The 114,854-nt window shown below is 70.8% G+C and carries 101 protein-coding genes and 3 pseudogenes (1 of these 104 running past the window's edge); 49 read left to right on the top strand and 55 right to left on the bottom strand.

The genetic code is table 11. The features are described from left to right. From ACIBSV_RS41140 to ACIBSV_RS41130, 3 genes are all read left to right on the top strand, one after another. Positions 1–156, top strand: the final stretch of a protein-coding gene (locus ACIBSV_RS41140) for a phosphatase PAP2 family protein (RefSeq protein ID WP_395872497.1). 1,146 nt of this gene lie to the left of the window's left edge; 156 of the gene's 1,302 nt are visible here — the last part of the coding sequence; the start codon falls outside the window, past its left edge; the stop codon is at positions 154–156. 196 nt (positions 157–352) lie between these two features. Then, positions 353–709 (top strand): VOC family protein, encoded by a 357-nt coding sequence (locus ACIBSV_RS41135; protein WP_395872495.1) that lies wholly within the window; start codon positions 353–355, stop codon positions 707–709. Between the two features lie 364 nt (positions 710–1,073). Beyond that, positions 1,074–1,469, top strand: coding sequence for a PPOX class F420-dependent oxidoreductase (locus ACIBSV_RS41130; RefSeq protein WP_395872493.1), 396 nt, complete (start codon positions 1,074–1,076; stop codon positions 1,467–1,469). Positions 1,470–1,908: 439 nt separating this feature from the next. Here ACIBSV_RS41130 and ACIBSV_RS41125 read toward each other — a convergent pair whose 3' ends face one another. Beyond that, positions 1,909–2,253, bottom strand: a complete 345-nt coding sequence (locus ACIBSV_RS41125; RefSeq protein WP_395872491.1) for a hypothetical protein — start codon at positions 2,251–2,253, stop codon at positions 1,909–1,911. Between the two features lie 721 nt (positions 2,254–2,974). Here ACIBSV_RS41125 and ACIBSV_RS41120 point away from each other — a divergent pair. Continuing rightward, positions 2,975–3,856, top strand: a complete 882-nt coding sequence (locus ACIBSV_RS41120) for a hypothetical protein (protein ID WP_395872489.1) — start codon at positions 2,975–2,977, stop codon at positions 3,854–3,856. 405 nt (positions 3,857–4,261) lie between these two features. After that, positions 4,262–4,792: a hypothetical protein gene (locus tag ACIBSV_RS41115; protein WP_395872487.1), complete on the top strand. Its 531-nt coding sequence runs from the start codon at positions 4,262–4,264 to the stop codon at positions 4,790–4,792. Positions 4,793–5,186: 394 nt separating this feature from the next. On the opposite strand, the gene ACIBSV_RS41110 is transcribed toward ACIBSV_RS41115, so the two are convergent. Further along, a complete protein-coding gene (locus tag ACIBSV_RS41110; protein WP_395872485.1) occupies positions 5,187–5,789 on the bottom strand; it encodes a TetR/AcrR family transcriptional regulator in 603 nt (200 codons plus the stop codon). A gap of 102 nt (positions 5,790–5,891) precedes the next feature. Here ACIBSV_RS41110 and ACIBSV_RS41105 point away from each other — a divergent pair, with 102 nt between their 5' ends. After that, entirely contained in the window at positions 5,892–6,326 is a 435-nt protein-coding gene (locus ACIBSV_RS41105; RefSeq protein ID WP_395872483.1) for a VOC family protein, read from the top strand. Between the two features lie 298 nt (positions 6,327–6,624). Here ACIBSV_RS41105 and ACIBSV_RS41100 read toward each other — a convergent pair whose 3' ends face one another. From ACIBSV_RS41100 to ACIBSV_RS41090, 3 genes are all read right to left on the bottom strand, one after another. Continuing rightward, positions 6,625–6,966 carry a hypothetical protein gene (locus ACIBSV_RS41100; RefSeq protein WP_395872481.1) on the bottom strand — a complete coding sequence of 114 codons (342 nt, stop codon included), beginning with the start codon at positions 6,964–6,966 and terminating at the stop codon, positions 6,625–6,627. 264 nt (positions 6,967–7,230) lie between these two features. After that, complete coding sequence (locus ACIBSV_RS41095; RefSeq protein ID WP_395872479.1) at positions 7,231–8,706, bottom strand: MFS transporter; 1,476 nt, start codon at positions 8,704–8,706, stop codon at positions 7,231–7,233. 493 nt (positions 8,707–9,199) lie between these two features. Continuing rightward, positions 9,200–10,096, bottom strand: a complete 897-nt coding sequence (locus ACIBSV_RS41090) for a PLP-dependent aminotransferase family protein (RefSeq protein ID WP_395872477.1) — start codon at positions 10,094–10,096, stop codon at positions 9,200–9,202. Here ACIBSV_RS41090 and ACIBSV_RS41085 point away from each other — a divergent pair. The 3 genes from ACIBSV_RS41085 (at position 10,012) to ACIBSV_RS41075 (ending at position 13,661) form a co-directional block, all read left to right on the top strand. After that, a complete protein-coding gene (locus ACIBSV_RS41085; RefSeq protein WP_395872475.1) occupies positions 10,012–11,235 on the top strand; it encodes a trans-sulfuration enzyme family protein in 1,224 nt (407 codons plus the stop codon). The genes ACIBSV_RS41090 and ACIBSV_RS41085 overlap by 85 nt on opposite strands. A 261-nt stretch (positions 11,236–11,496) precedes the next feature. Beyond that, positions 11,497–12,861 (top strand): NAD(P)/FAD-dependent oxidoreductase, encoded by a 1,365-nt coding sequence (locus ACIBSV_RS41080; protein WP_395872473.1) that lies wholly within the window; start codon positions 11,497–11,499, stop codon positions 12,859–12,861. 65 nt (positions 12,862–12,926) lie between these two features. Then, positions 12,927–13,661 (top strand): DUF1365 domain-containing protein, encoded by a 735-nt coding sequence (locus tag ACIBSV_RS41075; RefSeq protein ID WP_395872471.1) that lies wholly within the window; start codon positions 12,927–12,929, stop codon positions 13,659–13,661. 221 nt (positions 13,662–13,882) lie between these two features. Here the strand turns inward: ACIBSV_RS41075 and ACIBSV_RS41070 are convergent, their stop codons facing one another. The 3 genes from ACIBSV_RS41070 to ACIBSV_RS41060 all read right to left on the bottom strand — a co-directional run bounded on the left by ACIBSV_RS41070 (position 13,883) and on the right by ACIBSV_RS41060 (position 16,906). After that, the gene (locus tag ACIBSV_RS41070) at positions 13,883–14,989 is read right to left on the bottom strand and encodes a hypothetical protein (protein ID WP_395872469.1); all 1,107 of its coding nucleotides are present in this window, start codon (positions 14,987–14,989) and stop codon (positions 13,883–13,885) included. 2 nt (positions 14,990–14,991) lie between these two features. Then, positions 14,992–16,068 carry a hypothetical protein gene (locus ACIBSV_RS41065; protein WP_395872467.1) on the bottom strand — a complete coding sequence of 359 codons (1,077 nt, stop codon included), beginning with the start codon at positions 16,066–16,068 and terminating at the stop codon, positions 14,992–14,994. 505 nt (positions 16,069–16,573) lie between these two features. Then, positions 16,574–16,906, bottom strand: coding sequence for an SH3 domain-containing protein (locus ACIBSV_RS41060; RefSeq protein WP_395872465.1), 333 nt, complete (start codon positions 16,904–16,906; stop codon positions 16,574–16,576). 378 nt (positions 16,907–17,284) lie between these two features. Here ACIBSV_RS41060 and ACIBSV_RS41055 point away from each other — a divergent pair, with 378 nt between their 5' ends. The 4 genes from ACIBSV_RS41055 to ACIBSV_RS41040 all read left to right on the top strand — a co-directional run bounded on the left by ACIBSV_RS41055 (position 17,285) and on the right by ACIBSV_RS41040 (position 21,753). Continuing rightward, positions 17,285–18,526: a protein-L-isoaspartate(D-aspartate) O-methyltransferase gene (locus ACIBSV_RS41055; RefSeq protein WP_395872463.1), complete on the top strand. Its 1,242-nt coding sequence runs from the start codon at positions 17,285–17,287 to the stop codon at positions 18,524–18,526. A 534-nt stretch (positions 18,527–19,060) separates the two neighbouring features. After that, positions 19,061–19,738, top strand: a complete 678-nt coding sequence (locus ACIBSV_RS41050) for a class I SAM-dependent methyltransferase (protein ID WP_395872461.1) — start codon at positions 19,061–19,063, stop codon at positions 19,736–19,738. 513 nt (positions 19,739–20,251) lie between these two features. Beyond that, positions 20,252–21,292, top strand: coding sequence for an MDR family NADP-dependent oxidoreductase (locus ACIBSV_RS41045; protein ID WP_395872460.1), 1,041 nt, complete (start codon positions 20,252–20,254; stop codon positions 21,290–21,292). A gap of 41 nt (positions 21,293–21,333) precedes the next feature. Next, on the top strand, positions 21,334–21,753 hold the full coding sequence (locus ACIBSV_RS41040; RefSeq protein WP_395872458.1) for a MerR family transcriptional regulator: 420 nt from the start codon (positions 21,334–21,336) through the stop codon (positions 21,751–21,753). Positions 21,754–22,022: 269 nt separating this feature from the next. Here the strand turns inward: ACIBSV_RS41040 and ACIBSV_RS41035 are convergent, their stop codons facing one another. Both ACIBSV_RS41035 and ACIBSV_RS41030 read right to left on the bottom strand, forming a co-directional pair. Beyond that, positions 22,023–22,685 (bottom strand): response regulator, encoded by a 663-nt coding sequence (locus ACIBSV_RS41035; RefSeq protein WP_395872456.1) that lies wholly within the window; start codon positions 22,683–22,685, stop codon positions 22,023–22,025. After that, positions 22,660–23,832, bottom strand: a complete 1,173-nt coding sequence (locus tag ACIBSV_RS41030) for a sensor histidine kinase (protein ID WP_395872454.1) — start codon at positions 23,830–23,832, stop codon at positions 22,660–22,662. The genes ACIBSV_RS41035 and ACIBSV_RS41030 overlap by 26 nt, the downstream gene beginning before the upstream one ends. Before the next feature lie 175 nt (positions 23,833–24,007). Between ACIBSV_RS41030 and ACIBSV_RS41025 the strand changes: the two genes are divergently transcribed. Further along, positions 24,008–26,278, top strand: a complete 2,271-nt coding sequence (locus ACIBSV_RS41025; protein ID WP_395872452.1) for an MMPL family transporter — start codon at positions 24,008–24,010, stop codon at positions 26,276–26,278. 197 nt (positions 26,279–26,475) lie between these two features. On the opposite strand, the gene ACIBSV_RS41020 is transcribed toward ACIBSV_RS41025, so the two are convergent. Then, the gene (locus tag ACIBSV_RS41020) at positions 26,476–27,129 is read right to left on the bottom strand and encodes a response regulator (RefSeq protein ID WP_395872450.1); all 654 of its coding nucleotides are present in this window, start codon (positions 27,127–27,129) and stop codon (positions 26,476–26,478) included. Next, positions 27,126–27,455, bottom strand: coding sequence for a hypothetical protein (locus tag ACIBSV_RS41015; RefSeq protein WP_395872448.1), 330 nt, complete (start codon positions 27,453–27,455; stop codon positions 27,126–27,128). The genes ACIBSV_RS41020 and ACIBSV_RS41015 overlap by 4 nt, the downstream gene beginning before the upstream one ends. Before the next feature lie 763 nt (positions 27,456–28,218). Between ACIBSV_RS41015 and ACIBSV_RS41010 the strand changes: the two genes are divergently transcribed. After that, positions 28,219–28,890: a FadR/GntR family transcriptional regulator gene (locus tag ACIBSV_RS41010; RefSeq protein ID WP_395872446.1), complete on the top strand. Its 672-nt coding sequence runs from the start codon at positions 28,219–28,221 to the stop codon at positions 28,888–28,890. Positions 28,891–29,044: 154 nt separating this feature from the next. Here the strand turns inward: ACIBSV_RS41010 and ACIBSV_RS41005 are convergent, their stop codons facing one another. Continuing rightward, positions 29,045–29,887, bottom strand: a complete 843-nt coding sequence (locus ACIBSV_RS41005) for a fumarylacetoacetate hydrolase family protein (RefSeq protein WP_395872444.1) — start codon at positions 29,885–29,887, stop codon at positions 29,045–29,047. A gap of 322 nt (positions 29,888–30,209) precedes the next feature. Here ACIBSV_RS41005 and ACIBSV_RS41000 point away from each other — a divergent pair, with 322 nt between their 5' ends. The 3 genes from ACIBSV_RS41000 (at position 30,210) to ACIBSV_RS40990 (ending at position 33,436) form a co-directional block, all read left to right on the top strand. Continuing rightward, on the top strand, positions 30,210–31,604 hold the full coding sequence (locus ACIBSV_RS41000) for an L-fuconate dehydratase (protein ID WP_395872442.1): 1,395 nt from the start codon (positions 30,210–30,212) through the stop codon (positions 31,602–31,604). Then, on the top strand, positions 31,601–32,389 hold the full coding sequence (locus ACIBSV_RS40995) for an SDR family NAD(P)-dependent oxidoreductase (RefSeq protein WP_395872440.1): 789 nt from the start codon (positions 31,601–31,603) through the stop codon (positions 32,387–32,389). Before ACIBSV_RS41000 ends, ACIBSV_RS40995 begins: the two co-directional genes overlap by 4 nt. Positions 32,390–32,491: 102 nt before the next feature. After that, a complete protein-coding gene (locus ACIBSV_RS40990; RefSeq protein WP_395872438.1) occupies positions 32,492–33,436 on the top strand; it encodes an aldo/keto reductase in 945 nt (314 codons plus the stop codon). 192 nt (positions 33,437–33,628) lie between these two features. Here ACIBSV_RS40990 and ACIBSV_RS40985 read toward each other — a convergent pair whose 3' ends face one another. After that, complete coding sequence (locus ACIBSV_RS40985) at positions 33,629–33,940, bottom strand: L-rhamnose mutarotase (RefSeq protein WP_395872436.1); 312 nt, start codon at positions 33,938–33,940, stop codon at positions 33,629–33,631. Positions 33,941–34,271: 331 nt separating this feature from the next. On the opposite strand from ACIBSV_RS40985, the gene ACIBSV_RS40980 reads away from it, so the two are divergent. Together ACIBSV_RS40980 and ACIBSV_RS40975 are read left to right on the top strand one after the other, a co-directional pair. Further along, the gene (locus tag ACIBSV_RS40980) at positions 34,272–35,165 is read left to right on the top strand and encodes an amidohydrolase family protein (protein WP_395872435.1); all 894 of its coding nucleotides are present in this window, start codon (positions 34,272–34,274) and stop codon (positions 35,163–35,165) included. 85 nt (positions 35,166–35,250) lie between these two features. Next, positions 35,251–35,937: a hypothetical protein gene (locus tag ACIBSV_RS40975; RefSeq protein WP_395872433.1), complete on the top strand. Its 687-nt coding sequence runs from the start codon at positions 35,251–35,253 to the stop codon at positions 35,935–35,937. A 412-nt stretch (positions 35,938–36,349) separates the two neighbouring features. On the opposite strand, the gene ACIBSV_RS40970 is transcribed toward ACIBSV_RS40975, so the two are convergent. The 16 genes and pseudogenes from ACIBSV_RS40970 to ACIBSV_RS40895 form a co-directional block, all read right to left on the bottom strand. Next, positions 36,350–37,537, bottom strand: a complete 1,188-nt coding sequence (locus ACIBSV_RS40970; protein ID WP_395872431.1) for an ROK family protein — start codon at positions 37,535–37,537, stop codon at positions 36,350–36,352. A 313-nt stretch (positions 37,538–37,850) separates the two neighbouring features. Then, the gene (locus tag ACIBSV_RS40965) at positions 37,851–38,831 is read right to left on the bottom strand and encodes an OmpL47-type beta-barrel domain-containing protein (RefSeq protein ID WP_395872561.1); all 981 of its coding nucleotides are present in this window, start codon (positions 38,829–38,831) and stop codon (positions 37,851–37,853) included. A gap of 93 nt (positions 38,832–38,924) precedes the next feature. Next, positions 38,925–42,425 (bottom strand): annotated as a pseudogene (locus ACIBSV_RS40960) (ThuA domain-containing protein); the annotation flags it as partial. Positions 42,426–42,614: 189 nt separating this feature from the next. Next, positions 42,615–43,475: a sugar phosphate isomerase/epimerase family protein gene (locus tag ACIBSV_RS40955; protein ID WP_395872430.1), complete on the bottom strand. Its 861-nt coding sequence runs from the start codon at positions 43,473–43,475 to the stop codon at positions 42,615–42,617. 93 nt (positions 43,476–43,568) lie between these two features. Further along, entirely contained in the window at positions 43,569–44,789 is a 1,221-nt protein-coding gene (locus tag ACIBSV_RS40950) for an ABC transporter substrate-binding protein (RefSeq protein ID WP_395872428.1), read from the bottom strand. Beyond that, entirely contained in the window at positions 44,786–45,865 is a 1,080-nt protein-coding gene (locus tag ACIBSV_RS40945) for an ABC transporter permease (protein WP_395872559.1), read from the bottom strand. The genes ACIBSV_RS40950 and ACIBSV_RS40945 overlap by 4 nt, the downstream gene beginning before the upstream one ends. Further along, positions 45,865–46,875 (bottom strand): ABC transporter permease, encoded by a 1,011-nt coding sequence (locus ACIBSV_RS40940; protein ID WP_395872426.1) that lies wholly within the window; start codon positions 46,873–46,875, stop codon positions 45,865–45,867. The genes ACIBSV_RS40945 and ACIBSV_RS40940 overlap by 1 nt, the downstream gene beginning before the upstream one ends. Next, positions 46,872–48,368: a sugar ABC transporter ATP-binding protein gene (locus ACIBSV_RS40935; protein ID WP_395872424.1), complete on the bottom strand. Its 1,497-nt coding sequence runs from the start codon at positions 48,366–48,368 to the stop codon at positions 46,872–46,874. The genes ACIBSV_RS40940 and ACIBSV_RS40935 overlap by 4 nt, the downstream gene beginning before the upstream one ends. Beyond that, positions 48,365–49,519 carry a Gfo/Idh/MocA family protein gene (locus tag ACIBSV_RS40930; protein ID WP_395872557.1) on the bottom strand — a complete coding sequence of 385 codons (1,155 nt, stop codon included), beginning with the start codon at positions 49,517–49,519 and terminating at the stop codon, positions 48,365–48,367. Before ACIBSV_RS40930 ends, ACIBSV_RS40935 begins: the two co-directional genes overlap by 4 nt. 269 nt (positions 49,520–49,788) lie before the next feature. Next, positions 49,789–51,162, bottom strand: a complete 1,374-nt coding sequence (locus ACIBSV_RS40925; RefSeq protein WP_395872422.1) for an alkaline phosphatase family protein — start codon at positions 51,160–51,162, stop codon at positions 49,789–49,791. Then, complete coding sequence (gene eboE / locus ACIBSV_RS40920) at positions 51,162–52,322, bottom strand: metabolite traffic protein EboE (RefSeq protein WP_395872420.1); 1,161 nt, start codon at positions 52,320–52,322, stop codon at positions 51,162–51,164. The genes ACIBSV_RS40925 and eboE overlap by 1 nt, the downstream gene beginning before the upstream one ends. After that, positions 52,319–53,188 (bottom strand): TatD family hydrolase, encoded by an 870-nt coding sequence (locus ACIBSV_RS40915; RefSeq protein ID WP_395872418.1) that lies wholly within the window; start codon positions 53,186–53,188, stop codon positions 52,319–52,321. Before ACIBSV_RS40915 ends, eboE begins: the two co-directional genes overlap by 4 nt. A 16-nt stretch (positions 53,189–53,204) precedes the next feature. Further along, complete coding sequence (locus ACIBSV_RS40910) at positions 53,205–53,909, bottom strand: EboA domain-containing protein (RefSeq protein ID WP_395872416.1); 705 nt, start codon at positions 53,907–53,909, stop codon at positions 53,205–53,207. Beyond that, a complete protein-coding gene (locus ACIBSV_RS40905; RefSeq protein WP_395872414.1) occupies positions 53,906–54,748 on the bottom strand; it encodes a sugar phosphate isomerase/epimerase family protein in 843 nt (280 codons plus the stop codon). The genes ACIBSV_RS40910 and ACIBSV_RS40905 overlap by 4 nt, the downstream gene beginning before the upstream one ends. Before the next feature lie 136 nt (positions 54,749–54,884). After that, positions 54,885–55,964: an SCO3242 family prenyltransferase gene (locus ACIBSV_RS40900; RefSeq protein ID WP_395872412.1), complete on the bottom strand. Its 1,080-nt coding sequence runs from the start codon at positions 55,962–55,964 to the stop codon at positions 54,885–54,887. Beyond that, entirely contained in the window at positions 55,961–57,229 is a 1,269-nt protein-coding gene (locus tag ACIBSV_RS40895; RefSeq protein WP_395872556.1) for an inositol-3-phosphate synthase, read from the bottom strand. Before ACIBSV_RS40895 ends, ACIBSV_RS40900 begins: the two co-directional genes overlap by 4 nt. A 480-nt stretch (positions 57,230–57,709) precedes the next feature. Here ACIBSV_RS40895 and ACIBSV_RS40890 point away from each other — a divergent pair, with 480 nt between their 5' ends. Both ACIBSV_RS40890 and ACIBSV_RS40885 read left to right on the top strand, forming a co-directional pair. After that, positions 57,710–58,726 carry a sugar phosphate isomerase/epimerase family protein gene (locus tag ACIBSV_RS40890; protein ID WP_395872410.1) on the top strand — a complete coding sequence of 339 codons (1,017 nt, stop codon included), beginning with the start codon at positions 57,710–57,712 and terminating at the stop codon, positions 58,724–58,726. A gap of 27 nt (positions 58,727–58,753) precedes the next feature. Continuing rightward, positions 58,754–58,834 (top strand): annotated as a pseudogene (locus ACIBSV_RS40885) (hypothetical protein); the annotation flags it as partial. Positions 58,835–58,978: 144 nt separating this feature from the next. Here the strand turns inward: ACIBSV_RS40885 and ACIBSV_RS40880 are convergent. After that, the gene (locus ACIBSV_RS40880) at positions 58,979–59,341 is read right to left on the bottom strand and encodes a putative quinol monooxygenase (RefSeq protein WP_395872408.1); all 363 of its coding nucleotides are present in this window, start codon (positions 59,339–59,341) and stop codon (positions 58,979–58,981) included. A gap of 119 nt (positions 59,342–59,460) precedes the next feature. Between ACIBSV_RS40880 and ACIBSV_RS40875 the strand changes: the two genes are divergently transcribed. Continuing rightward, positions 59,461–59,799 (top strand): cyclic-phosphate processing receiver domain-containing protein, encoded by a 339-nt coding sequence (locus ACIBSV_RS40875; protein WP_395872406.1) that lies wholly within the window; start codon positions 59,461–59,463, stop codon positions 59,797–59,799. Between the two features lie 481 nt (positions 59,800–60,280). On the opposite strand, the gene ACIBSV_RS40870 is transcribed toward ACIBSV_RS40875, so the two are convergent. Beyond that, positions 60,281–60,976, bottom strand: coding sequence for a flavin reductase family protein (locus tag ACIBSV_RS40870; RefSeq protein WP_395872404.1), 696 nt, complete (start codon positions 60,974–60,976; stop codon positions 60,281–60,283). Between the two features lie 56 nt (positions 60,977–61,032). On the opposite strand from ACIBSV_RS40870, the gene ACIBSV_RS40865 reads away from it, so the two are divergent. The 7 genes from ACIBSV_RS40865 to ACIBSV_RS40835 all read left to right on the top strand — a co-directional run bounded on the left by ACIBSV_RS40865 (position 61,033) and on the right by ACIBSV_RS40835 (position 67,637). Then, complete coding sequence (locus tag ACIBSV_RS40865; RefSeq protein ID WP_395872402.1) at positions 61,033–62,274, top strand: NAD-dependent epimerase/dehydratase family protein; 1,242 nt, start codon at positions 61,033–61,035, stop codon at positions 62,272–62,274. Continuing rightward, on the top strand, positions 62,271–63,194 hold the full coding sequence (locus tag ACIBSV_RS40860; RefSeq protein ID WP_395872400.1) for an RNA polymerase sigma-70 factor: 924 nt from the start codon (positions 62,271–62,273) through the stop codon (positions 63,192–63,194). Before ACIBSV_RS40865 ends, ACIBSV_RS40860 begins: the two co-directional genes overlap by 4 nt. A gap of 452 nt (positions 63,195–63,646) precedes the next feature. Then, a complete protein-coding gene (locus tag ACIBSV_RS40855; RefSeq protein WP_395872398.1) occupies positions 63,647–64,414 on the top strand; it encodes an NAD(P)-dependent oxidoreductase in 768 nt (255 codons plus the stop codon). A 32-nt stretch (positions 64,415–64,446) separates the two neighbouring features. Then, positions 64,447–65,172 (top strand): TetR/AcrR family transcriptional regulator, encoded by a 726-nt coding sequence (locus ACIBSV_RS40850; protein ID WP_395872396.1) that lies wholly within the window; start codon positions 64,447–64,449, stop codon positions 65,170–65,172. 338 nt (positions 65,173–65,510) lie between these two features. Beyond that, on the top strand, positions 65,511–65,687 hold the full coding sequence (locus tag ACIBSV_RS40845) for a hypothetical protein (RefSeq protein WP_395872394.1): 177 nt from the start codon (positions 65,511–65,513) through the stop codon (positions 65,685–65,687). A 173-nt stretch (positions 65,688–65,860) separates the two neighbouring features. Continuing rightward, positions 65,861–66,787, top strand: a complete 927-nt coding sequence (locus ACIBSV_RS40840) for a TauD/TfdA dioxygenase family protein (RefSeq protein WP_395872392.1) — start codon at positions 65,861–65,863, stop codon at positions 66,785–66,787. A gap of 508 nt (positions 66,788–67,295) precedes the next feature. Next, positions 67,296–67,637, top strand: a complete 342-nt coding sequence (locus ACIBSV_RS40835) for a hypothetical protein (protein ID WP_395872389.1) — start codon at positions 67,296–67,298, stop codon at positions 67,635–67,637. A 190-nt stretch (positions 67,638–67,827) separates the two neighbouring features. Here ACIBSV_RS40835 and ACIBSV_RS40830 read toward each other — a convergent pair whose 3' ends face one another. Together ACIBSV_RS40830 and ACIBSV_RS40825 are read right to left on the bottom strand one after the other, a co-directional pair. After that, complete coding sequence (locus ACIBSV_RS40830) at positions 67,828–67,977, bottom strand: hypothetical protein (protein WP_395872387.1); 150 nt, start codon at positions 67,975–67,977, stop codon at positions 67,828–67,830. Positions 67,978–68,032: 55 nt separating this feature from the next. Continuing rightward, a complete protein-coding gene (locus ACIBSV_RS40825) occupies positions 68,033–68,929 on the bottom strand; it encodes an RNA polymerase sigma-70 factor (RefSeq protein WP_395872386.1) in 897 nt (298 codons plus the stop codon). Between the two features lie 373 nt (positions 68,930–69,302). Between ACIBSV_RS40825 and ACIBSV_RS40820 the strand changes: the two genes are divergently transcribed. Together ACIBSV_RS40820 and ACIBSV_RS40815 are read left to right on the top strand one after the other, a co-directional pair. Further along, positions 69,303–70,280, top strand: coding sequence for an L-threonylcarbamoyladenylate synthase (locus ACIBSV_RS40820; RefSeq protein ID WP_395872384.1), 978 nt, complete (start codon positions 69,303–69,305; stop codon positions 70,278–70,280). A 252-nt stretch (positions 70,281–70,532) separates the two neighbouring features. Then, positions 70,533–70,961, top strand: a complete 429-nt coding sequence (locus ACIBSV_RS40815; protein WP_395872382.1) for a VOC family protein — start codon at positions 70,533–70,535, stop codon at positions 70,959–70,961. Positions 70,962–71,076: 115 nt separating this feature from the next. On the opposite strand, the pseudogene ACIBSV_RS40810 reads toward ACIBSV_RS40815, so the two are convergent. Next, positions 71,077–71,514 (bottom strand): annotated as a pseudogene (locus ACIBSV_RS40810) (ATP-binding cassette domain-containing protein); the annotation flags it as partial. A 495-nt stretch (positions 71,515–72,009) separates the two neighbouring features. Further along, positions 72,010–73,698, bottom strand: a complete 1,689-nt coding sequence (locus tag ACIBSV_RS40805) for an NPCBM/NEW2 domain-containing protein (RefSeq protein ID WP_395872380.1) — start codon at positions 73,696–73,698, stop codon at positions 72,010–72,012. A 460-nt stretch (positions 73,699–74,158) separates the two neighbouring features. Here ACIBSV_RS40805 and ACIBSV_RS40800 point away from each other — a divergent pair, with 460 nt between their 5' ends. Next, on the top strand, positions 74,159–74,965 hold the full coding sequence (locus ACIBSV_RS40800) for an ABC transporter ATP-binding protein (protein ID WP_395872378.1): 807 nt from the start codon (positions 74,159–74,161) through the stop codon (positions 74,963–74,965). A gap of 147 nt (positions 74,966–75,112) precedes the next feature. Here the strand turns inward: ACIBSV_RS40800 and ACIBSV_RS40795 are convergent, their stop codons facing one another. Further along, positions 75,113–76,432 carry a wax ester/triacylglycerol synthase domain-containing protein gene (locus ACIBSV_RS40795; protein WP_395872376.1) on the bottom strand — a complete coding sequence of 440 codons (1,320 nt, stop codon included), beginning with the start codon at positions 76,430–76,432 and terminating at the stop codon, positions 75,113–75,115. A gap of 207 nt (positions 76,433–76,639) precedes the next feature. Then, positions 76,640–78,103, bottom strand: a complete 1,464-nt coding sequence (locus ACIBSV_RS40790; protein ID WP_395872374.1) for a pyridoxal-dependent decarboxylase — start codon at positions 78,101–78,103, stop codon at positions 76,640–76,642. A gap of 55 nt (positions 78,104–78,158) precedes the next feature. On the opposite strand from ACIBSV_RS40790, the gene ACIBSV_RS40785 reads away from it, so the two are divergent. Next, positions 78,159–79,079 carry a hypothetical protein gene (locus ACIBSV_RS40785; RefSeq protein ID WP_395872372.1) on the top strand — a complete coding sequence of 307 codons (921 nt, stop codon included), beginning with the start codon at positions 78,159–78,161 and terminating at the stop codon, positions 79,077–79,079. A gap of 172 nt (positions 79,080–79,251) precedes the next feature. Here ACIBSV_RS40785 and ACIBSV_RS40780 read toward each other — a convergent pair whose 3' ends face one another. After that, positions 79,252–79,845: a TetR/AcrR family transcriptional regulator gene (locus ACIBSV_RS40780; protein WP_395872370.1), complete on the bottom strand. Its 594-nt coding sequence runs from the start codon at positions 79,843–79,845 to the stop codon at positions 79,252–79,254. A 152-nt stretch (positions 79,846–79,997) separates the two neighbouring features. Between ACIBSV_RS40780 and ACIBSV_RS40775 the strand changes: the two genes are divergently transcribed. From ACIBSV_RS40775 to ACIBSV_RS40765, 3 genes are read left to right on the top strand one after another with little or no spacing between them, the layout of a single operon-like run. Next, on the top strand, positions 79,998–80,774 hold the full coding sequence (locus tag ACIBSV_RS40775) for an alpha/beta hydrolase family protein (protein ID WP_395872368.1): 777 nt from the start codon (positions 79,998–80,000) through the stop codon (positions 80,772–80,774). Further along, positions 80,771–81,964, top strand: a complete 1,194-nt coding sequence (locus tag ACIBSV_RS40770; RefSeq protein ID WP_395872366.1) for a YbfB/YjiJ family MFS transporter — start codon at positions 80,771–80,773, stop codon at positions 81,962–81,964. The genes ACIBSV_RS40775 and ACIBSV_RS40770 overlap by 4 nt, the downstream gene beginning before the upstream one ends. A 50-nt stretch (positions 81,965–82,014) precedes the next feature. Beyond that, positions 82,015–82,824, top strand: a complete 810-nt coding sequence (locus ACIBSV_RS40765) for an inositol monophosphatase family protein (protein ID WP_395872364.1) — start codon at positions 82,015–82,017, stop codon at positions 82,822–82,824. A gap of 266 nt (positions 82,825–83,090) precedes the next feature. Here the strand turns inward: ACIBSV_RS40765 and ACIBSV_RS40760 are convergent, their stop codons facing one another. The 5 genes from ACIBSV_RS40760 to ACIBSV_RS40740 all read right to left on the bottom strand — a co-directional run bounded on the left by ACIBSV_RS40760 (position 83,091) and on the right by ACIBSV_RS40740 (position 86,645). Then, positions 83,091–83,756 carry an ABC transporter permease gene (locus tag ACIBSV_RS40760; protein ID WP_395872362.1) on the bottom strand — a complete coding sequence of 222 codons (666 nt, stop codon included), beginning with the start codon at positions 83,754–83,756 and terminating at the stop codon, positions 83,091–83,093. Between the two features lie 23 nt (positions 83,757–83,779). Then, on the bottom strand, positions 83,780–84,658 hold the full coding sequence (locus tag ACIBSV_RS40755; protein ID WP_395872360.1) for an ATP-binding cassette domain-containing protein: 879 nt from the start codon (positions 84,656–84,658) through the stop codon (positions 83,780–83,782). After that, entirely contained in the window at positions 84,655–84,990 is a 336-nt protein-coding gene (locus tag ACIBSV_RS40750) for a PadR family transcriptional regulator (protein WP_395872359.1), read from the bottom strand. Before ACIBSV_RS40750 ends, ACIBSV_RS40755 begins: the two co-directional genes overlap by 4 nt. A gap of 294 nt (positions 84,991–85,284) precedes the next feature. Next, positions 85,285–85,776: a VOC family protein gene (locus tag ACIBSV_RS40745; protein WP_395872357.1), complete on the bottom strand. Its 492-nt coding sequence runs from the start codon at positions 85,774–85,776 to the stop codon at positions 85,285–85,287. Then, entirely contained in the window at positions 85,773–86,645 is an 873-nt protein-coding gene (locus tag ACIBSV_RS40740; protein WP_395872355.1) for a sigma-70 family RNA polymerase sigma factor, read from the bottom strand. The genes ACIBSV_RS40745 and ACIBSV_RS40740 overlap by 4 nt, the downstream gene beginning before the upstream one ends. 137 nt (positions 86,646–86,782) lie before the next feature. On the opposite strand from ACIBSV_RS40740, the gene ACIBSV_RS40735 reads away from it, so the two are divergent. Further along, positions 86,783–87,196 (top strand): VOC family protein, encoded by a 414-nt coding sequence (locus ACIBSV_RS40735; protein ID WP_395872353.1) that lies wholly within the window; start codon positions 86,783–86,785, stop codon positions 87,194–87,196. Positions 87,197–87,805: 609 nt separating this feature from the next. On the opposite strand, the gene ACIBSV_RS40730 is transcribed toward ACIBSV_RS40735, so the two are convergent. Both ACIBSV_RS40730 and ACIBSV_RS40725 read right to left on the bottom strand, forming a co-directional pair. Further along, the gene (locus ACIBSV_RS40730; RefSeq protein ID WP_395872351.1) at positions 87,806–88,561 is read right to left on the bottom strand and encodes an SDR family NAD(P)-dependent oxidoreductase; all 756 of its coding nucleotides are present in this window, start codon (positions 88,559–88,561) and stop codon (positions 87,806–87,808) included. Continuing rightward, positions 88,558–89,886, bottom strand: coding sequence for an alkyl sulfatase dimerization domain-containing protein (locus ACIBSV_RS40725; protein WP_395872350.1), 1,329 nt, complete (start codon positions 89,884–89,886; stop codon positions 88,558–88,560). Before ACIBSV_RS40725 ends, ACIBSV_RS40730 begins: the two co-directional genes overlap by 4 nt. Before the next feature lie 159 nt (positions 89,887–90,045). Here ACIBSV_RS40725 and ACIBSV_RS40720 point away from each other — a divergent pair, with 159 nt between their 5' ends. Continuing rightward, positions 90,046–90,651: a TetR/AcrR family transcriptional regulator gene (locus ACIBSV_RS40720; protein WP_395872348.1), complete on the top strand. Its 606-nt coding sequence runs from the start codon at positions 90,046–90,048 to the stop codon at positions 90,649–90,651. 292 nt (positions 90,652–90,943) lie between these two features. Here the strand turns inward: ACIBSV_RS40720 and ACIBSV_RS40715 are convergent, their stop codons facing one another. Together ACIBSV_RS40715 and ACIBSV_RS40710 are read right to left on the bottom strand one after the other, a co-directional pair. After that, positions 90,944–91,690: an HAD family hydrolase gene (locus ACIBSV_RS40715; protein WP_395872346.1), complete on the bottom strand. Its 747-nt coding sequence runs from the start codon at positions 91,688–91,690 to the stop codon at positions 90,944–90,946. A 321-nt stretch (positions 91,691–92,011) separates the two neighbouring features. Continuing rightward, on the bottom strand, positions 92,012–92,683 hold the full coding sequence (locus ACIBSV_RS40710) for a ScbR family autoregulator-binding transcription factor (RefSeq protein WP_395872344.1): 672 nt from the start codon (positions 92,681–92,683) through the stop codon (positions 92,012–92,014). Between the two features lie 189 nt (positions 92,684–92,872). Here ACIBSV_RS40710 and ACIBSV_RS40705 point away from each other — a divergent pair, with 189 nt between their 5' ends. From ACIBSV_RS40705 to ACIBSV_RS40695, 3 genes are all read left to right on the top strand, one after another. After that, on the top strand, positions 92,873–93,796 hold the full coding sequence (locus ACIBSV_RS40705) for a ScbA/BarX family gamma-butyrolactone biosynthesis protein (RefSeq protein ID WP_395872343.1): 924 nt from the start codon (positions 92,873–92,875) through the stop codon (positions 93,794–93,796). A 309-nt stretch (positions 93,797–94,105) separates the two neighbouring features. Beyond that, positions 94,106–95,233, top strand: coding sequence for a Ku protein (locus ACIBSV_RS40700; protein WP_395872341.1), 1,128 nt, complete (start codon positions 94,106–94,108; stop codon positions 95,231–95,233). A gap of 347 nt (positions 95,234–95,580) precedes the next feature. Beyond that, positions 95,581–96,087: an acetoacetate decarboxylase family protein gene (locus ACIBSV_RS40695; RefSeq protein ID WP_395872339.1), complete on the top strand. Its 507-nt coding sequence runs from the start codon at positions 95,581–95,583 to the stop codon at positions 96,085–96,087. Between the two features lie 186 nt (positions 96,088–96,273). On the opposite strand, the gene ACIBSV_RS40690 is transcribed toward ACIBSV_RS40695, so the two are convergent. From ACIBSV_RS40690 to ACIBSV_RS40675, 4 genes are all read right to left on the bottom strand, one after another. Further along, entirely contained in the window at positions 96,274–97,953 is a 1,680-nt protein-coding gene (locus ACIBSV_RS40690) for an FAD-dependent oxidoreductase (RefSeq protein WP_395872337.1), read from the bottom strand. Positions 97,954–98,125: 172 nt separating this feature from the next. Beyond that, on the bottom strand, positions 98,126–99,655 hold the full coding sequence (locus ACIBSV_RS40685; RefSeq protein WP_395872335.1) for an APC family permease: 1,530 nt from the start codon (positions 99,653–99,655) through the stop codon (positions 98,126–98,128). Between the two features lie 268 nt (positions 99,656–99,923). Then, positions 99,924–100,121 (bottom strand): hypothetical protein, encoded by a 198-nt coding sequence (locus ACIBSV_RS40680; RefSeq protein ID WP_395872333.1) that lies wholly within the window; start codon positions 100,119–100,121, stop codon positions 99,924–99,926. 184 nt (positions 100,122–100,305) lie between these two features. Continuing rightward, positions 100,306–100,845 (bottom strand): hypothetical protein, encoded by a 540-nt coding sequence (locus ACIBSV_RS40675; protein WP_395872331.1) that lies wholly within the window; start codon positions 100,843–100,845, stop codon positions 100,306–100,308. A gap of 222 nt (positions 100,846–101,067) precedes the next feature. Between ACIBSV_RS40675 and ACIBSV_RS40670 the strand changes: the two genes are divergently transcribed. The 5 genes from ACIBSV_RS40670 (at position 101,068) to ACIBSV_RS40650 (ending at position 108,403) form a co-directional block, all read left to right on the top strand. Next, the gene (locus ACIBSV_RS40670; RefSeq protein WP_395872330.1) at positions 101,068–101,859 is read left to right on the top strand and encodes a DeoR/GlpR family DNA-binding transcription regulator; all 792 of its coding nucleotides are present in this window, start codon (positions 101,068–101,070) and stop codon (positions 101,857–101,859) included. Positions 101,860–102,815: 956 nt separating this feature from the next. Next, positions 102,816–103,868: a substrate-binding domain-containing protein gene (locus tag ACIBSV_RS40665; protein WP_395872327.1), complete on the top strand. Its 1,053-nt coding sequence runs from the start codon at positions 102,816–102,818 to the stop codon at positions 103,866–103,868. Positions 103,869–103,996: 128 nt separating this feature from the next. Further along, entirely contained in the window at positions 103,997–105,544 is a 1,548-nt protein-coding gene (locus ACIBSV_RS40660; protein WP_395872325.1) for a sugar ABC transporter ATP-binding protein, read from the top strand. Continuing rightward, the gene (locus ACIBSV_RS40655; RefSeq protein ID WP_395872323.1) at positions 105,541–106,584 is read left to right on the top strand and encodes an ABC transporter permease; all 1,044 of its coding nucleotides are present in this window, start codon (positions 105,541–105,543) and stop codon (positions 106,582–106,584) included. The genes ACIBSV_RS40660 and ACIBSV_RS40655 overlap by 4 nt, the downstream gene beginning before the upstream one ends. A 571-nt stretch (positions 106,585–107,155) precedes the next feature. Beyond that, positions 107,156–108,403, top strand: coding sequence for a PASTA domain-containing protein (locus tag ACIBSV_RS40650; protein ID WP_395872321.1), 1,248 nt, complete (start codon positions 107,156–107,158; stop codon positions 108,401–108,403). A gap of 1,124 nt (positions 108,404–109,527) precedes the next feature. Here the strand turns inward: ACIBSV_RS40650 and ACIBSV_RS40645 are convergent. From ACIBSV_RS40645 to ACIBSV_RS40635, 3 genes are all read right to left on the bottom strand, one after another. Continuing rightward, positions 109,528–110,904, bottom strand: a complete 1,377-nt coding sequence (locus ACIBSV_RS40645) for an ABC transporter substrate-binding protein (RefSeq protein ID WP_395872319.1) — start codon at positions 110,902–110,904, stop codon at positions 109,528–109,530. Between the two features lie 132 nt (positions 110,905–111,036). Further along, the gene (locus tag ACIBSV_RS40640; RefSeq protein ID WP_395872317.1) at positions 111,037–111,984 is read right to left on the bottom strand and encodes a carbohydrate ABC transporter permease; all 948 of its coding nucleotides are present in this window, start codon (positions 111,982–111,984) and stop codon (positions 111,037–111,039) included. Beyond that, positions 111,981–112,865 carry a carbohydrate ABC transporter permease gene (locus ACIBSV_RS40635; RefSeq protein WP_395872315.1) on the bottom strand — a complete coding sequence of 295 codons (885 nt, stop codon included), beginning with the start codon at positions 112,863–112,865 and terminating at the stop codon, positions 111,981–111,983. Before ACIBSV_RS40635 ends, ACIBSV_RS40640 begins: the two co-directional genes overlap by 4 nt. A 443-nt stretch (positions 112,866–113,308) precedes the next feature. Between ACIBSV_RS40635 and ACIBSV_RS40630 the strand changes: the two genes are divergently transcribed. Further along, entirely contained in the window at positions 113,309–114,298 is a 990-nt protein-coding gene (locus ACIBSV_RS40630) for a LacI family DNA-binding transcriptional regulator (protein WP_395872554.1), read from the top strand. 230 nt (positions 114,299–114,528) lie between these two features. Beyond that, positions 114,529–114,854, top strand: a 326-nt coding sequence (locus tag ACIBSV_RS40625) for a beta-galactosidase (RefSeq protein ID WP_395872314.1), incomplete at its 3' end; no start/stop codon positions are given.

Here is a 114,854-nt window from a genome sequence, read left to right as displayed (position 1 = left end):
CTGCCGATGGAGATGGCCAGACATCCGTGGGTGTTCGGACCACTGCTCATTCTGGCGATGACCTCGGTCATCTACTGCTACGTGCGGACAACCAGGCTGTGGGAGCCGAAGGCTGCGCCGGCGGAGCAATTGGAACCGCAACTCCTGCCGGCGTGATCGTCGCACGCCCGCAGTCGTTCGAACGCGTCCGACCCCGGTCCCACGACGCTCTTCCCGCCGGATGAGCCCACCCACGTCACTGCCGGTCGTCGCACGAGCCCGCCAGGTGCACCGTTCGAGCGGCAGGTATGGCCCCTCACCACAGGTATGGCCCCCAGGCAGGGGGCCATACCTGTTTGTGATGTGAGGGAGCATGCCGTGGGCCGGCGGCCGCGCAGGCTGCCGCAGGTCGGCAGCAGAGCCTGCGGTGGCTCATCCGCGCGCACCGCGCCCTCGCCTCGGCTTGGACGCGGACGAAAACGGTCTGTGGCACCAGGAGGCGGGCCCCACCGTCTTCGCGCCGTTCGAGATCGGGACGGACTACTTCGGCTCCCGTACCCAGCAGACCATGCTGAACTTCCGGGTCCGCGACCTGGACGCCATGCTCGCGCAACTCCGCGCCAAGGGCGCGGATGTAGCCGACGAGACCCAGGATATGGAGGGCGTCGGACGCTTCGGCTGGGTTACCGACCCCGAGGGCAACCGCATCGAACTCTGGCAGTCCGCCTAGTCGGCGCGCCGAACACGGACGTCGACCGGGATGTACGCCCGGCAAACGCTGCGTCGAAACCGGGACGGGAAACAGGCGCGGACGGGGGTACGCCGTACGGCATTTCGAAGGCGAGCACGATCGGCACGCCCACGGGTGGCACCGGTGACCTGCGTGCGCCGGGAGCGGCGGTGGCGTCATCGACAGAGCGGAAGGCCGGACGGGCACGGGCGGCTCATCGGGTCGGTGGTTCCGTTACCTGGATGTTCCGCTGTGACATGAAAGTGCCTTCTTCCGTCGCTGTCCGGGGGCGCAGAGGATGGGTCCGTAAGACGAAGTGCCCCAAGGGGCGCGCGGGTCGGATGCACAGAACCGGGAGCACCCCATGTCCACGACGCTCGACGAGTCGACGCGCAAGCTGCTCGACGGCAGGAACTTCGCCACCGTGTCGACGCTCAACGCCGACGGAGGGCCCCAGGCCTCGGTGGTCTGGTATCAGCGGGACGGCGACACCGTGGTGTTCTCCGCGACCGAGGGTCGGGCGAAGGTACGCAACCTCCGTCGTGACCCCCGGGTCAGCGTCACGGTCTTCGACCTGGACAACCCCTACCACTCGGTCGAGCTGCGAGGCACCGCCGAGATCGTGCCGGACCCGGCTAAGGAGCTTCCACTCGCGCTCTCGCTCAGGTACCTCGGCGAGGCCCCGCCGCCGGAGCCTGACGAGATCGCCCGGGTGATCGTCCGCGTGACACCGACCAGGGTGAACAGCTTCTCGGTCTAGTGAGGTGCCCGGATCGCTCTGCCCTGTCGATGTGTCGTCGGCGGCGCGGAGCCGGTCCGGGACGGCCGCCCGGTTCGATCAGCCACACGTCGCGGGCGGAGGCGACACGCTGCGGTTCCCCGTGCCTCGCACCGAGATCGTCTACGGGCGGAGGGCGAAGTCATGGACGAGGACTTCTCCGATCGTCCGGTGCTCCGGTTCCGATCCTCGGCTCCTGTCGGCGACCTCGGCCACATCGGGACGCGAAACGTGGTGCGACCACCGCGCGGATGCGGTCGGGCGCGACCGACTGGCGAGTGATGTCGGCTGCCGCGTGATTGTGCCGGACCGGATGGGCCGGGCGGCCTGAGCGGGTGGTCGGTGATGGGGGCGGGCCGCTGAGGGTTCGGGGGCCGGGTGATCGGGGCCACGGGTGGCGGCGGTGAGTCGCGGGCGGCTGTCACCCGCTGCGTTCGGAGCCGCGCGTGGAGCGGGTGCGCCACCAGGCGTCCAGGTATTGCCGCACTTGGTCCGCTTGTGAACGGCCCTGTTCCTGTGCTTTCGGCTTGCGGAACGCACCGCTTCTCAGTTCGTCCCGGGCGGGGGCTATCCGTACTGCGGCGCCGAAGCCGGAGGCGGCGATTCCGGGGGTGGCCGCGCCTTCCCGCCGGTTCGTGGCCACGTGGACGCGCCCCGACGTGCGCTTGGCGGAGGCGAGTTGATGGCGGACCATGCCCTTGTCGGCACGACGCAAGCTGCTCGCGCCCCGCAGGCGGCTCGCCGCCTGTACCGCGTCGGAGCGCACGCGGTGTTCCCGGGCCGGTTGTCCCGGCGTCCTGGGCCGCAGTCGGGACGGCGACTTCGTTCCCACGCCATCGCCGACCGCCGTTCGCAGCCGATACGAACGCGTCCGTGTGTACAGGCGAGTTCGCGATGGTCGATCCTGCGACGAATCGCGGCCGGAGGAGTGCCGGACGACGGGGCTGGAAGGGACGCCGACCGTCATCCGCGTGCGTGAGACCGCTCTGCGCCGCACTTGAGGGGCGCCGGGGCCGCCGGTACGCGTCGACAACTCGCGCCTGATCCGCTGGATGGCGGCTGCTTCGGATCCGGATCCGCGTTCGGAACCGCTTCCGGATCCGCCCGCCGGCACCTCGGCGCCTCGTCCGCGCGATCGCCATGTCGCCGGGTTCCACCAAGCCATGCCGTTCCCCGACCTTCGTGCGTAGGCGCCCGGCCCGCCAGGAGCGTGGGCGCCGGGCGCGACCTTCTCTCCAGTGGATCATGGTAGTCCGCCGACCGGAGAGCGGTGCGGTCGAGCCGTTCCGCACGTCGGTGAACCGTTTCCCGAGACGCCCGGTGGCTTGGAAAGTCCTTGCCGTGAGCGTGCCGTCGACACGGGTACGGGGAACGACCCACGTGGCCATCGCGGTCGAGTCCGAAATTGCGACGACCGGGCGCGATGATTGATCCTGTCGGCGCGGATCGCATCCACGACCTGACCTGTCCCGAGGAGGAGACCCGCGGTGGTCAACCAGGAGAACACCCGCTGGGAGCGACTGAGGGAGGCGGCCTCGCGTGCCCGGGAGATCGTCGGCCAACCCGTGGCCGCTCCTTCGGACAACGTTCTGAAGGATAAGCGGCTGTTTCGTCGACAACTGGACGACCTCGAACAGCCGGACTACTGGCGGTCTCTCGACCAGGGGCTGCGCGAACTGCAAACGTTGCGGACCACCGCGATCCTCGAGCGTGACAGCAAGACGCTCGCACAAGTCACCGCCTGGGCAGCCGCCCGCGGCCGCTTCCCACATCGCACTCGGGCGGCCTTGGCGCGCCCGGGAGTGACCGCCGCCCAGGTCGAGGTTGGCGAGAACTGGTCGACCGGACCCTCCCAGGGCTTCCCCGCGGTGCGAAAGCTGATTCTCGACACCTTTCGCGACGCCGATGCCGCGGCGGACCGGCAGGATGCCCGAACCCAGCCGAGCGGCCCACAGGCCAAGTCCACCCTTCGGCTTCTGGACGCGAGACTGGCCCCGCTGCGTACCCTGCTCGACAGCGACAACTCGTACTATTCCGCGGCGGCATCGGCGAAACTGGGCGAATTCCGCACCCAACGCGAGACGACATCCGCCGCACGCACACCGAACGACACCCCTGCGCCGTCCCGTACGGCATCGCAGCCGGCCCGTGACACGGAAACCGGCGCCGGGGGCATCGAGGCGGCGAACAAAGCGCGCCTGGGCCTGGGCGCCGCACGCGGCGACGCGGCGACGGCGGGCTCCTCCGACCCGCAACCCCAAGAGCGCGGCACCGGCCAGGGTCTGGCGCGAGGCAACCCCGGCGCCACACCGTCCGGCCCCGCCCAACCACCCCCGACGAAGCGTCACGTCCGCGGCAACGAAGTCTGATCCCGAGCACGGTGAGCGCGGCGTGGCCGATTCCCGGGCAAGCCGGTCGTCCTCGGTATCGGGTGCTTCTCCGGTTCCGCCGTCGGATGTTCCTCCGGCGGTGTCGCGTGGGCGGGTGAACCGAGGCCGGGCGATCGATGGTTGCGATGACGCGTCGCGGATCCGGCGAGCTTCGGCAATGGTCTCCGGCCGGTGATGGAACGCTTCGCGGCGGATGGGCGTCAATGCTCGGCGTGCCGATACTGACCCTGCCCGGCGGCAAGGCGGTCCGAGGCCCGGCGCGGAGGTGTGGTCGGATCGCTTGCCGGGGTCCGCCGGCGACACCGGGAGAATGGGCTCATGGGTACGGACATCGACGGGTGCGTCGAGACGCGGGCGTTGGGCAGGGGCCGGGGGCAGTGGCGGGTGGCGGTCGATCTCGCGGAGTTCGGCATTGATCGGAACTACGACGCGTTCGGTTGCCTGTTCGGTGTCCGCAATCTGGCGAACTTCCGTCCTCTGGCGGCCGATCGGGGGCTTCCGTCCGATGCCTGCGCCCTCGCCCGTGCGCGGCACGCGGAATGCGACGGTGATCGGGCGACGTGGATCGACTGGGCGCAACTGAGGGCTGTGGACTGGGACGAGCCCGCCGAGGGCCTGGACGATCGGGTCCATGAGTACCGCCGGACCCGCGACGGGCTCGAATATGTCGGCAAGTCCACCCAGAGCCCCCGCCTGGCCCGTGTCCTCGGAATCGGCGGGCTTGTCAGGGGAGCGGATTACCCACCGGGTACCGAATGGGCCGTCGACGAGCGCGTGTTCCGCGTCGAACGCATGCGGCGACGAGAGGCGGTGCCGCCCGACGGGCGATGGGGGCGGGTGTGGGCGGAGATGGCACGGGCCGCGAAATCCTGCGGAGACGACGGCGTGCGCCTGGTCGTGTGGTTCGACGCGTGACACCGGCAAACCCGCCCCGGATCCCACATCTGCGCACCCCCCGCCCAGCTCAGTGCCTCGTGCCGGGTTTGGGCGAGGAGTCCCACCCGTTTCTCGGCAGGCGAACCGCGCCGTGTGCGTCGGTTGGTGATCCGCTGGCGGGGGCGGATCACGGTCAGTACCCTCCAGCGAGCCGACCGCGCGGACCAGGCCCATCGGTAGGGCAGCAGGCGGGGTAGCGCCGACCAGTCGGCCCCGGCCTCGGCCCCGACACCGGACTGGTGTGTCGCCGGCGCATTGTCTTCCCGGCATGGAGGAGGTTGCCGGTGTGCACGTGGTTGTGAGCCGTGGCGGCGACGACGCGGGGGTCGAAGCTGTTGATTTCGGGCTCGACGAGTGGTGGTGAGCAGCGCTTTCACGGCTGCTCGTTGTTCCGGGATCGCAACCCGTTCAGCAGTCGGTCCAACGCTTGCTCCGTCTGTGCCAGTGCTTCCGTGCTTGCCGACCGGGCCAGCCACAGCGCGGCCTCGTTCATGGCCCCCGACAACAATCGCGCGAGCGGCTCCACCGGTTGGTCGGCGATGGCTCCGGCCTCCACCAGGGCATCGAGAGCCTCGGTCAGATGCCGGGCGGAGGAGTCTTCGTCCATGGCCCGCCATTCGTCCCAGCCGAGTACGGCCGGCGCGTCGATCAGCACGATTCGGCGCACCGTCGGATCGCGTCCGGCGGCGAGGAAGGCCCGGCAGCCGGCCCGCAGTTGCTCCCATGGGTCGTCGTACGGTTCGGCGGCGTGCGCGACCCGGTCACCGAGTTCGCGCTGCACCTCGGCGACCACGGCCCGGAAGAGTCCGGCCTTGCTGTCGAAGTGGTGATAGGCGGCCCCCTTGGTGACCCCCACCGCCTGCGCCACATCGGTGAGAACCACGTCGTGATAGCCGTCGGCGGCGAACCTCCGGCGCCCCTCGGCCAGCAGTGCCCGCCGTGTCGCCGCCCGCTGCTCGGCTCTCGTGACAGCCATCCCTCGGTTCACCCTTCCTTTCGCATACCCCGGGTATGCTACCGTGCATTTCACATACTCAAGGTATGTGAAAGTTGGCCCGCAGGCGGATGGAGACGTGTCATGAAGGTCAAGCTCGGCAGCTTCTACCCGGTGATCGCCACCCGCGATGTCGCCGCATCACGCCACTTCTACGCCCGACACTTCGGGTTCGAGGTGTCCTTCGAGGCCGACTGGTACGTGAGCCTCCACCGCCCGGACGCCCCGCAGTACGAACTCGCCCTGCTCGACCACGCCCATCCGACCATCCCCGACGGGTATCGCACACCTCTCCAGGGCGGCCTGCTGCTCAACTTCGAGGTCGACGACGTCGACGCCGAACACCACAGGCTGGTCACACTGGCCGGCCTGCCCGAACTCCTCTCCCTGCGCACGGAGGAGTTCGGGCAGCGCCACTTCATCGTCGCGGCGCCGGACGGCGTCATGATCGACGTCATCACCGTTGTCCCGGCCACCGGGGAGTACGCCGAGCAGTACGCCCCGGGCCACACGCCGTGAACCCAGGGCGCGTGAGCCCGACGGTCACGGCCACTCGTCGACAGGCGCGTCGAGGACAGCCGCCCCCGGGCACACGCGGCCCCCGGGCAGATGCCGTTCCGCGCCGCGCTCCCCTCTCGGCCGCGTGCCGCCCCTGGTCGGGGCGGGCCGGAGCCGTGTGATCAGTGCGTCCGATCCGAGTGCCGGGGAGGGTCCGTCCCACGCGCGCTGGCCGGGGTTCTCGCCGAGTATGTGGTTCGGCGGGCGTGGGCGAGGCCGGCTTCTCCACATCGCCCGCCGGCATCAGCCCCAGCAGGCATCACCCGCGGGCCGCCGTCCGAGCGACCGGGTCGGCGCTGCCACGCCGGGCGGCACGGCCGATCTCCAGGCTGCCGCGCACCGGGAGGTCACCCGTCGCCGGCTCCGCCAGACGGTGCCGCTCGTCGGCCGGCCGGTCGACCAGGTCGTCGACCGCCCATCCCGGGCGTTCGCGCAGACGGGCCGCGGCGATACGCAGGCCCAGCGGCAGGCCGCCTGTGGGTGTTCCGCCTGCGGTCTTCCGTACGGCGGTCGTGGTGACGACGGCGGCGGTCTGGAAGGCGTCGGCAACAGCGGTGCCGTCAACGCCCCTTCCGCTGCGCCGGGATGCGGGTGGCGGCACGTCTGTCGCGTCTCGGCGGAAAGGCATCCGCCTCACCGGGTGCGGTCTCCCGTTCCGTAGCGGCCGGGTCAAGCTACGGCTGTCTGCGTTTCGCCGAACGGGTCTGGGAAAGCGGGCGTTTCGTCAGCCTCCGGGGGCGGAGTGACGCCGACGTGACGGACTTCTGGGCAGACCGCACGCCGATGACGCGCCGACGAGATGCCGACGACATGCCGATGCGCGAACACCGCCCCGGCAGGGCGGTGTTCGCGCATCGGCGTCTCGTCAGATGTGGACGACGGGTCGTCCCTCGGTTGCCGACGTGTGTTCGGCGATCCGCTTCGTCTCCGGCTTGCGCAGGCCCAGGGCCACCAGGGCGGTCACCGCGATCCCGGCCGCCGCGATGAACACCGCGGTGCGCAGTCCGTCGGTGGTCGCGCCGCGGAGGGCTTCGCCGGTGAGGCCGTCCAGGCCGGAGTTGGCGACCGCGACCAGCAGCGCGAGGCCGACCGCGCCGCCGGTCTGCTGGCTGGTAGACGCGACGCCGGACGCGATGCCCTGCTCCTCGGCGGGCACGCCGAGCGCGGCGGCGCCGAACATCAGGGTGTAGCCGGCACCCTGCCCGATGCCGAGCACGACGAGCCCGGGGACGAGCGCGGCGTACGACGCCCCGACGGCCATGGTGGAGCCGACGATCACCGCGCCGCCCGCGCCGACCAGCAGCGCCGCGATCATGGTCGGGCGGATGCCGTACCGGGTGGCCAGGCGCCCGGCGGTCTGCGAGCCGACCGCGATCGCCACCATCGGGACCAGGAAGGCCAGCCCGGTGGTCAACGCGTCGTAGCCGTGCACGCCCTGGAAGTAGACAGTGAGGAAGTACAGCAGCGTGCCGAAGGTACCCATGTAGAGGAACGTGACGACGGTGCCCACACTCAGGTTGCGGTTCGCGAACAGCCGAAGCGGCAGCAGCGGATCGGCGCTGCGGCGCTCCACGACGACGAAGGCGGCGAGCAGCAGGGCGCCCGCGATGCACGCGGTCAGGACGGCCGGGGACGTCCAGCCCGATTCCGGACCCTGCACGAGCGCGAAGACGACAGCGGTGACTCCGATGGTGGAGGTGAGCGCACCGGCCAGGTCGAACGAACGCCCCTTGGCGCGCGGCGAGTCCGGGGCGATCAGCACGAACGCGAGCAGCGCGGCGGCGCCGGCCGGCGGCACGTTGACGAAGAAGACCGACGCCCAGCCGAAGGCGTCCGTGAGGACCCCGCCGAGGAGCGAACCCAGGATCATGCCGCTGCCGCCGGCCGTGCCCCACACCGCGAACGCCCGGTTCCGCTCCCGTCCTTCGGCAAAGCTCGTGGATACCAACGTCAGCGTCGCGGGGAACAGGAACGCACCGCCCACCCCCTGGATCGCCCGGGCGGCGATGAGCAGGCCCGGGCCGCCGGCGAGGCCGCCGAGCAGCGATGAGACGGCGTACAGGCTCAGGCCCAGGGCGAACATCCGGCGCGGCCCGAACAGGTCGCTCGCCCGACCCCCGAGCAGCAGGAACCCGCCGAACGCGACGGCGTACGCGCTGATCACCCATTGCAGGCTCTGCGCCGAGAACCCGAGGCCGGCGCCGATCTCGGGCAGCGCGACGTACACGATGTTGTAGTCGACGGAGATGATGAGCTGGGCGAATGCCAGCAGTGCCAGGGTCGGCCCGAGGCGGCGGCGCGGCGGGGCCGCGGACACGGTCGGGGACGTGGTCGAGGGCATGGCGCAGCCTGCTTTCGTGAGGACACCGGGGCGTTCTCCCGGCCTGGGGCCGGGGCTTTCGTTGCTGACATGAGCAAATCTATGTCTGCGAAAGACCCATGGAATGGTTCATTCAAAACGTCATTTCATGGGTCAATCTCGCACCGGGCCGCACCGGGCCGCACCGAAGCCGCGCCGGTCAGCGGGGCAACATCGTGGGTGATGTCGTTGTCGAGGGTTGCCGGGAAGGCGTCCGGCCGGCTCGGTCGTGGTGGCGACCGGAGTGCGGGCAGCGCAACGTCGGTTCGCCGAGCCACACAGGCCCCGTCGTCGACGTGGAGGCTCATGTCCTCCGGGAACCAGTCGGCCGGGGCGTCCGGCCGGGCTTGGTCCGGATCACGCCGGGCGGGATGTCGGTGCGCAGCGCGGCGACGAGGCGCTGCCGGTGTCGGACTGCGCCCCCGGCTTCTGCGACTGTGACCGCGATCCGGTGGGGTCGTGGATGTCCCGTGGTCTATACCGCGACGCCGGAGGGCACGGTGTTCGGCCTCGGCTCTCCCGGATAGGCGTTCCATGCGCGGACCAGGCGGTCCACGGCCTCGTCGAGGACCCCTACGTCGGCGAGGAAGGAGATCCGTACACAATCGGCGTTTCCGCCCGCCGGATGCAGCGACGAACCCGGCAGCACCGCCACTCCGTGCCGCATGGCCGTCTGTGCGAAGGATCCTCCGTCGCCGTGCGGCAGTCGGATCCACAACGTCTGGCCGCCCTCCACCGGGCGAAAATGCCAGTCGGGCAGGTCCGTGGTCAGTCGTGCGCACAGGTGGTCGTGTCGCGCGCGCAGCAACCGCGCGCGGTGGCGGGAGAGGGCGGGGATGTTCGGGACGAGTTCGGCGGCGGCCAGTTGTGCCGGTACGTCGCCGCCGAGGTCCTGGGTGGCCTTGAGTCTGGCCAGGCGGGCGATCAGGTCGCGGTCGGCGCGGATCCAACCGATTCGCAGGCCGCCCCACACGATCTTGCTCAGCGACCCGACGCTGACGATCCGTCCGGCGGAGGCGAACGCCGCGAGTCCCGGTGGCGGGTCGCCGACGAAGGACAGGCCCGAGAGCACCTCGTCGTCGACGATCGGTACATCGTGCGCGACCGCCGTCTCCACCAGGCGCCGGCGCACCAGCGACGGGATCACCGTCCCGGTCGGGTTGTGGAAGGTCGGCACCAGGTAGGCGAACGCGGGCCGGCGATCGACCAGCGTCCGACACCACGCCTCGACATCCAGCCCGTCCCAGTCTCGCTCTGCCCAGAGCGGATCCGCCGCGGCCTCGCGCAATGGCTCGAGCATGCCCGGATACGTCGGCCCCTCCACCAGGACCGCGTCCCCGGGGGAGACCCAGTGCCGGACGAGCAGGGCCAACGCCTGCTGCGCCCCCCTCCCGACCGATCGCGGTTCCGCTCCACCAGGCGTCGACGTTCGCGTTCGACGACGCCGACGCGTTGGCCGACGCGATGTCCCGGTCGGACGGTCCCTGTGTGTACAGCCGCTACGGGAACCCGACGACACACGCCCTGGAAACCGCGATGACCGCCCTGGAGGGCGGGGTCGCCGCGCTGGCCACCGGCTCCGGCATGGGTGCGATCAACGCCGTTCTCGGTGCCCACCTCGCGTCCGGGGACCACGTGATCGCACAACGCCGCCTGTACGGGGGGACGTTCGCGACGCTGTGTGACCTGGAACGGCGCTACGGTGTGCAGGTCACCTACGTCTCGGGCGAGGACCCGGCCGAGGTGGCGGCCGCCGTGCGCCCGAACACGCGCCTGCTGTACCTGGAGACGATCGCCAATCCGATGACGCAGGTGTGCGACATCCCCGTGATGGCCGCCGTCGCCCGCGCCCACGACGTGCCCACCGTCGTCGACAACACCTTCGCCACCCCCGTGCTGTGTCGCCCCCTGGAACACGGCGCGGACATCGTCGTGCACTCCACCACCAAGTACGTCGGCGGCCACTCCGACGTCGTCGGCGGCATCGCCGTCTTCGCGGACACCGGCGCACACCACCGGGTCTGGGAACGCGCCGTCGAAACCGGCGTCAATCCCGACCCGTTCGCGGCCTGGCTCACCCTGCGCGGCCTGCGCACGCTGCCGTTGCGGATGCGGCGGCACTGTGAGGTCGCCGAGGTCCTGGCCGGGCGTCTCGTCGGACATCCGGCCGTCGCCGCCGTGCACTGGCCCGGCCTGGCCGGCCACCCCGGGCACGAGATCGCCGGCCGGGTCCTCGACGGCCCCGGCGGGATGCTCGCCTTCGACATGATCGGAGGGCGCGACGCGGCACACGACTTCGTCCACCGCGTACGCCTGGCCCGGCTCGCGGCCTCGCTCGGCGGGCTGGAGACGCTGGTCGTCCACCCCGCCGGCACCTCACACCGTCAACTCGACGCCGGACAGTTGCGCGCGGTCGGCATCGGCGAGGGCACCATCCGGGTCTCGGTGGGCATCGAGGACCCCGAGGACGTGTGGGCCGACTTCGACCAGGCCCTCGGCGCCACGGGCTGACCTCCACACGCAGACTCCCGCCTGCTTCGAGGCCCCGGCCACGGAAGCGGACGCGGGCGGTGTGCGGCGGGGGAGGGTGATGCCCTGCCCTGAGCGGGCCGAGAGGCCGAGAGGTCGAGGGGTCGAGTCGCGGAGTGGGGTGCGGATCGCGTTCGGACGGTTCGGGCTTCTGCGGCCTGTCAGCGTTGTGCCGGGTGGTCGCACACCGTTCGGATTCGCACCCATCCGCCGGTGGCGCCGCGACGAATTCTTGATATGAGGATGGCGAACCACTACGGCGACGGCGATCGGCTCGGCGGCGACGGCCACGCCCACGAGCGCGGCGGGCCCTACGGCGGGGCCGATGCGTCCGGAGCGCTCTCGGGCTCCGGGCCGGAGCCGCCACGGCGCTTTGCGGTGATCGGGTCGGGCATCGCAGGTCTGACCGCCGCATACGTGCTGCGCGCCGCCGGCGAGGTGACCCTGTACGAGGCCGACCACCGGCTCGGTGGGCACGCGCACACCCACGAGGTGACCGGCTCGGGCGGCCGGCCGCTCGCGGTGGACTCGGGCTTCATCGTCTACAACGAACGCACCTATCCGCTGCTCACCCGCCTGTTCGGAGAACTGGGGGTGAGCACCCGCGAAACCGAGATGAGCATGTCCGTGCGCTGCGACGGCTGCACACTGGAGTACGCGGGCGGGCGCGGCCCGGGCGGGCTGTTCGCCGCCCCGGGGACCGCGGCCCGACCGGCGTACCTGCGGATGCTCGGCGCGGTGCCCCGGTTTCATCGCGCCGCGCACGAACTGCTCGCGGGCGACTCGGACATCACCCTCGGCCGGTTTCTCCGAGAACGCGAATTCTCGCCCTACTTCGCGCAACACTTCGTGCTGCCGCTGGTGTCCACGGTCTGGTCCTGCCCGGGCGTACTGGCCACCCACTACCCCGCGCGGCACCTGTTCCGCTTCCTCGCCAACCACGGCATGCTCGCCGTTTCCGGCTCGCCGAGGTGGCGCACCGTGCTGGGTGGATCGCGTGAATACGTGGAGCGGATCGGCAAGCAGATCACCCGGATCCGCCGGTGCACCGAGGTACACGCGGTGGTCCGGCACCCGGACGGAGTCGCCGTGCACGATCGGGCGGGCGGCGTACGCACTTACACCGGCGCGGTCGTGGCCACCCATCCCGCCCAGGCACTCGCGCTGCTCGACCGGCCGACCCGACACGAGCGCGACGTGCTCGGTGCGTTCGCCTACGAGCGCAGCAGCGCCGTGTTGCACACCGATACCACGCTTCTGCCGCGCCGCGCGCACGCGTCCTGGAACTGCCGCCTCCCGGCCTGCGGGGCCGGCACGGCGGGCGTGCGGGTCAGCTACGACATGAACCGGCTGCAAGGGCTGCCGACCGGCGAGAGGTACGTGGTCACGCTCAACGACGACCGGGCGATCGCGCCGGAACGGGTGCTCGCGAGGATGGCCTACGAACACCCCGTGTTCACCCCGGAAGCGGTCGCCGCGCAGCGTCGATTGCCCGAACTGAACCGGGACCGGATCGCGTTCGCCGGCGCGTACCACGGGTGGGGCTTCCACGAGGACGGCTGCCGCGCGGGCCTGGCGGCGGCACAGTCGTTGGGCGGGCGGTGGTGACCGTGCACCCGACCGCGCGTGGGCCCGGGCGCGGGTCCCGATCCGGCTCCCCCGCGAGCGGGGCGGTGTCCGCCGCCGCTTCGTTCGCACCGGCGTTGTTCGAGTGCGCCATTACGCACGTGCGCGCCGAGCCGGTGCGTTCGGTGTTCACGTACCCATCCTTCATGTGGCTGATCGATCTCGACGCGCCGCCGCGTCTGCCGTGGCCGCTCCGCCCGTTGGCCCGATTCGACGCACGCGACCACTTCGCCGGCACCGGGCCGGTCCGCCCCGCCCTGGAGCGGGCAACGGCGGCGCACGGCATCGACATCCGGGGTGGGCGGGTGCTGATGCTCACTCAGGCGCGGGTGCTCGGCCATGTGTTCAACCCGCTCTCGGTCTACTGGTGCCACCACCGCGACGGCACGCCTGCGTGCGTGGTGGCCGAGGTGCACAACACCTACGGCGGCAGGCACGCGTACGTACTTCGCACCGACGGCCGGGGAAGAGCGGCGGCCGAAAAGGAGTTCTACGTTTCGCCGTTCCTCCCCGTCTCGGGCAGCTATCGGCTGAGCCTGCCCGCGCCGGACGGTGATCTGGCGCTGACGGTCACGTTGCACCATCCGGGTGCGCGGCGGCCGTTTGTGGCTCGGGTGCGAGGGGAGCGACGCCCGTACACGGTGCGATCCCTGCTCGGTCTGACCCTGCGGCACCCGGTGGCACCGCTTCTCGGTGCGGCCCGGATCCGCCGGCGCGGCCTGGGTTTGTGGCTGCGCGGCGTGCCCGTGGTGCGACACGGGACCGAAGGCAACCTGCGTTGACCGTGATCGAGGCCGCCCCGACTCGGCTCCACCCGACGCGTCGGCCCGATCCGCCGGCCGCCCGCGAGCACGCGGCGTTCGTACGTCCCGCGTCACACGGCGGCACCACGGATTGGGTGCCGCGCGTGGTTGAGGTGCCACGGAGTGCGTGCCGCGCGTGGTTGAGGTGCCACGGGCCGAGGCGATTGTCGTCCGCCTCGGACGGACCCCTGGTCCCCAGGTCAGCCGAACCGCAGGATGCGTGGGGCGAAGGTGCCTTCGGGACCGGCGGCACGGCCGACCGACCACACCGTCGCCGCGCCCGGCACCGGCGCCAGTCGCAGCACCCACGAGTCACCTTCCCCGGCCACCGCCGGTTCGCTGTACTCGGTGAACGACTGTCCGTTCCAGGCAAGCAGATCCGGCCCGGGGACCAACGGCGGATAACTGCCCGGCGGGCCCCACTTCTGCGAGCGGGCCACCGAGACCCAGGCAAGTCCGCCGGATGTGCCGGGCGCCAGTGAGTCGATCGAGCCGAAGTCGGTGGGCACGGCCACCCGGCTCCACGCCTGCCCGTCCCAGCGCACCAGCAGTGGCGGAATCGGCTTGCCCGGTGGGCCGCCGACGAACCCGGCCGTGCCACCCGCCCACACCTCCGTCGGTGAGACCGCCAGCACGCTGCCGACGGCCGACCGCGGGAACCCGTCCACGCTCGTCTGCTGCCACGCCTGCCCGTTCCAATGCGACACGGCCGCACCCGAGTTGCCGGCGCCCGCGGCCCAGACGTCGTCGGCCGCCAGGATGTGCAGGCCGTACACGAAACCCGGCGGCACCGGCACGTCCCGCCAGCCGCGGCCGTCCCAGCGCAGTAGGGCCTGCGCGCCGTGCCGCGAACCGATCAGCCAGGTCTCACCGCCGCCGGCGACGACTTCGGTGAGCACGACACCGCGCGGCGGTCGGCTCTCGTACCAGGCGATGCCATCGGAGCGGAGCAGGCGGGCGCCGCCCGCCGAGTCGCGGCCGACCGCCCAGATCGCGGTCGGTGAGGTCGCGGCGATGGACAGCAGTTCCCCCTGCCAGCCGATCCCGGGCAGACTCTGGCGCTGCCACGCGGTTCCGTCCCAGCGCAGCACCAGCGGGAAGCCCGGCGCCTGGCGACCGACGGCGTCGGTACCCACCGCCCACGCGCGGTCCGGCCCGAACGCCACGGCCTCGTTCAGCCCGGCCTGCGGGCGTACCTGCGCCGGGACCGGAACGTGTTGCCAGGACAGGTTTTCCGCCGCGACCGAGGCCGTCATGGTCATGGTCATGGCGACGGCGAGGGCCGCGACGAGCAGTCGGCGTGCCATGGTCAGCCTCCCAGCCGCTCACTCATCAGGTTCGGTTTCGAGCCGTAGATCTCGACGGTCCCGAAGGACAGCAGCGAGAACCCGGCGGTCGCCAGCGCACGCGGTTTGACGTCGATCGCGTTGGCGCGCACCGGGCCGTAGGAGAAGGTGGTGCGGGAGCCGCCCACCCGCGCGTACTTCGACTGGAACGCGCGGTCGCTGCGCACCGGCAGCCACAGCGCACCGTCGGGGCCGCGCACCATGGCCTCGGTGTAGGTATCGCCCAACGGCGGGTAAGTGGTGTGCCAGGCGCGCCCGTTCCCGGTCATCAGGTAGGTGCGGGCCACGCCGTCGGTGTACCGGCTGCCGCCGATCGTGATCCGGCCGGACGGTTCGAGCAGGATCGTGTGTACGTTGCTGTTCGGCGGCAGCGACACCTTCGCGTCCCGCCACACCCTGCCGTTCCAGCGCAGGATGGTGGTCCCGGTGTCGGTGTCCGCCCAGGCCCAGACGTCGGTGGCGGTACGCGCGGTGATCCCCATCAGGAACAACACACCGTCCGGAGTGGTTTGCGTGGCCCAGCCGGAACCGTCGTAGTACAACACCTTCAGCCCGGTTTCGTCTTCACCGACCACCCACGCGGCACCCGGCACCGCGGTGAAGTCCTGGTAGGTCCACAGGGTTTGCGGCAGCGGGACGGCACTCCATCCTCCCGACCCGCCCGTCGCTCGGCGCAGGATCTCGACCGCTCCCGCGCGGTTGCGCAGGATCCACACCTCGTCGCCGACGAACTGCACCTTGCCGAGCCAACCCGGTTCGCCGGCGCCGGGGAAGGTTGTGTCCCGGCTCCACGCCGTGCCGTCCCACCGGTACAACATCGGCCGCGGTCCATCGGCGGCCTGCTCGTACCCGGTTGCCCACGCCTCGCCCGGTCCGCGCGCGGCGAGATCGGACACGATCACCTGCGGGGCGGCCGCCGGCACCGGCAGGGCCGACCAACCCGGCGTCACGGCCGCGGCCGGGGACACCGCCGCAACCGGCGACACCACCGCGGCACACGCGATCACAAGGCAGACGAGGAGCGCACGGAGACCGTTCACGACACCTCCCGAGAACGCGAAGGTCGCTCAGCCTATGGGCGCTCGTCCACTTGTGAATAGAGGGCAAACAGCCAATCTTCATGACCAAGTGGGCGCGTCGGCAGGGGACATCGTCCATCGACGCGCGAGTGCACGGTTTCGGCGCGAACGGGTGGGGCGGCGGAACGGCGGGCGGCATCCCTTGATGGGACGCGGGTCCACATCGCGACCGTCCGACCCCTACGGGAGCCGGCCGCACGTGCGGCGTCACCGTTGACGATGCCCTCCGGTTCGGGCCTGACCTGCCGGCTTACCTGGAAGGATGCCGGGATCCGGTACGCGGGTGGTGTGGTGCCGGGTGAGGTGACCTCCGGGCGGAACGGTGCTCGCCACGCCGTGATGCCTCCGGCGAAGGGTCACCGGAGGCATCGGGGTGCTTCGGGAACGGATCGTGTGCGAGCGAGCGGCTCCCGGCGGCGCGTCGTGGTCGGCGCGCACCATCAACGGGCGGGCGGCCCTGGCTCGGTCAGGGGTAGATCGCGCAGGCGCGAGGGATCCAGCCGGTGGTGCTCCCGTAGCGGATCTTCTGCCACACGTTGCTCTTCTCGCCGCAGACGTCCAGATTCTGCCCCCACCCCTGGGCGACGTTGCAGGCCCTGCTCCCCCCGGGGAAGACGCCGAGCGCAGTGCTCTTGGTCGTCGGGGTGGCGCGAATCTTGAGGTTCGTCTTGGCCTTGACGTACATGCCGCTCGAACAGGACGCGGCCGCGGTGGACGTACCCGCCGCCTGCGCGGGCGCCGCGAGACCGAAGGCCATCAGGGCGAGCAGACCCGCACCCACCAGCGTCTTCTTCACCATGTGCGCCACCCCTCGTCTCGAGCACTGTTGCCCGAATCCAACACCGGGGGATCCGCTTCCCGTTGAGGTTTCATGGTCATCTGCCGTGATCGTCATACCGTCCGCGCGAAATGGCCATCATGCGCCGGCGGGGAGTCGACCTTGACCGCGACCGTGTCGGGGAGGCCGAGCGCGGCCTTCCGTGTGGGAGGAGTTCACCGAATCCGTTTCGTTACGGTGTGCGTTCGGCTACGCTGGGTGATGCTTTTGATCCAAAGCCGAGGAGGCGACGATGCCCGGACGTCATCGTGGCGGGGACGATCCGATCGAGGGCGACGGTCAGCAACCCGGGCGGCCGATCCCGCCGCCGGAGCCGAACCCGCCCGCCCCGCCGGAGAAGTGAGCACCGCCCCCGGGGTCGACGCCCCCGGCACCACCTCCTCGACCGGCGCCGCGATCGTGCGCGGCGCCGCCGCCCTGGCGGCCGAGTTGGCCGCGGGTGGTTGGCTCACGCCGGACTGGGCCGATGCGTGGGACCGGGTCGACCGCGAGGCGTTCCTGCCCGAGCGGGTGTGGGTTCCGGCACACGACGGGTACCACCGCCTGGATCGCACCACCGACCCCGCACGCTGGCGCACCCTCGTCCACACCGACACCGCGTTGATCACCCAGGTCGAGGACGGCATCCGCGCACCGGAGTTCTCGCTACGCCCGACCAGCAGCGCGAGCATGCCGCGCATGGTCGCCTCCATGCTCGCCCTCCTCGACGCGCACGAGGGACACCGCGTCCTGGAGATCGGTACCGGCGTCGGCATCGGCGCCGCGCTGCTCGCCACCCGACTCGGGGACGACGCGGTCGCGTCGATCGAACTCGACCCCGTCGTCGCCGCCGACGCCCGCGCCGCACTGCACCGCGCGGGACACCACCCCCACCTGACCGTCGGCGACGGTACCCACGGCAGCGCCGAATGCGCCCCGTACGATCGGCTGTTGTCGACCTTCTCCGTTCACACGATCCCGCACGCGTGGATCACCCAGACACGCCCCGGGGGTCGGATCGTCACCCCGTGGGGGAGCGCCCTGTACAACGGCGTGCTGCTCGTCCTGGACGTCGACGCGGACGCCGACTCCGGGCCGCGTGCGTCGGGACGGGTGGTGGGCGACGCTGCGTTCATGTGGGAACGCGGCCAGGGCGTGCGCGGCGCCGTCATGGACACCGTCGGCGAACAGGACCCCGGCGTACCCGGTAGCACCACCCTCGACCCCCGGCTTGTGATCGACGACCGCGACGCCGCCTTCTGCGTCGGCGTGTTCGTCCCCGGAGTGCGCCGCTCGGTCGGCCGCCCCCCGGGCGCGGCGCCGGGCGACGACGAGTTCACCCTGTGGCTGGTCGACGCGGACACCCGCTCCTGGGCCTGCGTCGACCACACCCCGGGCACGGACGTGTCCGTGACGGCGGCACACGGCCCCCGCCCGATCCTCGCCGAGGTCGAGGCCGCGCTCACCTGGTGGATCGACCACGGACGCCCCGAACGCACCCGCTTCGGTCTCACCGCCACCTCCAACGGCCAGACCCCGTGGCTGGACGATCCCTCGAACCCCCTCCCCGCCGGCAAGTCCCGCCCCGACACGCGCCCTTGACTCCCCGCCGGCCGGCGGGACTCGAACCGTCGTCCGGAGCGTCGTCGTTCCCCCCTGGACCGGCGCGAGCGGACTGCCGGCCGAGCGGGCCATGCCGGAACACGCCGATTCCGGTGTCTCCAAGTCGGTTCGCTCCGCGGCCCAGGGCCTTGGGTGGTGTCGTCGCGTTCTCGCCGCGCCGTCCTGCGCCCGCTCGTGGTGAGGACTCGACCAGGCGAGGGGTCGTGTCTCCCGGACCCTGGCACGGCGGGCGGCGCCGCGCCGCTCCCCGCTCGTGCCGTGCCGTACCGCGCCGCGCCGCCGTGCCGTACCGCGCTGCGCCGCCGTGCCGGGCCCCGGGCGGCCTCGTGGCCAAAGGGCAGGTCCGACGCCCGTACCCGGTGGCGTTCGCACGCGGGCGGGGTGGATTTGCCTGGTAAACGGCCGCCGTTGCGGGGACCATGCGGTGCCATGGACATGCGTGAGCTTGCTCGCCGGGGATTCGGGTCCGGCGCCGATCGCTACCACCGGGCGCGGCCCGCGTACCGTCCCGAGGTGATCCCCTATCTCCGCGACGCGGTCGGCCTCGATCCCGGTCGCGACGTGCTCGATCTCGCGGCCGGGACCGGCCGGATGACCGCCGAACTGGCCGCGCTGGGCGTCGGAGTCACCGCGGTCGAACCGTCCGAGGCGATGCGGGCCGCCTTCGCCGCGGCACTGCCCGGGGTTTCGCTGCACAGCGGCACCGCCGAGGAAATTCCCTTCCCCGACGCCTCGTTCGACGCGGTTGTGGTCGCGCAGGCGTTCCACTGGTTCGACGGCCCCGCCGCGTTGCGCGAGATCGCCCGCGTACTGCGCCCGGGCGGCGGCCTTGCTTTGGTGTGGAACGAGCGCGACGAGTCGGACGCGGAGGCGCTCGCGCTGAGCGAGGTCACCGAGTGGAAGGAGTTCCAGCCGTACGAGGTGGGCCGCGACTTCCGCACCGACCTCGACGCCTCGGGCCACTACGTACCGGCGGTGCGCCGCAGCTTCCACTGGACCGAGACGCTCACCCACGCGCAACTCGCCGACCGCATCGCGACACTCAGCTACGTCAACGCGATGCCCGAGGCCGAGCACGAGGCATTCTTCGCGCGACTGCACGAACACTTGGCCACACGCCCCGACCCGATGGACATCCCGTACGTGACCGACACCTTCGTAACGCACAAGCACACCGGCCGACACACCTGACCAGGGGCCGGACCCGAACCCGATCAACCGGAACACCCCGCACGACCGACGTTCGACGACCGAGAACCGGAGCCACCGCAGAGGAAGTTCGAGTGCGCCGCCGTGCGCACGCGACGATGCCCTTCGACCCGGGTACCCGGCTGGTGGAATCGGACGCAATCCTGCGCGAGGTCGCGGCCTGCCGACGCTGACGGCCTGCGACATCCGTCAGGGAGTCCTCGTCCTCGGGGTTGTCCAGTGGTGGACGTCCTGTACCGTCGCTGCGCCGACGACCGGCCGGGAACCGACTGGGTTTCGTCGACCCGGCGATCGCCGTCGAAGCGCTGTCGGCGGCCGGACGCTGTGCGCGGACCGGCCGATCGAAGGGCGCCGGGCCGGCACCACGAGGCGGGTCGCGGCCGGGAGGCCGAAGTGGACGGCACCGGAGACGAATTCCCACGCAGGGCTTGAACTTGACGTAAGCGTCAAGTTCTACCGTCGTTGCGACCCAATCCTCGGATCCCAGGAGTTGTGATGACTGGCGACGTTTCCGCTGTGCCCGCCGTCCCTGCCGTCCCCGCCGAGCAGCGCGAGGTGTGGTTGCGAGCCAGGCCGGACGGGGCGCTCAAGGTCGACGACTTCGAGCTGGTCCGGGTTCCGGTCCCCGAGGTGAGGGCCGGGCAGGTGCTCGTGCGCAATCGGCTGATGAGCGTGGTCGCGGTGATGCGGACGTTGGTGGAGGGTGGCGACGATCTGCCCGTCCCGTCGGCCGAGTTGGGCGAGCCGATGTGGGGGCCCGCGCTCGGGGAGGTGGTCGCGGCACCCGGCGGCGAGTTGGTGCCCGGAGATCTCGTGACGCACATGCGGGGCTGGCGCGAGTACGCGGCCGTCGACGTCGGCGAGGCCCGGCCCGTCGACACCGCGGTGCTGCCCGACGCGGCCGCGCATCTGTCGCAGGCGATGACCGGCTGGCTCGGCGTCGTCCGCGGTGCCGAAGTGCGGCACGGGGACACGGTGTTCGTGACCGGCGCGGCGGGTGGGGTCGGGACGATGGCCGGGCAGTTCGCGCGGCTGCGCGGCGCGCGACGGGTGATCGGCAGTACCGGCTCGCGGAGCAAGGCGGACTACCTGATCAAGGAGTTGGGATACGACGCCGTGGTGCTCCGGGGCGGCGCCCCGATCGAGGAGCAGTTGCGCGAGGCGGCTCCCGAGGGGTTGGACGCGGTCTTCGACAACGTGGGCGGCGAGCAACTGACGGCGGCCCTGGCGGTGGCCAATCGCGGTGCCCGCGTCGGCCTGGTCGGTGCGCTCTCCGGTCAACTCGGCGGCGGGTTCTCCGCTCCCGTCGAAGTGGACACCGGCGCGCTCATCCTGCGCGGGATCACCCTGCGCGGCATGGCGGGCATCGATCACCTGGACGCGATCCCCGAGGGCATGCGCGCGTTCGGGCGCGGTCTGCGCGCGGGCACCCTCGCCTTCCCGCACGTCCGGCTCTCCGGCATCGATCAGGCGCCCCGGGCGTTGTGCGAACTGCTGGAGGGACGACACATCGGTGCGGTGCTCGTGGAATTGTGATGCGTGACCGTGCCCGGGCACCCGCCCCGAAAGGATCACGCGTGCGTATCGGTGATGCGGCGGCAGCCGCCGGCCTGACCCCTCGGGCCCTGCGCTACTACGAGCAGGAGGGCCTGCTCAGGGCCGGGCGTTCGGCGTCCGGCCACCGCGAGTACGAAGCGGAGGACGTGCACCGGTTGTCGGCCGTACGCCGACTTCTCGAAGCCGGTCTGACCATCGGCGACCTGAAGGACTTCATCGACGTCCTCGACATGGTCTTCCCGCTCCACGGCGAGCCCCCGGGCCCGGGTCCCCGGGTCCGTGCGGGCGACTGCCCCGTCGCCGAGGTCGCCGTGCGCCGCCTGGCGGAGCTGGACGCCCGCATCGCCCGCCTGACCGAGGCCAGGACCCGTCTGGCCGACGCCCTCGCCCACCGCTTCGGTGACATGTTCCCCGCCGGCAGCCCGAACCGGGCGGCCTGACCGGCCGAGGCACCGGACCGCGGCGGGATCGGGCCTGCCCGGGAAGTACCATCCACGGATGCCGAGCATCGAGACGTTGATTCCGGGCGTGCAGGTGGCGGCCGGCGAGGTGGCTGTCGGGAGTTTTGTCGTATCGGGTGTCTCACCGTTTCGGTTCCGGCCTCCTGGTACGTCACGCTCTGGGGCGGTGAGGCACGTGGAGTCGACGTGAGCCGACGGGTGCACTGATGTCCGGGCGGGGACTCATGGGACATGGCCCGGCATCCGGCTCAGGTTCCGGGGAGGATACGGCGCGTTTCGTAGGCCCACATCGCGATCTCGACCCGGTTGCGGGCGCCGAGTTTGGCCATCAGGCTGGCCAGATGTGTCTTCACCGTGCTGAGGCTGATGTGCAGTGCATCGGCGATCTCGGTGTTGGTCAGCCCGCGAGCGACGGCGAGGAGCACCTGCTCCTCGCGGGCGGTGACGGGGGAAACCGGCTGGGCCGCGGGCCGGCCGGCGGGCAGGTCCGCGAATGCCTGGAGCAGACGGACGGTGACGCTGGGCGCAATGAGCGCCTCACCGCCGGACGACGACCGTACGGCCTGGGCCAGAAGGTCTGGTCCCGTGTCCTTGAGGAGGAATCCGCGGGCGCCGGCACGCAGCGCGCCGTAGACGTACTCGTCGAGGTCGAAAGTGGTGATGACGACCACGGCCAGCGGGTCGGCGACGCCCGGGCCGGCGACCAACCGGGTGGCCTCAAGCCCGTCGATCACGGGCATGCGGATGTCGAACAGGCAGACGTCGGGGCGCAGTTCGCGGGCCAGACGTACCGCTTCCCGTCCGTCGGCGGCCTCGCCGACCACCTCGATGTCGGGCTGGGCGTTCAGCATGATCCGCAGCCCGGTGCGGATGATGGTCTGGTCGTCAGCGACGAGGACGCGGATGGGCACCGCTCTCGGTCCTCCCTCTCGGCAGCTCGGCCTCGACATGCCAGCCCTGGTCGGGGCCGGGGCCGGCTTGTAGTTTGCCGCCGAGCAGGGCAGCGCGCTCGCGCAGGCCGGCAAGTCCGTATCCGGCACGGCCTCGGCCGGTGCGGTGGCCGTTGTCGCGCACGCTCACCCGTACCGTGTGCCGTTCCGCGGTGACCCGGACGACGACCTCGGTCGCGTTGACCGCATGGCGCATGGCGTTGGTCACCGACTCCTGCACAATGCGGTAGACGGCCGCGTCCACGGCCGGGGGCAACGTGTCCAGTTCGCCGTCGAGCCCCAGGTCGACCCTGAGGCGACCACCCGGGGTGCGCGCCAGGCGCTCCAGATCCGCGACACCGGCAGGCGGCGCCAGCTCGGCGCCGGCCCCGCGGTTGCGCAGCGCGGTGACCATGGCTCGCATTTCCTCCAGCGTGCGCGCCCCTTCCTCCTCGACCCCCTCCAGCGCCTCGACGGCGGCGGACGGGTCGGTGCCCGCGAGCACCCGGCCCGCCTGGGCGCTGATCACCATGGCCGAAACGTGGTGGGCCACCGTGTCGTGCAGTTCCCGGGCGAGCTGTTCACGCTCGCGGGAACGTACCTGCTCCAACTGCCGCTCGCGAGCGGTCACCCGGAACCGCACGGCAGCCCCGATCAAGCCGGGCAGCAACAGGAAGACAAAGCCCCCGACCTGTTCGGCGGCCGGGGTTTCGTACGTGACGGTACACAGCGCGAAGGCCGTGAGGATCACCGCGCTGCCCAGCACGATCTCCCGTCCCGATCCCCACCGGGGCAGCGCATACACCAGCACGAGCACGACCGCGCCGGTGTCCAGGCCGACGGGCTCGCGCGGTGCGGCGAGCAGTGAGGCCAGCTGGAGCAGGATCACCGAGCCGAACGCCAGCGTGACCATCGCCAGTGGGCGGGGCCGGCGCCACAGGGGCAGCAGGCACAGCCACAGGGCGAACACCACCGCCACCGGCCGCCACACGACGTTCTCGCGCAGGGTGGCCTCCAGCATCACACCGCCCAGGCCCGCGGCGAGCAGCGCCCAGTCCCGCCACACCCGGGCGGGCGCGTCGGGCGGTCGGGGTTCGTTCCACAGGGTTCGCAGGTCGTCTCGCAGCACGGTTCTCAGCCTAGGGACTGCGCCGTGTCGCGCATCGGCCGAAAGGACGGGGCGTCGCTCCGCCCTGGGGCCGACCGATCCGCGGCCCGCGAGCCGATGCCGCGGAGCGCCGTGGCGACGAACCTCGGCATCGGCGGCCGTACACGGACGGCCGCCGCGGTGGTTGGAGGAACCGATGCTCTCGAAAGCCCTGTTGCGCCTGGGCGCAAGCGCCGCGCGCCATCCGTGGCGGGTGATCGCGGCGTGGCTGATTGCCGCCACGCTTGCCGTCCTCGCCGCGATCGCCATCGGCGGGCGGACCGCGGATTCGATGACCGCTCCGGGCCTGGACTCCCAACGGGCCGCGCAACTGATCGAGCGGGCCGGCACCGGCCAGGAGGGGATGACCGCCCAAGTGGTCGTCACCCCCCTCGACGGCGGTGCGACGTTCTTCGACCACGGCAGCGCGCGCACCGCTCTCACTCGGCTGCAGACCGAGGTGCGGCGGCTGCCGCACGTGCTCGGCACGAGCGACCCGGCGGGGGCACTCGACGCAGGCGGGGACACCACCGTGCGCGACGGCCTTGTCTCGGCCGACGGGCGGATCGCGGTCGTCCGGGTGCAGTACCCCGACCAGAGCCGGCTGTCGGCCGAAGACCTCGACGCCCTCGTCGATCTCGGCGACCGGCTGCGCGCCGAACTGCCCCTGCGCATCGAGATGGGCGGGAACCTCTTCTACGCCTTCTCCGACCCCAACGGCGGCACAAGCGAGCTGATCGGCATCCTCGCCGCGGCCGCGATCCTGTTCCTGGCGTTCGGTTCGCTCGTCGCCGCCGCGCTGCCGATCGGCATGGCGGTCTTCGGGCTGACCGTCGGGGTTGCCGCGATGACGGTACTGGCGGGGGTGACGGACGTCCCGACCTTCGCCCCTGTCCTGGGCAGCATGGTCGGGCTCGGAGTGGGCATCGACTACGCGCTGTTCGTGCTCGCCAGGCACCGGGAGTACCTCGCGCGCGGGCTCGATCCCCGCGAGGCGGCGGGGCGAGCGGTGGCCACGGCGGGGAGGCCCGTGGTCTTCGCCGGCGGCACCGTCGTCGTATCGATCCTCGGCATGGCGGTCGCGAACGTACCGTTCATGACGGTGGGCGGGCTCGCCGTCTCGATCGTCGTCCTGACCATGGTGCTCGCGTCGGTGACGCTGCTGCCGGCCTTCCTCGGCGCCGCCGGCCCACGCCTGGCCCGGGCCGGCCGGATCGGCCGGGCTCTGCAGACCTGGAAGCCGGGCCGACTCGCACGGCGGCGGGGCCCGGCGGCAGGCACCGCCCACGCCGCCGGGTGGCGTCGCTGGATCGGGCACGTCAGCCGGCACCCGGTGCCGTACGCGGTCGGCGCGGCGGGGCTGCTGCTGACCGCGACGCTGCCCGTGCTCGGCCTGCGCGTCGGCCTGCCCGACGACGGCTCACTGCCGCACAGCCGTACCGAGCGCCGGGCCTACGACCTCGTCGCCGAGGGGTTCGGCCCGGGCACCAACGGTCCCCTCGTCATCGCCGCGGACCCCACCGGTGATCCGGGAGTGCTGGACCGACTCGTCGCAACGGTCGCGGCGGATCCGGGCATCGCAGCCGTCGCGCCGACGCACATCGATCGGGCCACCGGCATCGCGACCCTCGTGGTGTTCCCGACCACCAGCCCTCAGGACAAGGCCACGGCCGACACCATCGCCCGGCTGCGCACCGACGTGCTGCCCACGGCGATCGGGCACGGCCCGGCCAGGGCCCACATCGGCGGCGCCACCGCGAGCCTGTCCGATGTGGGCCAACGCACCAGCCAACGCCTGCCGATGTTCGTCGCCGCCGTGCTGGCGATGTCGTTCCTGCTGCTGATGCTGGTCTTCCGCTCGATACTCGTACCGCTCAAGGCGGTACTGCTGAATCTGCTGAGCATCGGCGCGGCCTACGGCATCATGGTCGCGGTCTTCCAGTGGGGCTGGGGAGGCGCACTCATCGGGCTGGAAGCGACGGTTCCGATCGTGTCGTTCATCCCGATGTTCCTCTTCGCCATCCTGTTCGGCCTGTCGATGGACTACGAGGTGTTCCTCCTCTCCCGCGTACGCGAGGAGTACCTGCGCACCGGCGACAACGGCACGGCGATCGTCGAGGGCGTCTCGGGCACCGCCCGGATCATCACCTCGGCCGCCCTCATCATGGTGGCGGTCTTCACGTCCTTCGCCGTCGCCGACGACCCCTCCATCAAAATGTTCGGGCTCGGCCTGGCCACCGCGATCTTCATCGACGCCACGGTCGTACGCATGGTGCTGGTACCGGCGACCATGACACTCCTCGGCCGGGCCAACTGGTGGCTGCCGAAGTGGCTGGACCGGATGCTTCCCCGCGGCCCGGTCGGCACCGACGACACCGACGCGGAATCCACGGGTGAGGCCCCGCGTCCACGGCTGGTCGACCGTTGACTCAACTCCTGCCCGCCCTGGGCATCCGGCACCTCAGCGCGTCACCCAGTACCCGTCGCGGCTGTGGCCGGGGCGTTGGGGCACGTGATCGATGGGTTGGGGCAGGCGCGGTCTCCGTGACCGGACGCCTGCGCCTGGCCCGTCGCGTGTCCCGCGTCGTTGGCAACGGGCCCGCGCCGCCTGCCGGTCGGCGGGCGTCACTCCGTGAGCAGGCCCATGCGTGCGGCCAGGACGGCCAGGCGTACACGGTTGTTCGTCCCGGTCTTGCCCATCATGGTGGCCAAGTGGGACTTGACCGTCGTCACGCCCACGTGGAGGCGGTCGGCGATCTCCGGGTTGGAGAGACCGTGGCCCACCAGGGTGAGCACCTCGATCTCGCGCCTGGTCAGCCGCGTCCCCTCGGTCGGCGCCTGCGGGTCCGGCGTGGTCTCGGCCGCGACGGCCCGGGCGACCACGCGGCGCAGCGTCGCCGGGCTGCCGAGCGAATTCCCGGCGGCCGCGCGGCGGATCGCGTCCAGGAGCTCCTCCGGGGCGACGTCCTTGGCCAGGAAGCCGCAGGCGCCGGCGGTCGGCGCGGGGTAGAGGTGATCGTCGTCGTCGAACGTGGTGAGCACCACCACCTTGGTCGTCGGCCGCTCGGCCAGGATCCGGCGGGTGGCCTCGGCGCCGTCGATGCCGGGCATGTGCAGGTCCATCAGGACGACGTCGGGACGCAGGCGCGCGGCGAGCCGGGTGGCCTCCTGGCCGTTTCCGGCCTCCGCGACCACCTCCAGGTCGTCGGCCGGCGCGCACAGCATGCGCAGGCCCGAGCGGACGAGTCGTTGATCGTCGACGATCAGGAGCCGGATCATCGGGCCGCCCCCGCTTCGACCGAGGCGGCCGGGAAGCGGTCGGCGGGACCGGCCGGCAACGTGGCCACGAGCAGCCGGCCCACCTCGGCCGTCGGGTCGGACCCGGGATCGGGGCCGGCGTGCAACGTACCGCCGAGCAGGGTCATCCGCTCGCGCAGCCCGACGAGACCCAGTCCCTGATCCGGCCGGGACCCGCCGTCCCGGGCCCCGCTCGGTGCCTTCCCGCCGTGGTTCGCGATCTCCACCCGGGTGGCGCCCGAGGGGTCGGGCCCGACGACGACCCGGACGGTCGGATCCGACCCGCCGTGCCGGGCGACGTTGGCCAACCCCTCCTGCCACCGAGATCGCCGCCGCGGAGTTCTCGTACATGACGGGCGCATCGATCAACTACACCGAGGACCTCGCCCTCGGCGACGTCGAGCGCGACGCCCTGCAGGACAAGGCGCGTTCCGCCGGCCATTCCCACCGTCGCGCCCCATCCGGGAGCCGCGCGACAAGGGGGAGGGAGAGGCCGCGAACGCCTCCGTGCCGTGCCGCTCGCGAACGACGCGCGCCGCTCGGTGGTACCCACCGTCGCCGGCGAGACGACCTGGCATCGGCCTCGCCCGACCGGTCGGGTCTCGCCGGAATCAGGACGCGGTCGCGCGAGATGGGGTATGGCCGGCGGGCAACGGTCACGCCGTGTACGGGATTCGTTCCTGGCGCGTCGCGGAAGATCGGACGGCTGAGGGCCTGCGGGGGCGCCGTGGCGCGCGCGACGGTGACCTTTACGTGACCTTGCCGGATCGTCCCGGAGCGGGATGCCCGTGTTGCCGCCGCTCGTGGTCGCCGCGGACGGCACGTGTGCCCGGCTCGGCGGGGACGGTGACGCGTGCGCCGTCGAGGACCTGTCGAGCCTGCCGCTACCGCATGTTCGAGCCGCTGTGCCCGCACCGATGGTGCGGCGGATCAGCCCAGCGCCGAACCCGGCGTGACCCAGGGCGCGGGTGCGCGGGGGAGTACTCGGCGCGCTGAGATCCGGACGCGCTGTCTTCTTGATCCCGGGCCCGTCATACTGGTAGTCATCGGACCTCTGGAAGGATCATCGGCGTGGCTGTGACGGACGAAGCCATCGACAGGATCAAGGAGATGATCGTCTCCGGGGAACTCAAGCCCGGCGACAAGCTTCCCAAGGAAGCCGACCTGGCCACGAAGCTGGGGCTCTCGCGCAACTCGTTGCGCGAGGCGGTCAAGGCGCTGTCGCTGATCCAGATCCTGGACGTGCGGCAGGGCGACGGTACCTACGTGACCAGCCTGGAACCGGGGCTGCTCATGGGCGCGATCGCGTTCGTCGTGGACTTCCACCACGACAAGAGCGTGCTCGACTTCCTCCAGGTCCGTCGGATCCTGGAGCCGGCCGCCACCGCGCTGGCGGCGGAACGCGTCGACGACGCCGGGATCGCCGAGTTGCGCGCCCTGGCACAGGTGGACGATCCGCACCCGACGCCCGAGCAGCTGATCGACCAGGATCTGCGCTTCCACCAGGCGATCGCCGGCTTCAGCGGCAACGTGGTGCTGTGCTCGCTGCTGGACTCGCTCTCCAGCCCCACCATGCGCGCCCGGGTCTGGCGCGGGCTGACCCAGGGCGATTCGTGGGCGCAGACGGTGCGCGAACACCAGGCGATCGTGGACGCGTTGGAGAGCGGCGACGCGGAGGCGGCACGTGCGTGGTCGACGGCGCACATCGCGGGTGTCGAGCAGTGGCTGCGCAAGATGGCATGACGCGTCGACGGGCCGCGCGGGCGTTCGACGGGCCGGGCGGCCGCGCACACCCGCCGACGCGCCGGACCCGCCGCACACGCACGGGACAACCCGCACACCCCGCGGGCCGCACGGCCCGCCGGACGGACCCGGCGGGCGCGACACCTCCGAGGGATCAGGCGTCGGCGAAGGTCTGTCGCTGCGTGCCCAGCCCGGTGACGGCCAACTCGACGGTGTCGCCGGCGCGCAGGTACGGCTTGGGATCGGGCTGCCCCAGGGCGACACCCGCGGGAGTCCCGGTGTTGATCACATCGCCCGGGTACAGCGTCATGAACTGCGACAGGTACGCGACCAGGAACGCGACAGGGAAGATCATGTCGGCCGTCGACCCGTTCTGCCGGAGCGTGCCGTTCACGCTCAGGGTCAGCGCGAGGGCCTGGGGGTCGGGCACCTCGTCGGCGGTGACCAGCCATGGGCCCAGCGGATTGAACGTCGCGCAGTTCTTGCCCTTGTCCCACTGGCCGCCGCGCAGGAGTTGGAAGTCGCGCTCGGAGACGTCGTGGCTGATCGCGTAGCCGGCCACATACCCCAACGGATCCTGATCCGCGGTCAGATACGCGGCGGTACGGCCGATCACCACCGCGAGCTCGACCTCCCAGTCGGTGGCCCTCGACGCGCGCGGCACCAGCACCGTGTCGTCGGGACCGACCACCGTGTCGGGAGCCTTCATGAACACGATCGGTTCGGCGGGTGTCTCCGCGCCGGTCTCGCGCGCGTGGTCGTGGTAGTTCAACCCGACGCACACGATCTTGCCGGGGCGGGCGAGCGGCGGCCCGAACCGTACGCCGGCGGGCGCGTCGAGCACCGGCAACGACGCCGGATCCGGCAGTACCGAGAGATCCGCGAGCAACGCCGCGTCGATGTCGCCGACCACGCCCGACAGGTCGCGCAGGACCCCACCCCGGTCCAGCACGGCCGGGCGTTCACAACCGGGCGCGCCCACGCGGACTAGCTTCACAGCGATCTCCTCTGGCATCTCGAACGTGTCGTTCGTCTGGGGCGGCCGACCAGCAGTCGACCGACTAGTCATCCGATGTATATGTCAGATGAGGCGACAAAACAAGTCGATTACGGTCAATGGCCGAACAGAAGTCAAGTATTGATCGGAGGAATGCTGGACGGGCGGACGCCAGTCGCGATATACATCGGATGTCTGGAGCGTCAGAGCCACGCCCGCCCCGGACACCCGCCACCGGGAGCCCACCACCGGGAACCCGTTCCAGGGAACCCATCCCGTTCGCGGCGGCCGGGCCGCACGGCCGAGAACCGAGGAGCCACACGTGACCCCGCAGCACCCGAACGGCGTGAGCCGGCCCACCCGGCCCACGCCACGGACCCCACACGTCGTCACCGAGCTCGCGACGGCCGACATCCGCTTCCCGACCTCCCGGGAACTCGACGGGTCCGACGCGATGAACCCGGACCCCGACTACTCGGCGGCCTACGTCGTGCTCCGCACCGACGCCGGCGACGGCCACGAGGGCCACGGCTTCTCCTTCACGATCGGCCGCGGCAACGACGTACAGGTCGCCGCGATCGACGCGCTGCGCCCCCACGTGGTCGGCCGCCCGCTCGACGACCTGCTCGACGACCTCGGCGCGTTCTCCCGGTCCCTGGTCGGCGACAGCCAGTTCCGCTGGCTGGGCCCGGAGAAGGGCATCATGCACATGGCCATCTCCGCCGTCGTCAACGCCGCGTGGGACCTCAAGGCCAAGCGTGCCGGCAAACCCCTGTGGCAGCTGCTCGCCGACCTGACGCCGGAACAGATCGTCGACCTCGTCGACTTCCGCTACCTCGGCGACGCGCTCACCCGCGAGGACGCGCTGGAGATCCTGCGCCGCGCCGAACCCACCCGCGCCGAACGCGCCCGGGCGCTGCGCCGCGACGGGTATCCCGCGTACACGACCTCGCCCGGATGGCTGGGCTACGACGACGACAAACTCGCCCGGTTGTGCCGCGAGGCCGTCGCCGAAGGCTTCACCCAGATCAAGCTCAAGGTCGGCGCCGACCCGGCCGACGACATCCGCCGCTGCCGGATCGCCCGGGAGAGCGTCGGCCCGGACATCCGCATCGCGGTGGACGCCAACCAGCGCTGGGAGGTCGACGAGGCGATCGATCGGATGCGCTCGCTCGCCGAGTTCGACCCGCACTGGATCGAGGAACCCACCAGCCCGGACGAGGTGTTGGGGCACGCGGCGATCCGCAAGGCGATCGCCCCGGTCAAGGTCGCCACCGGCGAGCACGTGCAGAACCGGATCGTCTTCAAGCAACTGCTCCAGGCGCAGGCGATCGACTTCGTGCAGATCGACGCCTGCCGGGTCGGCGGCGTCAACGAGAACATCGCGATCCTGCTGCTCGCCGCCAAATTCGACGTCCCGGTGTGCCCGCACGCCGGCGGCGTGGGCCTGTGCGAACTCGTCCAGCACCTGTCGATGTTCGACTACGTCGCGGTCAGCGGTCGGATCGACGACCGGGTCATCGAGTACGTCGACCACCTGCACGAGCATTTCGTCGACCCGGTCGTGATCGTCGACGGGAACTACCGGGCGCCTACCGGGCCCGGCTTCTCCGCGACCATGAAACCCGCCTCGATCGCCCGATTCCGCCACCCCGACGGCGAGTTCTGGGTCGCCGACCGCGCCGCACAGGCGCTTCCCGTGGAGGTGTCCGCGTGAGCAACCCGCCCGCACCGGTTTCCACCCCGTCCGGGGACTTCGCCGGCCGCACCGCCCTGGTCACCGGCGGCGCGTCCGGGATCGGCCTGGCCACCGCCCGGATGCTGACCGCCCGCGGCGCGCGCGTGGCGATACTCGACCGCGACCCCGCCGCCCTCGCCGGTGACCGGGAACTGCCCGCGTTCACCGCCGACGTCACCGACGACGCCTCGGTCACCGCGGCCGTCCGGGCCGCCGCCGAACTCCTCGGCGGCCTGGACATCGTGGTCAACAACGCCGGCATCGGCGCGGCCGGCACCGTCGCCGACAACGACGACGCCGAGTGGCACCGGGTGCTGGACGTCAACGTCGTCGGCCTGGTCCGGGTCACCCGCGCCGCGCTGCCGTACCTGCGCGTATCCGCACACGCGGCCGTCGTCAACACCTGCTCGATCGCCGCGACCGCGGGTCTGCCGCAACGCGCGCTGTACTCCGCCTCCAAGGGTGCGGTGCTGGCGCTCACCCTCGCGATGGCGGCCGACCACGTGCGGGAAGGCATCCGGGTGAACTGCGTCAATCCCGGTACCGCCGACACGCCCTGGGTCGGCCGACTGCTGGACGCGGCCGACGACCCCGCACGCGAGCGGGCGGCCCTGGCCGCGCGCCAGCCGATGGGTCGGCTCGTCGGCGCCGACGAGGTCGCGTTCGCGATCTGCTCGCTGGCGAGTCCCCTGGCCGCCTCCACCACCGGCACCTCGCTCGCCGTCGACGGCGGCATGCAGGGCCTGCGGCTGCGGCCGGAGTAACGCCCCATCGCGAAGACGCCGGGATCGTGGAGTCCGGGCAGGCGAAGCGTCCACTTCGCCTGCCCGGCCGCACGCCCGTCCACCGGACAAGGAGCATCGTTCGTGGAAAGCAATCGCATCGGCGACACGCGCGTCGTCGCGACCTCGATCGGCCTGGGCGCGGCGGCGTTCGGCAACCTGTACACGGCCGGCACCGACGCCCAGGCGCGCGCGAGCGTCGAGGCCGCGTGGGCGGCCGGGATCCGCTGCTTCGACACCGCCCCGCACTACGGCGTGGGCCTGTCCGAGACGCGGCTCGGCGCCGCCCTGCGCGGATACCCGCGCGACGCGTACACGCTCTCCACCAAGGTCGGCCGCCTCCTGGTCGACGACCCGGCCGCGCCCACCGCCGCGGAGGGGTTCGTCGACACGCCGCACCGGCGCCGCGTACGCGACTACTCCGCCGACGGCGTGCGGCGCAGCCTCGAATCCAGCCTGGAACGCCTGGGGTTGGACCGGATCGACATCGCCCTCGTGCACGACCCCGACGACCACTGGGAGCAGGCCGCGCACGAGGCCGTGCCCGCCCTGGTGGCACTGCGCGAGCAGGGCGTCGTGGGCGCGATCGGGGTCGGGATGAACCAGTCCGCGATGCTCGATCGATTCGTCGCCGAAACCGACGTGGACTGCGTACTGCTCGCCGGCCGGTACACCCTGCTCGACCGCAGCGGCGGCCCGTTGCTCGACCACTGTGCGAAGCGCGGCGTCTCGGTACTGGCGGGCGGGGTGTTCAACAGCGGTCTGCTCGCCGACCCGCGTCCCGGCGCCCACTTCGACTACGCACCGGCCGACGCCGACGTGCTCGCCCGCGCGCTGCGGCTGAAGGCGATCTGCGCGGGCTACGACGTGCCACTGCGCGCCGCGGCGATCGGCTTCGCCGCGGCACACCCCGCGGTCGCCACCGTCCTGGTCGGCGCCCGCAGCCCGGAGGAGGCGGCCGACACGGTCGCGATGGGAGAGTGGGACGTCCCGGCGGCCCTGTGGGCCGACCTCGCCGCCGCGACCTGAGACCGACTCGCCCCGCACTGGGGCAGGGCGAGCCGACGGGCCCGTTTCCCCACCGGGGAAACGGGCCCCGCCGCACGGTGCCACGTGCTCAGGTATGCCGCGTCGAACGCCCAGGGCGCGTCGCTCGTGCGCGACCGCGCCCCCGGTGGCGACTCCGGCTCCGGAATCACCACCGGGGGCGCGGTCGTGAGGTCACAGGCTCCAGATCAGCGGCAGGCTCGCGTCGGCCCCTTCGGCCGAGTAGTCGTGCGCGACCTCGGTCAACTCGCCCATCCGGGCCTGCCATTCGATGTTGACCGGCAAGTCGGCAAGGGACGCGAGCAGTGCGGCGTAGTCGTCGCACTCGATCAGGTGGAACAGGTCCCGGCCGCTGCGCCAGATGTTCCACTCGTGGGCGCCGCCCGCCTTGATCGCCGCGATCAAGGGCTCCGGTACCTCGCGGTGGGCTTGCTCGTACTCGCTCTCGCGGCCCGCTGCGAGTCGGGTGTGCAGGGCTACGCGCATGGCTTCGAACTCCTTGGTGTCGGTGGTGATTCGACGGCGCGTCGCTGGGTCCGACGTGGTCGGATCACAGGTATCCCGTGAGGGCGGTGCGGCGTCAAGTCTTGACACCGTACCGATCATGACGTTTCAGTGGTCCTATCAATTCGAGGGAATGTTCACAGAAATTCCGGCAATTCGGGCTTAATGTCTTGATTGACCCGATGAATGACGGTCGGGTGTGGGAGATTTACGAGATCGGGAGTGGCGTTTTCGTGAAAGATCCGCGTGCAGGAGCTCCCGGTGTCGCGCGCCCCGAGCGCGGCGTCGTGCCGCGCGTTCGTGTGGAGGCGGTGTGAAGGTTCCCGTCCGAGTCGACGCGCACCACCACCTGTGGGATACCGACGAACGCGAGTACGGCTGGATGGACGGTCCCTGGGCCGATCCGCTGCGCGGTCGATTCGGGTCGGCCGAACTCGCGGCAGCCGTACCGAACCCGGGTGAGATCGCGACCATCGCGGTCCAGGCGGTCACGGACACCGCGGAGAGCGCCGAACTCCTGGCCGTGGCCGCCGATCCGACCACGCCGGTCGTCGCGGTGGTCGGCTGGGTGGACCTGACCGCACCCGACGTCGCCGATCGGGTGGCCGAGTTGCGTGCCGGACCGGGTGGCGAGCGCCTGGTCGGGATCCGGCACCTGGTACAGGACGAGCCGGACCCCCGATGGCTGCTGCGACCGGATGTGGGCCGCGCACTGGCCGCGTTGACGCGCGCCGGCATCGTGTACGACCTGCTCGTCAAGCCGGCCCAGTTGGCCGCCGCGTGCCGAGTCGTCCGCGAGCATCCGGAACAGTCCTTCGTGCTGGACCACATCGGCAAGCCCGATATCGGCGCGGGCGCCGGTGCCTGGGAGCCCTGGGCCGCCGCGCTGCACGAGATCGCCGCGTTGCCCAACGTCGCGGTCAAGCTGTCCGGCATCGTGACCGAGGCCGACTGGCGGGCGTGGACGGTCGAACAGGTGCTTCCCTACGCACGCCACGCGTTGGAGATGTTCGGCCCCGAACGCACCATGTTCGGCTCGGACTGGCCGGTGTGCACACTCGCGGCGTCGTACGACGACGTCCTCTCGCTCGCGGAGCGCACCTGCGTCGGCCTGTCGGCCGCCGAGCGGGATCGCGTCTTCGGCGCCACCGCCCGGGCCGTGTACGGCTTCCGAGGGTTCGACCGAGGCGGTGGGGGAGGGCGGTGAAGCGCGCGCCGTATCGGACCTCGTCCCCGGTCGCCGAGTGCGGAGGATACGGTGGGCGGCCAAGCGCGCGACGATGGGAGCGGACATGGCGAATCGACCCGGACTTCCGGAAGACCTCGACGCTCCCGAGCAGTTGTGGACGCGCGCCGCCGCCTCGGTGTTGCTCGCACTCACCAAGAGCCCCCGATTTCCCTCCAACTATGCGCACGAGGAGGGCGAACTCGGGTTCTGGCACTCCAACGGCGCGTGGACACTGGTGCTGCGACCGGATGGGCGGGCCCTGCTGTACGGCCAGGACGTCGACTGCAGCGATACGACCTATGCGGGGGACGAGCCCGTGGATCTGTTGGCGGGCGCGCCTTCCTGGCTGCCGGTCGAGATGTTGCGGCCATTGATCGACGGCTACGAACTGGGCTACCTCTACTGGTGGGAACCCGGCTCGCTCGCGTGGGGACGCGCGTCCTATCCGGACTTCGTCCAGGACGACGGACTGGCGGCCTCCTTCGACGCCACGCCCGGCGTGCTCGACGCCGAGGAGTTGCCCGGGGTCTTCGACGAGTGCGGTTACCGGGACCGGGAGGTCAACGCGCGCTTCCTCGGCCGCGTACTCGCGCGCGACCTGGACGGCGCGGTGCTCGCGGAGCTGATGAACTCCGATCCGGGAGCGGGCACCGACGACCACGACGCGCTGCACGCGGGAGCGTTGGCCTGGGCCGGGAAACTCGGTGTCGGCGGGGACGGCTCGACGACCACCGGAGACGGGATCGGCTGACCCCACCGGTTCGCGCCGAAGCGGCCGTTCGGCGAAGCGGATGCGGCCGGTCGGCGGGGCACGGTCGAGGGGAACGCCGGTCGGACCGATCCGGTTGCAATGGCTTGTCCCACGTCGGCTTCGACCGGGTGGGGCGAATGCGGGAGGTGATCCAGGAAAGGCTCCGGGCTCCCTACGAGGAGCCCAGGCCTGGCTCCAGGCCAAGGGCAGCAAGTACGGCTGGTGCCGGATGTACGACAACGAGGCGTGGCACTTCGAGTACAACGCCTCCTGCACCTCCGGCTGCCCGAAGCGCCTCCCAGCGCGCTGGACTCGTAACGGCGCGAGCTCCTTGTCGTCGGCGACGGGCCGGGCCGGGGGCGGGGTACCGAGATCGGGCCCGCCGCCCGCGCCGGTCCGGCGATCGGGGTTCTCACGCGATGGTCAGGACGTGGTCGCTGATCAGGTGTGTCGCTCCGACGACGCCCGCGGCGCCGCCCAGTTCGGACAGCACGATGGGCAGGTTCTCCGTCGCCAGGGGCAACGACTGGCGATACACGACGCTGCGGATCTCGGCGAGCAGCGGGTGGCCGAGTCCGGCCACACCGCCCCCGATGATCACCATCGCGGGGTTGAAGAAGCTCACGAGCGCGGCGATCACCCGGCCGAGTCGGGCGGCGCCCTCACGCACGATGGTCACCGCGCCGGGGTCGCCGGCGGTGACCGCGTCGCCGACGTCGCGGGCGGAGAGGGGCCCGTTCTCGGCGGACCTGCGGGCGAGGAAGGGAGAGGCGCCCGACGCGGCCGCCGCTTCGGCCTCACGGGCCAGGGCCCAGCCGGAGAAGTAGGACTCCAGGCAGCCGGTGTTGCCGCACACGCACATCGGTCCGGACTCGTCGAGTCGGATGTGGCCGATGTCGCCGGCGCTGCCGGAGACGCCTCGGTAGATCCGGCCGCCGACGACGATGCCGCACCCGATACCCGTACCGATCTTGACCAGCAGGAGATCGTCGATCGACCGGGCGACGCCGGCGTGGCGTTCCCCCAGGGCCATGATGTTCACGTCGTTGTCCACCAGGACGGGACAGTCCAGTCGTCGGCCGACCACATCCCGGATCGGGAAACGGTCCCAGCCGGGCATGATCGGTGGGATCACCGGCATGCCCTCACGAAAGCTCACCGGTCCCGGGACGCCGATGCCCACTCCGTGGACTCGTGGGAACGGGTCGTCCTCGCGCAGTTTGTCGACGAGCGCGAATACCCGGTCGAGCACCGCCGCGGGGCCGCCGCGCACGTCGCACGGCTCGGTCAGATGGCCGAGCACTTCCAATTCGCCGTTGGTGACGGCGACATCGATCGACGTCGCGCCGATGTCGACGCCGACGAACCGCGTCGCGGATGCGATACGTACGATGCCCGAGCGTCGCCCGCCACGCGAGGCCGCGAGTCCGGCCGGCTCCACCAGGCCCAATTCGACGAGCCGATCGATCTCGACGGCCAGTTTGGAGCGTGAGATCTGCACGGCGTCGCCGAGTTCGCTCCGCGACCGCGGCCCGTGGTCGCGCAACAACTCCAGCAGGTGCGCCTGGTGACGGTTCTCCGGTCCGAACTGCGTTTCCATGGCCTCGTCCCCCTCGTGATCCGGTGGGATCACATCGTCCACGTCCCGCGACGATCCCGCCGAGGCAGCCGAGCCTTTCCCCGGGTCGTCACGGGTGACGGGCACGTGGTGACCGGCACTGGACTTTTGTCCTGGTTTTCCGTCGTTCGCGTGGCGCATCATCAACTTTTTCCATTTCGATAACAAAGTTGTGCCGACGGTACCGCGAAGGCCGCGACCCCGTCGGAACGGGGCCGCGACTTCGGGGCGAGCCGGCGCGCGTCATCGCGAACCGTTACTGCTTTGAGGGTATTACGCCCTGTTCAGGCGGCGATCACCCTTCGATGTCGGCGATCACCCGATTCGCATCGCGGGTGATCACCGTGCGCACATCCACGTTCGGGACCACCTTCGGGTCGGCGACGAGGGTCTTGAGTTTGCCGAGTTCGGCCATCGCCCGGTCGTCCCGGCCCTGCGCCTCGGCCACCCGGGCCTTCTCGATCTGTCGGGTGAGCTTGGTCCTGGCCGTCGCGGACAACCATCCCGTTCCGCGGAAACGGTCGACGAGGTTCTGCATGTCGCGCATCGACGTGGTCACCGTGAAGCGGACCGCGGTCGTCGTCGTGTTGCCCGCGTTGTCCGCCGCCGAGACGTCGACCGTGTGCTGCCCCAGGCTCAGGGCGAACAACGGTTGAACGGTGCCGGAGGTGAAGGGCTTCGCGTCGAGCGTGCCCGCGAGCGTCTTGACACCCGAGGTCGGATCGATCGCCTCCCAACTCACCCGCACGTCCTGCGCGTCGCCATAGACCGCGCCGTCGGCGACCCCCGCGACCAACAGCACGGGCTTGGTCCCGTCGATCTTGATCGTCGCGGCCTTGTCCGGCTCGACGAGTCCGGCCCGGTCGACACCGCGGTAGCGCAGCACGTGCTCCCCGTCGCCGGACACCGACACCGGGCTGTCCGAGTAGGGCGTCCAGGCGCCGCCGTCCAGCGCGAATTCGATTCCCGCGATCTTCGAGGACGCGTCGACGGCGCTCAGCGTGACGGGTATCGCTCCCCGGTGCCAGCCGCTGTCTCCCGGCGCCGCGAATCCCGCCGTGGTCAACGGAGCCGTGGCGTCGACCTTGACCACCAGTTCCCGGCCCTCCTCGGTGTTGCCCGCCTTGTCCTTCGAGCGGTACCGAAGCTTGTGTTCGCCGTCGCCGCTGACGCTCACCGGGGTTCCGTCGTACGCGGCCCACCCGGCGCCGTCCAGGTCGTACTCGGTGGATGCGACCCCGGACCCACCCGCCTCGTCGACGCCGGCGAGCGTCACGTTGACGGGAGCCGCCGTGTACCAACCGTCCTTGCCGGTGGGCTGCGCCGGATCGGGCGTCGCGTTGGTCACCGGTGCCTGGGCGTCCGTGGCGACCCTGGTGAACCTCCAGTTCTGGTTGGCCGCGCCGTTGCAGGTCCACTGCACGACCTTGGCGCCGTCCTGCGTGTCGACGCCGGCGACGTCCGCACACAGCTTGCTCGTGACGTTGGCCAGCGCGAATGTGCCGGCACTGGCGCTCACCGTGGGCTTCCAGTGTTGGTTGCCGCCGTTGTTGCACGTGTACTGCACGAGTTGCACGTCGAGTTGGGTGGACCAGCCGGGGACCTCCAGGCACTTGCCGTCGATCGCCGACTTGATCGTGTACGAGCCGTCACCGACCGGGTCGACCTGCCACTTCTGTTCCTTGCCGGCGCCCGATGCCTGTTGCACGATCGGCGCGGACTCGGCCGACGAGGCCCCCTGCACGGCCATGTTCTTGCCGCTGTGCTCGGCCGTCAGGGTGTACAGGCCCGCCTGGATTTCGCCGGTGACCACCTCGGGATCGAACAGGACCGCGTCCAGGTCGTAGGCGTGGTTCGTCGGCGTCTTGAACACCACGTAGAGCTTGTGCGTTCCGGCGAGCGCGGTGAGTGGCACGCCGGGGGTGATCCGGTAGTCGTTCCAGCCGCCGGTGGCCGGTACGGGTGTGCTGCCCAGAAGCGTTCCGGTGGGAGAGTCCGCGCGCAACTCGATGGACCCGCCGCCCGTGGGCGAGGACAGCCGGTAGCGAAGCGACTTGGTGCCGGCCAGGTTCGCCGGGTCGAACATGATCCAGTCGTTGTCGCTGATGTCGCCGAGGCGTTTGCCGTTCTCCGCGCCCGGCTCGTTGATCAGCCGGGTCCCGGACTGTGCGGTGAAGTACTCGGCCTGCTTGTGCCGGGGGTGGAGCATGGCGCGGGTGTGCGAGGTCAGCGGGGGTGCGCCGGAGGCGCCCTTGTCGGTGTACTTGGCACTGACGATGTAGTAGAGGTTGGCGCCTTCGGGGTGCCCGCCCAGGTCGCCGGTGTCGATGGTGCCTTCGCAGCCGGGGATGTCGGTGGTGTGGTGCGCGTGGTCGTCGTGTCCCAGTGCGGGGTTGACGACGACCTCGGCGCAGTCGATCGCTCCGTCCTCGGGATCGGTGACCGTGACCTTGTAGGGCACGCGGTCGCCGAATTCGATGAAGCTGCCGTCGGCCGGGAGGTCCAGCTTGATCGTGGGCGCGGTGTTGCCCACGGTGACGGACACGTTGGCGAAGCCGGTGTCACCGGTGGTGTTGGTGACCTTCAGTTGCGCGTTGAAGGCGCCGACGGCGGTGTAGACGTGGGTGGGGTTCGGGTCGGTGGAGTCGACGGTGCCGTCGCTCTCGAAGTCCCACGCGTAGGTGATCGGGATGTTGCCCGGATCGTGCGTACCGTTGCTGGAGAACGCGACCGTCAGCGGTGCCGGGCCGTTGGTCGGCGTTCCCTTGGCCACGGCGACCGGCTGGCGCCGGCCCTGCGTGTAGTCGATGCGGTAGAGACCGGAGTCGTCGTTCCCGCCGCCGAAACCCCTGCCCCAGTCGAGCACGTACATCGAGCCGTCGGGGCCGAAGGTCATGTCCATCGGCTTGGCGAGCTGCGCCGTCGGCAGGAAGTCGTTGATCTTGTGGAGCTTGTTCGACGCGTCGAAGCGGATCTCCCGCATGAAGCCGCGTGCCCATTCGTAGAAGAAGCCGGCGCCGTCGTAGTAGGCCGGGAACTTCGTGGGCGAGGGGTTGTTGGGGTCGTAGCGGTAGACGGGGCCGGCCATCGGCGCGCTGCCGCCGTTGCCCATCTCGGGGAATTCGGGGGAGGTGCCGTAGCCGTACCAGATCTGCGGCATCTGCACGGCCGGGAGCCGGGTCAGTCCGGTGTTGTTGGGCGAGGGGTTCGTGGGGGCGGCGCAGTCGAACTTCGGTCCCACGGCGCCGTTGTCGGGGTTGTAGGGGGCGTAGGGCTGGTTGTCGCCGTGGCAGAAGGGCCAGCCGAAGTTGCCGGGCTGTGCGATGACGTTGTACTCGACCAGTCCCTCGGGGCCCCGGTCGGTGGTGGGCAGGCCGCGGTCGGGGCCGTAGTCGGCCACGTGCAGCCGGCCGGTGCCCTGGTCGACGCGGAAGCGGAAGGGGTTGCGGAAGCCCATCGCGTAGATCTCGGGCCGGGTCCTGTCCGTGCCCGGGGCGAACAGGTTCCCGGTGGGGATGTCGTATCCGCCGTCGGCCCCGGGCCTGATTCGCAGGATCTTGCCGCGCAGGTCGTTGGTGTTGCCCGCGGTGCGCGCCGCGTCGAGCATGGATTTGCCCGGTCGCCAGTCCAGGGGTGCGTAGCCCTGCCACGCCGGATCGAGGTTGGGCGGCGTGTCGTCGCCGGTGCCCAGGTAGAGACTGCCGTCGGGGCCGAAGTCGAGGGCGCCGCCGGTGTGTCCGGGTTCGGGGAAGGTCCGGTCGCGGTACGCGGGGACCTCGATGACGGTCTTCTCGCTCGCGGGGTCGATGGTGTCGCCGGTGACGGTGAACCGGGAGAGTCGGTTGACGTCCGTGGCGGCGTTCCTGGGCGAGTGGTAGAGGTAGATCCACTTGTTCTGTGCGAAGCCGGGATCCAGGACCATGCCGACGAGGCCGTCCTCGCCGCCCGTGTACACGTCGAGCCTGGCGGCGGTGACCGTGCTGTGCGTGTCCGGCTTGTAGACCTTCACCTCGCCGGCGCGCTGGATGTAGAACACCCGCCCGTCCGGGGCCACGTCCAACTGCATCGGATCGACGGTGTTCTCGTCGAGGGCGACCTTCTCGAAACTGCTCCACACCGTCGGCCCGCAGTCGCCGGGGACGTTGCCCGCCGCCCACTTGAGGCCGCCGATGATGTGCCTGCGCAGATCGGGTTCCGCGTAGGAGGAGGCGGTGTGGCCCATGGCCGTGGCCCAGACCCGGCCGCCCTCGGCGTTGCGACACCACGAGATCGGGTGGTCGGCGCCCATCCTGGACGGGCCCGGGTCGTAGGTGCTCTCGTCCGCCGTCACCAGGACGTGCACATTGCCCCGGGGGTTCTTGTCGAAGTTGTACCACTCCTCGCTGCGGGACCAGCGCTCCGGCAGGTCCTTGGTCGAGGGGTGCACGCGGTCGGCGACCTTGGCGGTGCCGGGCAGGACCCCCGGCGAGTGGGCGGGCATGTGGGCGCCGCCGTTGACCAGGTTGTCCCACCACGGGAATTCGTTGTCGATGCCCATGTCGGTGGCGTTGTGCAGGGCCACGATGCCCTTGCCGGAGTGGACGTACTTCTGCAGGGCTTGGCGCTGGGCCTCGGTGTCCCAGACCATGCCCGAGTTCTGCAGCATGACGATGACGTCGAAGCCGGCGAGGTTCGCGTCGTTGAAGACGGCGGAGTCGTTGGACTGCACGACCTCGTAGTGGTTCGCCTCGGCCTCGTCCTGGAACATCTTGATGCCGGCCGGGATCGACTCGTGGACGTAGCCGACGGCCTCGGTGAACAGCAGCGCGCGGAACGTGGCGTGTGCCTGGGCCTGGGGAACGGGCGTCAGGGTGAACAGGGCCAGGGCCATCGCGAGGACGGCACCGAGTGATCGCACGGATCGGGAGGCGGGTAGGGGACGGGGTGGACCGATCGAGCGCATGGGTTCTCCTCGTTTCGCACAGGGGTGCGCTGCTCGTGCCGCGCGGGTCGCGGGCGAGCGGGACGGTGCGAGGGTTTCCGTGGCCGGTTGGTCGGACCGGGCGAGGTGCCGTACGGGTCAGAGCGCGGCGAGGGTCGCGCGCAGGAAGGCGATGCCGTCGCGGGCGATGGTGTCCTGGGTGGCCGCGAGGGGTCTCCAGATGGAGGCGGCCACCGCGATCGAGGCGTTGTGCGCGGTGAACGACTCGATGCAGAGCGGACCCTGATGGCCGGCTGCCGCCAGGGCGGTCAGGAAGCCGGGCCAGTCGAGGTGGTCGGTGCCCGGCGTGCCGCGGTCGTTCGCGCACACCTGCACGTGCGCGATCCGGCCCGCCGCCGCTTGGACGGCGCCGACGAGGTCGTGTTCCTCGATGTTCTGGTGGTAGGTGTCCAGGGCGATGCCGACGGCGTCGGCGGGGAGTTCGGCGATGGCTTCCAGGGTTTGCGCGACGGTGTTGAGCACGCTGGTCTCGTACCGGTTGAGGGGTTCGACGGCCAGGAGGACGCCGGCGGAGCGGGCGTGTTCGACGATCGGGGCGAGGCCGTCGCGGAACTCGTCGAGGATGCGGGCGCGTTCGGCCTCGGTCGTGCGCCAGGTGCGGCCGACCGCCGCGTACATGGGGCCGGCGACGACGGGCGCGCCGACCTCGGCGGCGGCGTCGACGCAGCGGCGCAGGTAGTCGCGGGTACGACCCAGGCCGGCCGCGTCGGTGGCGACGAGGTCTCGGCCCGGGGGCATGACGGCGGCGACGGAGGCCGCGGTCAGGTCGTGGTCGAGCAGGATTTCGCGGACCTTGACCGGGTTCCAGTCATGGGGCTGCTCCAGCGGGAGTTCGACCACGTCCGCGCCGAACTCACGGATGCGGGGCGCGAGTCGCAGAAGGTCGCCTTCGGTGAGTGGGGAAGCCCAGATCCAGGTGTTCACACCGAGCGCACGCATGGCGGTGCTCCTTGTCGTCGCGGGATCGAAGAAGCTGCGGGATCGTGACCGATCGGAGTCGGGGCGACGAGACGATCGCCCCGACTCGTTCGACTACTTGCCGCCCCACTTGTCGGGATAGCCGGGCAACGTCTCACAGCCGCACATCGCGTAATGCAGCGGCGGCATGCCGGGCTTGAGGTACTGATCGCGGTTGTCGGCCGTGATGGTGGGTTGCGGAAGCTTCCATTCCTTGGGTACCGGTTCGCCCTTGAGGATCTTCAGAGCCGCGATGATCGGAGTGCGCCACTGGTACGAGGGGTACGTCGGGGCGATCGCGGTGAGGTTCTTCTTCTTCCAGACCTCCAGGAACTGCTGCTGGTCCTCGCCGGTGATCGGCGGGACCTTCTTGCCCGCGTCCTCGAACGCCTCGACGGCCGCGACGGCGGTGTCGCCGGCGTCCATCCAGACGCCGTCGATGGTGCCGTGGCGCTGGATGGCGTCGCTGACGACGGCCTTCGTCTTGGCCGGGTCGCCGTCGGTGAACTTGACGTCGACGACATCGAGTCCGCCCTGCTCCAGCACACGCTTGCCCGCGGCCCAGCGGTTCTCCAGGACGTCGACGCCGGGCAGGATCCGCAGCGCGAGGATCTTCCCGCCGGGCTTGACCTTCTCCTTCAGGAATCGGGCGCCGGTGTCGCCGAAGGCGTAGCCGCCGACGGGGTTGACGAAGGTGACCGGGCAGTCGGTGCTGACGCCTCGGTCGAAGACGACGACCGGGATCTTTCCGCACGCGGCCTTGACGGCCGGGGTGAGCGTGGCGGTGGTGTTGGGCGAGACGATCAGCGCGGAGCAGCCCTTGCCCGCGAGTTCCTGGATGTCGGAGATCTGTTTGTCGTCCTTGCCCTGGGCGTCCAGGACGGTGAACTTGGCGATCTCGGGGTGGGTGGCGGCCTCGGCCTGGATGTTCTTGAGGCCGGTCTGGCGCCAGTTGTTGGCGACGCTCGCGTTGGAGAAGCAGATCTCGTACGGGCCGTCCTTCTTGTACTGCGTGGTGTCGACCATCTGCTGCGGGTCGAGCATCTGCTCCCAGGGCTTGTCCGCGGGGCCTTGCGGAGTCGCCTTCAGAAGCGCCAACTGGCGGTCGTAGTCCGCTTGTACGAAGAACTTCGAGTCGCCGGAGTCGCCCTTGCCGGGGTTCGTTCCGGGGGCGGACGCGCCGGGGACGCCGGGGGCCTTGCTCGCCGACGAGGAGTCGGCCTTGTCACTGGAGCACGACGCCGTGGCCAGTAGGGCGGCTGCGACGGTCAGGCCGACGGACAGTCTGTGTCTCATCGTGATTCTCCTCGGGAGGGTCGGGACAGGAAGGGCAGGTGGGCGGACACGCGGGCGCGCAGCCGGGACCAGTCGACGGCTCCCAGCGCGACGGCGGTGATGACGATGACGCCCTGGACGGTGGTCTCCAGGGCGTTGGAGACCCCGCGGAGGTTGAGCAGGGTGAACAGGGTCTGCAGGGACAGCGCGCCGGCCATCGCCGCGACCACCGAGCCGCTGCCGCCGCCGAGTGCGACGCCGCCGAGGACGACGGCGGTGATGGCCTCGAACTCGTAACCCCGCCCGGCCTGGGCGGAGACCCCGGAGAAGCCGCCGACGAGGATCGCCGCGACCGCGGCGGCCGTGCCGGACAGGACGAACGCGAGTACGCGTACCCGCATCACGCGCACTCCGGCCAGTCCCGCGGCCTCGGCGTTGTCGCCGGTGGCGACCAGGGTGCGGCCGAAGTTCGATCGCATGAGCACGACCGCGACGACACCCACCGCGACGCACACCAGCACGGCCCAGGGCACCGATCCGAAGGCGATGCTGCGGCCGATCCGGCGGAAGTCGTCGGGCAGGATGCCGCTCGGGGAACCCTGGGTCCAGTAGAAGACGGCGCCTTCGAGGATCAGGGTCATGCCGAGTGTCGCGATGAACGAGGGCACCCGCAGCACCGTGGTCACGAGTCCGTTGATCAGGCCGACGAACGCGCCGCCGATGAGCAGCACGGCCACGACGATCGTCCAGTGCGCGCCGGGGAAGGCGTGGTAGGTCTCCGCGGTGACCACGACGCCGACCGTGACGAGCGCGCCCACCGACAGGTCGTAGCCGCCGGAGACGATCACGAGGTACTGGCCGGCGGCGAGGACCACCAGCGGCGCCGAGCGCTTGAGGAACGCGAGGAAGGGATCGGGTCGGAAGAACGTCGGGTCCTCGATGCCCAGTGCGAGCAGCAACGCCGCGAGGAGCAGGTACACCGGCGCGCCGGCGCGCAGCGAGGCGGCGAACCGTCGTGCGGGCGTGGCGCGGGCCACGAGGTGCGGATCGGGGGACGCGTGCGGCGCCCGGCGCCGCTTGTCCAGGGTGTCGACCATCACGACGCGACCCCCTTGGTGGTGCCTCGGCGGGCGTAGAGCGCGACCGCGACGATGATGACGACGCCGCGCACCACGTTCTGGAAGAAGGGGTCGACGCCGATCTGGTTGAAGACGCTGTCCAGGACGGCGAGCATCAGCACGCCGCCGATGGTGCCGGTGACCCCGCCGCGGCCGCCCGCGAGCGCGGTGCCGCCGAGCACGACCGCGGCGATGGAGGTGAGGTCGTAGCGCGCCTCGGTGCCGGCCCACGGCGAGCCGGCGCCCAGGCGGGCGGCGAGGAACAGCCCGGCCAGCCCGGCGCATACCGCGCACAACACGTGCGCGGCGATGATCACGCGGTGGGTGCGCACGCCCGACAGGCGGGCGGTCTGTTCGTCGCCGCCGACGGCGTACATGTGATAGCCCAGCCGGGTGCGGCGCAGCACGAACCAGACGGCGACGGCGACGGCCAGGAGCAGGAACGCGGAGACGGGGATCGGGCCCATGCGGTCGAAGCCCAGGCGTTGGAAGGACTCGGGGACCTTGCCGGCGGGTCCGGAGTAGGTGTCCTCGATCCAGCCGCGCAGGATGAAGCCGACGCCGAGGGTGGCGATGAACGCGTTGACCCCCAGTTTGGTGACGATGAGGCCGTTGGCGAGGCCGACCGCGACGGAGAAGGCGAGCACGGCGGCGATCGCGGGGACGATGTTGCCGTCGGAGCCGTCCATGGTCTCGGCGGCGACGAGGGTGGCGATGCTGACCAGGTAGGCGACGGACAGGTCCAGGGAGCCGGTGAGGACGACGACGCTCTGGCCGACGGCGATCAGGCCCAGGACGACGGAGTTCTGCAGGATGCCGACGGTGTTGTCGAGCGTGAGGAAGGAGCCGCCGCGGGCGGTGACGGTGATCCAGCCGAGGAGGATGACCCCCAGCAGGGCCAGGTAGACGACACTGGTGGGGTCGGCGAACCGGCCGGGGAGGGCGGATTTCGCGGTGCGTGTTCGGGGTGCGAGGGCCTGGGTGTTCACGTGGCGGCTCCGGCGGCCACGCGACCGGCGGTGGCGAGGCGCATGATCTCTTCTTCGGTCGGGCCGGCGGGCAGTTCGCCGGCGATCCTGCCTTCGGACATGACGAGCACGCGGTCGCTCATCCCGATCACCTCGGGGAGTTCGGACGAGACCATGAGCACCGCCATGCCCTCGCGTGCCAGTTCGCGGACGAGTTCGTGGATGGCGGCCTTGGCGCCGACGTCGACGCCACGCGTGGGCTCGTCGAAGACGAGCACTCCCGGGCGCACCCCGAGCCACTTGGCGATGACGACCTTCTGTTGGTTGCCGCCGGACAGGTAGCGCACCTGCTGGTCCTCGCCGCGGGCGCGCAGTGCCACGCGGGCCAGCAGATCGGCGACGGGCGGGGCGGGGCGGGCGCGCAACGGGCGGGAGAAGACGGCCCGTTCGACGAGCAGGGTGTTGTCGCGTACGGATTGGCGCAGGGCGAGTCCTTCGCCCTTGCGATCCTCGCTGACGAGCGCGATGCCGGCGCGGATGGCCTCGCGCGGATCACGCGGACGCAGCTCCCTGCCGTCGACGCGCATGGTGCCGGTGGTGAACGGTGTCGCGCCGAACAGGGCTCGGGCCAGCGACGTTCGCCCGGATCCCTGGAGTCCCGCGATGCCCACGACCTGCCCGGCGCGCAGTTCGAGGTCGATGGCGGTCAGCTTGGCGTTTCCGGCTCCGGCGACGGCGAGGCGCACCTTGCCGACGTCCGCGGCGCCGGCGCGAGGGGGGTAGTAGGCGCCGAGTTCGCGGCCGACCATCAGGCGTACGACGGTGTCCTCGTCGGTCGTCGCGGTCGCCAGGGTGGCCACGCGCCGGCCGTCCTTGATCACGGTGACGCGGGTCGACAGGTCGAAGACCTCGCGCAGGCGGTGCGAGATGTACAGGATGCCCAGGCCGCGTCCGGTGAGCCGGCGCACGAGCGCGTAGAGCCGCTCGACCTCGTGGTCGGCGAGTGCGGCGGTGGGCTCGTCCATGATCAGCACGCGGGCGTCGGTGGACAACGCCTTGACGATCTCGACGACCTGCTGCTGAGCAACCGACAGGCGGCGGACGGGCGTTCGCGGGCCGAACGAGGTCTCGGAGAGTTCGGCCAGGAGTCGGGTGGTGGCCTGCTCCATGGCGCCCCGGTCGACCAGGCCGCGCCGAGTGGGTTCGCGACCGAGGAAGACGTTCTCGGCGACCGTGCGTTCCGGCAGGAGGGTGAACTCCTGGTGGATGATCGCGATGCCGGCGGCCTGGGCGCGGGAGGGGTGGGAGAAGGCGACCGGCGTGCCGTCGACGGCGATGGTGCCGGCGTCGGGGGTGTGCACGCCGGCGAGGATCTTCATCAGGGTCGACTTGCCCGCGCCGTTCTCCCCCACGACCGCGTGGACCTCGCCGGCCCCCACGTCGAGGTCGACGTCGTGCAGGACGCGAACACCGGTGAATTCCTTGCGGATTCCGGTTACCGCCAGCAGCGTCATCGAAGACCTCCCATGGATGCGGCGAGCCGACCGGTCGGGATCGGTACCCATCCGTTGCCGCCCTGGGCACTGGTCTCGACGGCCGCCAGGACCCGCTGGATCTGGAGTCCGTCGGCGAAGGTGGGGGTCGGGTCGCGCCTTTCGGTGATCGCGGTGAGCAGGTCCGCCGCCTGGTGCGTGAACGTGTGCTCGTAGCCGAGCAGGTGGCCGGCCGGCCACCAGGCGCCGGCGTAGGGGTGTTCGGGCTCGGTGACCAGGATGCGGCGGAAGCCGGCGGTGCGGGCGTCGTCGGTGCGGTCGGCGAACCACAGTTCGTTCATGGCCTCGAAGTCGAAGGCGATGCTGCCGGCCGAGCCGTTCACCTCGATGCGCAGGCTGTTCTTGCGTCCGGTGGCGAAGCGGGTGGCCTCGAACGAGGCCAGGGCGCCGCCGGAGAGCCGGCCGATGAACAGCGCGGCGTCATCGACGTCGACGTCGCCGTGGACGGCGGTGAGTTCGGCCACCGGGCGTCGGCGGACGAACGTCTCGGTGAGTGCGCTGACTCCGGTGAGGAGTTGGCCGGTGACGAACTGGGCGGTGTCGATGATGTGCGCGCCGATGTCGCCGAGCGCGCCGGAGCCGGCCTCGTCCTTGGCGAGCCGCCACACCAGTGGGTGTTGGGGATCGACGATCCAGTCCTGGAGGTACTGGGCACGCACGTGGCGTATCTCGCCCAGGCGTCCCTCCGCGACGAGATCGCGGGCGAGGGTGACGGCGGGTACGCGGCGGTAGTTGAACCCGACCATGGCGCGTACGCCGCGGGTGGCGGCCTCGTCGGCGGCGGCCACCATGGCCTCGGCCTCGGCGACCGTGTTGGCCAGCGGCTTCTCGCACAGGACGTGCTTGCCGGCGGCGAGCGCGGCGACGGCGATCTCGGCGTGTGAGGCGCCGGGGGTGCAGATGTCGACGATCTCGATGTCGTCGCGCTCGATCAGCGCGCGCCAGTCGGTGAGCGCGACGTTCCAGCCCAGGCGTCGCGCGGCGGTCGTCGCCGCGGCGCGGTCCCGTCCGGCGAGGGCGACCATCGTCGGTGCCCGCGCCAGGTCGAAGAAGGCGTTCACGGTGCGCCACGCCTGGGAGTGCGTGCGACCCATGAACGAGTAGCCGACCATGCCGACCCCGATGCCTGTGCTTGCGCTCGGACCGTCGAACTGCGTGGTCACGGATGCGTCCCTTCGGGTTGTCCGGCCCGGACGGCCGGTGCTTGGCCAGGAATGTAGTGCGTTCTTCCTGAGTGAAGAAGAGTTTTCACAGAAGAAATCCAACTTCTTCCAGATCAAGGACAAACCATGTGGTCGTGAAGTTGCCCACGACGACGTGAGCTCATGAAGTCGCGCCACCACACCGGGGGTTGCCGCCCCGTGTGCCGGCGATCCGTCGCCTATGCGTTCGCCAGGCCCAGTTCGAGCAGGAGGGCCTTGACCTGGGTCGCGTGCACCGTGTCGCGTTTGGCGGTGGGGTCGCTGCACAGCAGCAGCGGGGCGTCCGCCGCGTCGGCGGGGAGTCGTCCGTGGGTTCCCCGTACCGGGGCGGGGTCGAGCGGGACGACGGCCATGCGGTAGCGCAGCCCGAGCCGTTTGCGGGCCAGGGCCACGCCCGCCTTGAGTTTGACGTGGCGGTCGGCGGGGTCCCAGAACAGTTCGGCCGGGTCGTAGCCGGGTTTGCGGTGGATCTCGACCTGGCGGGCGAAGTCGGGGGCACGCTCGTCGTCGAGCCAGTAGTAGTACGTGAACCATGCCTCGGGTTCGGCGACCACCACCAGGTCGCCGGCCCGGTCGTGGTCGAGCCCGTACTCGCGTCTGCCCTCGGCGTCCAAGACCTCGGCCACGCCCGGTTGTTCCGCCAGCAGGGCGGCGACGCGGGGACGGTCGGCCGGGTCGCGGACGTACACGTGGGCGATCTGGTGGTCGGCCACCGCGAATGCCCGCGAGGTCCACGGGTCCAGGTACTCCATGCCGTCCTGGGTATGCACGCGCAACAGACTCGCGCGGCGCAGCACACGGTTGACGTCGACGGGCCGGCTTGCGCGGGTGATGCCGTATTCGCTGAGCACGACGACGGTGCAACCGCTCTCGGCGGCCCGGCGCAGGAGTGGGGTCAGCGCGGTGTCGATCTCACGCGCGGCCCGGATCGCCTCGGGGGCATCCGGGCCGTGCCGTTGGAGGTCGTAGTCCAGGTGCGGCAGGTAGGCGAGGGTCAGATCGGGCCGATGCCTGTGCAGCACGTAGGCGGTCGCGTCGATGATCCATTGCGAGGAGCGGATGGAGGCGGTCGGTCCCCAGTAGTGGAAGAGGGGGAAAGTGCCCAGGCGGGCGGTGAGTTCGTCGTGCAGCTCGGGCGGATCGGTGTAGCAGTCGGGTTCCTTGCGGCCGTCGGAGTAGTAGATCGGCCGGGGGGTGAGCGTCCAGTCGACGTCGGCGCCCATGGCGTACCACCAGCCCATGTTGGCGACGGTGTAGTCGGGGCGTACGCGTCGGGCCGCCTCCCAGATCTTCTCGCCCGCCACGAGGCGGTTGTGTTGCCGCCACAGGAGTACCTCGCCGAGTTCGCGGAAGTACCAGCCGTTGCCGACGATGCCGTGCTCGCGCGGGAGGTCGCCGGTGAGGAAGGTGGATTGCACGGAGCAGGTCACCGCGGGCAGCACCGGGTCCAGGCGGGCCTGGAAGCCGCTGTCGGCGATGCGGCGCAGCGCGGGCATGTGGGCGAGCAGGCGGGGGGTGAGTCCGACGACGTTCAGGACCAGCAGGCGGGGCATCAGGTTCCTTTCCTGTCGGCGGGTTTCAGGCCCAGGTCGAGCAGGGCCGCGCGCAGTGCGGCGAGTTCGGCGGCGATACCGGCGACCAGGGCCCGGGGGGTCGGTGGCCCGGTGTCGTCCAGGACCGGCCAGGTGTAGGTCTCGACTTCGATGTGGTCGGTGCGCGCGCGGGGGCCGGCGAACAGACCTTCGAGGGCGCGGTCGAGCACGTCGTGGGTGGCCGTCAGCGGCGCGCGCGGTCGGCCGTGGAGGGGGAGGTGGTAGTGCACGCGCCAGGGTGCGTTGCCGGGTAGGCCGCCGGCGATGGCCTGGGGTAGGTCGTCGACCGCGAGCGGTGGGGTGCCGGCCTCGCGGGTCTGGTGGAGGAAGCGTGGTTCGGCGTAGGGGCGGAGGGTGTCGGGGGTGGGTGCCTGGGCGTGGAGGGCGCACGAGGCCTGGGATTTGACCACGGGTATGCCGGCGTTCTCGAGCGTGACCAGGGCCGTGTGCGGATCCTCGAAGCCGACGGCGAGGTGGCACGTGTCGAGGCAGACGCCGATCCGGTCGGGATCGGTGCCGCGCAGTGCGGCGACGGCTTGGTCGGTGGTCTCCAGGACGCAGCCGGGCTCGGGTTCCAGGCCGACGCGGATGCGCCGGCCGTGGCGCGATTCGATGTGTTCGAGGCCGGCGGCGAGGTGGTCGAGGGCGCGTCGGGCGGCGTCGGAGCGTTCGGCCGGCCAAGGCGTGCGCCAGGCGAGCGGCAGCGTGGAAACGCTGCCTCGGGTGGCGTCGTCGGGGAGCAGGTGGGCGAGGATGCGGGCGCAGTCGAGCGTGTACGCCAGACGGGCGGGGTCGGCCCAGTCGGGGCTGTACACGTTGTGTTTGACGACGTCGTGTTGGAAGCCGGTGTAGGGGAAGGCGTTGAGGGTGACCACTTCGAGCCCGCGCAGGGCGAGTTCGCGGCGCAGGCGTTCGATCGCGGCGTGGTCCCGGGTCAGCGCGGTGGCGACGGGGCGGGCGAGCCACAGGCCGACGCCGAGCGTGTCGAGGTCGAGTTCGGTTCGTACGGGTTCGCAGAATCGGCCGAGTTGTTCGAGGACGCCGTCGAGGTCCTCGGCGGCGTGGACGTTGGTGCAGTAGGCGGCGTGGACGAGGGTGCCGTCGTGGTGTCGGAACCTCATGTGCGCGCTCCGCGCAGGATGGAGTTGCCCTCGTGGGTGTCGCCGGGTCGAGCGCGGACGAGAGCGTCCGGGGCGGGGAGGTCGAGGCGGTTGCTCTGGGCGTAGAAGGCGACGGGGTTGCGCCACAGCACGTGGTCGACCTGGTCCGCGCTCCAGCCGGCCGCGAGCATGGCGCGGCCGGTGTGCACGGTGGACAGGGGATCGCTGTGCCCCCAGTCGGCGGCGGAGTTGACCACCACGCGGTCGGGGCCGATGGCGCGCAGGACATCCACGACCCGTTGCGGGGTCATCTTGGTGTCGGGGTACACGGAGAAGCCCATCCAGCAGCCGGTGTCCGCGACGAGTTCGACGGTGGTCTCGTTGAGGTGGTCGATCAGGACGCGGCCGGGCTCGATGGCGCTGTCGCGGATCAGGTCGAGGGTGTGCCGGACGCCGGCCGCCTTGTCCCGGTGGGGAGTGTGGATCAGGGCAGGCAGTTCGAACTCGACCGCGAGGGCGAGCTGGTGGGTGAAGGCGTGCTCCTCGGCGTCGGTCATCGAGTCGAAGCCGATCTCGCCCACGGCGACGACGCGGTCCTTGGCGAGGAACTCGGGGAGGAGGTCCAGGACGGGTGCGCAGCGGGGGTCGTTGGCCTCCTTCGGGTTGAGGGCGATGGCGCAGAAGTGCTCGATCGTGTACTGGGCGGCGCGGAACGGCTCCCAGCCCAAAAGGCTCTGGAAGTAGTCGACGAAGGACGCGACGGACGTGCGGGGTTGGCCGAGCCAGAAGGCCGGTTCGACCAGGGCCCGGATGCCGGCGTCGCGCAGGGCGCGGTAGTCGTCCGTGGTGCGCGAGGTCATGTGGATGTGGGGGTCGAAGACGCGCATCGGTGGGGCTCCTCGGCTACGGTGCGAAGGCGGTGGCGATGGGTTCGAGACCGGTGGGCGAGGGTCGACCGGCGGCGGATCGCTCTCGGCCGAGGTCGCGGAGCATGCGGGCGAGTTCGGCGTCGGCGCGTTGGTCCAGGTCGGCGACGGTGGGGGTCGGGGGTAGACCGACGAACAAGCACTTGAGGACTCCGTGCCGCCACGCGGCGGCGTCCAGGACCTGGGCGCAGGGGCCCATCGCGGCGGCGATCAGGCGGTGGTCGTTGGTCCGCAGCGCGTCCTCGACCAGCTCGCGCGCCGATGCCGGGTCGACGTCGGGCAGGTAGGGCAGGGCCCGCAGCACCGCGCGGCGTTCGCACGGGTCGCCGCGGTCGTACAGAGCGCGTACCAGGGCGGTCGGGTCTACGGGCGCGGGGCCGCCGTCACGGCCGCGGGCGACGGCGTGCAGCAGCAGTACGCGCGCGGCGTCGTCGCAGGTCCAGCCCGCGATCCCGGCGAGGTCCGCGCGTCCGCAAACTCGGCCCGCCGCGGCGAATGCGGCGGCCACGCGGGCGGGGTTCGCCGCCGTCCGGGCGGGCCAGTCCCGCCGTTCGGGGCGGACGCCGGCCTCGAACGCCGCGCGCAGTGCGTCGAGGTGCGGTTCGGGCGATCGACGGTCGGCAGCCGGCCGCGTCGCGGTCGATGTATCGGTGTGCGCTTCGCGGTGCCCCGGGTGCCTCATCCGGCGATCTCCTTTTCGACCGCGCGCAGGAAGGCGATCGAGCGGCGGGCGGTCTCGGTGGCGGCGTGGCTGTGGCGTGGCAGTTCGACGCCGACCAGCCCGTCGTAGCCGGTGTCGGCCAAGGCGTGCAGGACGGGCGGGAAGTCGATGTCGCCCTGCCCGAACTCCAGGTGTTCGTGCACGCCGCGGCGCATGTCCTCGATCTGTACGTTGACCAGGTGCGGTCCGGCCCGTGCCACGCAGTCGGGCACCGGTAGCGGCTCCAGGCAGCGGCAGTGCCCGATGTCCAGGGTGAGGCCGAGGTGTTCGGGGCGGCCCAGGCGTCGCCACAGTTCCTCGTAGCGGTCGAGGGTGTCGACGAACATCCCGGGTTCGGGTTCGAAGCCCAGGCTCACGCCCCGTGCGTGCGCTTGCGTCAGGACCCGTGAGCAGCCCGCGGTCAGGCGCTCCCAACAGGCCCGGGGGTCGACGTCGCGGGGAGCCCGGCCGCTCCACAACGACACGACGGGGGCGCCGAGTTCGGCCGCGACGCGCACCGCGCGCTCCAACAGGTCCACGCGTCGGTCCGCCCCGGCGGTGTCGTCGAGCAGGGTGGGGTGGTGCTTGCGCCAGGGGTCGAGGAGGTAGCGTGCGCCGGTCTCGATCACGACCGACAGGCCGAGCCGGTCCAGCCGTGCGGCCACTCCCGCGACGCGCGAGGCCAATCCGGGGGTGAAGGGGTCCAGGTGGTGGTGGTCGAGGGTTAACGCGACCCCGTCGTAGCCGAGGTCGGCGAGTATCTCGAGCGCGTCGCCGATGCGATGGTCGGCGAAACCGTTGGTGCCGTAGGCGATTCTCACGGGGACTTCCTCCTCCGCTGGGGTCGGGTGTGGTTCGGGTCGGGGTTCGGGTTAGGGCTCGGGTCCGTGCTCGGGTCGGGGTTTGGGCCCGGGTCCGGGTCCGTGTTCGGGCCGGCGACGGGCGGGTTCACCTCGCTCAGGTGGGTGACACGTGCCGGGTGAGGGCGCGGCCGAGGGGCCAGGACGCGGACAGCGCGAGTGCGGCGCCGGGTCGACCGAGTCGGGACAACAGGGCGGCCTGTAGCGGGATCAGGGCCAGAACGCCACCGCCGACGGCCGCTCGGATCGCCGGGGCCTGGGGGGCGGCGCTCGCCCGCAGCAGTGGACGGCCGTAGGCGGCCGCGTATGCGATCAAGGCGGCGGCCGACGCGGGTGTCGCCCCGCTCCGGTCCGCCGGTTTCACGTCGCCGGGTCGACGGCCGTGGCCGATCCGGGCGGCGGCGATCGCGGTCGCCGCGGCGGTGGCCAGGGCACGGGCGGGGGGTTCCGGCGTCGTGCCGTGTTCCTCGTGCCGACTCAACGCGGTCAGGCCGTACGTGTGCAGGGCCACGACCGCGGCGCTCGGGGCGGCGAGCGCGTAGCGCGCCGGTTCCGCGCCGACCAGCACGTCCAGCCCGCGCGCGAGTGCCATGCCCGCCGGGGCGAACGGGGTGCCCTTCCAGATCAGGTCGTACGTCCACACCGCGCCCGCCAGGCCCAGCAGCGCGGGCAGCCGACGCCGTCCGCCGGCCCACGATCCCAGGGCGAGGCCCGTGGCGGTGAGACCGACGGCCGCTCCCAACGCGCCCCCGGGCGCGACCCGGCCCGAGGGGATGGGGCGATGCGGTCGTTCGTCGGCGTCCGAGGTGCGGTCCGCGTAGTCGTTGAGCGCCATTCCCGCCCAGTACAGGCATACCGAAGCGAGCGGCAGGGCCGCCGTTCGGCCGTGCGGCAGGCGGCCGGACGCGGCCGCGCCGACCAGCACGTCGCCGGGCACGCTCAACGCGGCCGACACCCGGACGAGTTCCGCGTACGCTCGCAGCCGGGCGGTGATCCCCGGTCGGTCGGCGCGGTCGCCGCGGTCGGCGAGCGATCTTGCCGCCGGTTCCGGGGCGGGTACCGAGCGTGCGTTCGGCGGTGTGCCCGCTCCGGGTGTGGTGTCGTCCGCGGCGGATTCGGTCGGCATGCCCTCGCCCGGGCCGCCGACCCGCGCGCGTGGGCGCTGGGCCGCGCTCATCGCGTCGCCTTTCGGCCCGTCGCCAGCCGTTCCCGGGCCCAGGAGAGCAAGGTCTCGTACTGCGCGGACAGCGCGTGTTCGTCGTTTCCGACCGGGTCCTTGAAGTAGAAGGCGAGTTCGCGCAGCGGTCCCGCGCAACCCACCGCGTGGGCGCGCGCCGCCAGGCGGACCAGGTCCAGCACCAGCGGCGCCGCCAGCGCCGAGTCACAACCGGTCCAGGTGAACTGGAGGTTCATCCGGGTGCCGAGAAAGCCCTCGAAGCTCACGTGGTCCCAGGCGGTTTTCCACTCTCCCAGCTCCGGCACGTTGTGGATGTGCACCCCGCCGCCCACCGGCCCGCCCAGGAGCGAACGCAGCGCCCGGTCCTTGGACTCGACCTTCGCCGCGGCCCGTTCGGGCGAGGAGAGGGTTTCGCCGTCGCCTCCGCCGAGGAGGTTCGTCCCCGACCACGACGTGACGCGCAGGGCGCGCTGGGCGAACATGGGCGCCAGGACGCTCTTGAGCAGGGTCTCCCCGGTTTTGCCGTCGCTTCCCGCGTACGGCACGCCGCGCGCGACGAACAACTCGGCGACGCCCGGTATTCGCGCGCCCGCCGACGGCGTGAAGTCGACGAACGCGCAGCCCGCCAGTGCGGCCGCCCACGCGTAGCGCGCACTCGGCGGCAGCACGTCGACGCCGGTCTCCAGGGCCGCGCCCAACGCGGCCGCGCTTGCGTGGGCGGGGTGCGGCCTCGGCAGCGGCTCGGTGGACGCGAGATGCACCACGACCACCCGCGTCAGGTCCTGCGCCCAGGCGAACTCCTGTATATCGCGGACCAGTTCCGCGATCTGGTCGGCTTGGGGGCGCGGGTCGGCGGCGGCCACGCCCGGACGCACGCGGGCGTCGATCGCGTCGAGTCCGACGCCCACCCGGTCCGGCAAGCCGTGCGGGAGCACCCCGTCCGCGACGAGCCGCCGTGCGCGGGCCCGGAGCCCGATCGTGTCCACGTCGTGCCCGCCGAACACCAGATCACGAAAGCCGACCAGGCCACATCGCGCGAAGGGCGTGGTGGCGGTGACGCACCCCAGCGGCGACTCGTCGCCGGCCGAGGCCGCGAGCGCCCCGCAGATCGTGGTCACGGCGACCGACCCGCGAACACCCACCAGCCACACCCCGACACGACCCGCGCGCTCGGCCGGAGGCGTCGCGGATGTCGAAGACGTGGACGGCGCGCGATCCGGGGCGGGCGCCTCGGGCCCGGTGGGCTCGATCCATCGACACGCCATCGGTCTGCGTTCGCCCCCCGGCTGGGGTAGTCCCGTCATCACATCTCCTCGTTCGTACGTGGCGCCGACGGGGTCGACGACGTCGTGGACGCGGTCACTCGCTCGACGGCTTCGGCACGCCGCCATCGGGATCGAACGCCACGCGTCCCGGAGGTCTGCGCGCGGCATCGGCGGCCCCGGAGGGGTCGTGGGGGTGCGTGAACGCGGCGTTGCGTTCCTTCCCGCCTTCGTCGGGTTCCGACAGCCGCGTTCCGCCAGGAATGTAGTGGATTCCGCTTGTGTCAAGAAGAGTTTTCACGAATGAAAACAAACTTGTTCCTGTCTATGGACAAACTAAGTGGTCGAGTGGAGGCTGCTGCCCTCGAATCCACCGAAAGAGCGGGAGGGCGTCGGATGCACCGGCCCCGTGGAGCGGCCACCCCGCACCCGCCCGCTCCCGTGCGACGCGGACTCCGCGCCGCGCCCCCGGGAAGGACGACCATGCCTCGCCCCATCACGCTGTTCACCGGTCAATGGGCGGACCTGCCCTTCGAGCAGGTGTGCCGACTCGCCGCCGACTGGGGCTACGACGGCCTCGAAATCGCCTGCTGGGGCGATCACTTCGACGTCCGCAGAGCCCTCGCCGAGGAGGACTACGTGGACGGCCGGATGGCGATCCTGAACAAGTACGGGCTGCGGACGTGGGCCATATCCAACCACTTGGTGGGACAGGCGGTGTGCGACGCGATCATCGACGAGCGCCACCGCGCCATCCTGCCCACGCACGTGTGGGGCGACGGTTCGCCCGAGGGGGTGCGCCGCAGGGCCGCCCGAGAGATCCAGGACACCGCGCGAGCCGCCGCCCGACTGGGCGTCGAGACCGTGGTGGGATTCACCGGCTCGGCCATCTGGCACACCGTGGCGATGTTCCCCCCGGTATCCCCGCAGCAGATCGCGGAGGGCTTCACCGACTTCGCCGACCGCTGGAACCCGATCCTGGACACCTTCGACGAGACCGGCGTGCGGTTCGCCGCCGAAGTGCACCCGGGAGAACTCGCCTACGACTACTGGACGACGGCGCGCATGCTCGAGGCGGTCGACCACCGGCCCGCCCTCGGCCTGAACTGGGACCCCTCCCACCTGTTGTGGCAGGGACTGGACCCGATCGCCTTCATCGTCGACTTCCGCGACCGCCTCTACCACGTGGACTGCAAGGACACCCGGCTGCGCGACGGCGACGGCCGACGCGGTCGTCTGGGTTCCCACCTGCCGTGGGGAGACCTGCGCCGGAGTTGGGACTTCGTCTCCACCGGCCGCGGCGACGTGCCCTGGCAGGACTGCTTCCGGGCGCTCAACTCCGTCGGCTATTCCGGACCGATCTCGATCGAGTGGGAGGACGCCGGTATGGACCGTCTGATCGGAGCACCCGACGCGCTCGCGTTCGTACGCACGCTGGCCGCCATCCAACCGCCCGACACCTCGTTCGACGCCGCCTTCCGAACGAATCGCACACCGTGAGGGCACGACCGGCTCGGCCTCTCGCCCATGTCCTACGTCCGCAACCTGCGACTCGACCGGATCCGTGAGGACATCCGCACCTCCACCGACCCCGTCGGCACGATCGCCTACCGGTGGGGCGTCTCGCACCTCGGCCGCTTCGCCCACGAGTACCGCGATCGCTTCGCCGACTGCCTTCCTACACCGCAACCGGCAGGTCACCGGGCGTCCTCCCGCGTCTGCCACGCATGGCACCTGCCCGTGGACACCCGCTCAGGCGGGAACCGGCGCAACCCCGGGATACGGGCTGAGCATGGTGTCGAAGTAGCCCTCCGGGTCCGCCTCCAGGAAGGTCGACAGGTTTTCCAGGAAGGCGCGCAGCGGTGGCGTCGCGTTGTGCCGGTCCAGGTCTTCCTGCGAGCGCCAGACCTCGTACAGGAAGAAACGGCCGTCCTCGTGCTCGTGGAGGTGGTATTGCAGATTTCCGGGCTCTTGCCGGGTGGGTTCCACGAAGGAGGAGAGGATGCGCCGAACCTCGTCCGCGCGCTCCGGCCCGGGGCGAAGGAAACCGTAAAGGCACTCAGGTAAGCCGCCTCCGCCACCGTGCGTCCGCGACTGTCGCCCAGCGCGGGTCAACCTGCCGGGTGGGTCGGCGCCGCGGTTTGCGACCTGCTCGTGATGCTCCGCCTTCGCTGCTTCGGCGCTTCCTGTGGCCGCTCTTCCGCGCTGGTGGTCGGGTACAGGATGATGTGCGGGTGCATGAAGACCCGCCCGTACCGACGCCCGTCATCCTCGGCATCGACGACCTGCGACCGCTGCCGAGGGCCACGCGGATCGCCCGCACCAGCGGCGAGGGTATCCGGCTCCTGCGCGAGTACCGCGACCGCTTCATCGACGAACTCTGGCTCGACCACGATCTCGGCGGCGACGACACCATCCTGCCCGTGGTGACCCTCTTGGAAGAAGCCGCCTTCCACGGAAGCCCCTTCCGCATCGGAGCGGTCTTCGTTCACAGCGCCAACCCCATCGGCGCCGAAACCGTCGTCCGGTCGCTCACACGCTGGAACTACCGAGTCCGGCGGGCCACGGCTTAGGAATCGGGCTCTCCTGACCTTGCGCCGGCCCGAGAACCCGTTCGAGCCCCGCGATCGGCGCCGGGTGACCGGGCGGGTGCTCGTCGACAGCGCGCACGGTTGTCGGCGGAGAGGTCTCGGCGCGGTTGGCGTGTCCGCGCCGGTAGGCCGGTCAGGGCCGGTGGTTGCAGTCGAGGCAGTCGAGGCAGTCGATGGGCGTGTCCGTGTAGACGGCGACCGCCACAGCCTGGGCCAGAGCCGGGGGACAGTGCCGCGGATCCGCAGCCAACGAGCGTGTCGACCACAGCGGCCCAACGTCGGTCGGAGCGGCGAAGACGGAGTGGCCCGCAGGCGGGCCGGCTCCGACGGGAGGTGCGCGGGACAACCGGGCAGGGCCTTGAGGCCGCCTGCCAAAGGTGTACGGCCCGACACCGGAGAGGACTTCGCCGCTCTGCGCCGCCGGGATCGCCACTGCCGCCGACTTCGGGCCGACCACCGGCGGTCAGTGGTGCGCGGTGCCGGCGAGTGCCTGTTCGGCGGCGGAGTCCTTGGGGCTGCGGGGGGTTTGGCTGCGGTAGGTGTGGCCGAGTTCCGGGCCGAGTGCGAAGTAGTGGCGGAAGTTGTAGACGAGGGGGCTCCAGGCGGCGGGGTCGATGTGGTCGGTGCCGGGAACGACGATGCGGGAGTCGGCGTGAACCTTGCGTACGACGGCCTCGACGATGACGAATCCCCCGGAGACGTCCGGCTGTACCCGCTCGGCGCGGGCCTCCAGTTGGATCGGGCATTCGGCGACGCGAGGCGGACGGACCAGGTGGGACGGTTCGGCGGTCAGGCCGGCCGCGCCGAACTTGTCCGGCTCGAAGCGGAAGCCCTCGGCCTTGGTGGCCGGCACCGGGTTGCGTCCCGTCAGCGGCGCCAGCCGCTCCACCGCCGGCCACTGGGCGGGGGCCGGCAGGTTGATCACCACGTCGGGTCGGATACCGAGGTTGCGCGCGGTCTGCCCCTCGCGGCCCAGTCCGAGTACGACGGTGCGTCCGAGTGCCCATGCGGAGGACATCGGGGCGAGGTTGAACGAGCCGTCCTGGTTCTCCGTCGACAGGAGTGTCACCGGGGTACCGAAGTACAGGATGCTCGGCTCGATCTCCAGGTGGGTGGCGGGTGTCCGTGGGGACGGGGCGCTGCGGGGTGCGATGTCCATGGTCGGCAACCTAGGGTCCGGTCGTTTCGGCGGCGGACGACGCGTCAAAGGTGACAATGGGCCGCCTGAACACCCGTTGTACACGCGAGAGCCCCGATCCGGCTTCGGAGGCCGGGCTTCCGGCACCCACACGAGCGGGCTTCCGCCGTGCCCTCCTCGACGGCCGCGCCTGGTCGGCGACGGAACCCCGATCGCCCGCACGTTCGTCTCGGTTCGAATCCCGTGCAGCCGACTCCCGCCTTCGCCGCGGCGGGTCGGTCGATCCCTTGCGGTCGGCTGATCTTCGCCGCCATGTCACAGGTGGCCGCGCTGTCTTGTCTCGGGTAGCGAAGACAGATTCTCGCGTCGGGAAGGTGATGATCATGCGGGTGTTCCTGGCGGGCGGAACCGGCGTTCTGGGGAGGCGGCTGGTGCCACACACAGCTCGTGGCCCGCGGCCACCAGGTGACGGCCACGACCACGAGCGCGGCCAAGCTGCGCGAGTTGGCGCGGCAGGACGCGGACGGCGTGGTGATGGACGGTTGGACGCGGTGTCGGTCGGCGAGGCGGTGGCCAAGGCTCGGCCGGAGGTGATCGTGCACCAGATGACGGCGATCTCCATGGCGCACGCCGGCAAGCCCGACATCAAGCATCCCGACCGTTGGTTCGCCACGACCAACCGGCTGCGTACCGAGGGGACGGACCACCTTCTGGCCGCAGCCGAGGCGACCGGTGTGTCGCATTTCGTCGCGCAGGGCTACGCCTCCTGGAACGGCATCCGCGCGGGCGGATGGGTGAAGACCGAACAGGATCCGCTGGACCTGCTCGAGGGCACGGCGGCGCACGTGGGGCTGAAAGCGTTGAGCCGTGTCGAGGACGTGGTCCTCGAGGCCGGCGGCGTGGTCCTGCGCTACGGCGCGTTCTACGGGCCGGGCGCCATCGACGACCAGGTCGAGTTGGTGCGCAAGCGGCAGTACCCGCTCGTGGGGCGTGCCACCGGCTACAGCTCGTGGGTGCATCTCGACGATGCGGCGAGCGCCACGGTCCTGGCCGTGGAGCAGAAGGCGAGGGGCGTGTTCGACATCGTCGACGACGAACCGGCCCCGGCGAGCGAGTGGTTGCCCCACCTGGCGGCGTGCGCCGGCGCGAAGCAGCCGATCCGGATCCCGGTGTGGCTCGTCCGACTGCCGGCCGGTGATCAGGCGGTGGTGATGATGACCGAGGGACGCGGCTTTTCCAACGCGAAGGCCAAGCGGGAACTCGGCCGGCGGCTGCGCCACCCCTCGTGGCGGCAGGGCTTCAAGGAGGAACTGAAGTGACCCACACCGAGGAGTTCCAGGAACTGCGACCGCTGCTGTTCTCGATCGCCTACCGGATCCTGGGCAGCGTGACCGAGGCCGAGGACGCCGTCCAGGAGACCTGGCTGCGCTACGCGACCTCCACGACAACCCCCACCTCGGCCAAGGCGTACCTGTCGGCCGTGGTCACCCGCATCTCGATCAACGTGCTGCGCTCGGCTCGCGTCCGGCGCGAGGAATACGTCGGACCGTGGTTCCCCGAGCCACTGCTCACCGACCCCTACCAGGACCCGGAGCAGTCGGCGGAACTGGCCGATTCGGTGTCGATGGCGGCGTTGCTGCTGCTGGAGCGGCTCAGTCCGCTGGAGCGGGCGGTCTTCGTGCTGCGGGAGGTGTTCGCCTTCGGCTTCCCGGAGATCGCCTCGGCGGTGGGCCGCTCCGAGGGGGCGTGCCGTCAGCTGGTGGTGCGTGCGCGCCGCCACATGGACGAGGGCCGGCCCCGCTTCGAGGCGGACCGTCGCGAGCGCGACGAACTCGCCGAACGCTTCTTCGAGGCGTTGCGGGAAGGCGACGTCGACGCGCTGCGGGAACTGCTCGCCGCCGACGTGTCGTTGGTCGCGGACAGCGGAGGCAAGGCCCCGCAGTGGGCCGGAGGCTTCTTCGGCGCCGACCGTGTGTCCCGGGTGCTCGCCGTCTTCCTCCCGCCGTTCGCCCGGATCGGCGGCGTCGTGCAACCGCACCGGATGAACGGCCAGCCCGGCGCGATCTTCCGCGACCGGGACGGCGGGGTCGTCAACACCTGGACGCTCGACATCCTCGACGGGCGGATCCAGGCGATCCGTACGGTGAGCAACCCCGACAAGCTTGGGCATGTGGGCCCGGTGGCGGATGCCTGGGCGGTCCTGCGCGAAACACAGCAGGCCGACCGGGACTCGGACTGACCGAAAAACCCACGGCGTTCCACACCGGGCACGGGATCCGGCAGCCGAACGCGCGCGCGACGCTGCGGACTTCGAGTTTGTGGACCGGATCGGCGACGGGGGCGCCGAGCCGGTCGGCCCGCTCCACCACGCCGTCTTCGGCATGGTCGTGGCGGTACGGAAGCCGCGCGGGCGGGCGTGCCGCAGATGGCCGACATCCGACCGCGGCCGGCGCCGTCGTCGCGGTGCGAGGACTTCCAGGGCTGTGCCGGGTGCGGCCACGCGAGCCGCACCAGGCGCAGGTACACGCACCTGAGCCGCACCCGGCACAGGTACACACACCTGAGCCGCACCCGGCGCAGGTACACGCACCGCTCGACGAACCGCCGGCGCCGGCGCGAGCACTCGGACCGCCGCACGCGGCTTCCCGATCGTCTCGGAGAAGACGTCGTCATCAGGAAAGGACCGTCATCATGCGTATCGCAGTCTTCGGAGCCAATGGCCCCACCGGCCGCCTGCTCACCGCCCGGGCCCTCGCCGCCGGACATCGGGTCGCCGCGGTCACCCGGCAGCCGGACTCGTTTCCGCTGCACCACGATCGCCTCGAGGTGGTCGGTGCCGACGTGCTCGATCCGGTGGCCGTCGACGCCGTCGTGACCGGGCGGGACGCGGTGCTGTCCACGCTCGGGGTGCCCGCCGCGAAGGAGCCGATCAACACCTATTCGCAGGGAGCGGCCAACATCGTCGCCGCGATGAAACGGCATCGCGTGCGTCGACTCGCCGTGGTCAGCTCGAGCGGCGTCGACCCGCACCCGTACTCCGACGGCGGGTTCCTGTTCAACCGAGTACTCCTGCCCTACGTCACCAAGGTGCTGGGCAAGACGCTGTACGACGACATGCGGCGGATGGAGACGCTGGTCCGGTCCGCCGATCTGGACTGGACGATCGTGCGCCCGAGCGGGCTCTACCACCTGCCGTTCGCCACCGACTACACCCTTGTCGAAGGCCACGCCGACGGCAGGTTCACCGCCCGTGTGGACCTGGCCGCGTGCCTGCTCGCCCTGCTGGACGACGACCGTCACCTGCACGGCACCGTCGGCGTCGTCACAACCGTCGACAACCCCACCCTGCTCCGGTGGATTCGCCGCGAAGCACTCGCCAAGCACGACGCGGCAGGGCCCTCCCGGAGTGTCGAGACAAGGGTGCGGCGTCCTGGCGTAGGGGATGCTTCGGGCTCTTGAATGGTTAACGCATGTGCGTTAACGTCCGCGACATGGAAAATTCGGCGGCCACCCGGCTGTGCTTGATGACAACTGCGGAACGCCTGTTCGCCGAGCGGGGCATCAACGCGGTCTCGGCACGGGAGATCGCCGTGGCGGCCGGGCAGCGCAATACGAATGCCGTCAAATACCACTTCGGGTCGCCCCAGGGCCTGGTCGACGCGATCTTCGAGTACCGCATGGGTCCGATCAACGCGCGCCGCACCGAACTGATCGCACTGTTCGACCGGCAGGGACGGACACAGGATCCGTACGCCCTCGCCGAGGCATTCGTGCTGCCCCTCGCCGAACTGCTCGACCAACTGCGCGACAGCCCGTCGGAGGGCAGTTGGTACCTGCGGTTCTGCGTACAGGCCGCCTACACCGTGCACCCCGACGTCGTCACGTTCGCACTCGACGACCTCGGGCGCAGCCCGTGGACCACGGGGTTGAAGGAACTCAACACCCGCGCCCTGACCCTGTCCGGCGGCACGCTCCCGGACCGGCTCGCCCTGCGACGCTGGCAACACTTCGCCGGATTCGCCACGCGCGCGCTCGCCGAACGCGAGCTGCGCCAGAGCGTCGACTCCCACTACGCCCCGGGCACGACCGCGCTGTACGTGGCCGACCTGGTGGACGCCGGTGTCGGCCTTCTCACCGCGCCGTGCCGCCCGGAAACCCTGGCACTGTCCGCATCGGAAACCCCTTTGGAACAGATCCGGAAACCCGGCGCCCCGTAGCAATCCCGCACACCCCGCAGGGGTGATTTCCTTCCGCGACCGGGGGATTGCCCTTCGTTCCCTCAGCGCGATCCCCCACCCACCGGAGCAGAGTCGCCCGCCGGCCATGCCCGCGCGCCGCCGCGCCCGCCGCCCCCCGCCCGGCCGGCGCGCCACCTCGACCTGCCCTGAGCCACGTCACGCCGCGCCACCACGTCGTCCGAAGGAGGCCCTCGTGGCAGTCAGCCCATCCCCGACACCCGCACCGGAACCCGAACTGGAACAGGCAACTTCGGTCCCCGTGTCACCCACTCCGCCGTACAGCCGGGGCCCGGCTCGCGGCCGGGCCCGCCGTCGTGATGGCACGCGACATCGCCCGCGCCGACGCGCGCACCGGCCGCATCGTCTACGCGGACGCCGCCTTCGAGCACGCCTTCGCGATCGCGGCGGTCGTCGGCCTGGTCGGCGTCCTGGTGGCCGTACTCATGCGCCACGGACGCACCCCGGCCACCGGCGGTGCGACCTCCGGAGCGTGATCGCATCGACCGACTCCCCGCGTCCACCGCGCGTGACCGTGCCCACTGTCTCCACCAACTCCTGTTCCCACCAACTCCTGCTTCCCACCGATCCCTGTTCCCACCAACCCTGTTCCCATCAACCCCTGTTCCCATCGATCCCTGTTTCCGCCTCACTCCTGGAGGTTCCCGCCGTGACCACTGCTCCCGAGAACACGCGCCGCCCGGTGTTCGACAACGGCCTATCCGCCGTGCCCGTGCGCGAACTCTGCCCCACCGGCGACTACCGGCCCACCGCCCCGTACGAACTGTTCGAACTGGCGCCGTGCAGCCCCACCATCGGCGCGGAGATCGCCGGCATCGACCTCGCCCGGCAGCTCGGCCCGGAACTGCACGCCGAACTGCACCGAGCCCTGCTCGAATGGAAGGTCCTGTTCTTTCGCGACCAGAACCTCACGGCACCCCAACACCGTGACCTCGCCCGGCTCTGGGGCACACCGGAGGTCCACCCCTTCCTGCCCAAGGCGGACGACATCCCCGAGGTCGTCCGGCTCTCCCGGGGCGCCGACTCGCCGGCGGTCGAAAACGTGTGGCACTCGGACGCGTCGTTCGAGACCACACCCCCGATGGGCTCGATCCTGCGCGCCGTACACGTCCCCGCCGTCGGCGGCGACACGCTGTGGTCGGACATGGCAGCGGCCTACGACGGCCTGCCGGAGGCGACGAAGACCCGCATGGACGGGCTGACGGCCGTCCACGACTTCACCCAGACCTTCGGCAGCGCCCTCGAACCCGAGGAACTGGCCCGGCAGCAGCAGAAGTACCCCGCAGTCTCCCACCCCGTTGTCCGCACCCACCCGGAGACCGGCCGCCGACTCCTCTACGTCAACCGCATCTTCACCCACCACATCGAGGGCCTGCCGGACGACGAGAGCCGCGAACTGCTGGCATTCCTCTACGACCAGGCCCGCCACCCCGAATACCAGTGCAGGCTGCGCTGGCGCCCCGGCACGATCGCGTTCTGGGACAACCGCGCGACACAGCACTACGCGAGCGCCGACTACTACCCACACGAGCGAATCATGGAACGCGTGACCATCCTTGGCGACCGACCGCGCTGACCCGGCCCGCCGATTCTCCGAGCGCTCTGCGGCCTCCGGGCGCAGGCGGTTCCGATGCCGTCGCACCTGCCCGCCGCATGCGCGGCATCGCCCCGACCCGGCCTCGGGTCGGGGCGGGCGAGCCGTTCGATCAAGCCTCCACCGGGTCCCGATCGCAAACCCGTACGTCGCGCGCCCTCACGTGCGGCTTTTGCCGCAACCGGACATCTCCTGGGGTCGTCCCCGAGGGTGACCGGTCACGCCGGGTCCGAGGAGGGCACGACATGTCCATCGCCTTATCCACCCGCACCCTGCTCGTCTGCTCGGCCGCCCTCGTGCTCGGCCTGTAAGTCTCGACCACCCACCGAAGGAAGCTCCTGCCGACAAGACGCGACCGACCCGGGCCAAGGACGGATCGTCCGTCGAAGAACCGCGCGGACCCAGGCCCACGAAGTGGCTCGGTCCCGAGGACCCGCCGCCGCCGGCATTGGGCACCGAATTCGTCCTGCCCAACCTCGCCCGCGTATCGGTGACCCAGGTCGCAACACCCGGCGACGTCCCCGCGCCCGCCGGATCGCGGCGCGGCGACGTCCACGTCCGGCTCGGTCACGACGGCGCGAAGCCGCTGACCCTGGACGGTCAGGTTCACGTGAGCGTGGTGCGTCACGACGACAACGCCGTACACATGGCACAGGTCGACCCGCCGCTCCCCGACCGGACCCTGGCCCCCTCGTTCAACGGGCAGCTGACGAGCAAGGAAACCAAGAACGCCGTGATCGGCTTCGCACTGGAGGAATCCGCCTTCGCCGCGGGCTTCGAGGTGTGGGTGACGGTCGATCAGCCAGGCCGAGCCGCGCCCTACCCGGTCTAATTCCTGTACATCCCGAGCGCCGGCTGACCCCCGGGCCACAGGATTGCCGTGGTCGCCCCGGCCCCGCGTAGCACCATGCGATTGCCCACGCCGGCAAGGTGCTCCGCCGCCGCAGTGCCACCGCGCACGCCGTTCCGAGCACCGCCCGGTCGCCGAAGTGGCAGGCGTCGTCGAACCACACGACCCGGTCTTACAGGTCGGCCGCGTTCCCGGCGACATCCACCACGAACGGCAGGGTGATCAGCGCGTCCACATCCCAGGGGAACGCCCGCCCCCGCCGCCGGACCCACCACCACACCGGCAGCGCCGGCACCGCGACCGGGTACAAGACGGCCCGCATGCCCATGGCCTTGTCGGCGAACCGTGCCCACGATGGGGCCGCGGCCGTTGTGGTGTCAGTTCAGGTCGAGTGGTGTGTCGGCCGCGATGTGGGTGAGCTTGGCGGGGTTCCGGACGAAGTAGATGTCGGTGACGAGGCCGTCGTCGAGACGGATCGCCATGATGCTGTCGATCTCGCCGTCGACGCGCAGGAGGAGCGCCGGATCGCCGTTGACGGTGGTGGCCTCGCCGGTGAGCGTGCCTTCCTTGTCGCCGAGGGCGGCGAGAAGGAGGCGGACCACCTTCGTGAGGCCGATGACGGGCCGTAGCGCGGCGCTCCTGACGCCGCCGCCGTCGCTGATCAGGACGACGTCGGGGGCGAGCACGTCGAGCACGCCCTGCAGGTCGCCGGTCTCCACGGCGTGTTGGAACGAGGCGATGGCGGCCTTGGCCTGGCGTGGTGAGACCACCTGGCGAGGGCGGCGGGCGTCGACGTGCTTGCGGGAGCGGTGGGCGATCTGGCGGACGGTGGCCGGGGTCTTGCCGACCGCCTCCGCGATCTCGTCGTAGTCGACGTCGAAGACTTCGCGCAGGACGAACACGGCCCGCTCGGTGGGCGAGAGGGTCTCCAGGACGAGCATCACGGCCATGGACAGGCTCTCGGCGAGCTCGACGTTCTCGGCGACGTCCGGCGAGGTGAGCAGCGGCTCGGGCAGCCACGGGCCGACGTAGGTCTCCTTGCGGCGCCGCAGGGTGCGCAGCCGGTCGAGGGCTCGCCGGCTCGTGACGCGGACGAGGTAGGCGCGCTGGTCGCGGACCTGCTCCAGATCGACCTCGGCCCAACGCAGCCAGGTCTCCTGCAGGACGTCCTCGGCGTCGGCCGCCGAGCCGAGGATTTCGTAGGCCACGGTGAAGAGCAGATTGCGGTGGGCGACGAAGGCATCGGTCGCCGGGTCCGCGGTGTGGTCGCGCATCCTCGAATCCTTCCATTCCCTTTCATGGCGGCCGGTCCCGGGGTTCCGGGTATGCGGGCGGACGGCGGGCGGGCGCCGCCCGCCGCGCTTGGTCATGGTCCCTGTTCCGTTCGTTCGCTTCGTCCGCTTGGGGTTTCGCACACAAGGCGCCGGACGGGGGGAACGTGTGACACGGTGTGGCCCGGATCACATTCGACGGCGAGTCGGGGCGCGTCGGACGGAAAGCGCGCATGTACGTCGGGTACCTCGCCGCGTGGCGGCGCTGCCCCTGACGGTCGGCTCGACCCGACCACCGGCCCGTTCCGGGAGGTCGGCGCGGGCACCGGCTGCACGCCTGCCTCCCGCGCGCGGCTGCGGTGAGACGATTGCCGATGTGACGACGAGAACGGCTGACATCGAGAAGGCGGCCGCTGTGCTGCGTGATGGGGGCCTGGTGGCCCTCCCGACCGAGACCGTCTACGGTCTGGGCGCCGACGCCGAGAACCCCGCCGCCCTTGCGCGTGTCTTCCAGGCCAAGGGGCGCCCACCCTCCCATCCACTGATCGTGCACATCGCGGGCGCGGAGCGGTTGGGCGACTGGGTCCGGGAAGTGCCCGCGACGGCCCGCCTGTTGGCCGCGCGTTTTTGGCCGGGTCCCCTCACACTGGTCCTGCGGCGGGGCGGGCGGGTGTCTCCGGCGGCGACCGGCGGCCTGGAGACGGTGGCCGTGCGCGTGCCCGATCATCCCGTCGCGCTCGCGCTGCTCTCGGCCTTCGGCGGAGGTGTCGCGGCCCCGTCCGCCAACCGCTTCGGTGCGGTCAGCCCCACGACGGCGGACCACGTCCGCGCGGAGCTCGGCGATGCCGTCGACTTCGTGCTGGACGGCGGCCCCTGCCTCGTCGGCGTCGAGTCCACCATCGTCGACGCCACCGGCGACGTTCCGAGCATCCTTCGGCCCGGTGGGGTGACGCGCGAGGATCTCGAAGCCGTGCTGGGACGCTCGCTCGAGGTCGACTCCACAGGCCGCACGCCGGTGCCGGGTCGGCATCCCTCGCACTACGCGCCTCGCGCGCGGGTGATCCTGGTCGAGCCCGAAAACGTGGTCGCCGAAGCGGAACTCGCGCAGGAGTCGGGGCAGCGGGTGGGCGTGCTCGTCCCCTCCTCCCGCGCCGGCGCTCCGGTGAAGGCGCACACGGTGATGGCCGTTCCCGAATCGCCGGCCGCCTACGCGCAGGGGCTGTACGGGATTCTGCGCGAATTCGATCGGCGCGGGTGCGACGTCGTCGTCGTGTCCCTACCCGCGGACGAGGGCCTGGGACTGGCGATCGCCAACCGACTGCGCCGCGCGGCAGGGCCCAGACCCTCCCGGTGACCGGCGACGATGCCGTCCGGGGGCGGCTCGGGCAGGGGCACGTCCGGCATCACGTCGCTGCGATGGGCCACCACCCGCGCCGCCCCTACCGTCTCCGCGGCGATCGTCCGCGACGGCTTCCGTTCCGCGAACCGTCCTGCCCGGCCCTCGTGTTCGCCGGTGATGGCCGCGGCGGCCGGCTCGCCCCGCCCCCCGCCGCACCGCGGCGACCCGTTGGACAAGCGACGAAAGACCTGCTTCTACGATGGACCGATGGCAGCGATCAAGCAGTTCCAAGTCACCTTCGACTGCGCGGAACCCGAGCGCCTCGCTCGTTTCTGGTGCGAGGTGCTGGGGTATGTCGTACCGCCACCGCCGGCGGGGTTCGCCACTTGGGACGAGTACAAGATCTCACTACCTCCCGAGCAGCAGGACGCGTGGTTCGCCTGCATCGATCCCTCGGGCGTGGGGCCGCGGCTGTACTTCCAGCGCGTCCCCGAAGGGAAGGCCGCCAAGAACCGGGTGCATCTCGACGTGCGGGTCGGCACCGGACTCGTGGGTGAAGAGCGCCTGGCCGTACTCGAGGCCGAGTGCGCACGACTGGTCCCGCTCGGTGCGGTACACGTGCAAACGCTGTATGACGGCACTGATTCGTGCATCCCGATGCAGGACATCGAGGGCAACGAGTTCTGTATCGACTGAGTGGCCGCGATCGCCACACCCTCGAGTGGCAGACAACGCCACACCGTCGCGGATCGACGGGTGCGGTTCGCCGCCATGAGGCGCTCGGGACCGCGGCGCCGGCGGTGGGCACGGGTAGTGCGCGGTGTTGTCGGGCGATGTGCTCCGGGTCCCAGCCGGGGCGCGGGATCGAGGCGAGCAGCAGTCGGGTGTAGGGGTCGGCGGGCGCGGTGAGCAGGTCGCCGACGGGTCGGTGCTTCACGGTGCGGCCCCGATGCAGCACGAGGGCCTCGTCGCACAGGTAGCGCACCACGGTCAGGTCATGGCTGACGAAGATCAGCCCGATGCCGGTGTCCCGGCGGATGTCGGCGAGCAGATTGAGGACTTGCGCCCGGACCGAGACGTCCAGCGCCGAGACCGCCTCGTCCAGGACCAGCAGCGCGGGCTCCACCGCCGGCGCCCGGGCGATGGCCGTGCGTTGACGCCGGCCGCCGGAGAGTCCGCGCGGTCGGGTCGCCGCCTCCCGGGGGCCGAGGCCGACCTGGGCCGGCAGTTCGCCGATCCGCGCGCTGTGGGCGGCGCGGTGTCCTGTTCGACATCGCCCGCCTGGCCCCGGTCCCGGGCGACCCGGACGCGGAGTTCGCCGGCGCCACCTTCGACCCCGAAGGCCGGATCCTATACGTCAACATCCAGTCCAAGGTCGGCTGTACCATCGCACTGCGCGGTCCGGGCCTATAGTTCCGCTCGCCGGTGTCGAGGCGTTGCCTGTCGGGAGACGGGCGTGGTCGAACGCGCCCACTCGTTCGGGCGGTTGCTCCGTTGAACGCGGTTCGTGCAGGCGGTGGTCCGCGCACCCCCATTGTTGGTTCACCGGGTCGACATTCCACCGCGGGAGCGTGTACGGCGTCGGACCGGAGGGTGTTCGAGAAGCCCCGGTCGGGGGCGCGCGGGCCGGCGCGCGGGGACGGCCCGCTCCGGGAAGTGCCGGCTCCCGGTCACGGTCGGATCGACCGTGACCGGGAGCCGTTCCGGAAGCCGGCCGCCGGGGCTGTGCCGGGATGAGTGGGGATCAGGTGCAGGTGAGCCTGGGGTTTGCCCAGTCCGCGTGGTCGTAGTCGATGCCGTTGCCGCCATCGGTGACGGCGAGGGTCAGCGTGCGGCCTCCGGTCAGGTCGGCGGTGAGTGCCCTGGCCGGGTCCGACGTGGTCAGCACGCCGCTGTCCGCGACCTTGATGTCGTCGCGGTAGATCCGGAACGTGACCGACCCGGTCCGGGTGCTCTCGTCGTCGACGCCGACGTCCACTGTCAGACGGGTGCAGCGGGCGCCGAGGTGGTAGGTGAGGGTGCCGGGGGCGTGCGCGCCGAGGCCCTTGGCGTAGACGGTGCCGTTGATGGTCGGCGCCCGGCCGTCGCCGGCTGCCCGTTCACCGTTGCTGCGGTCCTTCTCCACCGGGCCCCAGCCGTTGAGCATGCCCGTCCAGGGGATGTCGGACAGGTGCGAGGTGCCGGCGGGGGGAACGGGCACCGGGCCGGGGGTGATTCGGTAGACGACGGTGGCGTGGGAGGGTACGGAGGCGCTGATGGTGCCGGTGGTGTTGGTGGAGGCGACCTTGGTCCACAGATCCTTGAGCCGATAAGGGCTGCGGTTGGCGATGCCCAGGGCGTCCGTGGTGGTGGAGATGGTGGCGGTGCCGCCGGTCTCGTTGGTCAGCGACACGGCGCGGTCGCCGTTGGCCAACTCCTTGACCATGACCACGAGGCCGCCGTTGTTGGCGACGACGGTGCCTTGCTTGCCCAGGGGGTCCTGGTCGACGGCGATCACGTCGGGGTTGGACAGGATCGAGAAGGTTTCCGCGCTCGCCGTGCGCAGATCGGTCCCGATCAGCAGCGGCGCGGACATCATCGACCACAGGGTGAAGTGGGTGCGGTACTCGGCGGCGGTCATGCCGCCGTTGCCGACCTCCAGCATGTCCGGGTCGTTCCAGTGGCCCGGGCCGGCGTAGGGGGCGAGGGGTTGGTTGCGGTGGGCGATGTTGATCATCGAGAACCAGTTGTCCGAGATGTCGCCCGTGGTGCGCCACAGGTGACCGATCGGGGCGGCCCACTCCCAAGCCTTGCTCTCGCCCCAGTCGCAGAGGGAGAAGACGATGGGGCGGCCGGTGGCGTGCAGGGCGTTCGCCATGTCGGTGTAGCGCTTCCTGGCGTCCACGCCCTGGTTGTTGCAGTTGTCGTACTTGAGGTAGTCGACGCCGAAGGAGGCGAACAGGTTCGCGTCCTGGCGCTCGTGACCGAGGGCGCCGGGGAATCCGGCGGCGTCGCAGGTCTTGGTGCCGGCGCTGGTGTAGATGCCGAATTTGAGGCCCTTGTCGTGGACGTAGTCGGCGACGGCCTTGATGCCGTGGGGGAAGCGGACCGGATCGGCGACCAGGTTGCCCGCCGCGTCCCGGTTGGGGAGGGCCCAGCAGTCGTCGAGGTTGACGTACTGGTAACCGGCGGCCTTGAGGCCCTGGGACACGAAGAGGTCGGCGATGCCCTTGACCATGGCCTCGTTGAAGTCGGCCCGGCAGTGGGTCGAGTTCCAGTTGTTGAATCCCATCGGGGGTACCACGGCTTGGCCGTCGGGTGCGGCGGCGGCCGTCGGGGCGGCGACGACGGATGCGCCGGCCAGGGCGGCCGCGCCCACCGTCGGGGCCAGGAGCGGCAGGGCGGTGAGGATCGCCGCGAGGCGGCGGGTGAGGGTGGTTCGTACCTTGTGCACGGACGGCTCCAGAGCTCGGGGATTCGAATGAGCACAGGTGCTGATTGGTGCGATGGGTACTTACGGCCCGTGGAAATCATCGTGATCGAACGTATTTCAACGGGAATTGACATCCCATCGGTGGGGAGTTGGGCGTGTCAAGGGATGGACCGGAGCAATACGCGTCACTTGTCGCGGTGTTCGGGGTGTTGTGATGTTGATATCTGTCGGGTTGTTCGGGCGACCGTTAGTGCCCGGCGAGCGCCCGGCGATCCCTCGGCGGAACTGCTTGACCGCGCCCGCCGGTTTCCGTGTGGGCAGGCCGATGGCCCGTTCGCCGTCGCGGTGTTGCCGGATGACGACGGCGACGCCCCCAAGGGAGCCTCGTTCCGGCGCAGTCCGGTCCCTCCGGTGCGTTCCCATGTGTCGACGGCGGGTCGATACTCGAGGAGTCCGTACGCTCACCGACCGAGGAGAGCCCGTGCGCAAACACCGCAGGAACGACGGCGACCACACCGATGCGACTCCACGCGATCTGCCGGGCGGGCCCGAACTCGCCTCCCGTGCGAGCGCCCTGACCAAGACGTTCGGAGCCGACGACACACGGGTCGTGGCCGTGGACGCGGTCGACATCGGCATCGAACGGGGTTGCTTCACCGCCATCATGGGGCCGTCGGGCTCGGGCAAGTCGACCCTGATGCACTGTCTGGCCGGCCTCGACTCGGTGACCAGTGGTCACATCTGGGTCGGGGACACCGAGATCACCGCGCTCAAGGACAAGGATCTCACCCGACTGCGCCGGGACAAGATCGGTTTCATCTTCCAGACCTTCAACCTGCTTCCCTTCCTCACCGCGATGGAGAACATCGTGTTGCCGATGTCCATCGCCCACCACCAGCCGGACCGGGCCTGGCTCGACCAGGTGGTGGCGACCCTGGAGATCGGTGACAGGCTGCGCCATCGTCCATCGGAGATGTCCGGCGGGCAACAGCAACGCGTCGCGTGTGCCCGGGCGTTCGCGTCCCGCCCCGAGCTCATTTTCGCCGACGAGCCGACCGGCAACCTGGATTCGCACGCGGGTGCCGAGGTGCTGGGCGTACTCCGCCGCAGCGTCGACGAGCTGCGCCAGACCGTGGTCATGGTCACCCACGATCTGGTCGCCGCCTCCTACGCGGACCGCGTCGTCTTTCTCGGCGACGGCCACATCGTCGACGAGATGAGCACGCCGACCCACGAGCGGGTCCTCGAACGCATGAAGCGCTTCGACGCCACCAAGCGCACCACCTGACCCGGAGCCGGGCGGGAGCGGCAGGGGATGGCGATCCGGCCGCTTCGCACGGACGGGCGGCTCGCGGGGCCCGGAGAGTTTCGATGGTGCCGCCACCGCCGGGTCTCCACGCGCCGCACGGGGTGCGGTGTGCGGGTGGCGGTGACGTCAGGGTGTCGTGGTGCGCTCCGGGCTGCCCGGTGTCGGGTCGACGATCGCTCCGGGTGTGATCGCGGAGGCGGCGACGGGGAGGTGGGGCGTGCGGGTGTCTTCGAGTGCGTCGAGTTCGGCAAGCCATCGGGTGGAGAGTTCGTCGATGGCGGGCAGGCTGGGGTCGGCGACGACGGCCAGGTGCGCGGTTCCGGCGTATTCGGCCAGGCAGATCGACAGGCGGTGTCCCGCGGGCAGGAACATCAGCGGCAGCAGGGTGTGGATGCTGTGGCCGTGGAGTTCGAGGGGCCGTGCGGGACCGGGGACATGGGTGGCCACCACGGTGGTGCGCCGCGGATGCAGGACGCGGGCCAGGGCCCGACCGTGCCAACGAGTGGGCAGGGTATCGAAGAGGACGTCCGCGTCGGGATCGTAGCGGCCGGTCCGGATGTTCGCGGTGGCCAGGTGCGTGGCGGCCAGTCGCTCGGCCGCGGTGGGCACTCGGCACGGCAGGACGACGGGGACGCCGCGGTGGAAGTTGCCCACCGCGGTGCTCGTGTCCTCGCGCCGGCTGTCGAGGGGGACCATCGCCCTCACGGTGCCTGTGGCGTCGTCGGGCAGCCAGGGTCGCAGGGCACCGGCGAGGGCGGCCAGATACACGTCATTGAGGCTGGTGCCGCCGGCGCGCGCGATCGCCTTCATACGAGGCAGCGGCGTGTGGGCCCATCGGCGTAGCGGCGGGCCGGTCGGGGCTTGGACACGCGCCGGGCCGAGGTCGATCGCGTGCGCGGGCAGCGCGATGTCGATCGCGGCGCGCAGCAGGGCGCGCACGCGGCCGGGCGTCCAGGTGCGTGGTGGCCTGGGGGGTGTGCGGCGGCGCGGGAGGCCGGATTCCCCCAGCGCGGCGAGCATGACCCCGATCAGGGACATGCCGTCCATGAGGCCGTGGTGGGCGCGAAGGAGCAGAGCGAACTCGTTGTCACGGTGGCCGTGGAGCAACGTCATGCCCCAGGTGACGTCCGCGAGGGGTCGGGCGCACACGCGCTCGATCGCCGCGTGCAACGCGACGTCGCCGCCGCGGGCGGGCAGCGCGACCTCCTCGAGGTGATCGGCGGGCGCGGCCGGACCGCGCGTGTTCGCGCCGGGCGCGCGGGCTCGGTCGCGCAGCGGTGGGTGGGCCGCGCGGGCCAAGTCGATCAGCGCGTGCAGTTCGACCGTCGAGGGCGCGGGGCCGGTGATCACGGCCACGCCACCGATCTCCATGCTCGAGTGGGGGTGCGCCGCCGCGTAGTCGAACCAGCGTTCGCCCGCCGCGGCCGCGGCGTCATGTCCGTGCACGGTGTTCTCCGTCGGATGTCGTTCGCATGACGAGAGGGCGGACGCGTGGGCGCAGGTGGACGGGGCGTGGCACGTCTGCGGCTCGCGCATCGTCGGCGCGCCGGCACGGCCGGATTCCGGTCACGTGCACGGTCCCGGCTTCTCGGGGTGTGTGGTGGGTTTTGCGGTGCCCCGGGCAGGTGTGGCCGCGCGCGGGCGTGTTCGTGGTCACCGTGCGCCCACCGGGGCCGTCGTCGGGGCCTCGGATGATGGGGGTCGGTGGTCGGGGATCGCGGCGGCGACCTCGCGTACCAGTTCCCAGGCGTTGCGTACGGAACTCTGCGATGCCAGACGCGAACCCAGGGCCGCGCGCAGCACGTAGCGGCCGTCGACGGTGGTGGGCGTCACCAGGAGTCGGTGGGTGGCGTCCAGGTCGGTGCGCAGGCGTTCGGTGCGCGCGTTGTCGCCGACGAGGCGGAAGCACACCAGTCCGAGGGTGTGCGAGACGAGTTCGAAGCCGGGGGTTTCCCGGACCAGGTCGGCGAACAGGTCGGCGAGCAGGAGCTGTTCGCGGATGTGCGTGCGCAGGCCGTCGATGCCGTGGGTGCGCAGGACGAACCACAGTTTCAGGGCGCGGAAGGGGTGCATGAGTGGCACCTGCCAGTCCCGGAAGTCGGTGACCTCGCCCGAGTCGCTGGCCCGGTTCCGCAGGAAATCCGGGCGGATGTCCATGGCGGCGGTGAGGCTGTGCCGGTCGGCCACCCACATGGCGTCGCAAGGCGGCCCCGTCAACAACCACTTGTGGCAGTTCACGGCGTAGGAGTCGGCGTGTTCGACGCCGTCGTTGATCCAGCGGTTTTCCGGGCAGACGGCCGCCGATCCGGCGTAGGCGGCGTCCACGTGCAGCCACGCGCCGAATTCCCGGCACACCGCGGCGACGGCGGCAAGCGGGTCGATGGCGCAGGTGCCCGTGGTGCCGACGGAGGCGACCACGATCGCGGGAACGATGCCCGCGGCGCGGTCGGCCGTCAGTTGCTCGCGCAGGGCGCGAGGGTCCATCGCGCACGTGCCGGCCGTGGTGGCGATCAGGCTCGGTTCGCCCAGGCCGGCGATGCGCGAGGCTTTCGGGACGCAGGAGTTCGCCTGGTCGGTGCAGTACAGGCGATAGCGGCCCTCGGTGCCGTGTTCGCGCCAACGCCCGCCCGAGGCCCGGTACAGGGCGGCGACCACGGCCACCAGGACCGCCGAGGACGCGGAGTCCTGGAGGACCCCGCCGCCGTCCCCGCCGCTGAGGAACCGCTCCGGCAGGCCCAGCGCGACCGCGAGGTGGTCCAGGACCGCCTCCTCGAGTTCGGTGGCGGCCGGGCCCGTCGACCACATCATGTGCTGGACCGCCAGACCCGATGCCAAGAGCTCGCCGACCACCGACGCGGGGCTGGTCTGCGTGGGGTAGTAGCCCAGGAACGACGGGTGTTGCCAGTGCACGAGGCCGGGCATCACCACACGCCGCACATCGGCGAGCACGTCCTGGATCGGCTCGCCCCGTACCGGCACGCCGTCGGGCAACATCGCCCGCACGTCCCCGGGGCGAAGCTCCGGCGTCACCGGCAGGCGTTCCTCGCGCAGGTCCTCCCAATAGTCCTCGAGGATCTCGGCGACCATGCCGATCGCGCCGCGAAACGAATCATCCATGGGAATTCGTGACATGACGGGTAACGTACCGCACAAATCTACTGAAACGGCCCATATGACAAGCGAATCCGTGCTGTGGCTGGCTCCTCCGCACCAACTGCCCCATGACCTCGCGACCCTGCACGCGGCCGCGAACCGACCTGATCGTCACCACACGCCCCCAGGCCACGGACGCGTCCGCGAACGCAAGCCTCGCGAAGCCGTGTTCGACGAATACTTCGCCGTCGCCCGGTGCGCGTGTGCCCCCGCGCCCCTGTTGATCGACGCCCTCGACGACACCCTCGCCAAAGTGCGCGCCCTGTCCCGGAACCCGGACGGGACCCCGACGGAGCCCGACCTCGAACTCGCCGCGCATGCCGCCGGGCTGACCCCCCGAAGCGACCCCCACGAACTCCGGACGCACGCCACGGTCCGCGAACGCTGGATCCAGGGACACCGACTGTTCTTCGCCCTCACCCAGGCGACCATCGTCGCCCTGCGACACGCCCTCCACGCTCCCTCGCCCGCCGGATCCGCCGTCGGCCTGGACAGCGCCGCGCACTTCCTGCGCGCCGGCGCGTCCGCCCTGCGTGTCACCGCGAGCTTCGGCGTCGACGACTACCACGACATCGTCCGGCCCTCGATGGCCCCACCGCACGTTCCCCGAACGGGATTCTCGGGCCTGTGGTCGGCCGATCACCGCGTCCTGGTGTGGAGCCTGCGCGAGTGGGGCCGGGTCGCGCCGGCGAAGTCCTCCACCCTGCGACCCGCCCACCGACGCCTGGTCGAGGTCCTGACGGACGTCCACCACGCCCACGTCGGCGTCTGCTCGCGCTTCGTGGGCTCCGGCCCCTCCCTGCTCCGCGGCGCGGAACCGGGGGTACAGGCGCTGGAACGCCTGTGCCGGCGGCGCCGCGCCGACCTGGACGCCGCGCCCGCCGGCAAACCGGCCCGACTTCCCGACGCCAGGGACGCAACCCTCACTCGTCACCACTGAATGCCACCCGCTCGGGCGCCCCCGGACTCGCTCCGTCGACCGCACGCGGTCGGCGGGATCATCATCGGACGGACGGACGGACGGCGGACGAACGGACGGGGACGCGGGTCCGGCCGCCGCGGCGTCGCCAACCCGTGCGGGCCGGGCGGCTCGACACCCGGCGGCTGTGCGGCTACCGCCTCGGATCGGCGGCGGTTTCGAGCAGGGTCTGCGCGGCGGAGAGCGCGGCCTGGGCCGCGTGTGGGTCCGCCAGATGGTCGGCCACCACGGTGGCGCCTTCCAGAAGAATGAGCAACTGCCGGGCCAGCGCTTCGGGTTGCGAGGCGTTCGCGGCTTCCGCGATCGACGTCAGGAGCTCGAGGTAGCGGGTCAGGTGGCGGGTGGCGATGGGAGCCGCAGGGGCGGCGTGTCGCTGCGCCGCGGCGTTCAGGATGGCGCAGCCGCGGAAGCCCGGGGTGGCGTACCAGGTACCCAACGCGTCGAACACGGCCGCCAATCGGGCGGCGGGGTCGTCGCCGGCAGCGGAGGCGGCGGCGGTGATCCATGCGAGGACGCGGTCGGAGCGGACTTCCAGGACGGCCTGGACGAGCCCGTCCTTGGAGCCGAAGTGGCGGTAGAGGGTCTCCTTGGAGATGCCCGTCCGAGCGCAGAGCTCGGCGATGCCGATGCCGTCGAGACCACGCTCGTAGAGCAGTGTGGTGGCGGAGTCGACGATCGCGTCGCGTGTGCGGGTGGGGTCGAGGGTCGCACCCTTGGGAACCGGCATGCACATGATAGTACCGATCGGTTCGATGTTCTGCTAGCTTGCGGCGTCGGACATCGAACCGATCGTTTCCATCTCGGGAGGCAGACGTGGGCAGAGATCCGATCGCGGACGACCACGCAGTCGGGCTCCGGCCTCCGGCGGCGACTGTGCCGGTGGCCTTCGAGAGCTCCGGCGTACCGCTACTGGGCGTCCTGCACCTGCCCGGCGGACCGGGACCGCACCCGGTTGTCGTGCTCTTGCACGGATTTCCGGGCAACGAGCGGAACTTCGACCTCGCACACGCGCTGAGCCGGGCCGGATACGCCGCGCTGGTCTTCCACTACCGCGGATCGTGGGGTGTCGAAGGCTCCTGGTCGTGGGGCAATGTCCTGGAGGATTCCGCCCGGGTCGTCGGCGCGGTGCGGGAACCGCGGTTCGTGAACGCGCATCGGCTCGACGCGAACCGCCTCGCGGTCCTCGGGCACAGCCTGGGGGGTTTCGCCGCGCTGCGCACCGCCGCCGCGGATCCGGGTGTCGCGGCGGCGGGCTCCTTCGCCGGGTTCGACCTCGGTGTGGCAGGGCGGGCGGCGCGCACCGACGCGGCGGTGCGCGAGTCCCTCGTCCGCGCATTCGGGGAGTCGCTTTCGCCCCTGCGCGGGACGAGCGGCGAGGAACTCGTCGCGGAGATGGAAGCGGCCGGTCCGGCCTGGGAGTTGGCCCGGCTCGCCCAGCGACTCGCCCACCGTCCGGTGCTGCTGGTCGCGGGCACGAGGGACGACGTCTCACCCCCGGAGACGCACCACTACCCGCTCGTGGCGGCCTACGAGTCCCGGCTCGACCGGCTGCGCCACACGGTATGGCCCACCGACCACGCCCTGGCGGATCACCGAATCGCCCTGGCGCGTACGGTGATCGGGTTCCTCGACCGGGATCTCGGGCCGGCCCGGTGATCGCCACGTCGCTGCGCCTCGCGCTCGGTACGGCGGTCGCGCTCGGCTTCGCGCGCTTCGGGTACGGCCTGGTCCTCCCGGCCATGCGGGCCGACCTGGGATGGAGCCTCGGGAAGGCCGGATTGCCGACCACCGCGAACGGCGTCGGCTATCTGGGAGGCGCGGGAGTCGCCGCGGCGCTCGCGCGGCGGTGCGGCACCACGTGTACCTTCCGGGCAGGCATGATCGTGTGCGCCGTTTCCCTGGCGCTGACTGCCGCCGATGTGGGTTTCGCCGGGATGGCCGCGGCGCGGGTTTCGGCCGGGTTCGCCGGCGCGCTGGTGTTCATCACGGGCGGTGTGATCGCCTCGCGGACCGCCGAGCGGACCGGGTCTTCGCTCCCCATCACCGTCTACTTCGCGGGCGCGGGACTGGGCATCGCCTTGAGCGGGGCCCTGCTGCCGCCGCTGTTGGCCGGGTCGCCCGCGAGGTGGCCCGTGGCGTGGATCGCGCTCGCCGCGGCCTCGGCCCTGGCCACGGCGGTCGGTTGGGGTGCCGCCCGCAGCGCGGACTCGCCCGCCGAACGCGGCGACGCCCGAAGCGGATGCCCGATCGCGGGCCTGGGGCGGCCCGCCGTGGCCTACCTGCTTTTCGCGGCCGGCTACATCGCGTACATCACGTTCCTGTCCGCGGCACTCGAGGAGCGCCACACGGGGACGGGGCAGGTGGCTTCGATCTGGGTGGTGCTGGGCTCGGCCGTCGTCATCGCCCCTTGGGTCTGGAGGCGGGCGTTCAACACATGGCCGCCCGAGCGCACGCTCGCCGTGCTCCTCGCCGTGCTCGCGGCCTCCGCTTGCCTGGCGCTGATCCGGCCGCCGGAGCCCGCGGGTCTCGCGGTGCTCGTGCTCTCGGCCGCGATGTACGGGCTCACTTTCATGGCGGTGCCGGCGTCGGTGACGGCGCTGATCCGAACCAACGTGCCGCCGCCCCACTGGTCGCGCACGCTCGGCGCGTTCACCGCGGTGTTCGCGATCGGGCAGACCGTCGGCCCGTGGGCGGCAGGCGCCGTCGCGGACCGGACGGCGGCCGACGCCGCGCTGGTCTGGACGGCCGCGCTGTGCGCACTCGGAGCCTTGGCCACGACGTTGCCACGATCACGGGTCGGACCTCGTACAGCGGTCGGCGCCGACGGCCGACGGGATCTCCGGTGACGGCGACCCGACCCCGGGCGAGTTCCTCCGGCGCCCATATCCTGCGTGACATGATCAACTCGTATGCGGACCTTGACGATGCCGGAGTCGCGATGGCAGCGGCACGCGCCGGCGCGGACGTAGTGCGCAGCATGTACGGCCGGCGGCTCACGCGCATCGACAAGGGCGCCGGGGACTTCGCCACCGCCGCCGACGTGGAGGCAGAAAAGACGATCCTCGGCGTCATCCGTGCCGCCCGACCCGACGACGCCGTCCTCGGCGAAGAGGGCGGGCAGCAGGGTGCCGCGGAGACCGAGCGCCGGTGGCTGGTGGATCCCTTGTGCGGCACGCTGAACTACGCCGTCGGCAACATGCTGGTGGCCGTCAACGTGGCGCTGCGCAACGGGGCGGCGGCGGTCGCCGACCCCTTCAGCGGCGAGATCTTCTTCACCGACGGCGAGACCGCCCGGGTGCGGCACGAGGGGGTCGATGCCCGGCTGTCGCCCACCCCCGACACCCGACTCGTGGATGTCAACCTGGACCCGCCGTTCCCCGGCGCGCCCGGCTTCCGGGCCGTGGACCTGTTGGCCCAGCCCGGGTTCGTCGAACGGTTCCGGCCCCGGGTCGTGTCCACGACACTGGCATTGGCCTGGGTCGCGGCAGGCAAGCGCGCCGCATACGTCACCGACGGCGGCGATCTATCCGGGAGCGTACATTTTGCCGCCGGCATCGCGCTGTGCCGAGCCGCCGGCTGCGTGGTCACCGGCATCGACGGTGCCCCGATCGGGCAGGCAGGCCGCGGACTCGTCGTGGCCGCCGACGGTGAAACCCACGAACTGCTGATGTCGATGATCCGCAGCAGCCGCCGGCACCGCACCTGACCGATCGTCCCCGCCTCAACGGGCCGGCGCCCTGTCGAGAGGGAACGGCGCCCTGCTGAGGGGGAACAGACCGCGCAACTGCGGCCATCCCTGAACAGAGGGCGGGGACAACCGACATCAACCGCGGCTCGCTCAGCACGGGCGCTGTCGAACCCGTGCACGGTTCGACACACCCACGGGCGCCGGCCGCCTCCCAGGCCTGCTGCGGCCGACGCCGTACCGCGAGCCCTGCCCCCGGGTCGCCGGCCCGTGGGGTCGTACCCGGCTCACCCCGAGGGCAGCACTCGCAGGTGTCGATGGCGGCGTAGCCGTGCCGTGGAGACGGCGGCCAACGCCAGCGAGAACACGAGGGCGGCCACCAGGCCGTGGGCGACGCCGCGAACGAGGAAGGCGGTGTCGGTGTGGTCGATGGCGTACGTGCCGATCTCCCGTCCCGACCAGAAGGGCATCAGTCGCGCCGTGGTCGTCGCGGGGTCGGCGACCATCTGCATTCCGACCGTGACGAGCAGAAGCAGCGTGCCCTCGAACTCGCCCGGCACCAGGGCTCCCAGGAGCAGGCCGAACGGTGCCGCCACGGCCACGCACAGCACCATCGCCACGGCGAGCGCGTCGCGGCGCACGTGTGGTTGGTCCATCGTGACGATCGCCAGGTAGGGCAGTATCACCACCACACCGATCAGCCACAGGGCGAGCATCCTGCCCATCCAGAGGTGATGCGCCCGATAGCCGGACAGGCGAAGTCGTTGGTCGATCGAGCGTCCGTTCTGCGCGACGAACAGGGCGGAGCCGCTCATCGCCCAGCTCAGACCCACGAACAGGAACCTGATCGCCTGTCCGGGGTGGTCGGCGCGTTGCATCAGGTAGAACGGCAGGGGGAACAGCAGCAGGAGAAGGAGCACCACGCGGCGCCGCAGAATCTCTCGGCCGGTCATCTCGGCAATGGTCGACAGTCGCGTCACCGCAGGTGGGTTCCCTTCGGGTGGTGCCGGCCTCGAAGGGCCGGGGCTGCTTCATGGCGCGGCGTCAGATCGACGACCGTGTCGGCTCGTTCGAGCCGATCCAGCAGGTGCGTGACCACGACCACGGCCCGGCCGCTGTTCGCCCATTCCCGGACCTGGTCCCAAAAGTGCGTGTACGAACCGTGGTCGAAGCCCTGATAGGGCTCGTCCAGGAGAAGCACGTCCGGATCACCCAGCGCGGTCAACACCACCTCGAGTTTTTGTCGGGTACCGCCCGACAGGCGCGCGGCCGCGGTGGGCGCCGGCTGGGGCCATCGCAGGTGTTCGGCCATGGCCCGCCCGGCTCCACGAGAGCGGTTGCGGCTCAGGCCGCGGCCGGCGCCGACGAGTGCGAAATGCTCGTCGGGGGTGAGGAAATCACTGGTTCCCCCGCCTTGCGGGCAGTAGCCGATCGACCCGCGCACCACGATCCGACCCGCGTGTGCCCGCTCCAGTCCCGCGCAGATGCGCAGGAACGTGCTCTTGCCGCAGCCGTTCGCGCCGACCACGGCGGCCACTTCCCCGGCATGCACGGTCAGGTTGACATCGTCGAGCAGTGGGCGCCGGCCGTGCCGCTTGCCGATGCCGCTCGCCTGGAGTCGAGGCGGCTCCGAGGGAACGACCCGGCGTTTTACCGGTGTCGGCGGCGTGCCGAGACTCTCGTATACCGCCGCCGCGTAGGCCGAGGGCGTCCCGAACGCGCGGAGGGGATCCTCGCCCGCCTCCCACAGATGCGCCCGCGTCTCGTCCAACACCCGCGCGACCTGATCCGCCGGCAGCCCGCGGAGTCGAAGTTCGCTCGCCAACGAGCCGAGCCAATCGGAACCGGCGATCACTGCCGCACCCCTTCCCATATCGCGCCTACCCGCTGGGCGAACTCGGTCCATTCACCGGCCGCGGTACGCAACTCCCGGTCGCCCAGGGGCGTCGACCGGTAGTACTTGCGGGCCGGGCCCGCATCGCCCACACCCCAGCGGGACGTGATCAACCCGTCGCGTTCCAGACGCAGCAGCACGGGATACAACGTGCCGCCGCGGATCGTTCCGAGCCCCGCGGCCTCCAGCGCCTGCGTGAGTCGATATCCGTAGCTCTCGCCGTCGGCGAGCAGGCCCAACACACACAAGTCCAGTACGCCACGCAGCCATTGGCTGTGCCGCTCCGCGTTCATGTGGCGACACAGTAGCAGCACTATCTACCTGGTACCGCTACTTAGTATCGATCGCCCGGAGCACGGACGACACACGGACGACACGCGGATGGGGCAGGCGTCACCGGCACCGGCGAGCGGTCGACAACGCCCGCTGCGCCGAGGGGATACGACCGTGTCGTCGACCTCGGCCGCGTCGCGGGTCGCGACGCCGGCGGCTCGCCGGTGGGCGTTGTTCAGGCCGAGCGGGTAGCGGCCGCGCCTGGCCTCCGGCCCACTCGTCGGTTGCACCGGGGTCGACGTCGGCCCGGAACTTCACGGTCTGTTCCCGCCGTCCTGCCGGATCGCCGCACATGCAGCCCGCTGTGCCTCCGGAGACGGGACCACTTGCCGCGATTGGGCGAATCGCAACATGTTGCCGGACGGATCGACGAACGCGCAGTCGCGGACGCCGCCGGGCCGGTCGATCGGTTCCTGCATCACCTCGGTGCCCGCAGCCTCGATGCGCTCGAAGGTGGCGTCGCAGTCGTCGGTCGCGAAGACGAGGGGGCCCAGCAGACCGTTGGCCATCAGGCCGGCGATCGCCTGCCGGTCGGCTGGTGGGACATGGGGGTCCGCGCCGGGGGATTCGAGGACGATCCGCACATCGGGCTGTGCGGGCGGGCCGACGCTCACCCGTCGTATCCGCCCGGAGCCGTGGCCGTCGCGTACCTCGAAGCCGAGCACGTCACGGTAGAAGCCGAGCGCCGCGTCGAGATCGTGGACGGTGAGCGTGCAGGACGAGAGCCTGAGGTTCGTACGGGTCACCTCCGCTCCTTGTCGCCACCGGGAAGTACGACGATGTCGCGGTCGCGGAGCCGGTCGGGGTCGGTGTCGATGTCGATGCGGGTGATCTTGTCGTCGTCGACGGTGAACGCGAAGACGGCCTTCGGCCGGCCCAGGTGCGACCAGACGGCAGCCGGTACTCCGTCGACCAGAGCGAGCCGGGCGGCCTGAGCCCGTCCGGCGAAGAAGGCCGCCACCTCGTGGCCGCCGCGGATGTCGCCGACCACCGCGTCCGGATCGAGCACCTCGACCAGGGCGGCGAAGTTCCCGCTCCGGGCGGCGGCGAGGAACGCGTCGATGATCTCCCGTTTGGCCGATCGCGCGGCATCGGATGCGTCGGCGGCTCCTTGTACCCGACGCCGGGCCCGGCTGGCGAGCTGCCGCGCCGCCGCCGGGGAGCGGTCGGTGATGGCGCCGATTTCGCCGAACGACACCGCGAAGACGTCGTGCAGGACGAACGCGAGCCGCTCGGCGGGAGTCAGCGTGTCCAGCACCACCGTCAGCGCGACACCGACCGAATCGGCCAGCAGCGTCTCGTCCTCGGGGCCGGACGGGCCGGTCGGCCGGATGGTCGCATGCGGCGCCTCCGGCTCGGGCGGCAGCGCCCCGGCCGACTCCTCCCGCCGATTCCGGCGCGCCTCGAGCATGTTCAGGCACACCCGGGCGACGATCGTGGTCAGCCATCCTCCCGGGTTCTCGATCTCGCCGGTGTCGGCGCGGCTGACCCGCAGCCATACCTCCTGCACCGCGTCCTCGGCCTCGCCGGGCGTGCCGAGCATCCGGTAGGCCACCGCGTGCAAGCGGCCCTGGTGCTCGGCGAACTGCTCGCTCACCCAGTCCTGATCGACCATGTGTCACATTCCTTCGTCTCGTCGGTCATTACTGATTGACCGGTGAACCCGTGCCGATGTGACATCCGGGCCAGACCCGGCGGTCCGGCCTGCCGGCGGTCGGACGGCACAGCACCTCAAGCACCAGGGAGACAAGCATGAAAGCGCACGTGAGCTCGATCCTTCTCGGCGTCCGGGACATGGAGGCGTCCAAGCGGTTCTACACCGAGGGGCTGGGCTGGAAGGTCGCGAACGACTACGGCATCTCGGTGTTCTTCGAATCGGACGGCGCCTCACCCGTCGGCTTCTACGGCCGCGAAGGCCTGGCCGACCAGGTGGGCACGAGCCCGGAAGGCAGCGGATTCAGCGGGCTGGTCCTCACCTACGTCGTCCGCAGTGAGGCGCGGGTCGACGCGGTCGTCGCGGAGGCAGCGAAGGCCGGCGCCACGATCCTCAAGCCCGCCGGGGCCCTGCCCTGGGGCGGGTACGGCGGCACCTTCGCCGACCCGGACGGCTACATCTGGAGCCTCGCCTACAGCGCCCAGGGCGAGGACCAGCCCTACGCGGAGTAGCCGCCGAGGACAGCGTCCGGACATGGCGGGACGCGGTCCTTGCCGGCCACGCGGGACGGCCCCTGCCCACCGGTGAACTCGCGGCGCGACCGCCGCGACCGGCGCCGACGGGCGGGTTCGGCGCGACCGCGGGTCGGGCGCGACGCATTCGGTTCACGGACGGGCACCGAGCCCGCCCCGCACGAGCCCGACCCGCACGCGCCCGCCCCGCACGAGCCCGACCCGCACGCGCCCGCCCCGCGCACCGCCGACGGCGAGACGTTCCGTCGCTATGTGCCGCGAACCGTCCGAGCGCACCGCCGGCCCCGAGGAGATCACCGCCGCCCGCACCTCGCGGCATGCAGGTCACCCGCAGCACGGGCGACGGGGCCGAAGAACGTCGCGGATTTCCGGTTCCCGGTATGCGCCTGGGCCGACTACTCCACCCTCGGCGGCGTCAACGTCGTCGGCTTGGCGCAAATGACGATCGGCGGCGAAGGCGCCTGGCAGGACGAGGTCGCCGCGTTGACCGTCAGGCTCTACAACAACGGCCCGCCAAAGGGCCTGACAGGCGGCGGGGGAGCAGCCCGACCGAAGCGGTCGGCCGGGCTGCTCCGGACAGCCTCCCGGTCAGCCGGGCATGGCGGTGCCGCCGTTGATGCGAAGTATCTGGCCGGTGATGAACTCGGCGGCGGGTGACGCGAGATAGCAGACGGCCCAGGCGACGTCGTCGGGGTGGCCGATCCGGCGGAGGGCGGCGGCTTCGATGTTGCGTTCCTGGGGGATACCGGCGGTCATGGGGGTGGCGATGACACCGGGGGCGACGGCGTTGACACGGACGCCGTCCGGGCCGGCTTCGACGGCGAGGGTTTTGGTGAGTTGGGCGACGGCGGCTTTCGACATGGCGTAGCAGGCGATGTTGGGGCGCAGGGTGTCGATGGCGCTGGAGGCGACGTTGACGATGTTGCCGCTGCCTTGGGCGGTCATGACCCGGGCGGCGGCGCGGCAGCCGAAGAAGACGCCTTTGAGGTTGACGGCGAGGACACGGTTCAGGTCGGCTTCGTCGGTGTCGACGACGCGCCGGGCGTGCGAGATGCCGGCGACGTTGACCATGGTGTCGAGGCGGCCGTGGCGTTGTGTGGTGCGGTCGATCAGGTCGTCGACGGCGGCGGCGTCGGTGACGTCGAGGGGGTGGTGCCAGGCGCGGTCGGTCCCGTGCGCGGTCTCGATCGTGTGGGCGGTTGTCGCGGCACCGTGGCCGTCGTGGTCGGTGCAGATCACGGTGGCGCCGCAGTCGGCGAGGCGCAGTGCGGTGGCGCGGCCGATGCCGCCGGCGGCGCCGGTGACGACGGCGATCCGGTCGGTCAGGTCGTGGGCGGGGTTCACCGGCTGTCCCTGGTGGTGGTGAGGGCGCGGAGGGCCTCTCGGGAGGTGGTGGCGGCGATGCGGTAGATGCCGCGGCCCATGAAGGAGGTCTCGGCGTCGAAGCGCCGGGTGAACGCCTCGGCCGCCGCCTCGTGGGCGCCGGTGTTGTCCGGTGCGGCGAGGACGGCGAGTTCGGCGAGGTGGCAGGCGAGTTGCAGATCGTCGCCGATGAGATCGCGGGCTTTGGCGGCGAGGGCGTCGGCGCCGCCGGCGAGTTCGGCGAGGACCGCGGCGAGTTGCTCACGGGGAGCGGGGAGCAGGTCGGCGGCGTAGCCGTTCCACCAGCCGCCGTGCAGCCGGATGACGTTGGCGGCGATGAACTCGGGGCGGTCGTGCAGGGGTTGCAGGTACGGCAGGTCTGCCAGGTGCGGCGGGACGCGCAGCGTGTCGAGGATGGTGTCCGGGCGCTGACCGGCGTTCAGCGCGTCGAGGGTGTGGGCGACGATGTGGCGCAGGAGTTCGGCGGCGTTGCCGAGGCGTTCGCGGATGGTGGCGGCGCCGAGGATCGGCATGGAGTGGCCGGGGATGAGGGTGTCGGGGCCGACGGCGGCGATGCGGTCGAAGGCGTCCGCCCATTCGTCGGCGTAGCGCTGGACCTTTTGCGGGTTGCCGGCGTTCGGGCACACCCCGTTCCACAGGTCGCCGACGCAGACCACGCGTCGGCCGGGGATCCACACCCAGGTGGCGTCGTCGGTTTCGGCGCGGGCGTGGTGCAGGTGGAATTCCTCGCCGCCGATCCGCAGGGTCAGCGTGTCGTCGTACACGGTGTCCGGCCAGAATATGTCGGTCTCGTGCCGGGGCCACCAGGTGCGCGGGCCGCCGGACTGGCGGGCGTTGACGGTGGTGTTGAGGTCGGCGGTGCGGATGTAGCGGCGGAACCGGTCCATGACGGCGCGGTGCGCCACGATGCGCGGGGGCGGGTCGCCCCGTTCGGCCGCCTCGGCGAGCAGCGGGCCGTGTCCGAACGCGTGGTCGATGTGCGCGTGGCTGTACACGACGGTGTGCAGCGGCGCGTCGGTGACGGTGCGGATCAGGCGCAGCAGTTCCGGTCCGTCGTGCCGCATCGCGGTGTCGACCAGGACCAGGCCCTCGTCCGTCTCGATCACCGCGACGTTGACCACTCCGGCGGTGACCTGCCACGTGCGCGGCGCGACCTCGATCGCCCGGCCCTTCGGCTCTGCCCAGACCTCGAACAACCTGCCCATGGTGCCGGACGGAGTGCGGTGCTCGGCGGGAGCCGGCGTGTCCGCGGTGTCGTCGGGCGGGGCGGCGAAGGGGTCGTTCATGTAAACCTCCGAGAGTCCAGAGCGTCCATCGCCTGATTTAAACAGATGATTGAATCAGGCGATGGAAACAGGTGATGGCTATCATGGCTCCGGTGTGATCGGCAAGAACCAGTAAGGCGGTACACGGTGGGCAGCAGTGGCGGGGCGCGGATCGGCGGCATGACCGAGACCGACGGAGACACGACCGCGACGCGGCTGATCGAGGCCGCCGAGCGGCGGATTGCCGACGCCGGTGTCGACGGCGCCTCGATGCGCGCGATCAACGCCGAAGCGGGCGTGAACGTGGCCGCCGCGCACTACCACTTCGGCTCCAAACAGGCCCTCGTGAACGCGGTGCTCACCCACCGCATGAGCCGTCTCGCGCAGCGCCGCGCGCGCTACCTCGACCGGCTCGGCGTCGCCGACACGCCCGAACTCGGCGCGGTCGTCGAAGCCTTCGTACGCCCCCTGGACGAAATCCGCCGGGAGGAGCCCTGGGGCCCGACCTATCTCGGCTTCCTTGCCGCCCTGGCCCGGGCCGCACAGCCCTGGCGCGACCGCCTGGCCGAACAGGCCGCTCTGCACCGGGCCCCCTTCGACGCCGAACTCGCCCGTGCCCTGCCCGCGTTGCCGCCCACCGTCCTTCGCACCCGCTTCGCCTGGGCCGCACTCACCATCGTCACCGCCCTCGCCGACGCGCCCCCGACCGACGACCACAATGCGCACGACGTCGCCGACGCACTGATCGACTACACCACCGGCGCACTGGGAGCAGCACACCGCTGACCACACGCGAAACCGGACGACAGCGGCCGTGAACGGCACGCCGCCGACCCGTCGGAGCCGGCAGGCGCCACCACATGGCGTGCGCGTCGCCCCGCCCGCACGCGCACCGCCCGCCCCCGAGCACGCGTCAACGCGTCTTCAGGCCGCAGTGACCACCTTTCCCATGCCTCGGCCTCCGACGGCCCCTCGGCGAACCAGCCGGTCGCGCGGCGCATGTCGTCGGTGGCGGCGCGGTCGGTCGCCGCACCGTCGCGGTGGTGTCACAGGGCGCGTCGGTGCCCCCGTCGCGCCGTCACGAGACCACGACCGCTTCCGTTGCCCGGGCTCCCCGGTCGGCGGCAGGCACGCGGGACTCCGGCAGGCTCTCGCGTGTCTTCGCCCAGTGCAGGAGGTCGGCGTCGGCCAGTGTGCTCACCCACATGTCGGCGAGAGCCAGTTCCTCGTCGCGAGGGTCGGCACCCACGCCCAGGACGCGCAACCCCGCCCGCGTCGCGGAGAGGATGCCGCAGTACGAGTCCTCCACCGCCAGGGTGACGGCCGGAGTGGCGCCGCAGGCTCGGGTGGCGGCGAGGTAGACGTCCGGTTCGGGCTTGGGGCGCAGGTTCGCGTCCGGGACCACGACGTCGACGAAGCGGTGGAGCAGTCCGGCGTGTGCCAGGCCCGACTTCACCACGTCACGGGGGCAGTTGCTCGCCACCGCCAGGGGTGCGAAGTACGAGGCCAGGCGTACGAATTCGACCGCCCCGGGAATCGTCACGGGATGGGCCGCGACCAACTTGCGGAAGTGTTCGAGGAGTTGCCCGGTCACCTGGTCTGCGTGGCTGGTGGGCAGGCCCACCACTTCGGTCATGAGCCGCCCGCATTCGGTGAAGTGCAGGCCCTTGGTGCGTTCGCCGAAGTCGGCCGGGGTCGGGACCCCGTACCCACGAAGCACGAGCTCACGCGCTTCTTCCCAGTGGCATTCGCTGTCCAGCAGGGTTCCGTCGCAGTCGAAGACGATGGCTGCCGGGGTCCAGGAGAGGAGGGAGTTGCCTGTCATCGATGGGGCCGTCCGATCGAGAGAGGGCGGGCCCCCGAGATGCCCGCGCGAGGTCCGGAGACGGCGTTGTGGGCCGACCCGAAACATAACGCTCATTACGTTAGGTTGGATACGGTAAGTAATCAAATAATGACGCTTTGACAGCGTGTTGCTCTCGATGCGGGTGCGGGCGGGTGCGGGCGACCCGTCGGTCCGGTGGTACGCGTCGCGCTCCGGGGTGCCGGTCACGATGGGTGGCCGCGTCGTTCGGTGATCCGCCGGCAGGTGAGGAGGCGTTCGCGTGGGTGGTCGGGACGGCGCGTTCGGGGCTGTCGCCCGTGGCTATTCGGCGTCCGCGCAAACCTTCGGGGCGACTCCGGGGCCGTCCGTTGTACCCGCCAGGGCGCGGGCCAGGGTGGCCTCGGCGCGCGGGGGATCGGCGAGCAGGGCCGGCAGGAGCAGGCGCCAGAGGTCGGTCAGGTCGTTCTCGATGTCGGCGCGGCCGGAGAGCGCGTCGGAGACGGTGTGCATGCCGAAGAAGGCGTGGATGATCGAGCGAGCCGCCGCCGCCGGATCGACGCGGTCCGCGAGATCGCCTTCCTCGCGCGCGCGATCCAGCAAGGCGTGCGCGGCGGCGATCCAGTCCACGAAGGGGGTCGGCAGTGTCGCGTCGATGGCGTAGCGCTCTCCCCACAACCGTGCCCCGCCACGGACCACGGGATCGTCGCGATAGGCCCGGGCCACCGCGAAGCTGAGCCGCACCAGACCCTCCAAGGCCGGTGCGCCCGCCGGGATTTGCCGTTCGATGAGCTCCGGCCAGGTGGCGAAGTGGGCTTCGACGATGGCGCGGGCCAGGGCATCCTTGTTGGTGAAGTGGAAATAGATGGCACCGCTGGTGAGTCCCGACGCGTTGCCGATATCGCTGATGCTCGTCCCGGCGAACCCTCGCTCGTGGAACAGGCGTGCCGCCGTCTCCAGAAGGGATTGGCGAGTCGCTCCGGCCCGTTCCTGCACGTGCCACCTCCAGCTCGGATATCTGCGTAGAAACTAGTGCCGTTCGGGCTCGTGGTGACGCACCACGGACGCGACACGACATCGCTCGGAAGCGGAACCGTCGCACCTTCCAAGGCGCGCCTGATGCCGCGAGAGTCGTGGCGAGAGGACGACATGCACCATCCCGGCCCCTGGGTTCTGCTTGTATCCATGACTACGTTCGGTGGCCGCGCAGCGTCTTCGGGCCTGTCGGCGAGGCAGTTGAGTTGGTCGCGCACCGTGGCACGGGAGTCGGTGCACCGGGCTTCGGTGGCCGAGGTGTTGTTGACCGATGTGGTCCGTCTCGCGGAGGCGACCTTTCTGGCCGCGGCCCAGTGGCCTCGCTCGCATCCCACATTCCCGCCGTCCGGCGACGGCGGACACAGCCGGCTGATGATCGTGGAAACGCTCCGTCAGCTGGGAATCTTCATCCCGTCGCAGTTCTTCTCCGTGCCCCTCGAAGCGCACTTTCTGATCAAGGACCTTTTTTACGGCGTGAACGTCGCCACGGAGCCGCGTTTGCGGAGCGGCGCCACCGATATCACCTGTTTGGCCGAAGTCGACGACCTGCGGCCCACGCGCGACGGGCGCGGACTTCGGGGCATGCGCTTGCGCATCCACCTCTCGGCCGGCCTCACAACCTTCGCGCGCGCGGGCGGCAACGCGCGATTCCTGGACGCGGGCACGTATGCGGCTCTGCGCGGCGATTCGGCCGGGGTCCGAGCGCCTCGGCCGTGCCGCAGACCGACACCGGAGGCGGTGGACGCGGTCCTGCCCCGCGACGTCCTGCTCGCACACAGCGGGGGCGGGATCCTGGAACTGGACCCCGCCGATCACCTGCATCCCTTCTTCTTCGATCACGCCGGCGACCACGTGCCCGGGATGGTGCTCGTCGAAGCCGCCCGGCAGGCGATCGCACTCGCGAGCGACGGCGAGCTGTTGCGGCCGACGGCGTTTCGGCTGCGGACGCCGTACTTCACCGAGTTCGATCCGCCGGCCCGGGTCGAATGCTCCCTGCACAGCGGACGCCAGGCCTCGTTTCGTTTCCGGCAGGGGGCGGGCCACACGGCGACGGGGGCGTTGCGGTACCGCTGAGACGGGGCCGACGGTCGAGTCGCGCCGCGGTCGCCGCCCGCGAACGCGCGGGTGACGAAACGTCGACCCCGGCGGGCAGGCCGAGGTTCTCCGGCCGGCAGGACAACGCGCTGTGTACCTCGGTCGGGTCGGAGATCGGTGCGCTCTCGGACAAAAGTGAATGAAAACAGGAGAAAAGGAAAATAAGTGCTCGGGTGCTCGACTGCTCGGAGAGTATGTCCCGCCGGGTGGCGACCCCGCCGGGCGCCCGCCCTCCCGTCCGTCCCGGCCGGCGGTGGCCGGTCCGCTCGTTGGCAGAAAGGTGCGGGTATGGCGCGCGCGATCTGGACCGGTGTGATCAATTTCGGCTTGGTGACCGTCCCCGTCGGGCTGTTCTCGGCGACCGAGGACCACACGATCCACTTCCACCAGCTCCAACGCGGCACCGCCGACCGGGTCCGGAACCAGCGAGTGAACGAGCGCACGGGCAAGGAGGTCGACTACGCCGACATCGTCAAGGGTTACGACACCGGCGACGGCCGGTACCTCACCGTCGAGCCCGACGAACTCGCCGACATCGCCCCGGGCCGGTCCCGAAGCATCGACGTCACCGCTTTCGTCGACCTCGCCGACATCGACCCCATCCACTTCGACAAGACCTACTACCTCGCTCCCACCAAACCCGAGTACGAACGCGTCTACGCCCTGCTGCTCCAGGCGCTGGAGCGCACGAACCGCGTCGGCATCGCCCTGTTCGTGATGCGCGGCCGCCAGTACCTGACCGCTCTGCGCGCCCGGGGGCGGGTACTGACCCTGGAAACGCTGCACTTCGCGGACGAGATCCGCGATCCCACCGCCGAACTCGACCATCTCCCGAAGAAGACCGCGTTCAAGGAGCGGGAACTGAAGATGGCCGAACAACTCGTCGAGGCGATGGCCGCCCCCTGGCACCCCGACGAGTACCACGACACCTACCGCGAACGCGTCGAGGAACTCCTGGAGAGCAAACGGCAAGGCAACGAGATGGTCTCCGCCGAGGAAGCCCCCGAGCCGACGAACGTGGTCGACCTCATGGACGCCCTGCGCCGCAGTGTGGACACCGCGGGCGGGCGCGGCCGTACCACGGCCGGCCGCACCAAGCCCGGCAAGGGCGAAGCCGCAGGCTCCGCCAAGCGTCGCGCGGGGACGACGACCCGCCCGCGTGGGAGGAAGGCCGGCCCCACCGGCGGGAAGTCTCGGCCGAGGACGGGCGACAGGGGCGACAGCGGCGGGAAGGGCGGCTCCGCGCCGAACGGCAAGGCCGGGAACCTGTCCGCCTTGACCAAGGCCGAACTGTCCCGCATGGCCGCCGACCTCGAGGTACCGGGACGCTCCAGGATGACGCGCGACCAACTCGAGGACGCCGTCCGCGACGCCGGCGGCACGAAGCGCGCGCACGGCAAGCGCAAGGCGTCCTGAACACGTCCACGGCGACCTCCCGTGTACTCGGAAGCCCGTTCACCGTAACCCCAAGTCATCGATGTACTACGATGAGTGCGCATGTCGGACGGCTGCGGCCCGGTTTTGGTCCGTCGGAGCGGACGGATTGTCCGCGGAAGGACGAGGCAGCCGAGTGGAGGAGGGGCTTCGGGACCCTCGGCGGGTCGGCGCTCCTGCGTGACCGTCCGGTTCATCCGTGATGAAGGGGGCCGTGCGTGTCGGTCTATCCGCCGGAGCCATGGGAGCTGCGCGGGCAACTCCACATTTCGCTGTTCGCCGTTCCGAGGCGTCATCTGTCCGCCGACACGCCGGAAGGGACCCGGTCCGTGACGATCGCCGGACGTCGCCTGGTCGCCGCGGCCTGGGTCGTGTACGAGCCGGGGGGCGTACTCGCCTACCGCGAATTCCTCGTGGCGATGCTGGTGCGCGAGGGACTGCGTCCGAGGGCCTGCATCCGCGACATCTGGGTCGACCATACGATTGCGCGTGACGGTGGCCGCGCCCTGTGGGGCATCCCCAAGGAGATGGCCCGTATCGACATCCGGCAATACACGGACGGTGGAGTGAACGCACGGGCGGAAACCGCACATTGCCTGGCCCGCGCCGAGTTCACGCCCCGCTTGACGGTGCCCCGGCGATGGACCCTCGCCGGCCGGATCGTCCAGACCCTCGACGGCCGTGCGAAGAGGAGCCGCGCACGCGTGCGCACCGGTTTGCGGATCGCGTCCGCCCGCTGGGAGTTCCCGCTCGACGGCCCGTTGGCCGCGCTTTCCGGCCGGCGCCCCCTCGTGTCACTGTCGCTGCGCGACTTTCGGCTGCGCTTCGGGGGCTGACCCGCAGGGCTCGCCGCCCACGCTCCACCATCCGCCGGAACCGCCGGGCACGCGGCGCCGGGGGCTGCTCGCAAGGAGCGCCTCATCCGGTCGTCGCGGTCGTGGCGGCGTGGGTCGTCCCGACGGCGAGCGTCCCCCGGTGCCGGGCGCGGCCGGGCGGACGCGCCCGGCACCGGTGGGGTCGGGTCAGGCCAGGCCGAGGACCTCCTTCGCGGCGCGCTCGCCCTCGGTGGCGCCGCCTTCCATGAAGCCTTGGAAGTCGTAGGAGGTGTGTTCGCCGGAGATGTGCACGTTGCCCTGGCGGGTTCCCTCGTAGCCGGCGTAGCGGTGCAGGTAGCCGACCGGCCAGTACGAATAGGCGCCCAGGGAGTACGGGTTCCCGGTCCAGGCCGACAGTTGGGCCTTGCCGGTCCATTGGGCCTTCGTGCCGGGGAAGAGTTTGTCGATCTGTCCCAGGTAGGTGTTCGCCAGGTTCGCGACGTAGGCGTCCTGTTCGGCGGTGTTGAAGGGGCCGGACGGGTTGAGGGCGGAGGCCATGGTGCCGCCGCCGTATTGGATCAGTACGCCCTTGGTTCCGGGTTGGCCCTTGGTGGTGTCCCAGGTCTGCTGGAACGGCAGGTCGGTGAAGGCGTCGCCGGCCGTCACGCCGGGCCAGGGCCCGAGGCCGTTGCCGCCCGCTCCGAGCCAGGTGCGCTTGGTGAACTGCATGTTGAGTTTGGAGACGTGGCCCATGCGGGAGTCGCGCAGCAGGTTCGTCATCATCGGGTCGAACCCCGCCCGGGTCAGGTCGAGACCTTTGAGGATCGGCAGCGGGACGGCCAGGATCGTGTGGTCGGCGGTCACCGTGGTCGTCGTGCCGTCGGTGTCGAAGGTGAGGGTCTGGGTGCCGTCGCCGTTCGCCCGGACGGCGAGCAGCTTGTGTCCCATCCGCACGGTGCCGGAAGGCAGTGCGGCGTTGATGGCGTTCGGGACCTGGTCGTTCCCGCCGACCACGTGGTAGCGCTCGTTGGAGCCGCCCCAGATGTTGAAGTGCCCCGGGTTGGACTGCCAGCCGAGCATGCAGACGGCGGCGTAGGCGGACTGGTCGGCGGTCTCCGCGCCGTATTCGACGGTGTAGGCGACGTCGAGGAACTGCCCGAGCTTGGACGAGGAGCCGCCCGGGGTCCGGGAGTCGATCCAGTCGCGCAGGGTCGTGTTCGAGATCGCGGTGCCGGCGGCGGTGGTCCGGTTCCAGGTGACGTCGCCGCATTCCTGGTAGTCCCGGCGGACCGCCTGGTACATCGCCTTGAAGTCCTCGTCGGCCTGGGCACGCGGGTAGTAGGCGTTGTCGAACCACAGGGTCTCGGTGGCGCCGTTCGGCCCGGAGCCGGCGAAGTCCACGGTGGCCAGTCCGAACCGGCGGCACAGTTCGAGCATCTTCTTGTGCCCGGTGTCGATCAGCTCGCCGCCGATCTCCGAGGTCTGGCCACCGCCCCAGTAGGTCTTCTGCGAGTACATCCGGCCGCCGACACGGGTGGGATTCGCCTCGTACACGGTGGACTTCACGCCCGCGTCGGCCAGGGTCAGCGCCGCCGTCAGCCCGGCGATGCCGGCCCCGACGATGACCACCCGGCCCGGGTTCGCCGGGGGCCTGGCCGCGCTTTCCGCGGCGAGCGCCGGGCGGCTCAGCGCGGTGCCGGCCAGGCCCAGGCCGATCCCCAGCACTCCGGCTCGCTTGATCAACGCACGCCGGCTCGGCCCGGCGGGGTCGGCGGCGGCCTCGTCACGGATGTCCCGGTACTCGCCGACCGGCATGCGCAGGGCCGCTGCGGCCCGGTGGTCGGCGGCCACGCGTTGCAGCGCGGCCATCGCTCTGGTTCGGCTCATCTTGATGCTCCTTGGAAGAAGGAAGTCGGTTCCCGGCCCGGAACGGGGCGTTGCGGGCACACCGAAGCCTCGGCTCGCGGGCGGAACCGGAAGGGCTTACGCATGACGAAGCCCCGGGCCGTACGCAGAACGGGGAAGGACGTGCGTACGGCCCGGGGCCGGGTGGAGGAGGTCAGCGCTCGGCCGCGTCCTCGAGGATGATGCGGCCCATCCGCTCGTAGCGTTCGGGGCGCTGGTGCTTCATGTAGAGCGCGAGGGCGATGCCCGCGAGGAAGAATCCGCCGACGATGTACGGGATGAGCTTGAAGAGCAGCGTGTCCGCCGCCGCGCCGGCGGCCGTGTCCATGTTGTAGACGAGCAGCCCGACCACGGCGGCCATCGCGACGCCGCCGACGACCGGCGCGGTGAGGGTGGCGAACCAGTGCCTGGTCTCCGGGTGCCTGTGCTGTACGTGGAAGTAGCCGACGACGGAGAAGGAGCACAGCGTCTGGACGATGAGGATCGCCATCGTGCCCAGCAGCGCGAGCAGGCCGTACAGGTGCACCGACGGGTCCATGTCCGCGACGATGAACGCCACCACGAGGACGATCGCGATGACGGACTGGACGAACGAGGCGATGTACGGCGAACCGTGCTTGGCGTGGGTTTTGCCGAGCGCCGGGTGGATGAAGCCCTCGCGCCCGATGGCGTAGAGGTAGCGCGAGGCGCACTGGTGGAAGGCCATCGCACAGGCGAAGGAGCCGGTGACCACCAGCCACTGGAAGATCTTGACCGAGGTGTCGCCGAAGTGATCGCCCAGAGGCGCGAAGAACAGGGTGCCCTCGGAAGCCGCTTCGGCCAGACCGGACTTGCCGGCGGCGGAGACCATCATCCAGGACACGAAGATGTAGAACAGGCCGACGCCGACCACCGAGATGAGCGTGGCCCGGGGGACCACCTTCTTCGGGTCGCGGGACTCCTCCCCGTACATCGCCGTCGACTCGAAGCCCACCCAGGACCAGAAGGCGAAGAACAGCCCGAGGCCCGCCGCTCCCATGCTGCCGTTGACCCCGTCGAAGGCCTTGAGCGGGTTGACCGCCTCGCCGACGATGCCGTCCGGTCCACCGCCGGTGAACAACACCGCGAAGGAGACGGCGGCGAGCACCGCGATCTCCAGGACCAGCGCGACGCCGAGGAACTTGGCCGTCAGGTGGATGTCGAAGAACGCCATCGCCGCGATGGCCAGCAGCCCGAACATCGCGTAGTAACCCCAGTGCAGGTCGAGCCCCCACTGGTCGCTCGCGAGCTGTTTGAACGAGGCCGCGAAGAAGCCGATGATCGAGGCTTCGAAGACGACGTACGCCAGGACCGCCAGCAGGCCCGACGCCATGCCCGCGACCCGGCCGAGGCCGTGCGAGATGAAGCCGTAGAACGCGCCGGCGGCGGTGATGTGCTTGGCCATCGCGACATACCCGACCGAGAAGACGGTCAGCACGAGGGTGGCGAACAGGTACGCGGCGGGAGCCCCGATGCCGTTGCCCGACCCGGCGATGATCGGCAGGTTGCCGGTCATCGCGGTGATCGGGGCGGCGGTGGCGACCGCCATGAATACGACGCCGACCAACCCGACGGAGTTCGCCTTGAGCCGGTTGACCTGTTCGCCGGGGACCTGCAGAGCCACGTCGACCTCGGCACTGTCGAGGGGCTGTTGCTGGGTGGACATCCCACCTCCTTGAGGGTGCGGCCGGAAACGGCACGACACGTCTGACGGACGCCTGTTCTCCGGTTCCTCGTTGAACAGGACGAACGTGATCCGACGGGCCGTCAGCTTCCCGTCGAACCGGAATCCCCCGCAACATGCAATGCGTCAGAAGAAGCCCCCAGGCATCGACACTGTGATCGTTGCCATGGCCCGAGAAAGCACCTTGAAACCCGTCGGTGGGCACCGGCACACGGCACGTCGAGGTGCGGCGCGGCGGGGTGCGACGGCATCATCGGACCGCGCCGATCGCGGCCCGGACCTCACCGGCGCCGGCGAATCCGGTGGTGGACGTCGTCTCGCCCACCCGGAAGCTCCCGACCAGGAAGCCCTGTTCCGGGTCATCGGCGTCATCGGCGTCGTCCACGTCATCGAGGTCTTCGATGACGTAGTCCAGCGTCGCCACGCCGTGGTGCGAGAGTGCTGTCACGGCGGTCGGGTCAGGACGGCTGCCTGCCAAGCCCCGGCAATTCACGGCCGACGGCTGTGTGCACGGATGCTCGTGCAGTCCCGCGTCCGGAGGTCCGACGACGAAGCGGGTGAACCGCACTCGAAGGTCGGCGCGTTCGGGCGAGCGGCAGAACGGTCCGGCGAAGGCGCGCGCGGCCTTCCCTTCATCCGATGCGGTCGGTGTCGCGGTCGGTGGATTCGCGCACCGTGTCGGCGATCGCGTTCTGGAGCTGTTGGTCCGGCATCGTGCGCAAGGCGCCCCGATCCGGCGCCACAAGCCACGCGACGGGCGCGTCCGATGGGCAAGGTGACGGCGGGAAGGTGATCCACACGCCGGCACCGTGGCGTCTGGGAAGTTCCCGGCGACGACGACCGGCGCCTTCGTGCCGCGGGGGAACCAGAAAACCCACGGTGTGGCGTCGGCGATCGAGGATGACCGTGCCGGGTCGGACCCCTCGGGTCCGCAGGAGACTCAGGGCCGCTTCGCCGATCGCGGCACTCACCTCGACGACGTCGAAGGTTTCACCGGCCGCGACCATGCGCGGTTGGTCGGGGTTCGCGACGGACCGGCGGGCCGCGCATCTCGTGTCGACCGTGGTCACTTTCGACTCCTTGGGGATGTACGCGCCCGCCTGTTCGTCACGATGCAGTCCTCGTCGCAACGCGGCGACCTTGATCGCGCGGCCGGGGTCGGGACGAGCCACAGCCACTCTCCCAACAGGTTCAATCATAAAAACACAATGCGGTCCTCGGTTTCAAACATTTCTCACCGCCTCATGCTCGAAATACGGCGCGTCCCCGGGCGCGTCACGAAGCCTGCCGAGGGAGCGGTCGACTCGTTGGATGGGAGGTCCGATGCGACCGGTTCGGCGGCTGCTATGTTTGAAACTGTTGATACGTGGCCCCTGCAATCAATAGGAGGCGGGATGCTGGCCCGGCAGCGGCAACTCGCGATAGTCGACCTGGTGGCCAAGCAGGGAGCGGTGCGTGTCGCCGCCTTGGTGGAGATGTTCGGCGTGTCGGACATGACCGTCCGGCGTGACCTCGAGGTGCTGGCCGAGCAGGGGCTGGTCGCCAAGGTGCACGGGGGCGCGACCTCGGTCGAGATGGGTTCGACGGAGGAACCCGGCTTCGTGACGAAGTCGGGCCGGCAGGCTGCTGAGAAAGAGGCGATCGCCCGTCGTGCGGCGGACCTGGTGCCGCCCGGCAGCGCCGTGGCCCTGTCGGCCGGAACCACCACGTGGACTCTGGCGGGACATCTCGCGGATGTGCCCGGCCTGACGGTGGTCACCAACTCGATTCCCGTGGCCGACGTCTTCCACCACCAGGGCCGCGCCGACCAGACCGTCGTCCTGGTCGGCGGCGTACGTACCCCGTCGGACGCGCTCGTCGGACCCGTCGCGGTCGCGTCGTTGGAGAACCTCAACGTCGACGTGCTCGTGCTGGGGGTGCACGGGATGAGTGTCCGGGCGGGATTCACCACCCCCAACCTGCTGGAAGCGGAGACCAACCGCGCCCTGGTGCGGGCGGCTCGCAAACTCGTGGTGGTCGCGGACCACACGAAGTGGGGCGTGATCGGCATCAGCACGATCGCCCCACTGAGCCAGGCGGACGCTTTGATCGTCGACTCGCGCCTGGGCGAGGAAGCGCAGGAGGAATTGGCCGAACACGTCGGGGAACTCGTGGTCGTCGATCCGAACAACGACATGACCGGGTGACCGGAGCGGTCGTGGCGCGCGGCGGTTCGCCGCGGACGAGCACGTGATCGGCCCGGGCCGCATCGCCGGGGCCGGAGCCCGTGGCCTCTGTTGAGGCCGTTGGCGCGCTCGTGATCCTTCGGCGGCGTGAAGGCGCTCCGGTCGAACGGTCCACGCCCCTTCGCGGGGGACAGCGCCGTTCCCGGCGCGATGGCAGGGGCGAGCCGCGCGCACGACTCGCGGGTGGAAGCTGGAGCGTCCCAGGGGGAGCGAAGCCCGCCCCCCGCCACCATGCCCTGGTCGGACGCCACCATGGTTTGATCGATATGACCGAATTGATACAAGATGGCGGGCATCGGAACCGAGTTCGTGGCTACCGTGACCCCGGGGCGTCCACCAGACGCCGGGTCAAGGCCCTGGTCATGGTTTCGCCTGGCATGTGACCTCATTGCCGGGCGCGACCGCCCTCGCCCGGCGACCCCGCGCAGGTGCGCGGCTGCCGATCGGGCGTGCCTCGTGAACCCCCGCCCCGATGGAGCCGCAGTCCACCCCGGTCGCTTCATCGCGTGCCCGGGCGATCGCTGATCCGCCGCCGACGCCTTCGTTCCGTCGAATCGTCAGGTGCGAGGCGTGCGACCCCCGCCGTAGGCCGCGGTCCGATCCTGCCCCGATCCGCGACCGTTCCGGGATCCAACTCGGTCTCCGACCTGCCGCTATCCCAAGCACCCTGCTTGGCGCAACGGCAATCCAACACATTCCAACGTGCCAACGTTCGTCTCATCCCTCGTTTCACTTCCGTCTCGGTCTCAGACCGGCATGTTTCGGGCTTGGTTCGACGAACGATGTTGCGTTACCGAAATGAGTCTTGTTGGTTAATGTTTGAACTGCTAGATATATGCCTCACGTCGCGAGTGGTTGCGTCGGAAGATGTTTGTTTGACAATCGCAAGCTCCCCGCTGTCCCCAAGGAGATCGATGATGATGCACCGCAGACGCAGTAGGCACGGCGCCGCGATGGTGGCCGCCCTCGCGCTCGCCGTGGGGCTCACCGCCTGCTCGTCGGGCAAGGAAGACAGCAAGGCGGGGACGACGTCGAACACGGCTCCCGTGTCGGGGAACGTCAAGATCGCGTACCTGCAGAAGCAGGGTGACCAGCAGTACTTCATCGACGAAGCGGACGGGGCCAAGGCCAAGGCCAAGGAACTGGGTGTCGATCTGAAGGTCGTCAACCTCGGCAACGACACCAACAAGGCGGTCAGCGAGGTCCAGGCGGCGCTGGCACAGAAGTACAACGGCGTGGTGATCGTCGTGCCGGACCCCGCAGTGGGACCGCAGGTCGTCGAGATAGCGAAGAACGGCGCGGCACTCTTGGCGTCGGATGACCAGATCTGTGTGAACGGCGCCGATCCGACCAAGTGTTCCGCTGATCAATTGGTGCCACGTGTCGGCTTCAGCGGGGCTCAGATGGGCACCCAGGTCGGTGACCGGGCCGCCGAGGAGTTCAAGAAGGCGGGTTGGGCTCCGCAGGACACCGCGATCATCGCCGCGTGGAAGCAGGACGTGACGGTCTGCTCGGATCGTGTCAACGCGGCACACGAGGCGTTCAAGCGGGCGACGGGCGCGGACGTCAAGCTGCTCAAGGTCGGCACCGACAACACCCCGCCCGACGCCCAGAACAAGACCGCGGCCACGATGAGCGGCAACCGCTCGATCAAGCACTGGATCGTGTGGGGTTGCAACGACGAGAACGTCAGCGGCGCGGTCACCGCACTGCAGAACGGCGGCTACGGGGCGGCCGACGTCGTGGGAGTGGGCCTGGGCGGCTACCTGGCCTGCAAGGACTGGGGCTCCGGCAAGCCGAGCGGGATGAAGGCCGCGCTGTTCATCAACGGCTACGAGGTCGGTGGTCTCGCCGTGCAGACGATGGTCGACCGCCTCAAGAACGGCAAGCCCTTCGCGCCCGAGGCGTTCGCGACCACCAAGATGGTCGACCCCTCGAACTGGCAACAGTCCGGCCTCAAGTGCAGTTGACCGAGCCCCCGCCCACGGCGGCAACGACCTGAAAGCCGTCGCCTTCGACGGCACCGACCGGTGCGAGTCGCGACGACCCGACGTCTACCCGCGTCGTCGCGACTCCCCGAAACGCCCCGAGGTCAGTCATGACGCAAAGCCCGCCCCTCGACTCGCCCGGATCCGCGCTCACGGTCGAGAACATCCACAAGGAGTTCTCCGGGGTCCACGCCCTGCGCGGCATCACCCTCGACTTCCCTCGCGGCACGGTCACCGCCCTGATGGGGGAGAACGGTGCCGGCAAGTCGACTCTGATCAGGATCATCAACGGCGACCACCGTCCCAGCGACGGACGCATCATGGTCGCGGGCACCCCCCGCGAGCTGCACAGCCCCGCGGACGCGCGCAGGCACGGAATCCGGGTGATCGCGCAGGAACCCGAGATCGTCCCGCACGTCAGCGTCGCCGAGAACGTCTACGTCGGCGCGTTGCCGCGCAAGAAGGGTCGAATACTCGACCGGGCCGCTCTGTATCGGCGCATGCGCTCCGACCTCGAGCGCCTCGGATTCGCGCACGCCATCGCCCCGCAGACGCTCGGCTCCCAGCTCTCGCCCGCACAACGCCAACTCGTGGAGATCCTGCGCGCGCTGACCACCGAGGCCACCGTCCTGGCCTTCGACGAACCCACATCCTCCCTGTCCGATCACGAGGTGGAGGCCCTCTTCGGCCTCATCCGACAGCTCCGTGACCGAGGGCTCGCCATCATCTACGTCTCCCACCGGATGCAGGAGATCTTCCGGCTCGCCGACCGCATCGCGGTACTGCGCGACGGGGCACTGGCCGGCATCCGCGACGCGGCGCAGACCGGCGAGGGCGAGGTCGTGCGACTCATGGTCGGGCGCGACCTGTCGGCAATGTTCGCTCGCAAGCGCAACCCCGTCGACAAAACCGTCCTCGACGTACGCAACCTGACCACCGACCACGTCGCCAAGGTGAACCTCGACGTGTGCGAGGGGGAAGTCGTCGCGCTGGCCGGCCTGGTCGGCGCGGGACGATCGGAACTGGCGGCGGCGCTGGTCGGGGACCTGCCGATCCGCTCCGGCGAGGTCCGCGTCGACGGCCGAAAACTTCGACTACGCATGCCCCGGGACGCGGTGCGGGCCGGCATCGGCTACGCCCCCGAGGAACGCAAGGCCCAGGCGCTGTTCATGACCGGCTCGGTCCGCTACAACATCAGCATCGCCGTCCTCGACCGACTGCGACGCCGGCGGTTCGTCAGCTCGCGACGTGAACGGGAACTCGCCGAGCAGTTCGTCGAGCAGCTCGGCGTACGGACGCCGTCCATCGACCACGAGGTCCGCAAGCTGTCCGGCGGCAATCAACAAAAGGTCGTCCTCGCCCGCTGGCTCGCCCGCCGTCCCAAGCTCCTGATCCTGGACGAGCCCACCCGCGGCATCGACGTCGGCGCGAAGGCGGAGATCTACCGCCTCATCGACGAACTGGCCAAATCCGGCGTCGCGATCCTCGTCATCTCCTCCGAACTCCCCGAGGTCCTCGGCCTCGCCGACCGGATCGTCGTCATGCAGAACGGGCGGGTGACCGGCGAACTCGACCGCGCCGCCGCAAGCGAGGAGAGCATCCTCGCCCTCGCCATGGCCTACGACCTTGCCAAATCGACTCCAGGGAACCCGTCATGACCGCCACGACCAGGCAGGCACCAGCACCGATGCCCACCCCCACCGCCGGCGGATCCGCCCGGGCACTCCCACGCCGCGTCACCACCGCGATCGGCGCGCAGAACACCAGCCTCATCGCCGCACTGATCGCCGTCGTCGGCATCTTCACCTGGCTCGACGACGGTTACCTGACCACCGCCAACATGACGGTGATCGGCGACACGGTGGCCGTGACCGGCCTGCTCGCGGTCGTACAGACCGTCGTCATCATCTGCGGAGCCCTCGACATCTCGGTCGGCTCGCAGGCCGGCATAGCCTCCGTGGTCAGCGCGATGGCGTTCACCTCGGCCGGCGGCAACGCGGCGGTCGGCATCCTCGCCGCGATCGGTGTCGGGATCGCGGCGGGTGTCGTCAACGGCATCGTCATCGTGTACGGGCGGGTCAACCCGGTCATCGCCACCCTGGCCACGCTCGCCGCGTACAAGGGCGTCGCCCAACTGCTGGCCGGCGGCCGGGCGCAGGGCTACGTCCTGGGCAACGACTTCTTCATCTTCCTCGCCCGCGGCAAGATCCTCGGCTTGTCCGTCCAGATCTGGGCCCTGCTCCTGGTCGCCGCCGCCGTGCACGTCCTGCTCAAGTACACCGACATCGGCCGCAACATCTATGCCATCGGCGGCAACGACACCGCCGCCCGCCTCGCCGGCATCAACATCAACAAGTATCTCGTGTCCGTCTACGCGCTCGCCGGCGTGGTGGCCGCGATCGCCGGCGTCATCCTTACCGCGCGCACCGGCTCCGGACAACCCACGTCCGGCAGCGAGGGCCTCGAACTCAAGGCCATCACCGCCGCCGCACTCGGCGGCTGCGCCCTCCAAGGCGGCAAGGGCGGCATCGGCGGCACGCTGCTGGCGGTCTTCCTGCTCGGCGCCCTGGACAACGGTCTCAACGTCGTCGGGGTCAACTCCTTCTGGCAAAACGTCGCCCAGGGAGCCCTCCTCGTCGTCGCCGTCGTCATCCAACAACGCCGCAGTGGCGAACGCGCCGTCGGCCTGCCGACATAGCGAGCGGCACAACGGATCGAGACCACGCCGGGCGCCGATTCGGCCACGGAGGCCGAGTGCCCGAGCAGGCCCCGCGGCTGCCGGTCGTCCCGGTGCGTGACTCGCAAGGACCTCGCCGAGACCGGCGGGAACGACACCGGTGCCGTCCCCGTCACCGGGCGGCGGTCGCACTGATGGCGATCGGTGGTGGAGCGCTGTACCCGAACCAGCGTCGCGGCCGTCCCCGGGCCTGAGCGGATCGGATCATCGGGTCGGACCGGCACGAATCGTCGTGCCGGTCCGACCCGATGACGCAGGACAAGAGCTCCGTGAACAGCGATTCCGGACGCCCCCGCGATGTGCGAGCGGCGGTGCGCACCCGTGCGCGGGAACGTTGGTATGAAGATCGAGAGGGACGACGAACGTGTTGTGGTGTGTGTTGTGCGGCTCGCCATACGCGGAGACCGACGTCTACTGCCCGGGCGGGCAGTGCGGAGCCGACCTGAGCGGTCAGCGATCGGGAAATCCGGTGTATGCCGTGCAGGCGTGGTGCGAACCGCGCGAGGTGACGGCCGGACCCGGTGAGACGGTCATGGTCAGGTTGAACCTGCGCAACGCCGGCAGCGCGCTCGACCGCTACGAACTGCGGGTCGCGCCGGATGCCGAGTCGCGGACGGCCGTGGACCGGCCCGGCCTTCCCGACGTCTTCTCGGGCGAACGGCGGGTGTGGGCGATCGTGTATACGGTCGGGCAGGACGATCTCGACGTCGCCACCCGGGTCCCGAGCGACGGCGGTGTCCCAGCGCCCGACTTCGGTGCGGGCGGTGCGTTCGAGGAATCGATCGAACGGGAGCCGGCGAACACCGACGTGGTGATCCGAGTGGTCTCCACCAGGGACCCGAGGGTGGAGGCGGTCGCGGTGTTCTCGATCCGCGCCGCGTCCGCGGATCGCCGGGGCCGGCGCGTGTCGGCGGCGGACCCCTACGAATCGGGCGACCCGTATGGGGGTTTGCACGGAGGTCGCGGCCGCGGGCTCCGTATGGCCGGAGTCGCCGCCGCGCTCGTGGTCACTGTCGTCCTGGTGAGGCTCGGCGCGTCGGGACCCGGCGACGCCGAGGGGCCGGCTGCGCAGCCGGTGACCGGATCGTCGGCGATGGCCTTGCCGACCGCCACGAGCAGCCCATCCGTCTCCGACACTCCCGCGCCGATCACGCCGAGCACATCGACCGACGTCACCGTCGCGGTACCCGACGTGGTCGGCAAGTCCCGGACCCAGGGCCTGGCAATCCTGCGCGAGAAGGGCTTTCGCTACACCGTTGTGGGCGTGGGTGACAAGATCGCCTCGACGGATCCGGCTCCCGGCAGGAAGGTGCACCCCGCGAAGACGACGATCACGGTCACGTTGTCCGGACCGACGGCGTCCGCGAGCACCCCCGCCGCGACGGTGAGCGTACCGGGCGTGGCGAACCTCCCGTACGAGCAAGCCGAGGCCCGGCTGATCGCCCTCGGCTTCATGGTCACCCGTGTGGAGGAGACCTCGACCTCGGCTGCGGGCACGGTGCTGCGGACCAGCCCCGCGGAGGGCGCGGCGGCTTCCCCGGGATCCACGGTGACCGTGACGGTGGCAAAGGAGGACGGCGCCATGACGGTGGTGCCCAACCTCTACAACCGGTACATGCCCGACGCGTTCGCCATAGTGCGCGCGGCCGGTCTCAAGTTCGACCTGCCGTACGGCGACCACCTTCGCATGTGCCGACTTCGGGGCTTCAGTCCCGGCGAGGGCGCGCCGATTCGCAAGGGCGGCACGATCAAGGTGCTGCACATGGTGGGCTGCGATTGATCCCCGCGCCCGGGCCGGCCGGACGCCCCCGCGCGGTGCCCCGACCCGGGTAGGTCGTCTCCCTCAACCCCCACGCATTCGATTCCCGACGTCGAACTGCCCGTCGCGCGGCGTGATTTGCCGGCCGACGACCGCGACCTCACGCGCCGAACCGGCGCGCCCCCGCGAGGTGTGACCGTTCCCGGGTTCCATGCCGGTCCGCCAACGCGGCGTCTGCTCGAGCCCGAGTGACCACAGCAAGCCGGCGCGTTCGTCTCCCCCTGCCTTGAAGGCACGCCTCTGGCCGTCACGTCGGCCTCGACCGCGGTGAAGTCGTCGCGGAGCGAACTCGGGGTCGCAATGTGCGTGCCCCGGTGGCCCACGCGTATCCGACGGAGTCCACACGGCGTAGCCGGTGTCGGACGGAATAGCGCAGTCGGGCGCATGCCGGTGAGTGCGGTGAGTCTGATGGTGGGGCGTCGGCAGGCGCGGAGGCGCGGCCCGGATGAGGGCCGCGCCTCCTGTCCCTCCCCCGTGGGGAGGAGATCGGATGGCTCTGCGGGGGTCCGACCGCATGATCAGGGACCCGGGACCCGACTCGATGCCGCTGCGCCGGTTCGGTTCCTGTCGTCGGACCGGTGCGGCGGGTGTGGGATCACGCAGGCGGAAGGGAACTGCATCCTGGGGTCAAGTCGTGTGCAGGGAGCGGTGGTTGGTGCTACCGGCTTGCCCTGCGCCTGGCCCGTGAGCGGCTGCGGACGGCGACGAGGAGGCCGGTCGCCAGTAGTGCCCCGGCACAGACGAGGATGACCGGTGTGTGGTCGGTCTCCCGTGTCCCGGCCAAGGTGCCGCCGTCGACTTCGGTGTCGGTGCCGACACCGACTTCGGTGTCGGTGTCGTTGTCGGCGGGGAGGTCTTCCGCGGCGGCGGCAGACGCCGGAGCCTGCGCTGCGGTTGCCGGGGCCGACGGCGGCGCCGATGCAGCCGCAGACGCCGCTGTGGACTCGGACGCCGACACGGATGCCGCGGGCCTGCCCGGCGCGGAGGATGTCGGGGGTTGATTTCCGGATGTGACGCGTACGCGTGCCGAAGCGGGTCGAACAAGCACCCGGGGAGTGCTGTTCGACCCGCGACGAGAGCAAGCGTCACTTGATCGTGAAGCCCTGGTCCTTGCCGAAGGAGACGATGCGCTCCTGCCAGGTCGAGAGCGCTCCGGGCAGGTCGCCGCCGGGCTTGGACGCCTGGCCGATGGTGTCCTTGAAGATGCTGTTCGCGTACACCTGGAACGGCAGGTACTGCCATCCCGGCCGGACGGCCTCGGACATCTGCGCGAGGACCTCGTTGGGCTTCGAGCCCGGGAAGTACGGGACTTCGGCGCCGCGGAAGGCCGGGTCCTCGAGCAGCGCCTTGGTCGCCGGGAAAAGGCCGACATCACTGTTGAGCGACTTGACCGCCTCCGGGTCGGAGTTCAGCCACTGGGCGAAGGCGAGGGAAGCCTCCTTGTTCTTGGCCTGCTTGGTCACCGCGACCGCGGACCCGCCGTTCTCGGAGCCGGCCGGCGCCCCGTCCTGACCCTGTGGCATCGGTGCGACCGCCCATTGGCCCTTGCTTTGTGGGATGTTCTTCTGGAGCACGGCCGGCGCCCACGCACCCGTCATCCACAGCGCGTACTTGCCGGCTGCCATGGACTTCCACCACTCGTCGTTCCAACTCGGTGTGGTGTCGACGGTCTTGTCCGCGAGCATTTGTCCCCAGGTCGCCGCCCACTTGTCCGCGCCCGGGTCGCCCTTGAGCTTGACCGCGACCGTGCTCTCGCCGGTGACCTGGTACGGCTTCCCGTCCTGCTGCCAGATCATGCTGTTGCCGATTCCCGCGTCGCCCGGGTCGACGTAGGTGACGAAGTTCTCCGGATTCGCGGCCTTGATCTTCCTGCCGAGTTCGGCGACCTCGGCCCACGTCTTGGGCGGTGTCGCGCCGAGCTTGTCGAGGATGTCCTTGCGGTAGAACATCGCCATCGGTCCGGTGTCCTGGGGGATGCCGTAGATCCCGCCGGCCACATTGACCTGCGACCACGCCGACTTGGCGAACTTGTCCTGGAGTGAGGCCGCCCCGTAGTCGGCGAGGTTGACCAGTTGCTTGGTGAGCGCGAACTGCGGCAGCGCGAAGTACTCGATCTGCGCCACGTCGGGGGCGCCGGTCCCGGCCTTCAGCGCGGCCTGCAACTTGGTGTACTCGTCGGCGGATTGGCCGACGTTGGTGACCTTGACCTTGACCTTCGGGTACTTCTGCTCGAACAGGGCCACCGTCTTCTCGATGTTCGGCACCCAGCTCCAGAACGTGATCTCGGCGGGCTTGTCGAGCGCTCCGGCAACCGCGGTGGGGTCGGACTTCTTGCCGCCGCCCTGGTCGTCGGACTTGCCGTCCGAGCCGCACGCGGTCAGCGCGAGAGCAAGGGTCGCGGCGGTCGCGGCGGTGATCCCGCGTGCCGTGCGTCGGCGGACGATCGGCAGTCTTGCGTTCATGTGTGCCACTCCAGAGGTATTTCGCGTGGTCGAGGACAAGCGAACGTGGGAACGGGTGGGTGACGAAGGGGTGGTGGAGCCGACGACAGTCCGGCGAGCGAGCGGCCGCGGATCGGGCGAACGAGAGATCCGCTACTGCTTGACGCCACCGGCCGACAGGCCGGACTGCCAGAACCGCTGGAGGAAGAGGAAGGCCACGACCAACGGCACGATCGCCAGCAGGCTGCCGGTGAGCAGCAGCGGATAGATGGGCGTGTCGCCCGCGACGCTGCCGCCGTTGGCGAGCCCGTTCCACCGGTTGAGGCCGACGGTCAGCGGGAACCAGTTGGGGTCGTTGAGCACGATCAGCGGCAGGAAGTAGTTGTTCCAGGTCGCCACGAGCGCGAACAGCAGCACCGTGACGAAGCCGGGCATGAGCAGTCGCAGGGAGATGGTGAAGAAGATCCGCAGTTCGCCGGCGCCGTCCATGCGGGCGGCCTCCAGCATCGCGTCCGGCACCGCGTCGGCCGCGTACACGCGCATCAGGTACAGGCCGAACGGGCTGGCCAGGGAGGGCAGGATGACCGCCCAGGGGGTGTTCACGATGCCCACGTCGCTGAACAGCAGATACGTGGGGACCGCGAGCGCGGTGCCCGGGATCGAGATCGCCCCGACCACGAGTGCGAACATCAGCCTGCGTCCGACGAAATCGAACTTGGCCAGCGCGTATCCGCCGAGGGTGGCGATCAGCGCGGCGCCGCCCGCGCCGACCACCGAGTAGAGCAGGTTGTTGGCGAACCAGCGCAGATAGATGCCGTCGTCGTAGGTGAAGACGTCGTGGATGTTGTCGAACAACGCGAAGTCGTCGGCGAACCAGAGCCCGCGCGAGGAGAACAGGCCCTCGTTGGACTTGGTCGCACCGAACATCAGCCAGAGCAGGGGCAACAGGGTATAGGCAAGCATCAGCGCCATCGCGACGGTCAGCGCGGCGCTCTTGCGATCGCGGCGCCCGCGCCGCGGTCGGCGGCTGCGCGGGCGCAGGAACCTGGTCGGTGCCTCGTCGGTTACGGCCGGTCGATCCGGCAGGGTGGAAGTGCTCACTGCATGCGCTCCCGTCGTGCGGTGGCGAGTTGGACCAGGTACGCGACGAACACGGTCACCACACCGAGGACCACCGCGATGGCGGCCGAGTAGTTGAACTGGCGGCCGCTGAACGCGAGGTTGTAGGCGTACAGGTTCGGGGTGTAGTTGGTCGGCACCGACGCCGGGGCGAGCGTCTGGAGGATGCTCGGCTCGTTGAACAATTGAAAGCTGCCGATCACGGAGAACGTGGTGGCCAGCAGCAACGCCGGCTTCAGCGCCGGGAGTTTGATGCTCCAGGCCTTGCGGAAGGAACCCGCGCCGTCCATGTCGGCGGCCTCGTAGAGCTCGTCGGGGATCGCCCGCAGAGCGGCGTAGAGGATCAGCATGTTGTAGCCGACGTAGGACCAGGTCACCACGTTGCCGATGGACGCGAGCATCCAGTCCGGACCGAGCAGATCGGGCAGTTTCGTGCCGAGCAGGTCACCAACCTCGGCGGCGAGGCCGAAGCGGTCGCCGTAGATGTAGCCCCACATCAGTGCCGCGACCACGCCGGGCACCGCGTAGGGGATGAATATGCCCACCCGGAAAAGGCCCGGCGCACGCAACCGGCCGCTGTCGATGGCCAATGCCATGAGCAGCGACAGGGTCAGCATCAGCGGTACCTGGATCGCGAAGAACAGCGCGACCCGGGCCAGCCCGGCGGTGAACAGGTGGTCGCTCAGCGCCTTCGAATAGTTGTCGAAGCCGACGAAGACCGTGCCCCCGATCATCCGATCCTCGTACAGACTCAGCCGGAACGCGTAGACGAGCGGTGCGGCAACGCCGATGACGAAGACGATCAGGAAGGGGGCGAAGAAGGCATGACCGGTGAGGTTGCGCCGTAGGGCGCCGCGCTTCACCGCGGACCTCTGCGGCAACGCGGGGCCGAGTCGAGTCTCACGGAAGGTCCTCCGGGACGCTGCGTCACGCCGGGCTCGATATCGAGGACGGATCGCAGGCGGTTCGGGTGGAAGGGGGCGGGATCGCGGAAACGAGGATCGCTCGTTGATGTTTGCGCCAACATTTCGGCTGCGATTCGAGAGTGTGTCCTCAGCATGTCGTGCTGTCAATAGTCGACCGTGGGGCAAGAAGTCGGAAATAGTCCGCCATCGGTACCTCGGAACCGACAATCTCAGGTCACGATCGCAACCCCGTTGACCTGACTTCGTGTTTGCGCAAACATGACTCGTGCGCTGCCAGAGCGCCACGCGGTGAGTGAAAGGACCGGGGTATGCCGAAGGAAGGTGGACCGGCGACGCCCGGGACGGGTGGATCCGCCACAGCGCGCAAGCGCGCCCCGTCCATGGCCGACGTCGCCGAGATGGCCGGGGTCTCCAGCCAGACCGTCTCGCGCGTCGCGAACAACCGCAGCAACGTCGACGAGGCGACGCGCGAACGCGTGCTCGCCGCGATGCGGATGCTCGGCTACCGACCCAACACGGCCGCCCGGGCACTGGCCACCGGCAAGTTCCGGATGCTCGGCGTGATCAGCTTCGGACTGAACGCGTACGGGAACGCCCGCACGCTCGAAGCCATCGTGTCGGCCGCGCAGGACGCGGACTACTCGGTGAACGTGGTCAGCGTGCGCGCGCAGACCGAGAGCGCGGTGCACGAGGCGTTCGACCGGTTGACCATGCAGGCCGTGGACGGCATCATCCTGATCGAGGCGCAGATCCTCGACACCTCCGCGCTCCGGCTACCCTCCGGCCTGCCGGTCGTCGTGGTAGACGGCGAGGAGACGCGGCGTCACCCCGGAGTCGACACCAATCAGGCCGAGGGCGCCCGGTTGGCCACCGAGCACCTGCTCGACCTGGGCCACCGCACGGTGTGGCACGTGTCCGGCCCCCAGGACTCGTACGCGGCCCGCCGCCGTGCCGAGTCGTGGCATCGCACCCTCAAGGACGCCGGCTCGCGCGTTCCCCCACTGCTGTACGGCGACTGGACGGCGGCAAGCGGCTACGCGGCCGGCCTCGAACTCGCCGCGAACCCCGATGTGACCGCGGTGTTCGCGGGCAACGACCAGATGGCGCTGGGCATCGTGCGAGCCCTGCACGAGGCCGGCCGTGCCGTACCCCATGACGTCAGCGTCGTCGGCTTCGACGACTTGGCCGAGTCGGCCTGGTTCCTGCCCTCGCTCACCACCGTCCACCAGGACTTCGAGGAAGTCGGCCGGCAGTGCGTCGCACTGTTGCTCGACCAATTCCGCGTCGGCCACGCGGACGTCCGCGGCGCGACCTCGGTCGCGTCGAACCTGATCGTCCGCGACAGCACCGCCGCACCGCTCGGCGCCTGACCACCACCGCCCAACGAAACCCCAACCCATACCGAACCGGAAGCACCCACACGGGCGCGTCGCGTGCCCGCGAATCCAATGTGGGTCGGCGGCGAATGCGCGGCGCTCGAAGTCCCCCGCGAACCGGCACATCCCGGGGGGCACGTGCCTCCGGATCCCGCCCCGTAACCTCGAAGGAGAAGTGGCGCACGGACCGGTGGCCCTAGGCCCTGCCGCGCCACAACGCACCGATGAACGACACCACACCCACTCCCGCCGGCCGCGTGGCCGCGCTGCGCGCGCGCCTGGGCGGCATCGGCTTCGGCGCCGACTACAACCCGGACCAGTGGCCCGAGGCCACCCGCGCCGAGGACCTCAAGCTGATGACCGAGGCCGGGGTCACCGTCGTGAACCTCGCGATCTTCGGCTGGGCCCGGGTCGAACCGGCGCGCGACGCCTACGACTTCGGCTACTTCGACCGGGTCATGGACGACCTCGCCGCGCACGGCATCACCGCCGATCTGGCCACGATGACCGCCGCACCGCCGCCGTGGCTGATCACCGAACACCCCGAGGT

Source organism: Embleya sp. NPDC050154 (genome assembly GCF_044460165.1).
Lineage (GTDB): Bacteria > Actinomycetota > Actinomycetes > Streptomycetales > Streptomycetaceae > Embleya.
Note: the sequence above shows the minus strand (reverse complement) of the source record. Positions and strands in the feature narration are given on the sequence as shown.

Excerpts from the sequence above, each read along its gene's own strand:
- ACIBSV_RS41135 (WP_395872495.1), top strand. The coding sequence starts at position 353 with ATGCCGTGGGCCGGCGGCCGCGCAGGCTGCCGCAGGTCGGCAGCAGAG.
- ACIBSV_RS41130 (WP_395872493.1), top strand. The coding sequence starts at position 1,074 with ATGTCCACGACGCTCGACGAGTCGACGCGCAAGCTGCTCGACGGCAGG.
- ACIBSV_RS41110 (WP_395872485.1), bottom strand. The coding sequence starts at position 5,789 with ATGGCTGTCACGAGAGCCGAGCAGCGGGCGGCGACACGGCGGGCACTG.
- ACIBSV_RS41105 (WP_395872483.1), top strand. The coding sequence starts at position 5,892 with ATGAAGGTCAAGCTCGGCAGCTTCTACCCGGTGATCGCCACCCGCGAT.
- ACIBSV_RS41095 (WP_395872479.1), bottom strand. The coding sequence starts at position 8,706 with ATGCCCTCGACCACGTCCCCGACCGTGTCCGCGGCCCCGCCGCGCCGC.
- ACIBSV_RS41085 (WP_395872475.1), top strand. The coding sequence starts at position 10,012 with ATGGCTCGAGCATGCCCGGATACGTCGGCCCCTCCACCAGGACCGCGT.
- ACIBSV_RS41080 (WP_395872473.1), top strand. The coding sequence starts at position 11,497 with ATGGCGAACCACTACGGCGACGGCGATCGGCTCGGCGGCGACGGCCAC.
- ACIBSV_RS41070 (WP_395872469.1), bottom strand. The coding sequence starts at position 14,989 with ATGGCACGCCGACTGCTCGTCGCGGCCCTCGCCGTCGCCATGACCATG.
- ACIBSV_RS41060 (WP_395872465.1), bottom strand. The coding sequence starts at position 16,906 with ATGGTGAAGAAGACGCTGGTGGGTGCGGGTCTGCTCGCCCTGATGGCC.
- ACIBSV_RS41045 (WP_395872460.1), top strand. The coding sequence starts at position 20,252 with ATGACTGGCGACGTTTCCGCTGTGCCCGCCGTCCCTGCCGTCCCCGCC.
- ACIBSV_RS41025 (WP_395872452.1), top strand. The coding sequence starts at position 24,008 with ATGCTCTCGAAAGCCCTGTTGCGCCTGGGCGCAAGCGCCGCGCGCCAT.
- ACIBSV_RS41020 (WP_395872450.1), bottom strand. The coding sequence starts at position 27,129 with ATGATCCGGCTCCTGATCGTCGACGATCAACGACTCGTCCGCTCGGGC.
- ACIBSV_RS40985 (WP_395872436.1), bottom strand. The coding sequence starts at position 33,940 with ATGCGCGTAGCCCTGCACACCCGACTCGCAGCGGGCCGCGAGAGCGAG.
- ACIBSV_RS40975 (WP_395872433.1), top strand. The coding sequence starts at position 35,251 with ATGGCGAATCGACCCGGACTTCCGGAAGACCTCGACGCTCCCGAGCAG.
- ACIBSV_RS40970 (WP_395872431.1), bottom strand. The coding sequence starts at position 37,537 with ATGGAAACGCAGTTCGGACCGGAGAACCGTCACCAGGCGCACCTGCTG.
- ACIBSV_RS40955 (WP_395872430.1), bottom strand. The coding sequence starts at position 43,475 with ATGCGTGCGCTCGGTGTGAACACCTGGATCTGGGCTTCCCCACTCACC.
- ACIBSV_RS40950 (WP_395872428.1), bottom strand. The coding sequence starts at position 44,789 with ATGAGACACAGACTGTCCGTCGGCCTGACCGTCGCAGCCGCCCTACTG.
- ACIBSV_RS40945 (WP_395872559.1), bottom strand. The coding sequence starts at position 45,865 with ATGGTCGACACCCTGGACAAGCGGCGCCGGGCGCCGCACGCGTCCCCC.
- ACIBSV_RS40935 (WP_395872424.1), bottom strand. The coding sequence starts at position 48,368 with ATGACGCTGCTGGCGGTAACCGGAATCCGCAAGGAATTCACCGGTGTT.
- ACIBSV_RS40930 (WP_395872557.1), bottom strand. The coding sequence starts at position 49,519 with ATGGTCGGCTACTCGTTCATGGGTCGCACGCACTCCCAGGCGTGGCGC.
- ACIBSV_RS40925 (WP_395872422.1), bottom strand. The coding sequence starts at position 51,162 with ATGCCCCGCCTGCTGGTCCTGAACGTCGTCGGACTCACCCCCCGCCTG.
- eboE (WP_395872420.1), bottom strand. The coding sequence starts at position 52,322 with ATGAGGTTCCGACACCACGACGGCACCCTCGTCCACGCCGCCTACTGC.
- ACIBSV_RS40915 (WP_395872418.1), bottom strand. The coding sequence starts at position 53,188 with ATGCGCGTCTTCGACCCCCACATCCACATGACCTCGCGCACCACGGAC.
- ACIBSV_RS40910 (WP_395872416.1), bottom strand. The coding sequence starts at position 53,909 with ATGAGGCACCCGGGGCACCGCGAAGCGCACACCGATACATCGACCGCG.
- ACIBSV_RS40900 (WP_395872412.1), bottom strand. The coding sequence starts at position 55,964 with ATGAGCGCGGCCCAGCGCCCACGCGCGCGGGTCGGCGGCCCGGGCGAG.
- ACIBSV_RS40895 (WP_395872556.1), bottom strand. The coding sequence starts at position 57,229 with ATGGCGTGTCGATGGATCGAGCCCACCGGGCCCGAGGCGCCCGCCCCG.
- ACIBSV_RS40890 (WP_395872410.1), top strand. The coding sequence starts at position 57,710 with ATGCCTCGCCCCATCACGCTGTTCACCGGTCAATGGGCGGACCTGCCC.
- ACIBSV_RS40870 (WP_395872404.1), bottom strand. The coding sequence starts at position 60,976 with ATGGACATCGCACCCCGCAGCGCCCCGTCCCCACGGACACCCGCCACC.
- ACIBSV_RS40865 (WP_395872402.1), top strand. The coding sequence starts at position 61,033 with ATGGGCCGCCTGAACACCCGTTGTACACGCGAGAGCCCCGATCCGGCT.
- ACIBSV_RS40855 (WP_395872398.1), top strand. The coding sequence starts at position 63,647 with ATGCGTATCGCAGTCTTCGGAGCCAATGGCCCCACCGGCCGCCTGCTC.
- ACIBSV_RS40850 (WP_395872396.1), top strand. The coding sequence starts at position 64,447 with ATGGAAAATTCGGCGGCCACCCGGCTGTGCTTGATGACAACTGCGGAA.
- ACIBSV_RS40845 (WP_395872394.1), top strand. The coding sequence starts at position 65,511 with ATGGCACGCGACATCGCCCGCGCCGACGCGCGCACCGGCCGCATCGTC.
- ACIBSV_RS40830 (WP_395872387.1), bottom strand. The coding sequence starts at position 67,977 with ATGCGGGCCGTCTTGTACCCGGTCGCGGTGCCGGCGCTGCCGGTGTGG.
- ACIBSV_RS40825 (WP_395872386.1), bottom strand. The coding sequence starts at position 68,929 with ATGCGCGACCACACCGCGGACCCGGCGACCGATGCCTTCGTCGCCCAC.
- ACIBSV_RS40815 (WP_395872382.1), top strand. The coding sequence starts at position 70,533 with ATGGCAGCGATCAAGCAGTTCCAAGTCACCTTCGACTGCGCGGAACCC.
- ACIBSV_RS40790 (WP_395872374.1), bottom strand. The coding sequence starts at position 78,103 with ATGGATGATTCGTTTCGCGGCGCGATCGGCATGGTCGCCGAGATCCTC.
- ACIBSV_RS40785 (WP_395872372.1), top strand. The coding sequence starts at position 78,159 with ATGACAAGCGAATCCGTGCTGTGGCTGGCTCCTCCGCACCAACTGCCC.
- ACIBSV_RS40780 (WP_395872370.1), bottom strand. The coding sequence starts at position 79,845 with ATGCCGGTTCCCAAGGGTGCGACCCTCGACCCCACCCGCACACGCGAC.
- ACIBSV_RS40765 (WP_395872364.1), top strand. The coding sequence starts at position 82,015 with ATGATCAACTCGTATGCGGACCTTGACGATGCCGGAGTCGCGATGGCA.
- ACIBSV_RS40760 (WP_395872362.1), bottom strand. The coding sequence starts at position 83,756 with ATGACCGGCCGAGAGATTCTGCGGCGCCGCGTGGTGCTCCTTCTCCTG.
- ACIBSV_RS40750 (WP_395872359.1), bottom strand. The coding sequence starts at position 84,990 with ATGAACGCGGAGCGGCACAGCCAATGGCTGCGTGGCGTACTGGACTTG.
- ACIBSV_RS40740 (WP_395872355.1), bottom strand. The coding sequence starts at position 86,645 with ATGGTCGATCAGGACTGGGTGAGCGAGCAGTTCGCCGAGCACCAGGGC.
- ACIBSV_RS40735 (WP_395872353.1), top strand. The coding sequence starts at position 86,783 with ATGAAAGCGCACGTGAGCTCGATCCTTCTCGGCGTCCGGGACATGGAG.
- ACIBSV_RS40725 (WP_395872350.1), bottom strand. The coding sequence starts at position 89,886 with ATGAACGACCCCTTCGCCGCCCCGCCCGACGACACCGCGGACACGCCG.
- ACIBSV_RS40720 (WP_395872348.1), top strand. The coding sequence starts at position 90,046 with ATGACCGAGACCGACGGAGACACGACCGCGACGCGGCTGATCGAGGCC.
- ACIBSV_RS40715 (WP_395872346.1), bottom strand. The coding sequence starts at position 91,690 with ATGACAGGCAACTCCCTCCTCTCCTGGACCCCGGCAGCCATCGTCTTC.
- ACIBSV_RS40705 (WP_395872343.1), top strand. The coding sequence starts at position 92,873 with ATGACTACGTTCGGTGGCCGCGCAGCGTCTTCGGGCCTGTCGGCGAGG.
- ACIBSV_RS40700 (WP_395872341.1), top strand. The coding sequence starts at position 94,106 with ATGGCGCGCGCGATCTGGACCGGTGTGATCAATTTCGGCTTGGTGACC.
- ACIBSV_RS40690 (WP_395872337.1), bottom strand. The coding sequence starts at position 97,953 with ATGAGCCGAACCAGAGCGATGGCCGCGCTGCAACGCGTGGCCGCCGAC.
- ACIBSV_RS40685 (WP_395872335.1), bottom strand. The coding sequence starts at position 99,655 with ATGTCCACCCAGCAACAGCCCCTCGACAGTGCCGAGGTCGACGTGGCT.
- ACIBSV_RS40670 (WP_395872330.1), top strand. The coding sequence starts at position 101,068 with ATGCTGGCCCGGCAGCGGCAACTCGCGATAGTCGACCTGGTGGCCAAG.
- ACIBSV_RS40665 (WP_395872327.1), top strand. The coding sequence starts at position 102,816 with ATGATGCACCGCAGACGCAGTAGGCACGGCGCCGCGATGGTGGCCGCC.
- ACIBSV_RS40660 (WP_395872325.1), top strand. The coding sequence starts at position 103,997 with ATGACGCAAAGCCCGCCCCTCGACTCGCCCGGATCCGCGCTCACGGTC.
- ACIBSV_RS40655 (WP_395872323.1), top strand. The coding sequence starts at position 105,541 with ATGACCGCCACGACCAGGCAGGCACCAGCACCGATGCCCACCCCCACC.
- ACIBSV_RS40650 (WP_395872321.1), top strand. The coding sequence starts at position 107,156 with ATGGTCAGGTTGAACCTGCGCAACGCCGGCAGCGCGCTCGACCGCTAC.
- ACIBSV_RS40645 (WP_395872319.1), bottom strand. The coding sequence starts at position 110,904 with ATGAACGCAAGACTGCCGATCGTCCGCCGACGCACGGCACGCGGGATC.
- ACIBSV_RS40630 (WP_395872554.1), top strand. The coding sequence starts at position 113,309 with ATGGCCGACGTCGCCGAGATGGCCGGGGTCTCCAGCCAGACCGTCTCG.